The following is a 115,343-nucleotide window of genomic DNA, read 5'->3' on the forward strand; positions in this document are numbered from 1 at the left end:
ATTACCTTGGCGTCACCAACAGCCAGATTCTTTACGTCCGGGTTAACCGTACTTGGTGCTTTGCCGTATTGACCTAGTAAGTAATTTTTAACTTCATTGGTCACGGATTTGTAACGCGCACCTGTCATCACATTTAGGACTGCCTGTGTACCAACGATCTGTGAAGTAGGGGTGACAAGTGGAGGGTAGCCCAAGTCTTCACGCACGCGCGGAATCTCAGCTAATACCTCATCCATGCGGTTTAGTGCACCTTGCTCTTTAAGCTGGTTGGATAAGTTGGATATCATGCCACCTGGTACTTGGTTAACCAGTACGCGTGTATCAACGCCAGTAAACTCGCTTTCAAACTGCCAGTACTTCTTACGTACTTCGCGGAAGTAGGCAGCAATCTCTTGTAGCTTGCCTAGATCCAAGCCAGTATCAAACTCAGTTCCTTTCAATGCAGCAACTAAGCTTTCAGTAGTTGGCAAGCTTGCACCTTCCGCAAATGATGAGGTACAGCCGTCAATAATCGCCACGCCATTATCAACAGCACGCATCACTGACATGCTAGCCAGGCCGGAAGTGGCGTGCGCATGCAAATGAATAGGCAGCTTAACCTCTGCACGCAAGGCTTTTACAAGATTACCAGCGATCTCAGGAGTGAGTAAGCTGGCCATATCTTTAATGGCAATGGTGTCACAGCCAAAAGATTCTAATTCTTTGGCCAATGCTACAAAGTAAGGAATGCCATGCACGGGGCTAGTCGTGTAACTGATGGTACCTTCTGCATGCTTGCCGATTTTTTTAACGGCTTCGATAGATGTCTTAAGGTTGCGCAGATCATTCATCGCATCAAAAATGCGGAATACGTCAACACCATTGTCAGCAGATTTCTTTACAAATGCACGTACGACATCATCTGAGTAATGACGATAACCAAGCAAATTCTGCCCACGCAACAGCATTTGAATCGGTGTATTAGGCAGGGCTTTGCGTAGTTTCTTTAGGCGCTCCCAAGGGTCCTCTTTCAGGTAGCGCACGCAAGCATCAAAAGTCGCGCCGCCCCAAGTCTCTAATGACCAATATCCGATGTCATCTAACTTTGAGCAGATCGGCAACATATCATCTGTACGCATGCGTGTCGCAATTAACGATTGGTGACCATCGCGTAAAACTAGTTCAGAAACATATACTTTAGCCATATTTTTAACTTATCACTTTAAGATTTTGTTAAGGGTTAATTCAAAAATCAAATGCCTTCGTGCGCGGCAATCGCTGCAGATATTGCCGCAGCGATCAATTCGCGGGGGAAGTCTGTTTCATAGTTGATCAGCTCGGGGTGTGCCTCTACAAAGCTGGTATCGAACTTCGCGCCCCTGAAATCAGGATGTTTCAAGATTTCCTGATAGTAAGGGATGGTGGTTTTTACACCATAGACGACCATGTCGTTCAATGCGCGGCGACCTCGTTCAATCACGCCATCCCAATTCAATGCCCATACTGTAAGTTTCGCGCACATCGAGTCATAGTAAGGGGGGATGATATAGCCACTATACATCGCCGCATCCATACGCACACCAGGGCCACCTGGCGCGTAATAGCGTGTGATCTTGCCGAAGCTTGGCAGAAAATCATTTTTGGGGTCTTCAGCGTTGATGCGGAACTCCATGGCAAAGCCACGGAAATGCACATCTTTTTGCTTGTACTGAAGTTCAAGATTATCCGCTACGCGAATCTGCTCCTGAACGATATCAATACCCGTAATCGTTTCTGTGACGGTGTGTTCTACCTGAAGACGCGTATTCATCTCCATAAAGTAGAAGCTGTTGTCAGAATCTAAAAGGAATTCAACCGTGCCCGCATTCTCATAACCGACGGCTTTTGCCGCTTTAACTGCCAAGCTGCCAATATAGTCACGCTGGGCATTGCTTAATTGTGGTGAAGGCGCTATTTCAATCAATTTTTGATTACGGCGCTGGATCGAACAGTCGCGCTCAAATAAATGAATGACGTTGCCATGGCTATCGCCGAGGATCTGCACTTCTATATGGCGAGGGTTAACCACGCATTTTTCAAGGAATACTTCGGGTTTTCCGAATGCTTTGCTGGCCTCTGAAATTACACGGTCATAATTTCCAAGAAGCTCTTTTTCATCATTGCAGCGACGAATGCCACGTCCGCCACCACCATTGGTGGCCTTCAACATGACGGGGTAGCCAATTTTCTTGGCAAGCGCCTGCGCCTCGGCTAAATCTTTGAGATTGCCCTCACTGCCAGGCACACAGGGAATGCCAGCGCCAATCATGGCATTGCGTGCTTGAATCTTATCGCCCATTTGGCGAATGACTTTTGCTGAAGGGCCGATGAACTTGATGCCGCGCCGGGCGCAGATTTCAGCAAGCTCAGGATTTTCAGAAAGGAATCCATATCCCGGGTGAAGTGCATCACAGCCTGAAGCCACAGCCAGATTGACGATGTTATGGGCATTCAAATAGCCAACCACAGGATCAGAGCCTATGTTATAAGCTTCGTCTGCTTTCTTAACATGCAGCGCATGGCGGTCGGCATCTGAGTATATGGCAACAGACTTAATGCCCATCTCGGAACAAGCGCGAACTATACGCACGGCGATCTCGCCGCGATTTGCAACTAGAATTTTCTTGATCACGCTATAGACCTGATTTTGACACGGGAACGATGTGATTATATCATGCGCGCCTTGTAGCTGCACTATCTAATAACCTTGCTTAAGTGACTTTGCGGCTTGCTTGTAAGCAATACTGGCTCTGGTTAAGCCGTTAACTTGATAGGTATAGGTAGCATGATTATCAATAACATTGAATTTGCGCGAAAAGCGCTTGAATTCCATGATACAATCGCGGTTTCGCAATTTTTGCGCCTACATGATGCGATAGCGTCGGATAAAGGTGCATTGAATTGGCACTTGCTAGGTAGTGTTGACTCTGGCGGCAAGATGACTCTGCAATTGCAGGTTCAAGGTAGCCTAGAGTTGATATGTCAGCGCTGTTTAGAGCCTTTTGAATTTAACTTGGATATTTACTCCAAGTTTATTTTGGTGATGAATGAAAGCGACATCCCATCAGAAGATGATGATTCTGGTGATGAAGATTACCTGCTTGCGGATACGCAAATGCAAGTGAATGAATTAATTGAAGACGAGATTTTATTGGCGTTACCACTGGCTCCCAAGCACGATGATGAAGATTGTAGTGCAAGCGATAAGGTGAATGCGTTAAAGAAACCAAGTCCATTTGCGGTGCTGCAGGGTCTTAAGACTGGCAAGAACCAAAATTAACAGATATTTAAGGAGTAATCATGGCCGTTCAACAAAACAAGAAGTCGCCATCTAAGCGTGGTATGCATCGTTCACACGATTTTTTAACAAACCCACCATTGGCCATTGAGCCAACAACTGGTGAGACACATTTGCGTCACCACGTTAGCCCAAGCGGTTTTTATCGTGGTCGTAAGGTATTGCCTTCAAAAGGCGAGTAAATCAGATTGTTTTGCATATTGCGCCGAATCATTTCATTTGATTCGGCGCTTTGTTTATCTAGTACCGGAATATTGAGCAAACCTTGAGCGTAGATATAACCGTTGCAATTGATGCCATGGGCGGTGACCATGGCCCTCATGTTACTGTGCCCGCTGCATTGCAGGCGTTAAAGCAGGATGAGGATATCAATATTATCCTAGTCGGTCTTTCCGAAGTTATCCAAGCAGAGCTTGCTGCACATAAGGCTAGCGTGGGGCCGCGTTTGCGTATCCATCACGCGACCGAAGTCGTCACCATGGACGAGTCTCCACAGAGCGCCTTAAAGAATAAAAAAGATTCTTCTATGCGCGTCGCGATCAATCTGGTTAAAAGTGGTGAGGCCAATGCCTGTGTTAGCGCTGGCAATACTGGCGCATTAATGGCTACTGCACGTTATGTGCTGAAGACGCTTCCAGGAATTGATCGGCCTGCCATCGCCGGTATGCTGCCTAACAAAAAAGGCATGACGTATATGCTGGATTTAGGAGCAAATGCCGACTGTACCGCAGAGCACTTGCTTCAGTTTGCCATCATGGGTGCCATGTTGGTGTCATGTGTTGAGCATAAGGAGCGCCCAAGTGTGGGTTTGCTGAATATTGGCTCTGAAGACATAAAAGGCAACGAAGTGGTGAAGCAGGCCGGAGAGTTGTTGCGTGCGAGCCATCTTAACTTCTACGGTAACGTTGAAGGCAATGACATCTATAAAGGCACAACAGATCTTGTGGTCTGTGATGGTTTCGTTGGCAATGTCACACTAAAGGCATCTGAGGGACTTGCGCAGATGATGGGTGGCTTTATCAGTCAAGAGTTCAAACGTAATATATTCACAAAACTCATGGCGCTTGCCGCTATGCCAGTGCTCAAGGCGTTTAAGAAGCGTCTTGATCCACGTCGTTACAATGGCGCAAGCTTTTTAGGATTGCGCGGCATCGTGGTGAAAAGCCATGGTGGTGCTGATAGCTTTTCGTTTCTGCATGCCATACATACTGCGGTTGAAGAGTCGCGTAGTGGCGTTTTACGCCGTATCACAGAGCAGCTTGAGATAGAGCACATCAATACAAAGGCAGCAGCCATTCAAGAGCCTGATGCTGCCGCAAAGGTTTTAGCATGACATATTCACGTATTGCAGGCACAGGCAGCTATTTGCCAGAGCGCATTCTGACTAACGCCGAACTCGAGTCTATGGTCGATACCACGGATGAGTGGATTGTCACGCGCACAGGTATCCGCGAACGTCATATCGCAGCTGATGGTGAATTTACGAGCGATTTGGCTTTGCAAGCATCATTGAAGGCAATTGAGGCTGCGGGTATTGACGCGCAAGAGATCGATCTGATTATTGTGGCGACGACAACACCTGATCGTGTTTTCCCAAGCACGGCTTGTTTGCTGCAAGAAAAACTGGGCATTGCAAAATTTCCTGCATTTGATATTCAGGCTGTGTGTAGCGGTTTTGTCTACGCTTTGGCTACAGCCGATAAATTCATTAAGACTGGTGCAGCCAATTGTGCGCTGGTCGTAGGTGCAGAAACCATGTCTCGCATTACTGACTGGACAGACCGCAGTAATTGTATTCTTTGGGGCGATGGTGCTGGTGCCGTGATCCTCAAGCGCGATGAAACTGCTGGCATTCTTTCTACCCATTTACATGCAGATGGTAGCTATAGCAAGCTATTAGAAGTGCCTTCAGGCGTATCAAAACGTGAGGGCAGCAAGACTATTCATATGGAAGGCAATCCGGTCTTTAAGGTGGCAGTCAACACGCTTGATGCAATCGTGGATGAGACCTTGGAAGCTAATAATCTTGAGAAATCAGATATAGATTGGCTCGTTCCACATCAAGCTAATATTCGTATTTTGCAGTCAACTGCCAAAAAATTGGGAATGACGATGGATAAGGTTGTCGTGACAGTGGACCGTCATGGCAATACTTCTGCAGCATCTATCCCATTGGCTTTAGATGTCGCAGTTAGAGATGGTCGTATCAAGCGTGACGAGATGATATTGATGGAAGCTTTCGGTGGTGGTTTCACCTGGGGCTCCGTGCTCATGAAATATTAAGTCAACTTAAGCTAATAAAGAGATATTAATGAAATTTGCTTTTTTCTTTCCCGGTCAAGGTTCGCAATCAGTCGGTATGATGCAAGGTTTTGGTGATCTTGCCGTCATTCGCGATACATTTGTTGAGGCTTCTGATGTATTAGGTGCAGATTTTTGGCACATGGCGACAGAACCTAACGAAGCACTTAATCAGACAACCAATACGCAGCCTTTGATGTTAACGGCTGGCATTGCTACTTGGCGCGCATGGCAAGCGCAGGGCGGTGCTATGCCAAACATCCTAGCTGGCCATAGCCTAGGCGAGTACACAGCGCTTGTAGCAGCTGGCATCGTCGAATTTAAAGATGCATTGCCTTTGGTTAAATATAGAGCCGAAGTCATGCAAAATGCCGTGGCTGAAGGTGTTGGTGCAATGGCTGCGATACTAGGTTTGGATGATGATGTCGTGCGTGCCGTATGCGCGGAAGCCGCACAAGGTGAAGTACTTGAGGCTGTCAATCTTAACTCGCCAGGTCAAGTGGTGATTGCTGGGCATAAGGCCGCTGTAGAGCGCGGCATGGAGCTAGCCAAGGCTAAGGGTGCTAAGCGTGCATTGCCGCTTCCTGTCAGTGTGCCATCTCATTGTGCATTGATGAAGCCCGCTGCAGATGCATTAAGTCTTTACCTTAAGGATGTTGCTTTTAGCGCAGGCAAAATACCTGTGCTGCATAATGCAGACGTTGCATCCTACAGTGAGCCTGAAAAAATAAAAGATGCCTTAGTGCGTCAGCTATATAACCCTGTGCGCTGGGTAGAGACAGTGCAGGCTGTCTATGCGCAAGGAATAACCGCAAGTGCTGAATGCGGACCCGGCAAAGTCTTGGCCGGACTCACTAAGCGCACGGTCGCAGAATTATCGTGTATCGCTTTGATTAACCAAGAAGCTTTGGTTGAAGCCAAAACACAGTTCAATTAAAAGAGGATCAAATGCTACAGGGACAAATCGCATTAGTAACTGGCGCGAGTCGTGGGATAGGCGCTTCAATCGCATTAGAGCTTGCAAAACAAGGCGCTAAGGTGATCGGCACCGCTACAACAGATGCAGGCGCTGCAAAGATTTCAGAGGCATTAGCCGGTGTGAATGGAATTGGCATGATGCTCGATGTCAATGATGCTGCTCAGGTCGAAGCTACGCTTAAGTCGATTGCTGAGCAGTTCGGCGATGTGAGTATTTTAGTCAATAATGCTGGCATCACACGTGATGGCTTGTTGATGCGCATGAAGGATGATGATTGGGATGCTGTGATCTCGACCAACCTGACATCTGTTTACCGTATGTCGCAAGCTGTGATACGCCCAATGATGAAAGCAAAGGCTGGACGTATTATCAATATTTCTTCCGTAGTCGGGCATATGGGCAATGCCGGACAGACTAACTATGCGGCTACAAAAGCAGGCATGACAGGCTTCACCAAATCATTAGCGGCAGAGTTGGGTAGCCGTGGCATTACTGTAAACTGTGTGGCGCCTGGTTTTATTGATACGGATATGACACGTGAATTGCCAGAAGCGCACCGTGAAGAACTATTAAAACGTATACCGCTTGGTCGTTTAGGTCAGGTTGAAGATATTGCTGCTGCTGTAGTGTTTTTGGCTTCTCCATCAGCGGGTTACATCAGCGGCGAGACTATCCATGTTAACGGTGCTATGTACATGGCCTAATGCCATTTACATAAAAACGTTAATCAGTTTTTTGAAATCCTCAGGACTTTTGTTAGAATAGCCTGAGCTTTTGTAAGCTACATAACTTGAAAGGGAATTTAGATGTCTGACATCGAACAACGCGTTAAAAAGATCGTAACCGAACAGCTGGGTGCAAATGAAGCTGATGTAAAGAATGAATCTTCATTTGTTGATGACTTGGGTGCCGATTCGCTCGATACCGTAGAGTTAGTGATGGCCCTTGAAGAAGAGTTTGACTGTGAGATTCCAGACGACGAAGCTGAAAAAATCACCACAGTTCAACAAGCGATTGACTACGTCACCGCAAACCTCAAGTAATACTCCTTTTTACTTATCAGATTTAAATGCTTGGTACTGATTGCCTTACTATGGGCGATCAGGTCAGGCATTTAACTAAAAAGCATGCAAAAACGCAGAGTCGTAGTGACAGGCCTAGGCGTTGTGTCACCAGTTGGTATTGGTGTTCAAGCGTCTTGGTCTGATCTGATCGCCGGAAAATCCGGCATCACCAGAATCACCAAATTCGATCCTACTAATTTCGCCTCGCAAATCGCGGGAGAAGTTAAAGGTTTCGACGTATCTCAATTCCTGCCAGCAAAAGAAGCCCGCCGTATGGATACATTCATACAGTACGGTATGGCTGCCGGGATTGAGGCCGTCAGAGATTCCGGCATCGAAGTGACAGAAGAAAACGCCGAGCGTATCGGGGTTTCTATTGGCTCAGGTATCGGTGGGCTACAACTCATCGAAGAAACTGATGCCGTTTATCAAGAATCTGGCCCACGTAAAATAGGTCCGTTCTTTATTCCCGGCACGATCATTAACATGATCTCAGGCAATCTCTCGATCATGTATGGATTTAAAGGTCCCAATATCGCAATTGTGACTGCTTGTACTACCGGCACGCACTCTATTGGGGATGCTGCCCGGATGATCGAGTATGGCGATGCTGATGTGATGGTCGCCGGTGGTGCTGAAGCTGCTATTACCCAGTTGGGTGTAGGTGGTTTTGCTGCTGCTCGTGCATTATCGACACGCAATGATGATCCTGCAACCGCCAGTCGACCTTGGGATAAAGACCGTGATGGCTTTGTCATCGGTGAGGGCGCTGGCGTCATGGTGCTTGAAGAGTATGAGTCAGCTAAAAAGCGTGGTGCCAAGATATATGCTGAATTGATCGGTTATGGTATGAGTGCTGATGCCTACCACATGACTGCGCCTAATATGGATGGTCCACGCCGTTCAATGCGTAATGCACTGAATAATGCAGGCGTTACTCCTGATCAGGTGCAGTTCGTGAATGCGCATGGTACATCTACGCCGCTTGGCGATGCGAATGAGACTGGTGCAATTAAGGCAGCATTTGGGGATCACGCAAAGAAATTGGTAGTGAACTCGACCAAGTCGATGACAGGACATTTATTAGGTGGGGCAGGTGGTTTAGAGTCTGTATTTACAGTGCTTTCAATCTACAATCAGATTTCTCCACCAACGATTAATATCTTTAATCAAGATCCTGAATGTGATCTTGATTACTGCGCGAATGTAGCGCGTGATATGAAGATAGATATCGCACTTAAAAATAATTTTGGATTCGGCGGAACTAACGGAAGCTTGGTATTTAAAAAAATATAAGCCCAGTCATACAGTTAGTTGCTCTTTTGAATTCTTTAAATTAAAGCCCTGAAATAAATAATCAGGGCTTTTTTATGCACAGTTATGTTGCATGTTACGAAATTGTGAGCAATTAGAGAGCATTGCATTTAAGAAATTATCTAACTTATTGAATATTAAAGATTTTTAAATTTGCTCAATTTGTAACCATTAATCAAAAAAGCTAATCAGAATCGAGGGTTAGCCTCTCTATTCGATGCTTTTCCACAAAACTATCCACAGCTTCTGTGGAGTGGAAAAATGTGTATTTTTGCATGCTGACAAAATACTTAAGGATCGTTGGTAGAATATATCCATGGCTACTTCAAGTGCACAAGATGTATTGATAAATGGCAAGCGTGATGCTGCCTTATCTCCTTTGGATCGCGGCTTAGCGTACGGGGATGGCGTATTTCGGACGATGTTGGTCAGAAAAGGTATTCCTTGTGTTTGGGATCTGCACTATAAAAAACTTGTAGATGATTGCAATGCATTGGGTATTGTCTGTCCAAGTGGTGATCAATTAATGGGCGATATTGATAAACTCTTTAGCAAAAAAGAGGATGCCGTTGTAAAAATCATCATTACCCGCGGTGAGAGTATTCGTGGGTATGCCTTGCCCCCATTAGCTCAACCCAGTCGCATTGTCATGCGTTCAACTATGCCTGCGTATCCTGCAAGCTACATAAGTGAGGGCGTTAAACTACATTTATGCGATTTGAAGTTATCGCACCAGCCATTGCTTGCTGGAATCAAGCATCTGAATAGGCTTGAGAACGTATTGGCGCGTACGGAGTGGCAGGATGCAACCATCGCTGATGGGCTGATGCTCGATATAAAAGGGTTAGTCATCGAAACCACCGCCAGTAATCTATTTGCCCGTTATGATCAGCTGTTAGTGACGCCTGATTTGAGCCAGTGCGGTGTAGCTGGCGTGACCAGACAGCGTATCATCGACCAAGCATCTAGCTTGGGATTTGAAGTTAAGATTGCAGATATAGCACTCTCAGAACTGATGCAGGCGGACGAAATCATCACATGTAACAGTCTTTATGGTACATGGCAAGTAAGGGAGTTAAATCATCATATTTGGCCCAAGCAATACTTAGCTAACCAATTACGTCAATTTTTACAGGTAACAGATGCGCTTAATTAATCGACTACTTTTTCTTGCAGTATTTTCATCGATATTGCTTGTTGTTTGGATGATCTACTTTGCAACCACGCCCATTAGTTTGCAAACAGATGCTGAAGAGTTTGATTTAAAGGCTGGCAGCAGCCTTAGAAGCGTAGGCCAGCAGTTAGCTGACCAAAATGTGTTGAAAGAGCCATGGAGTTTTGTGCTGCTGGTGCGGGCATTTGGCCGGGCTGGAGACGTAAAGGCGGGCAATTACCTGATTGAGACTGGTATTACACCTTATGATCTTTTCGTTATCTTAACCAATGGCAATACGTCCCAATCCAGTATCACTTTTATCGAGGGCTGGACATTTGCCCAGATGCGTACTGCACTGAACAACAATAATGATGTGAAGCATATGTCGATGGCATATACGGATCAGCAGATTCTAGAAGAGCTTGGGGCAGATGAAGCCTATGCGGAAGGTCTGTTCTTTCCAGATACTTATTACTTTAGCCGTAACTCTAGTGATAAGGATATCCTGAAGCGTGCATATCAAGCTATGCAAACCAAACTCCTGACGGCTTGGGAAGGGCGCGATAAGAGCTTGCCGTATACATCACCTTACCAAGCCCTTATCATGGCTTCTATCGTTGAGAAAGAAACAGGCAAAGCAAGCGAAAGGCCGCTGATTGCCGGGGTATTCTTGCACAGATTAAAATTAGGTATGCGTTTGCAAACAGATCCATCCGTCATTTATGGCATGGGGGATAGTTTCGACGGCAATATACGTAAAAAAGACCTGCTTGCTGACACGCCTTATAATACCTATACACGTACCGGTTTGCCGCCTACACCTATCGCAATGCCAGGGCATGGTGCGATAGAGGCAGCATTGCATCCTGCGAATACGAATGCATTATATTTTGTCGGGCGAGGGGATGGCAGCCATGTATTCTCAGCCACCTTGGCTGAACACAATCGTGCAGTGGTGCAGTACCAGATCAGACCTAATGCGAAGGCTAGATGATGTGTGGTAAATTCATCAGTTTAGAGGGGATGGATGGTGCGGGTAAAAGCACCCATATCCCTACAATATTGAATGCGCTTAAACTACGTGGTGCCGAAGTCGTGTCCACCCGCGAACCAGGTGGCACATTGCTGGGGGAGCAACTGCGTGAATTACTGCTACAGCAAGATATGCATCCAGAAACAGAGGCATTGCTGATGTTTGCCGCAAGGCGTGAGCATATTGCCCAAGTCATCGAGCCGGCATTGGTACGTGGGGCTTATGTGGTCACAGACCGCTTTGCGGATGCAAGCTTTGCCTACCAATGTGGTGGACGAGGCATCTCTTTTGAAAAAATGCTGGATTTGGAATCATGGGTGCAAGGCGGCTTACAGCCTGATGTCACTTTGCTTTTTGATGTGCCAGTCGAAGTTAGTATTCAGCGTTTAGCCAGCGCTAGGGCGCCAGATAAGTTTGAAAGGGAAACTGCAGATTTCTTCAATAGAATCCGCAATGCTTATTTGCGCCGTGCCGCTGATTGCCCTGAAAGATTCCGTGTGATTGATGCAAACCGTGATATTGATGCTGTCAGGCAATCAGTAGAAGAAATTGTTGCCTCCATATGAGTGAAGAAATCTATCCATGGCAGGCTGATATATGGAAGCGCTTGTATACTGCCCGCGATCGCCTACCTCATGCATTGCTGCTCCGGGGTAAGCCGGGCATAGGAAAGCTGGATTTCGCAATCGCTTTAACGCGAGCACTGCTTTGTGAGACCCCCAAAGACTCTGGTCATGCCTGCAACCAATGTGCGAGCTGCAACTGGTTCAGCCAGAACAATCACCCTGATTATCGATTGCTAAGCCCCGAGCAAGATGCTACATCGGGGGAAGATGATGCGCCAGTGCCAGCAAAAACTAGCAAGAAGACACAAATCTCGATTGCCCAAGTGCGTGAGCTGGGCACTTTTCTTGAGTTATCCAGCCATCGCAATAGTGGGCGCCGCATTATCCTCGTCAACCCTGCTGAAGGGTTGAATCAGGCTTCAGCTAATGCATTGCTCAAAGTGCTTGAAGAACCGCCGCAAGGCGTGATATTCATTCTTGTGACGCATCAGCCGCAAAGACTTTTGCCTACTATTATGAGTCGTTGCCAGAAGATCGATATGCCTGTGCCTGATGAGCAGGCTGCATTAGACTGGCTAGCCGAGAAAGGTATTAAAGAGGCTAAAAAGCGACTGGACTATGCGGGCGGCTCTCCATTGCTGGTTTTGGGTGATGGGGAGAGCAGTAATAAATTAACGGATATCTGGCAGATGCTTGCCCGTGGTGCGAAGCTTGATCCGTTTGCTTTAGCACCTTTGTGTGTATCGCTCGGTATGGATGTCGCCGTAAACACGATGCAAAAGTGGATATATGATTTGGTGGCATGCAGGCTGGCTGAAAAAATCCGTTATCACAGCCATTTAGCTACTTCTTTGCAAGCGTTGGCTAAAAGCGTAGACTTAGCCATGTTGTTGGATTTTCAGAGAAAGCTGGATGAAGCCAGAAAATCAGCTAATCATCCGCTTAATAATGAGTTGCAGCTAGAAAGCCTCTTGCTTCAATATATACAATTATTTTCAAGGAATGTTCGAGCTTGAGCACACCAGCACCTTCTCCTGAACAAATTGCCGCTGCAGGAAATAGCGCACCAAAGCCCGGCGTATTATCTCTCGCTATTAAAGAAAAAGCCGCGTTATATGCAGCTTATATGCCTTTTGTCAAAGGCGGTGGCTTGTTTATTCCAACGAATCGAGTCTATAAGATCGGTGATGAGGTCTTTATGCTTCTCACACTGGTTGATGATCCATTGAAGCTTAAAGTGGTGGGGCATGTGATTTGGGTAACCCCGATTGCGCAAGGTGGCCGCCCACAAGGTATCGGTGTGCAATTCAGCGACAAGGATGGTGGTGTCGAAGCGCGCAATAAGATAGAGGCATTACTTGGCAGCGCCCTTAAGTCCACCCGCCCAACCCATACGATGTAGTTGTAAAAGTATTATCTCTTTTTCCAAATTCTAGAGTAGCTAAATGCTGGTCGATTCACACTGTCATCTTAATTTTCCTGAGTTAGCCAATAATATGGACGCAGTGCGCCAATCCATGTTGGATAATGGCGTGGGGCATGCATTGTGTGTGTCTGTGACATTAAAGGATTTTCCGCAAGTGCTGGCCGTTGCTGAGGCCAATGAGAATATGTATGCGTCAGTTGGCGTGCACCCAGACTATGAGGGTGAAGGCGTCACCACAGTCGAGCAGTTGGTATCGCTGGCGAATCATCCAAAAGTCGTGGCCATTGGCGAGACAGGGCTTGATTATTTTAGACTGACAGGGGATCTAGAGTGGCAGCGAGAGCGTTTTCGCACACATATCCGCGCTGCGATCCAGACACAAAAACCATTGATTATCCATACGCGTGCTTCGGCCGATGACACGATCCGTATCATGCGTGAAGAGAATGCACAGCTTATCGGCGGCGTGATGCATTGTTTTACAGAAAGTCTGGATATCGCACTACAGGCGATCGAGCTAGGATTTTATATCTCCTTTTCGGGTATTGTGACGTTCAAGAATGCTACTTCGTTAAAAGAAGTAGCACAGCATGTGCCATTAGATCGTATGCTGGTCGAAACAGATTCACCATACCTTGCCCCCATGCCTTTTCGCGGAAAAACCAACCAGCCAGCCTATGTGAAATACGTGGCAGAAGAAATAGCAAGGTTACGTAACATCCCTGTGGAAGAGGTTGCCAAAGCAACCACCGAGAATTTCTTCCGGCTTTTTAAACAGGCCAAACCGGCATTATGCAACTGACCGTATTGGGGGTCGGCTCCAGCGCTGGTACTCCAGTCATCGGATGCCAGTGTGCTACATGCACTTCTAATCATCCAAAGAATAAAAGAACACGTTGCTCTAGCGCTATTACCTTGGCGTCTGGTGAGGTCATTCTCATCGATACGGGACCTGATCTGCGTAGCCAGGCATTGCGTGAGGGGATGAAGCGTGTAGATGCCATTCTATATACGCATACCCATGCGGATCACCTGCATGGCATTGATGATCTGCGTGCTTTCTGCCAACTGCAAAAACACCAGATTCCCCTATACGGTAAACAGGATGCGATGGATCATATCGCAGCAAAATTCGGCTATACCTTACGTGAGCCGAGTGATTACTGGGATCTGCCTGTTTTAAGTGTGAATGCGATAGAGCAATCATTCGAGCTATTTGGCATGACTGTGACACCTATTCCAGTGAAGCACGGTCGCCTCGATATATTTGGCTACCGTATTGGCAATATGGCTTATCTCACCGATGTCTCCGAGATACCTGAAAGCTCATTTGAGCTATTGCAAGGGCTTGATATCCTGCTGTTGGATTGTTTACGCTATACACCGCACTATACGCATATCAATCTGGAACAAAGTCTTGCCTATGCGAGTCTTATCAATGCCCAAAATACATATCTCATTCATATGACGCATGAAATGGAATATGATGCGCTCACTGAAAAATTACCCCAGCATGTGCATGTAGGGTTTGACGGAATGAAACTGGATTTTTAAATTGGCTTATTAGCCTCTCAGCAGGCATAAGCTAAAAATGCGATAATCGCGCCACTTAACCTGAATTAGGAAATAAAGATGCTTTTGACTAAAAGAATATCGATCGTTGTCATGCTTGCTACGCTGGTCACGTCATTCTCTGTTTTTGCTGCCGAGCCGATAAAAAAATCATTCACTGAGACTGAATTCTTATCTGCATTTAGTGGAAAATCCCGCAAGGTAGTGATGGAAAAGCTAGGCGCTCCAGCGAAGAAAGAGCAATCAGTTCGCCCTTCGAATGCCGAAGGTGTGATTGGCCGTCCTGTAGACAGCTCTAAGCCTGTGAATGTTGAGATGTGGTACTACAGCAATAAAGTGGAATACGCGCCTAAGAAGTTATACAAAATGACAGAGCTCACTTTTGTGAATGACCGTTGCATGAATATCGCATTTTTTAACAAAAAGTAATTGCTGGACAGGTGGCGTAGTTCTGCGCCATCCCTGTTTTATGTTGGCGCTGGGAATATCTCCTGGTTTGAGAAGGCATCAACCAAATGATCGAATACCAGCCTGATGCGGGCAGCCACTGGCCCGCGTTGTGGCCTATACACATATAAATACCATGGGTCAGGTTGGTACTCTACTAACACCGAGGTCAAGCGACCTGAGCGAATGAAAGGTAATGCGGAACAGCTAGGCAGTTGTGCATACCCAATACCCGCCAGCGCGGCCTCTATCTCGGTCTCTGAATCGTTGGTCATAAATACCGGAGAACGCGGTATGAATTGCTGGCCTTGAGAGAAATGCCAGGACCAAGGCCTACCTGAGCTTGCATCCAATAGCGCGATGGTTGGCATTTCTGCAAGCTCATGGATATTTTTTGGCGTACCATTCTTTTTGATAAACTCAGGCGTGGCTACGACATTTAAAAGCACTTTTGCTGTGGATTTTGCTACAAAACTACTATCTCGCAATACTCCAACACGAACACCGATGTCGATTTTTTCATCGACAACATCGGTGATCGTATCTGCTAAACGGAAATCAAGTTTGATCTGTGGGTATTTTTCTATTACAGGCTTGAGCGCAGGCAGCATAAAGCGCCGTCCGATATTAATTGGGGCGGTAATGCGCACTGTGCCGCTAATATCCTCATTAACCTGCTGGTCAAGACGCTGGAATATATCTTCAACGCTATTAATCGCGTATTTGGCTTGCTCTACAAGCTTTTCACCAAACTCTGTAATGCGTATTTGCCTTGTATTTCGGTGAAACAACAGCTCGCCTAGCGCTAGCTCCAAGTCTTGTATCGCGCGAGTGACAGCTTGAGGAGAAACGCCAATGCGAATCGCTGCCTCCTTAAAGCTGGAGGCCTCGGCAGCTACGCAGAAGATTTTGATCATTTCGAGTTTATTGAGCATATGCGCCTACAAGTTTACGAATGTTTAATAGTTCCATATTTTGGAATTCTAAAATCATAACATTTCTATTTATGGATTAATGTAAATTATCCATACTAGGGAAAATTCATAAAAACGCTTTCTCAAAAGGAAACTGCATGATTAAGACCAGAGGCTACGCAGCACTTACCCCTAAAACTCCGTTAGCACCTTTCGATTTTGAACGTCGCGAACCAGGTGCTACCGATGTGCAAATCGAAATATTGTATTGCGGCATTTGTCACACTGACTTGCATCAAGCCAGAGATGAATGGGCAGCGACTACATATCCTGTTGTGCCAGGGCATGAGATTGTGGGTAAGGTGATAAAGGTTGGCAGTGAGGTTAAAGATTTTAAAGTAGGTGATCTTGCCGGTGTTGGCTGTATGGTCGATTCATGCGGCGTTTGCCCTGACTGCCAAGATCATCAGGAGCAGTTCTGTAACAGCATGGTATTCACCTACAACAGCCCGGATAAACATACAGGTAAAATGACTTATGGCGGTTACGCCAACAACGTTGTGGTTGATCAACGTTTTGTTCTGCATATCTCAGATAAGCTTGATCTTGCGGCAACAGCTCCGTTACTTTGCGCGGGGATTACCACTTACGGGCCATTGCGTCATTGGAATGTTAAAAAAGGCGATAAGGTGGGTGTAGTAGGGCTGGGTGGCTTGGGTCACATGGGCGTTAAGTTTGCCCATGCATTTGGCGCACATGTCGTATTGTTTACGACCTCTGCCGGCAAAGCGGAGGATGCCAAACGCCTAGGTGCTGATGAGGTTGTTATCTCAAAGAATCCAGATGAAATGGCCCAGCATACATTGAGTTTTGATTTCATCTTGAATACTGTTGCAGCTCCGCATGACCTTGATCAATATATGACATTGCTAAAACGTGATGGCACCATGTGTCTTGTTGGCGTGCCAGATAGCCCGCATCCATCGCCCAATATTGCTAACCTGATCTTCAAGCGCCGTTCGCTTGCTGGATCTTTGATTGGCGGCGTGAAAGAGACGCAAGAGATGCTGGATTTCTGCGCCGAGCATAATATCACCTCCGAAATCGAGACCATAGCGATGAAAGATGTGAACGAGGCTTTTGATCGTATGTTGAAGAGCGATGTGCGTTATCGTTTTGTGATTGATATGGCAACTCTCTGATAAATCGTAGCGTGTAGGTCACTCTCAAAGGATAAACTTTGGATAGCGTAGACTTTTCGGTACTAAAAGCAGCCAAAGAATGGGCAAATGGTGATTTTCCCACTTGGCTGATTACAGTGGTTGAGACATTCGGCTCTAGCCCCCGGCCAGTAGGTGCTATGTTGGTATTGCGTAGTGACGGGCTATCGGTAGGGTCGGTATCTGGTGGTTGTATCGAAGACGACCTCATTGATAAGGCACGCACTCAGCAACTTTCAATACACCATGCGACTCAACTTACCTATGGCGTCACGCGTGAAGAGGCGCTTGCTTTCGGTTTGCCTTGTGGCGGAACGCTAAGTGTCGTGATTGAGCCGATTAAAGATGCCACTTGGCTCGATGAGATTTTAAAACTGATCGGTGAGCATCGTTTAGTCTCACGCTCCCTGAGATTATCAGACCTCAACATTCAATTATCGCAAGCATTGCCAGATGAGGTGTTGTCGTTCGATGGCGAGACCCTCGTCACCGTACACGGCCCGCGCTGGCGACTTTTAATCATAGGGGCAGGGCAAACCTCTACCTATCTGGCACAAATGGCTCAGGCGCTCGATTATGAGATATTCATATGTGACCCGCGTGAAGAATTTAGGACTGTGTGGGATGTGTCTGGCACAACCGTACTGAGTGGTATGCCAGACGATGTCGTGCTGGAGATGGATGTGGATAGTCGTACGGCGATTATTGCGCTTACGCATGATCCCAAGCTTGATGACATGGCGCTACTTGAAGCCCTTAAATCGCCAGCCTTTTATGTCGGCGCACTGGGATCCAAATTAAATAATGAAAAGAGGCGCGATAGGCTTGCTCTATTCGATCTGGCGCCAGATGAGATAGCGCGACTGCATGGCCCCGTCGGGCTTAATATACATAGCCGTACACCGCCTGAAATAGCCGTAGCGATCTTGGCACATATCATTTCTGTTAAGAATCAAATGATCTCTGCAAACACAAAGCCTAGCAAAGAAAGTCACGTACTTGCTTGATCGGTTTTTGACTAAAAGCAGGGCTATATGACGCAGATTGCTGCAGTCATCCTTGCAGCGGGCAGTGGGCGTCGTTTTGGTTCAAATAAAATGCTGGCAACTTTAAAGCAAGGGGATCGTGAGCTTCCTTTGCTCGCTTTTAGCCTACAACCGTGGCTTGAAGTCTTTGAGCGGCTTACTGTCGTTACTCAAGCAGGTGATGATGCAATAAAGCGCAGCATGAAATATGTGCTGGATCGATATGCCGATATTCAATGGGTAGAGTGCCCTGACGCAGACAAAGGGATGGGCTTAAGTCTTGCTTGTGGAATACAACATACTGTGAATGCCGAAGGATGGGTGATTGGGTTGGGTGATATGCCTCAAATACCATCAAGCGTCATATCCAAAGTGAGGGATGGCTTGATAGAAGGCAATGCCATTGTCGTGCCATTTTGCGAAGGTAGACGAGGCCACCCGATAGGGCTTAGCAGCCTATATAAGCCTCAGCTTCTTATGTTGGACCAAGATACAGGGGCAAAACATTTGCTTGAACAAAATGCATCATTTATTAAAAGAATTGACGTTACTGATACCGGCATATGTGCCGACATTGATACACCCTCGGATTTAGATTACTTACAATCAACCTTGAATAAATAAAGGATCAAAATGGTTACCTTAAACGTAAATGGTAAAGATCACGCTCTGGATGTGACTGATGATACGCCGATCTTATGGGCGATTCGCGACATTATCGGTATGACTGGTACCAAATTTGGTTGCGGTATGTCGCTTTGCGGCGCATGTACAGTGCACCTTGAAGGAAAGCCGATACGCTCATGCGTCACGCCAGTATCTGTTGCGGCAGACAAAGCAATCACGACCATAGAGGCCATTGGCGATACTGAGATTGGCAAGCGTGTGCAGGATGCATGGATAGCATCTGAAGTCGTGCAATGTGGTTATTGCCAGTCAGGGCAGATCATGTCCGCTGTTGCACTGCTTAAAGAAAATCCTAAGCCATCAGATCAGGATATTGATGCAGCGATGTCTGGCAATATCTGCCGTTGTGGAACCTATGTGCGTATACGTTCAGCGATCAAGCAGGCTGCGGGTATGGGTGAGCATGTGAGCGAAGGAGTTTAAATATGAAATTCATGGATAAAGTTATCGAAAGCCATTCAGGCGTTACCTCAACACCACCAGAACGTGTTCAAGGCAATGTGAATCGTCGAGATTTCCTCAAGTTGTCATCGCTCCTTGGCGCGGGATTAATGCTGGAATTCAGCTTTCTCGGCGCTGGCTGCTCAAAATTTGGAGAAAAATCCAGTTTTACCCCTAATGCTTTTATTCATATCGATGAAGATGGCTTGGTAACCTTGGTTGCTCACAAAGTGGAGATGGGGCAGGGTACATACACCTCAATGCCCATGCTGATTGCCGAAGAACTCGAAATTGATGTATCCAAGGTACGCTTAGAGCACGCAGAGCCGAATGAAAAAGCCTACGCCGACCCATTGCTCGGGGGGCAACTTACTGGCGGCTCTACTTCTGTGAGAGGCGCATGGAAACCGCTCCGTGAGGCAGGTGCCACAGCACGCATCATGCTGATATCTGCCGCTGCACTTGAGTGGAAGGTAGACCCTAAAACATGCCGTGCTGAAAATGGCGAGGTGATCCATATACCGACAGATCGGCGCTTAAGTTATGGTGATTTGGTCAACGAAGCAGCCCGTTTGCCAGTGCCAGAAGTAGTGGTGCTGAAAGACCCTAAAGATTTTAAAGTGATAGGCAAACCTATTCATCGGCTTGATTCACCTAGCAAGGTAAATGGTACAGCGCAATTTGGTATTGATGTTCAAGTGCCTGATATGAAGATCGCAACCGTCAGCGCCAGCCCCGTATTTGGCGGCAAGATCGTTAAAGTGTCTGATGAAAAGGCTAAAGAAGTCAAAGGTGTGCGCCAGATCGTGCTGATCGATAATGCGGTGGCTGTTATTGCTGACCATATGTGGGCTGCAAAACAAGGGCTTGCTGCACTCGATATTCAATGGGATGACGGTGAGAATGCGTCATTCACTAGTGAGTCTCTCGCAAAAGATATTGCTGAGGCATCAAAAGGCAAAGCTGCTGTTGCAAAGAAAGTAGGTGAACCTGGTGAGGTGATGGCTGGATCAGGTAGAAAGATCGAAGCGATCTACGAGCAGCCTTTTCTTGCCCATGCCACCATGGAGCCAATGAATTGTACCGTGCATCTGCAAGCTGATAGTTGCGATATCTGGGTAGGTACACAAGTGCCGACGATCGCCCAAGGAGCAGTTGCAAAGCTTACTGGACTGCCACCTGAGAAAGTGAAAATCCACAACCATTTGTTAGGGGGCGGATTTGGGCGCAGGTTAGAGGTGGATTTCATTGCGCAAGCAGTTGAGATCGCAAAACAGGTGGATAGTCCAATCAAGGTAGTGTGGAGCCGTGAGGAAGACATTCAACATGATATGTACCGGCCTTATTACTATGATCGTATCTCTGCATCGCTTGATGAGCATGGCAAGCCTATCGCTTGGAGCCACCGAATCACTGGTTCTTCTATCATGGCGCGGTTCTTCCCCGCATATTTCAAGGATGGCATCGATCCTGATGCGATCGAAGGTGCGGTAAACCTGCCTTATTCAACGCCTAATGTTCTAGTTGAGTACATTCGCCATGAGCCGCCTTTTGTAACGGCTTTCTGGCGTGGTGTAGGCCCAACCAGAAATTGCTTTGTCACCGAAAGTTTTATGGATGAACTTTCTGTTGCAGCAAAAAAAGACCCCGTTGAATACAGGCGCGCATTGCTTAACGAATCACCACGTGCCAAGGCTGTACTTGAGCTTGCTGCAGAAAAAGCCGGTTGGGGCACTCCTTTACCTGCTGTAAAGGGCGCTAAGGTTGGGCGCGGCGTCTCGGTATTATTCGCTTTTGGTAGCTATATCGCACAGGTGGCTGAGGTCACGGTATCGGCAGATAACGAAGTCACCATCAATCGCGTTGTCTGTGCCGTTGATTGCGGCATTGTCGTCAACCCTGATACGGTACAGGCGCAGATGGAAGGCGGTATTATCTTTGGTGCAAGTGCAGCTTTATGGGGTGAAATCACGTTCAATAATGGCCGAGCCAATCAAAGTAACTTCCATAACTATCGTGTCGTGCGGATGAATGAAGCGCCCAAGGTGGAGGTGTATGTTGTGCCAAGTACTGAAAGCCCGGGCGGTTTGGGTGAGCCAGGAACATCAGCTTTAATGCCTGCTGTAGCCAATGCGGTATATGCAGCGACAGGAAAACGTATTCGTAAACTACCAATCGTAAGCACGTTGAAAACGATGATTTGATAGATAACTAGTTTGTCCTACAAGGAAATGTGTAAATATCCTACAACAAAATGTAAAAAAGAGTAATAATATGGTTACCAAGGTAATCTATTTATATTGGTTGTTTATATTTTTTAGGAGAATCACCATGAACTTTCCAAAGACAGACTATGTAAATGCTAAAAGATTATTAACTGGTGCACCAAACGGTTTTTCTACTTCTACTTATGCAAATGACAAAAGGCTACTGAAAGCTTCATTTGAAGGTTTAGAGAAATCCAGTATCAGTTATGAAAAAGCGGAGTCAATCCACTCATTTGATACCCAAAAAGCTAGCTAACAAAGCTGCTTAAATCTTTAAAGCGAAAAAGCCGAAACTCACCATGTTTCGGCTTTTTTCATTTGTAAACAAACAAATAATGCACAATATTAATCTTATATCGTAGGTATTTTAGGCAGCGACAGGATGGTAACCCGCATCACTAATCGCTTTCTTGATAACTTCCTGATTTTGACTGCTTGTTACCTTCACCAGCTTGCTCTGGGTATCTATATCTAGCGTAGCCGTTGGGTCTACCGCCTGAACGGACTGGGTAATGGCTTTTGCGCAATGCCCACATGTCATGTCATTCACTATAAAACTTAGCATCTTTAATCTCCTTTAGTTGTCTTAGTATAGTCTCAAGCTTCCCATGGTGGTAAGGTCAACATCTCGCTTTGCCTGAACTTGTAATGCTTAATATTGAAATACTGGATCTTGCTTAAGGGTGAATGGGCTATGGGAGTTGGTAAAAAGGATGATATGAATTCCGCTGTACTTAAAAACGCAACCGAGTTTGACTTTGCTATCGTTGGTATGACTTGCGCCTCGTGTGTGATGCGAGTTGAAAAAGCACTCTCAAAAGTACCAAATGTGAGTTCGGCAAGTGTCAATCTTGCTACTGAGCGAGCGCATGTTGTGCTATCAACCCCAACATCCAGTGAGTTACTACAAAAAGCAGTTGCCGATGCAGGGTATGAAGCAAGCTTAATCGAACCTGAGATGAGACAAGCTACGGTCGTTGCGGATACCCAAGGATGGAAGGTCATCGTAGCCGCAGCTTTAACTGCGCCGCTATTTTTGCCCATGCTGTTTGGTATGGTATTCAATTCACATTGGGCTTTATCCGGCGAATGGCAACTGTTATTGGCCACGCCCGTACAATTTTGGCTTGGCGCACGCTTCTACAAGGCGGGGTGGAAAGCCGCGATCAACCTTTCAGGCAATATGGATCTGCTTGTATCGATCGGCACCTCAGCGGCCTTTGGTCTCTCGGTATATTTGTTGACGCAACATAGCCATCACCTCTACTTTGAAGCATCGGCCGCAGTTATTACCTTGGTGTTGCTGGGTAAGTGGCTTGAGCGTCGTGCTAAAACTCAAACCACAGAGGCTATTCGTGCGCTGCAATCTTTAAGGCCAGAGACTGCAATTATTCGTAAAAATGGTGTGGACAACGAAGTGCAGATCGCTAACGTAAATATGGGGGATATTGTCGTTATTCGGCCCGGCGAGCGCATACCCGTAGATGGCATCATCAAAGAAGGGCAAAGCTATATTGATGAATCGCTACTCACTGGTGAGAGTGATCCTGTAAAAAAAACCGTAGGCGGCAAGGTGATCGGTGGCGCCATCAATCAAGATGGCTTGCTGCTGGTTGAAACAACCGCCATCGGTGTTGAAACAACCCTATCACGCATCGTTAGGCTCGTAGAGCAGGCACAGATCAGCAAGCCTGAGATACAACGCCTAGTAGACAAGATAAGTGCGGTATTTGTGCCGGTTGTGCTTGCGATAGCATTGATTACATTCATTACGTGGGTCGTTATCAATGGTGATTGGGGGCAAGCCATTATTAACGCAGTCTCCGTATTAGTAATCGCTTGCCCATGTGCATTAGGCTTGGCAACGCCTACCGCAATCATGGCAGGCACTGGCGTTGCTGCAAGGCACGGCATATTGATCAAGAATGCCGATGTGCTTGAGCTGGCGCACCGCATTCATTATGTTGCTTTTGATAAGACAGGCACACTTACAGAGGGCAAGCCGCTGGTGACTGATATCAAAACGAATGGCATGTCAGATGCGGAGCTAGTTAGCCTAGTGGCATCTGTTGAGCAGGGGAGTGCACATCCTCTGGCTGCAGCTGTTATGCAGTATATAAAAACACATGAAATCACTTATACAACGGCTAGCGATGTAAGCGCTGTAGCAGGAAATGGGGTGCGTGCCATGCTTGATGACCGCATCCTGTATTTTGGCAATGGTCGCTGGATGCAAACACTGGGATTATCGCTTGATAGCCTAGAACACAATGCCAAAACGCTTCAGCAGGCAGGGAGAACAGTTTCCTGGCTTGCAGAAGAGGTGGGGGGTTCCAAAAAGCTATTAGGCCTACTTGCATTTGGGGATGCACTAAAACCTAGTGCAATAACGGCGGTTAGTCGCTTGCATGCGCTCGGCATTAAAGTGGTATTGATTACAGGTGATAATCCAAATAGTGCGGAGCGCGTAAAGACCAGTTTGGGAATTGATCAGGTATTCGCTGAGCAAACGCCTGAGAATAAAGCCCAGACTATTGCCACCCTGAAAAGTGGTGGCCAGTTGGTCGCCATGGTAGGTGATGGCATCAATGATGCACCAGCCTTAGCCTCTGCCGATGTTAGTTTCGCTATGTCATCTGGTACTGATGTCGCCATGCATACGGCTGCTGCGACACTTATGCGCTCAGATCCATCTCTTGTTGCTGACGCAATCGATATTTCACGCAGAACCTACAACAAGATTCAGCAGAATCTATTTTGGGCATTTCTTTATAATCTAATTGGCATTCCCTTAGCAGCAATGGGTTTGTTAAGCCCAGTGATTGCGGGCGCTGCTATGGCATTAAGCTCTGTCAGTGTCGTGACTAATGCACTGATGCTACGGCGTTGGAAGCCTTATCAATCCGTAGCATCAAAACCTACGGAAAAAGCATGATGGCAAGTTTACCAAATCTCATGATCGAGATAGTTAGCCAATACGGCTCAAAGTGAGATGCGTTTAGCTCCACGGCGTTTTTCTGGGGCGTAGATTCCATCATCTGCCGTATTGATTTTTATGCGCTGAACCCCTTGTTGATCAGCGAGTGGGGAATTCAGTTCCTGCAGAATTTTCAACGCTGTGGGGTTAATCTCAGTGGCTGGAGGTTCTGGATGTGCAGGTTCTTTATTGCATCCACCAAGAAATATACTCAATAGAACGATCACCATCACTAGTTTTATCATTTTTAGCCACCGTATCCCTTATGCCAATAAATATTAATCGGCTTGTTTTAAATGAACCGCTTGATAGGCATCATATAAAAACCATGGCTATATACAGAGAGATAGAGGGCTGATTATCGTGTAAGAATTATCTGGCATTTCACATACAAACCCAGTGCCAATAAGGCTTTCTATTTTTTTGATAACACTTGGCTAAATCAGGATATGAACTTTACTGACTAATTGCTAATCGTAAAGTTAAAGCAATCAATAGGAGAGGGTAATGAGATTTTTATTAGCTATATTAGTGCCATGGTTCGCGTTCTACACAATGGGGAAAACAATCCCGTCAGTCATTACTTTGATACTTCAGCTCACATTAATAGGCTGGATTCCCGCAGCGATCTGGGCTCTGTATGCAGTAAGTAACAAAAGTGATGAAAGAATACACAAGAAAATATCCAAGCAAAACAATGAACCTGCTTGAATAGCCTAAATTGAAGAGGCTTTATGCCGCCTCTTGATACTATTTGTGCTTCAGGAAGCATTGCGGGCTGCCAGTCAGTGGTGCTTTATGCCAGCTCAAGAAAATGGTCATGCTGTGCGAAAACTCATGAAAATCCCCTTGTCATTTACGCTTGAGGATTCGCCGCCATCAAATAAGTTTTCTTATAACGAAGCCGAGACTACTAGGGTGTTGAAAGATGTCAAGGAAGCTCAAGCTAAGCTATATTCAAAAAATGTAGCTATTGAGAAACAGATTGTAGATTTGGACGTGCCTCAGATATATGCTGCTTCAAGTCTTGCGACAAAAATGGGACGTAACGCATCCAAGAAAAAATTAGAGTCCTTACGTGCCTTGTCAAAGCAGGCAAACGATGCCACAAACGACTACCTCAATGAGCTTATTCTTAAGAGTAAATCGTCCTCTGACATTTCTATTGAAGAAAAAGAAAGATTTGAAGCAGCTCTCAAAGAGCTCAGCAAACCATTGTTTAAGTTATTGTTCGACTCCTATGTTAATCAGGTCAATATAATTAACTCATCCATTTCATTGATTTCATTTTGCGAAAAGAACTCTAGCAAAATGAAGGTAGTTGATTTGGAGTTAGCAATTCTGGATGAAGATGTCCAAGAAGGTTTCGAAGAGATATTCCAACAAATTGTAGATCTCACTGATAAACAAGAGGAACTTGAAAAAGCTATTACAGAGTTTTCTACAAATTTCCAAAATATAGGCAATGCAGAATTTGATACAGACTCATCTCCTGCTGATCTAAGGCAGGCTTGGAATGAGATTAAGGAAATGAGCAAACAAGCGGATGAGCAATCCAAGTTAATTAATGAAGCCTCTCATTAAGATTGCCGAGTGAGTAAGTTTAATAATCCCATGAGAATAGACCCAGCCGTGTGACGCATCCCGTGCGCAGGTGCAGCAATATATTGGTTAATTTATACTTCAGAGTCAGTATCCCTGAAGTCTGATCCTATTTGCAGTTTCCCTAAATATATCTTTCAGTATGAGATGAACGGCTGCCCTAGTTAAAGGGCGATGTGCTTTTCCAATAGGTAACCACGTCTTGAATACATGACAATCCCTAATGGTGCACTATTGCCCCAAACATGTGCCCATTCTAATAAAAAAACATTCAATTGTTTTTCTTTAAGTATATTAATTCATTTAATATCAATCCGTTAATTCACGATTATATTATTTGGCATATTCGTTGCTTTATTGAACTTAGAATCGTTGTAACTTCATAAAGTCTAACCTCTGATGAAGTGTTAGCAGAAATTAAAAGGGTAATCACTTAAGACAGCAAAGTGGCTGCATTGAGTGAGTCTTACATCAGTCCAAAGGCGGATTTAGATGTAAGAAAATAAATATTGGGTAATTAAGACCCAGCGGACAAAGGCGTCCTTGCACATGGAATCAAATCCATGCGCAGGACGCCTTTTTTATTTATTTTTTTCATATGTAGTTAACGTTAGTCAGGAGCTATAAATGAGTATTGATGACAAGAAACCAAACGAAAATGTCGATAGTGGTCGCCGTAACTTTTTCCGGTTTAGTGCTGGAGTAGCAAGTGCAGTAGGTGCTGCGACTTTGTTAGGCATCATGCCGGATAAACTGAATCCTCATGCATGGGCGGCAGGCACCGATACTCCCGAGATCACCGAAGTGAAGGTCGGTTTTATACCACTGACTGACTGTGCTCCCATCGTTGTAGCGGCTGAGATGGGTTTTGATAAGAAGTATGGGATCAAGATCATTCCTTCTAAAGAAGCTTCTTGGGCAGGTGTTCGGGATAAAGTAGTCAATGGTGAGCTTCATGCGGCCCATATCCTTTATGGTTTAGTGTATGGCGTGCAGTTGGGCATTGGCGGTCAACAAAAAGACATGGCTGTCTTGATGGGGCTTAATAACAATGGCCAAGGTATCACGCTTGCAAATCAATTGAAGGATAAAGGTGTTACAGGTGGCGCCACACTCAAGCGCCTTTTAGATAACGAGAATCGAGATTACACCTTTGCGCAGACGTTCCCGACAGGAACGCATGCAATGTGGCTTTATTACTGGCTTGCCAGTTACGGTATCAATCCGCTTAAAGATGTAAAAACGATCGTTGTTCCACCACCGCAAATGGTTGCCAATATGCGTATCGGCAACATGGATGGATACTGTGTAGGTGAGCCTTGGAATGCTCGCGCTATCTACGATAAGGTGGGTTTTACTGCAGCTACTACACAAGATATCTGGGTAGATCATCCTGAAAAAGTCTTAGGCACGACGGCTGACTTTATTGCTAAAAACCCTAATACAGCATTAGCTCTAACAAAGGCAATCCTTGAGGCATGTCGATACATCGATGCGGCAGCTAATCGCCCCGTAGTCGCAAAACTAATTGCCGGAAAAGCGTACGTCAATGCTCCTGAAGAAGTTATCGAAGGTCGTTTCTTAGGCCATTACGACAATGGTCTCGGTAAAAAATGGGAAGATCCTAACTACATGAAGTTCTTCAATGATGGGAAAGTCAATTTCCCATATCTGTCGGATGGTATGTGGTTCCTTACACAGCATAAACGCTGGGGACTGCTTAAGTCTGACCCTGATTACCTTGCTGTTGCGAAGAAGGTCAATCGTATCGATATCTATACGGAGGCCGCCAAGTCTCTAGGTATTAGTGTGCCTACCGATCCTATGAGATCTAGCAAACTGATCGACGGCACAGTATGGGATGGAAAAGACCCTAAGGCTTATGCCGCTGCATTCAAGATCAAGGCTTGATCAGAGTCCTAGACCTTTACTAAGGAAACGAGAATGAGCGCTACAACGGCAATCAATGAAAGTATCAACGCGATGACAAAACAAACCAGCAAAGCAGGCGGTATCGGCGCGAAAGCCACGCAGATATCACGAGATTTCTTTCAATGGCTCTTACCACCCTTGTTTGGGATGATGATGCTGATCTCGGTTTGGATCGTTATCTCATATCAGTCACCAAATCTTCCAGGGCCTTTACCCACTTGGCACTCTGCGGTTGAGCTCTTCAGTGATCCTTTTTACAGAAATAGCCTGAACGACCAAGGGATAGGTTGGAACATATTGGCTTCACTTGAGCGAGTGGGCTTGGGTTTCAGTTTGGCTGCATTAGTAGGTATTCCCCTAGGATTTATCATCGGACGATTCCAATTCATGTCTCGCATGGCCGCTCCAATCATTGGCATTCTTCGTCCAGTCTCTCCTTTAGCTTGGCTGCCTATCGGATTGCTTGTATTCAAGGCGGCTAATCCAGCTGCGATATGGGTGATCTTCATATCGGCTATCTGGCCAATGATCATCAATACAGCAGTCGGCGTGAGCAAGGTTCCACAGGACTACATGAATGTCGCACGTGTGTTGAATCTATCCGAATGGAAGATCGTTACCAAGATCCTATTTCCTTTCGTTCTCCCTTACATGATGACAGGCGTCAGGCTCTCTATCGGTGTGGCTTGGTTAGTTATCGTTGCCGCAGAAATGTTAACAGGCGGGGTAGGTATCGGTTTCTGGGTCTGGGATGAATGGAACAATCTGAATGTTGAGCACATCATCATCGCAATCTTTGTCGTGGGTATCGTAGGCCTAGCGCTTGAACTGGTACTGACATCGATTGCTAAAAAATTCAGCTACGAATAAGGAAATCTAATCATGACAAAGATAGCACAAGAAAAGTATGTCCAGCTTGAGAACGTGAATATGTCATTCACGACTAAGAAGGGTACATTTGACGCTCTGAAGGATATCAATCTAAATATTCGAGAAGGTGAGTTCATCTCCATCATCGGGCACTCAGGTTGCGGCAAATCTACAGTGCTTAACCTGATTGCCGGACTGCTTAATCCTACTCAAGGCAATCTATTCTGCGCCGGTCGTGAAATAGGTGGGCCAGGGCCTGAGCGTGCGGTCGTCTTTCAGAACCATTCACTTTTACCGTGGCTGACATGTTTTGAGAATGTGTACTTGGCTGTGGAACGCGTTTTTGGGGCAACGGAGCAAAAAGATGTGTTGCGTGAAAAAACAAAAGCCGTCATTGATCTTGTTGGGTTATCTCACGCATCGGATAAACGTCCAAATGAGATATCAGGTGGGATGAAACAACGTGTGGGTATTGCTAGAGCTCTTGCCATGGAGCCGAAGGTATTACTACTTGATGAGCCATTCGGCGCATTGGATGCACTCACTCGTGCTCACCTACAGGATGAGCTAATGAGCATTATGGATAAGTCTGGGTGTACTGCGGTGATGGTCACACACGACGTGGACGAGGCGGTACTACTCTCCGATCGTATCGTGATGATGACGAATGGTCCCTCAGCGACCATCGGCGAGATATTAGAGGTTGAACTTGATCGACCACGTAAGAGGCTAGCCTTAGCTGAGGACGGTCATTATAACCACTTAAGAAGTAAAGTCTTGAAATTCCTGTATGAAAGACACGCTAAGAAAGCCGCGTGATAAGGATGGCCCGTCGGTCAGGACGGGCCGGTATTGCAGTGCTACCCCAATCTATAAAAAAGGAGCAACAAATGAAAGTTAAATCTAGTTCCAGCTTGCGTCAAGTCTATTTAGGTTTACTCCTCTGTGCTGTCATGACATCCAACATTGCCAATGCAGAAGAAGTATTACCTGAATATACATTTATTGATGCTATCAAGACTGGAAAGAATCTAACGAGCTTCCGCTTACGTTATGAGAACGTAGATCAGGATAACCGGGCAGAAACGGGGGAGGCAATGACACTTAGAAGCTTGGTAGGTTGGCAGACCGCTCCTTACAAGAATCTGAGTATTGGCATCCAACTGATCAATGTCGCGAAACTGGTCGATGATTACGATGACCGTGCGATGAATAATCCTCAGCCTGGCATGGGTAACTATCCAGCAATCGTTGATCCTGACAATACTGATATTAATCAGCTCTATGTTGATTGGACGGGTATCAAGAACACCAAGTTCAGGGTTGGCCGCCAATCAGTAAAGCTTGATAACGTGCGCTTTATTGGAAACGTGGAGTTCCGTCAGGTGATGCAGGTTTTTGATGGCATCGCTATTGAGAATAAGACGATCAAGGATACAGAAGTTTATCTTGCTCACTTTGAGCGAGTAAAACAGATCACCGAAACTATGCGCAATGGCAATCTTGACATAGCAAACATCAAGTATCGAATATCGCCAAGTGAATCAATCATTGGTTATGGGTATTTCGATAACTTTAATGACTTAGGCTTCAATGCAAATAACGCCCTTGGCCTTGGCGCTGATTCATCAAATAAGACCCTAGGGTTAAGGCTGGATGGAACGCACAAAGTTAACGACGATTGGAAAGTCCTTTATACCGCTGAATATGCGAAACAAACGGATTATTCAGGCGGTGATAGCCGTATAGATGCCCATTATGCCCGACTTGGTGGCGGTGCTATGTATGGCACGTGGTATGTGCGTTTCGATCATGAGTTGTTATCTAGTAACGACGGCCAGTATGCCTTCCAGACGCCATTTGGAACGAATCATCTCTTTCAGGGGTGGGCTGATTTATTTCTTGTTACCCCACGCTTTGGTATCAAAGACGACTATGTCAGTTTTGGAGGCAAGCCAATCGATCCGATTCTTCTACAGGCTGAATATCATGTCTTCACGGCACAGGAGGATTTCGGCAAGTTTGGTGGTGGGTTTGGCGATAAATACGGCAAAGAACTTGATCTCGGTGTGAGCTATATCTTCAGCAACAAATTGCTGTTCAAAGCTGAATACGCCAATTTCAAGGAAGACGAACGCATTGGGCTAGCTACAGCACGTAAACCAGACACTGAAAAAGTTTGGTTAACCGCAATGTATACATTCTAAACATTCTCAGCCTGCGGAATCGTAGGCATGAATCCATGTGGCCCTGGTGATTGGGACTGCATGGATATCAGATGGGATATCAAAGTTACAACGAGATGGTGGTGAAAATGGTTGGCAAAGTCTATTTGATCGGTGCAGGTCCAGGTGATCCGGAATTATTGACGCTTAAAGCATTAAGAATTCTTCAATCAGCGGATGTCGTGTTGCTGGACGAGCTTGTCAATCGTGACATATTGCAACATGCCCAGCAAGCCCGTGTCGTTGATGTTGGTAAACGCGGTGGTTGCAAATCTACGCCGCAACGCTTTATCAATCGCATGATGATAGCCTTGGCTGAGCAAGGCCTGACGATAGCCCGGCTGAAAGGTGGTGATCCGTTTTTATTCGGGCGAGGAGGAGAGGAAATGGTTTCACTCCGGTCCGCAGGTATCGAAGTAGAGGTGATTCCAGGCATCACGAGTGGCATATCGGTGCCCGCATGTATTGGTATCCCAGTTACACATAGAGAATTCACGCATGGTGTTAGTTTTGTCACCGGCCACATGCAAGAGGGCGTGCCTACAACCGATGGCCAGAACTGGAAGGCTCTTGTGGAAAGCGGAACGACACTGGTGATCTATATGGGGGTTAGAAACCTACCCACCATCACTAGGGAGTTACTAAAGGCCGGAATGTCTCCTGATATGCCTGCCGCGGCTATTCAGAATGGCAGCCTGCCTGAGCAACAGCATGTGACAACCACGCTCTCCATGCTGCCTATGGCCGTTCGCCAAGCCAAGTTGGGTAGTCCGGCAATTATTGTTGTTGGGGATGTAGTTCGGTTGGCGACGAGTCTTGAGCTTTCGAAATCCATCTCGATCGCAGCATAAGAAGAGCATAGAAATTGGAGAACATGATGGAAAAAATGAAGCTAGTAGTGGTGGGAAACGGAATGGCAGGCATGCGTACTGTTGAGGAGTTATTAAAAATCTCACCTGACCTTTATGACATCACAGTATTTGGCGACGAGCCGCATCCCAATTACAACCGCATCATGTTATCGCCGGTACTGGCTGGCGAACAAACGATAGATGACATCATCTTGAATAGTAGGGAATGGTATGCAGAGAATAATATCACGCTGCATACAGGCAAGAAGATCCACAAGATTGATCGAAGGTTAAGGATGGCTTTTGCAGAGGACGGGACATTTGCATTATATGACCGGATGTTGATAGCAACTGGATCCACCCCCTTCATGCTGCCTATCCCTGGAAAAGATTTGAAAGGTGTGATTGGTTTCCGAGATATCAAAGATGTCGATGCAATGATTGCTACTGCAGGAACGCATAAACATGCTGTGGTTATCGGAGGAGGGCTCTTAGGGCTGGAAGCTGCAAATGGCTTAAAGATTCAAGGTATGGATGTCACAGTGATCCACAAGAATGAGTGGCTACTTGAACGTCAGCTAGACAAGACTGCCGGCCTCATGTTGCAAAGGTCACTGGAGGCTAAGGGACTATCTTTCAAATTGAATATGGATACCAAGCAGCTGATTGGTGAGAATGGGCATGTTAAGGCCATTCAGTTCGAGGATGGCAGTGAGTTGGCTGCTGACCTGGTCGTTATGGCAGTCGGTATCCGTCCTAACTATGCTCTGGCGGAATCAGCGGGTATCCATTGCGATCGAGGGATCGTAGTGAATGACACCATGCAAACGTTTGATCCAAGAGTCTATTCTGTCGGAGAGTGTGTGGCACATCGAGGTATATCGTATGGGTTAGTCGCACCCTTGTTCGAAATGGCGAAGGTCTGCGCGAATCATTTGGCAAATTTTGGTATCGGACAATACAAGGGATCCGTCACATCAACCAAACTAAAAGTGACAGGTATAGATTTATTCTCAGCAGGCGATTTCACTGGCAACGAAGATACTGAAGAGATTGTTTTACACGATGCGGTTGGCGGTATTTACAAAAAGATCGTCATCAAAGATGACAAAATCATCGGCAGCGTGCTCTATGGTGATACTACAGATGGTAGTTGGTACTTCCAGTTATTACGTGACGGAAAGCCCATCCACGAGATACGTGACAACCTGATGTTCGGGCAAGATAGTCTTGGAAATACTGGTCATGAAGGGCAGGACAAAGTATCGGCGATGACTGACGAGATGGAAGTCTGTGGTTGTAATGGTGTGTGCAAGGGAACCATCGTCAAGGCCATTCAAGAAAAAGGCTTATTCTCAATAGATGATGTCAAAAAGCAAACCAAAGCTGGGTCAAGTTGTGGGTCATGTGTAGGCTTAGTTGAACAGATATTGGTTTCTACACTAGGCGGAGGCTATGCACCACCTTCCTCGGCAAAAACCATCTGTGGTTGCTCCGATAAAGGTCATGAAGAAATTAGACAGCAGATACGTGATAACAAGTATCTGAATATCCCTGATGCTATCAAAGGCATGGCGTGGCGTACTCCAAATGGCTGTGCAACATGTCGTCCTGCTCTTAATTATTACTTGATATCAACTTGGCCACATGAAGCCGTTGATGATCCTCAATCACGCTTCATCAACGAGCGTGTTCACGCCAACATACAAAAGGACGGTACATATTCAGTCATACCTCGGATGTATGGCGGTGTAACCACGCCAAGTCAACTTCGTAAAATCGCCGATGTCGCGGATAAATATGCGGTACCTATGGTGAAAGTGACTGGCGGGCAACGTATCGATCTGCTTGGAGTAAAGAAAGAGGATCTTGTCGACATGTGGGCCGATCTGGATATGCCTTCCGGGTACGCGTATTCGAAAGGCATACGTACGGTAAAGACTTGTGTTGGATCCGAGTTTTGTCGATTTGGTACCCAGAACTCAACGCAAATGGGGATAGATATCGAAAAAGCTTTCGACCATATGTGGGCACCTCACAAGGTCAAGTTCGCTGTCTCTGGTTGTCCACGCAACTGTGCCGAATCAGGCATCAAGGATGTTGGAATCATTGGTGTTGATTCAGGCTGGGAAATGTATGTTGGCGGTAATGGAGGGATAAAAACAGAAGTTGCTCAGTTCCTTTGCAAGGTGAAGACCAGTGATGAAGTATTGGAATATTCCGGTGCATTCATCCAGATATACCGTGAAGAAGCCAGATACCTAGATCGAACAGTCCATTGGATCGAGAGAGTCGGGTTGGAGTATGTAAAGAGAAGGGTAATAGAGGATGCAGAAGGCAGAAAAGCCGCTTATGAGAGACTTCTTTATGCGCTACAAGGTGCTGTTGAACCATGGTCTGAAAGAGTGAAGAAGCGCAATGAACATAAAGAGTTTGAAGACATTACTATTTAAATCAGAGATAGATTCTGGAGCGACTATGAGTCAATGGACAAAAATAACCACCCTGAGCGAAATACCAAAATTAGGCTCACGTGTTGTACGGAGCGCCAAAGGCGATATAGCCGTATTCCGTACCGATGATGATCGTGTATTCGCGCTGCATGATAGTTGCCCACACAAAAAAGGGCCATTGTCACAAGGTATCGTCTATGGCGATAAAGTCGCTTGTCCATTGCACTCATGGCAGATCAGCTTAGTTGACGGCCATGCGCAGGATCCAGATGAGGGGCAGACCGCCTGCTTCTCCGTCAAGGTTGAAGATGGCATGGTGTATCTGGAACTATAGTGAGACCTAATGTCATTCCGATAAAACCAGTCGAGTTTCTTATGAATGAGACAAAGTCCACCTGCTGTTATTGTGGTGTGGGATGTGGCGTCATCATACAGACTGCAAACAACAAGATCGTAGGTGTCCGAGGGGACCCTGACCATCCAGCTAATTTTGGGCGGCTTTGTACAAAAGGTTCGACCTTACATCAGACGACGAATCCGGAAGTGCGTGTCTTGGTTCCTGAACTACGATTGAATCGTGATGAGCCAAGGCAGCCTGCAAGTTGGGATGAGTCACTTGATCATGTGGCAGAGCGATTCGCCGCTATTATCAATGAGCATGGACCAGATTCGGTTGCTTTCTATATTTCAGGTCAATTGTTAACCGAGGACTACTACGTATTTAATAAGCTGGCAAAAGGACTCATTGGTACCAACAATGTCGATACAAACTCTCGTTTATGTATGTCATCGGCGGTTTTAGGATACAAAACGACATTGGGTATGGATGCACCACCTGCATGTTATGAGGATATCGATCATACGAATTGCCTATTCATTGCAGGTTCGAATACAGCATTTGCCCACCCCATCATATTTAGACGTATTGAGGATGCTAAGGGAAAAAATCCTGACCTTAAGATCATTGTGGTAGATCCAAGGAGAACAGATACCGCTAAGACAGCAGATCTTCACCTAGCGATACTTCCAGGTACCGATGTGGCTTTATTTAATGGAATGCTGCATATCATGCTATGGGAGGGGCTGCTTGATATGCAATTTATCCAAGAGCACACAGAAGGATTTGAAGCGCTAAAAGATACCGTTCGTGAATACACGCCTAAAATGGTCGCAGATATCTGTGGAGTAAAAGAGTCCGATATCATTACTGCGGCTAAATGGTTTGGTGCGGGCCCTTCGTTATCGATGTATTGCATGGGTTTGAATCAATCCATACATGGCACAGATAAGAATGCGGCTTTGATCAATATGCATCTGGCAACAGGGCAGATAGGCAAGCCCGGTGCCGGACCATTCTCATTGACCGGTCAACCTAACGCGATGGGTGGCCGAGAGGTTGGGGGAATGGCCACTTTGCTTTCTGCACATAGAGAACTATCTAATGAAGAGGATAGGGCAGAAGTAGCAAGGTTATGGAATGTAGATAGCGTTCCAGAAAAACCAGGTAAGACTGCGATTGAGATGTTCGATGGATTAAATGACGGCAGCATAAAAGCCATCTGGATCGCCTGTACAAACCCAGCCCATTCGATGCCAGACTTGAATAAAGTAATCGAATCATTATCTAAAGCAGAGCTTGTTGTGCTGCAAGATGCTTTCAACAATACAGATACCAATAAATTTGCTGATGTTCTTCTACCTGCCACGACATGGGGGGAAAAGGAGGGCACCGTGACTAATTCGGAAAGACGAATCACCCATATTCGTCCCGCAGTCAAAAGCCCTGGTGAAGCAAGGTCAGATTGGCAGATCATGGTAGATTTTGCTCAACGACTTGAGAGTAGATTAAATGGTGGTTCAAAAGCTGATCTCTTCCCATATTTGAATGCTGAAGATGTTTTCAACGAGCATAAGCTATCAACAAAAGGGCGTGATCTTGATATCACTGGGCTCAGTTACGAATTGCTCGATACTAAAGGCCCGCAACAATGGCCATTCAGATTGGGCACTACAACAGAAACACCAAGGCTTTATACAGATGGTATTTTTCCTACAGAGAATGGAAAAGCCAGATTCTCTAATACGATATACAAAGGCACCTCCGACAAAACAGATGCAAGACATCCTTTGCACCTGATTACCGGTAGATTGAGAGATCAATGGCATGGTATGAGCCGTACAGGAACCAGTGCTCAGCTCTTCAATCATGTCGAGGAACCTGTGATCTCGATGAATCCTGATGACATGCATCGCCGATCTATAAAGCAAGGTGATCTGGTAAAAGTCGCTAATAAAAGAGGAAGCATGATCTTGAGAGTTCAGGCCTCCGATGAAGTTATGCCTGCTCAAACATTCATCCCGATGCATTGGGGAAGTCAATTTATGAGCGGCCTAGGATGCAACGCATTGATGCCTTCTGCCTTTGATAAGAATTCCAAACAACCAGAGTTAAAACACACGGCAGTGAAAGTCGAAAAAGTAGATCTGCCATGGCAAATGACAGTCATGAGACGTTGCCATGACCTTTCATTGATTGCCTCTATCCGAACAGTGTTAAAGAGTTTCGATTTTGCCAGCTGTGGATTATTCGGCAGAGATGCGGGAATGTTGATGTTTAGAGCAGCCCATAAGGAAAGTCCATCGGCAGAGCTGATTTCAAAATTGGATGAAATAATTGGTATGACAGAAGATATTCCAATGCTGAATTATCAGGATAGGAAGCGCGGAATCAGTAAACGGATATTGTTGGAGGGGCAGGATGTTATTGGCGTTAGGTTGATAGGGGAGACATTGGCAGCGGACTGGCTCAAGGATGTCATGACCAATGGGCAACTAACTAATGAATTACGCAGGTGGGCCTTGGCACCATTAAGCTCTCCGCCCATGGGCCAAAATAGTCGAGGGAAAGTGATCTGTAACTGCCTTGATGTTGCCGAGAATGAGATCATCGATACGATAAGGCTAGGCGCCGATTTTCAAACTCTCCAGAGCAAGCTGAAATGTGGAACGCAATGTGGCTCATGCGTTCCAGAGCTCAAACAGTTGGTAAAGAGGCATCAGAGATTTGAAGCCATAGATGCATAATTTTGCACCAAACCTGAGCTTTACTCCTTAAAGAAAGCTCGATGAACCTTGTTATTTGAAATAATTGATGGGGCGCCATCCCATTGATAGCGAGGTAAGTAATATATAAAACAAGAGGCTCATACTTGGCTCGATATTTGCGTTTTTCATTCTATTGCAATAAACAAAGCCCTTATGAATCCATCTGCTGAAAATATTGTTCTTCTTGCTAAGCAGCATCAGATCGAAGAGCTGGAACGTTTGGTGTCCACTGGGGATTTTGTGGAAGTCGTAGGCAATCTTATCCATAGTCTTCAAGCAGAACGAGGCGCAAGTAGCTTATACATTGCTTCCTCTGGTAAGCGTTTTAGTAATGCACGAAAAGACATAATCCAAGAATCGACTTTGCTTGAAGAGAGATTGCGTGAGTTATTCGCTGTACTGCTTAAGAATGCCACTTATGCTAATGCGAAAATGCTTTCACTTATGGCTTGGGTTCTACTTGGACTAGATGATATTGGCCTCTTACGCCAAAAAATCAATGGACTTAAGCTCGCTGCCACAGAAGCAATCACAGCATACAGTCGTTTAATAGCGGGCTTGATCTCTTTGATCTTCGAAGTCGCTGATACCGCGATAGATCCTCGAATCTCAGTTCAATTGGTTGCGTTATTCAATCTAGTTCAAGGAAAGGAATTAGCGGGCCAAGAGCGTGCTCTAGGCTCGTATTCATTTGGATCTGGCGTGATCGGGAAAGAGCATCAACAAAGAGTTATTCATCTGATAGATTCGCAAGATAGACATTTTGATATTTTCTGCGAGCTTGCTGATAAGCGCTTGTTAACCAAATGGCGTCCAATTCAAGACTCGCCAGCAGTAGCTCAACTAGAGCGCTTACGTCGTTTGTTAACAAGCAAAAATGCATTACAAAGCCTAGACAGTAACTTGAGCGAGGGTTGGTTCGAAAGCAGTAGTACTCGTTTAACTGATATCTGGGAATTGCAGTGCGCCCTAGTTGATCTCATTCAGGAGACTTCAGCTCATCTTATATCTGAAGCAAAAGCTGATTTGCAGGATGTAGAGGGTCTGCTTAAACATCTGCGCGAGAACCCTCCAGCAAGAGCTGACATGAGTGATAGATTCTTTGATCCCTCCATCCCGGTTGAACTTGCCTTAGGATTTGTGGCACCAGTAGGCAATGAACATAACTCAGGAAAGACAATTATTGATCTCTTGCAGACTCAGTCTCGAAAGCTAGTCGATATGGAAATGGAGCTAGTTGCAGCCAAGAAATCTCTCGCTGAAAGAAAAACTATAGAACGGGCAAAAGGACTCTTAATGACTCGGTTCAACATTTCTGAAGATGATGCCTATAAAAAAATGCGCTCTACAGCAATGGAAAAAAAACTCAGGTTAGCAGATGTTGCAGGGACAATAATCGCTTTAGCTGATTAGAGTGCTGTCATTAGACTGTTCAGATTATATTTAACATAATATACATTATGCGAAATTAAAGAGTGAGCAACGCCACTGAACACTGCAGCTATATTGGAGCTTATGGTTATTGTTGATCTACTTAAAAAAAAATAGACCAGACGTAAATAAATATGAGCGATTATTTCAGTGCTGCCTATACCTCAGCATCAACTAGTCTAAAATTTTCAGCCCATAAAATAGATTGAACCTGCATTTCGTTTTAATTGTCATTTATAAGGTGGCGATAATTCAGCTATGACTCGAGAAAGGAATTACTTTATGAAAGTCGATATTTACAAAAGTGCATCAAGTAATCACAAGTTTATTTCTGTAGTGGCTGGGTCGGATATTTCACATGTTGAAGTACAAGACCCCGATTTCGCGAAATTGATTCGTAAAAGCTCTGGTGTAGAGTTGGATGAGAGCCCAGCATCGCTGATAACATCAGATATTAAGAAGCAAGGTTATCATTTACATCTAGCTCGATACCCTATTTGTTAATTTTGATTGTTAGCGTTCACCATGAAAAAGCCCCATATTCGGGGCTTTTTATTTGCTGTTTTTAAAAGTGATTACTGGCGCTTCTTTATCTTTAGCTTGGCATCTATGTCACTGATGACTTGCGATGCCCATTCTTTGCCGCCTAAGCCAAATGCAAGTGCTAGGGCTAAGAATATTGCGCCAAATACAATCACAAATAATGCTGTAAGTAGCTGGGTGCCGATATCTAGCTGTTCAAGTGCTACGAATAAGGTGAATATTTGAATGCCGTATTCAACCGATGTGCTGATAGAGAGCGCGCCATCAAACTTGATGCTGTGGAGCCAAGCAAATACTAAGCGGTTGATAAAACGTGCCAGCAATGTACCGAATATCAGTACCAAAATAGCTACAATAATCTTTGGTAGATAATTCGCTAGGTGATTGAGCATCTCAGCGACTTCTGTCAGGCCAAGCATATTGGCGCCTGTCGTTACGAATAATAATATCACTAGCCAGTAGATGACTTGGCCGATCACACCGCTTAGGGTGAGGTCTAACTCACTGTGCTGCAAAAATTCTTCAAGACCGGATCTTGCAGCAAACTTATCAAAGTGCGTTAGCTCAAGCACCCTTTTAACCCCTAGGCAGGCGATTTTGGCGCATATCCAGCCAAAGAAAAGAATGACAATTACAGCGAGTAATTTGGGGAAAAAAGTGGCGACTTGTGTCCAGAATTGATTGAGCGATGAAAGAAAGATGTCTATTTGGTACTGCATTTTGCACTCCTCTTTGATTTTGCGAGATCAGGCTCGATCTTCGGCTAGTTTTGCCACAGCGCGAAGGGATTAACGAGACGCTGTATGATTATTGGCATTTATTCTCTACCAAATGAGCCTGTCTCGCAATAAAGTTGAGGCAATAATTTAATAAATAACATTAATTTAATTAAATAATTAATTGTTTAATAACTATTTATTTATATTTTTCTTAATTAAATAATCCAGACTTATTTTGCCTGCGCCGCTAAAAATTAGCGGCAAAAACATGACAATAAAGATCACGGGTAATTTGTAGTTGCCAAACCCATCCCCATCAATATCTTCAATGCGGTAGCCTTGCAATAGCTGGCCCAAGGTATTCCAATGTTCCGGCCAATGCACTGCGGATATCGCAACGATAGTCAGAATGATTAATGATATGGAGAAAAATCTGGTAGCTAAACCAAGAATAAGCGCCGCTGCGCCTACAAGTTCAAAGATAGTTGCGATATGCCAGCTGATATCGGGCGGTAACAGATTAAATGGGAAAGGAAAGCTGACATCAGCGAACCAATTGGCACCTGTGAGCTTCTCATAGCCTGATTCGCCAAATTCCCATGCTAATAACAGGCGTAAGAACAAAGGTGGAATATAGCGTGAGACCGCATCTAGCGTATCTGCGAGTTTAAAGTAATGACGGATAATAAATGACATGACAACCCCTTTTAATGTGTGATGTATGCCTTAGTCGTGTCTACCGCCCTCTCCTTACGCTTTCTTTAATATTTTCTTATAGTTGAAATAGATGCGTATGCCTAAAAGCATTGCCAGTACAGTCGCGTAGATGAATGGTTCGGTGATATCTTTTTTTACTAGCCACCAGAAATGCATAATCACAAGAATCGCGATTATATAGACAAGGCGATGCAGGGTTTTCCAACGCCCTTTCAAGCGCCGCATCATAAAGTTATTGGAAGTGAATGCCAATGGGATGGTCAGTACAAATGCGCTAAAGCCAACCAACACAAACGGGTGCTTGCCGATATCGTAAGCAATGTCCTCCCAAACGAACCAGAAATCTAGCCAGATATACGCCAGAAAGTGCAGGCAGACGTAGAAAAACATTAGCAGGCCAAACATGCCTCTCAGTTGAATTTGCCAAGTTAGGCCGGTGAGAAGACGTATAGGTGTCATAGATAAGGTGATCAGCAGCATGACCAATGCCCACGTGCCGGTTGAATGCTCGACGAACTGGATGGGATTTGCGCCTAGGCTATCTTGCCAGCCCAATATGAATAACCTGATTAAGGGAATCATTGCGATAGCAATAATGACACCCTTTAACCAGAATATCTGTTTCTTGCTTGGTGCTGGCAGCATCAATAGTTTTTTCGTAAGTCCATCCCTGTATATAGCTGCGCGACCTGCTCTGCATAGCCATTGAACATCTTGGTCTTGATCCTAGGTGAGAACAATCCCCCGCCTATCCTACGCTCAGATGATTGTGTCCAGCGCGGGTGATCTACTTCAGGATTCACATTCGCATAGAAGCCGTACTCGTTGGGTCCGGCTTTCATCCAGGTTGTCTGCGGCATCTTATCGGTGAACCTGATCTTGACGATAGCTTTGGCACCTTTGAAACCATATTTCCATGGTACGACAAGTCGCATCGGTGCGCCGTTCTGGTTGGGCAGCATTTCACCATATAGGCCGACGGCCATGATAGTGAGCGGATTCATCGCTTCATCCATACGCAGGCCTTCTGTATATGGCCAATCCAATATAGGTACGCGTACTCTAGGCATGCTTCTTTCATCAGCAAGCGAGATGAACTCGACATATTTTGCATTACCCGTTGGCTCGGCACATTTAATTAGGTCTGCCAAAGGAAACCCCACCCACGGAATGACCATAGACCAGCCCTCTACACAGCGCATACGGTAGATGCGCTCTTGCAGTGGTGCGATTTTGAAAATGTCTTCTATGGATATCTGCTTGGCTTTTTTAACCGCGCCCTCTATGGATACCGTCCACGGTGTCGGCTTGAATAACAGGGCTTCATGGGCAGGGTCGTTCTTGCCTGTGCCAAATTCATAATAATTATTGTAGGTAGTGACGTCTTCATAGGGTGTAAGTTTTTCATCAGCGCCATAAGATGATTTGCTGAAGCCCGCTATCTTTTGCCGTTGAACAGCGGCTTCTGCATTGATGCTGAATAAGCCACTTGCTGTTGCAGCCCCTGCAAGAAGACTCAGCCCTGCGGTTTTAATGAAGTCTCTACGGTTATGGAAAACATGAGGTGGTGTAATTTCTGAAGAGAGGGAATCAGATGCTCTGCGTGTAACGATGAGTGCCATGGTGTTCTACTCCGCTTATCAACTAAATAGTGAGGGTAACTAATCGTTAGTCGCTGCATTACGCTTTACCTTACATGGAACACAAGGCTTTGTTGTCTTTTTTATTGCAACCTCAGTCTACTGCTAGTTGGTCGATGACTTTACTGACCTGATCATTCAGCTCTTTCGCACCAATCTGATCACATATCTTTTGCGCATCGGCGAGTAGTGGTTGAACATCCGCTGTTTGCTTATTGGCTATTTTTGCTAAAGCTAGATAGTAATATGATCTTGCTTCCCAGTATGCACCGCCCTGCTCTTTGCTAAGCTTGATGACTTTCTGGATATATTTTTCAGCATTAGGATAATCATTTGCAGCGGTATAAATGCGGCCAAGCTCCAGCATGGCATTAGCATAATCACTGGTATCACCCGCATGCGCTTGCATCAGCATGGCTTTCACCTGAAACTCGATAGCCAGCTCATGCTTACCTAGCCTGCTATAGGTATCGGCGATGCGGGCATAATTATCACCGCGCTCATTATCGTTTGCCGCTAGCTTGGATCCAGCAAGATAGCTTTCAAGACCTGAAGTTAGTTGACCGGAATCCACCAGCGTTTCACCGATCAGATTCAGGTTGATGCGTTCAAATCGTTTGTTATTTTCTGCGCGTGCAAGCGTTAGCCCTTGTTCGTAGCTTTCGATAGCTTCGACATATTGCTGAGCATTTTTCTTTACATTACCGATAAGAACCAAGGCCACCATTTGGTCTATAGGTGTTTGCGAGACTTCCTTGGCTTTTTCCAGCGAGGCTAAAGACTCCGGCACCTGGTTCATTAGGCTATAAGCTCGCCCTTTGCAGATAAGTCCATCACGATTGCTCTTGTTCTGCTTAAGGATTTTCTCTGACAAAGACATTGCTTTATCCGCATCACCTTGATTAATAGCTTGGTTACAGGCAGCTATATCGCCAGCCAAGTCGGCATGTGCGTAAGTTGATACTGTAAAAAGGGTAGCTAAAGCGATGTAACGTAGGGACATGATTATTCCAAATATTGATTCCACTGATGTGGAGTAGCACTGTGGGCAAAAAATTCCGCATTTAGCAGGGAGTCTTTATGATTGTAAGTAAATGGCACGCCATTTTTGTTGGTTAAGTGGCCTCCGGCCTGCTCCAATACACATTGCGCGGCGGCTGTATCCCACTCCGAGGTTGGCCCTAGCCGAGGATAAATATCGGCAGCACCTTCTGCAACCATGCATATCTTTAAAGAGCTCCCCATTGGGATGACGGTGGGCTCGGCATATTTCTTTGCAATATTGCTCACGAATCGCTGCAATTTTATATCGGAATGTGAGCGACTGCCGGCAATGACCAGATTGTTCAAGTCTAATGAACGGACATGAATTGCTTGAATACTTCCCTGCCCTACCTGCTTAAAGGCGCCGCTGCCAGCAGATGCGTAATAAAGCACGTCGATCGCTGGCGCATAAACCACCCCCAGAATAGGTATTCCTTGATCTATCAACGCGATATTCACTGTGAACTCACCGTTGCGTTTAATGAACTCCCTTGTGCCATCCAGTGGGTCAACCAGCCAGTAGCGCTGCCATGTTGACCTCTCACTAAACGGAATGCTTGCCGACTCTTCAGAAAGCAATGGGATATCAGGTGATAATTCTTTCAGCCCGGCCTCAATCAGTTTGTGGGCGGATAAATCAGCTTGTGTCAGTGGCGAGTTATCATTTTTTCGCTCCACCGTTATTTCACCGCGATAAACCTCCATGATCGCATGGCCAGCTTCTCGCGATATCTTGATGATCTCTTGCAACCAAATCGAATAGTCTTCACGCATTTTGATCATTAGCAGCCATCATCTCGAGCAGTGTCGGTTCGTCCAGTAGGGGTATGCCAAGCTCTTGGGCTTTTGTCAGCTTGCTACCTGCATCTTCGCCAGCAACGACGTAATCCGTTTTTTTTGAAACACTGCCGCTCACTTTACCGCCTTGTGCTTCAATCATTTCTTTGGCATCTTCGCGTGATAGATTAGGTAGACTGCCTGTTAGCACGAAAGTTTTGCCTGATAATGTGCCAGCGGTGGTAGCGCGCCCTGCGCTTTCTTCCCAAGTAATGCCGGATTTGATCAATGCGTCAATCACTTCGCGGTTATGGCTTTCTGCAAAAAACTCACTAATCGACTCCGCAACGATCGGGCCAACATCGGGCACTAATTGCAGTGATGTGATATCGGCTGCCTGTAAGGCTGGCAGGTTGCCAAAGTGGCGGGCTAGGTCTTTTGCTGTTGCCTCACCTACATTACGTATGCCAAGTGCATATATAAAGCGTGCCAGTGTGGTCTCTTTACTGTTCTGTAGCGCATCGATGATGTTTTGGGCAGACTTGTCGGCCATGCGGTCAAGATCAGCTAAAATCTCAGTATTCAGCGTATAGATATCAGCGAGCGTCTTAACCAGATTCGCATCGACCAGTTGCTCAACTAATTTATCGCCTAAGCCTTCAATATCTATCGCCCGTCGGGAAGCAAAATGCAAGATGGCCTGTTTGCGTTGTGCCGAGCAAAATAAACCACCACTGCATCTCGCCACAGCCTCATCTACCTGCTTGATGATATGGGATCCACATACCGGGCAAACTGTTGGCATCACGAACGCCCGTGCATCTTGCGGGCGTCTTTCGAGGATGACACTGACGACTTCAGGAATCACATCCCCTGCCCTGCGTACCGTTACTGTATCGCCAACATGCACATCCTTGCGCCTGACCTCGTCTTCATTATGCAGCGTCGCATTCGTCACCGTGACCCCACCAACGAAGACAGGGCTCAAACGCGCTACCGGCGTGATAGCGCCAGTACGCCCCACCTGAACGGTGATATCCAGTACTTCTGTCAATGCTTCCTGAGCGGGGAATTTATGAGCAATTGCCCAACGTGGTGCGCGCGAGACGAAGCCGAGTTCATTTTGCATACTTAATGCGTTGACCTTGTACACGACACCATCTATGTCAAACGGCAATGCGTTACGGCGGTTACCGATATCTGCGTAATAAGCTAGTAAGCCTTGCAACCCGTTGACTGTTGAACGCTCCGCACACACGGGCAAATGCAGGCTTGATAGATAGTCCATGCTTGCACTATGCGTAGCAAGCTCTGGGATACCATCATTGGCACCTATACCATACGCGAAAAATGTCAGGGGTCTTTTTGCTGTGATGCTGGAATCTAATTGACGCAAGCTGCCAGCTGCAGCATTACGCGGATTAGCAAACAGCTTTTCTCCACGCGCCTCCTGATCTTGATTTAACTTTTCAAAGTCGCGCTTCAAGATAAATACCTCCCCCCTCACCTCTAATAGCTTGGGTGGGTTGGGCGTATGTAGCACCGCAGGAATAGCACGAATGGTGCGAAGGTTATTGGTGACGTTCTCGCCTGTATAACCGTCACCACGCGTAGCGCCTTGTACAAAAATGCCGTTTTCATAGGTCAATGTCAGCGCAAGGCCATCAAACTTTGGCTCGACGGCATATTCGACCTCCAATACACCGAGCGCATCGCGTATGCGCTTATCGAAAGCATTCAACTCGCTATCTTCAAACGCATTGCTGAGCGATAACATCGGCACTCTATGTGTCACCGAGCCAAATGCTTTTAAAGGTGCACCACCGACTCGTTGCGTTGGTGAATCAGGGGTGATTAGCTCAGGATTTTGCTGTTCAAGCGCGTGAAGCTCGCGAAATACACGGTCATATTCGCTATCCGGCACACTGGGGTCATCAAGTACGTAATATTGATAATCATATTGGCGAATAGTCTTGCGTAGCGTGGCAACGCTTTGAACAGCGTCTGAAGACTGTGATTGGGGAGTAGTGCTTGGGTTGTTCTCTGTAAATAACCCAATCTGGGTGGTCTCAGGACCATGATTCGATGCCATCAGGAAAATCTACGAAAATAATCTCAATGCACATGCGCTGCCAGGCACTACGCCACGAGTCACCATGTGCGCATGAATGATCTTAAGTTGCTGGCGAATCTTATCGATCTGTAGTTCACCTAATGGCCGCTGGTTGTCATCTACAAGGCTGGCATTCAGGCTATGAGCCATCTGCTTGGCAACGAGCACCATTTGATTGAAAACTTCAGCCGAGTTTTTCACACGTGGAATATCAAGCTGAATGCTGACACCACGCAGTACAACCGTGCGCAGCATCTCAAGAGTGAAGGGGTTATTGTCTTGATTGACCAGCGAAAATAGTTGGATACCATCAGCTTCATAATGAAAAGCACCATCATCACCGAGTATCAATCCCCCTGCTTCTGCCAGCCCCCTGAACTTGGTACCTGTGAATGGGCCGCTACTTCCTTGAATCACGTGCAGACTGACGAGCTTATCAACATCAATGCAGAATTGATCTAATTCATTGGCATAACTTAATGGGTCCGGATTGCCGTGCCATTCTACTTGCGCGCCCAATTGCAGGCCAATTTCATCGATCCCATTCTGGAAGCGGAATAAGGTCTCTTTGCTCACTGCACCTGATCTGTCTGCCAACTGCAAACTACAAGCGACTTTTTTGAATTCAGCCTGTTCATGGTCACGGGTCAATAAGTACCAGTGATTGTCGGCACCCAAGCCATAGGCATAGATCGCTTTATCAACATCGGCAAATGAAAGAAAAAAATCACGTAGCTTCAGGCCAGTCAAAGGATGCGGGAGATATAGAAGTGCTGCCAGATCAATCTGATGGTAGATGGTTTCAGGTAGAGAAACTGATTCTTCAATTTCTTTTTGTATCGGTATTTCATCATGTATTGCATTGGCAAACCCCACTTCATCCACCAGTGCGCGGACGTCCTCTAATAATGGCTCTATTGGCTCATAAGCAGGTTGTGGTGGAGCGATTGGCTGTTCCAAAACGATTTCATCTGCATCACTGATCATATTTTCACTGATGGCTGGCTCAGCATGAATGTCTTCTTTTGGCGTATGCGCTAACTGTGGCATGCGCGTGGCAATATCACGCTCGAACTCCTCTAATTCAGCAGCTGTCTCTGTGAGCGGCAGCTCATCCTCCAAGGCATAGTGAGCCATGGCCTCGTCTATATCTTCTTGCAAGATCGCGGTGTCTGTATCGATCTTGAAATCCTGATCCATCAGTACATCACGCTCAGGTGCTACGAAGCGCTCGGCGGCTTCATTGCGTAGCTTGCGCTCTTGCCACCAGTTGAACAGCACAACCGAGGCGATGATCACTAAGCCCAGCATCAATAAAATTAATTGCAAATCAGTCATTTATCTTAACTCTGTTATGGTTTCAGGTTCGGTCTTTCAGACCAAAACCTCTTGGTGCATTTGCATGGCAGCCTCAATATCGACTTCCACAATGCGCGAAACTCCTGATTCTTGCATGGTAACGCCTATCAGCTGCTGTGCCATCTCCATGGTTATTTTATTATGGCTGACGAATAAAAATTGTGTTCGTTCAGACATTTTTTTCACCATATTGCAAAAACGTTCAGTATTGCTGTCATCCAAGGGGGCGTCTACTTCATCCATCAAGCAGAATGGCGCTGGGTTTAACCTGAATAAGGCAAATACCAATGCCAATGCGGTCAATGCTTTCTCGCCGCCTGACAGTAGATGAATTGTACTGTTCTTTTTACCCGGTGGTTGGGCAAAAACTTGCATGCCAGTGTCCAGTATCTCATCACCCAATAGTTCTAGTCTGGCCTGTCCACCGCCAAATAGTGCTGTAAATAGCTCGCCAAAATGCTTATTCGCCTCATCAAATGTATGCTGCAAGCGGCTGCGCGTCTCACGATCTATACGTTTTATCGCATCTTCAAGCGTCATCATGGCTTGTTCAAGATCTGCCGCCTGACTATCAAGGTAAACCTTGCGCTCCCGTTCGCTGGAAAGCTCCTGTATAGCTGCGAGGTTAACGGGGCCAAGTTCTTCTATCTGCATTGCTAAGGCGGCAGACGTGCGCTCGATGTCCGATACTTTTGCATTTGCTGAAAGCTTTTGTGATAAAACGCTTTCAGCAAGCCCTGTTTCTATCAATGCAGCTTGGCATTGCTCAAAATGCAGGCGCGTTTGTTGTTCTGTTAAGCGTGCCTGCTCAAGCTTGTCACGCAAGGGATGCAATATCTGCTCATTTTGCATGCGGTTGCGCTCTTGATTTTGCAGCTCAAGCTCGATACCTGCCATTGCATCACGTGCTGCTGCCAGCTCAGCCTCTCTTTGCTGTTTAGTCGTTAATGCAGTCTCGAGGTTAGCCTTGAGGCTTTCCATTTTTGCAGCCTCAAGCAAATTATCCGTTTCATTTTTACGGATGATTAACGAGGATTTTTCCTCATCTAAAAAATTAATTTTATTAATTATCTCATTGATATTATTTAATATTAATTTCTTATTAAAGACTTGCTCTTGTACTAGGCGCTCCGCCTTTTGTAATTCATTACGCGCATCATTTAGCGCTAGCTCTGCCGTTTGTCGTGCTGCTTGCATTGCTTCACGTGAGGCTTGCAGGGGTTGTAAAGAGGCCCGCACATCGTGAATGTTGGTTTGCTTTTGTTGCTGCTCAGCTTGCTGGGTAGCAAGCCGTTGCTGCAGGTTTACCTGCTCAGACTGCATCACCTTTTGACGGTCACGTGCATGTTGCTGCTGTTGCGTTAAACGCTGTATCTCAAGGTGCAACTGGTGCTGTGCTTGCGTACCGACTTTAAGTACTTGCTGCTGCTCTTGGTAAATAGTACGCAATTTCTGCAGTGCCTGCTCAGCGACACCCAGTGCTTCTACTCTATGGCTCAGGTTCTGTTCTAATGCAGGCATCTCGGCCTGAAGCGCCTCAAGCTCCCGTTGCCGCTCCAGTACACCATGTAGCGCGGATTGCGCAGCATAAAAAGATATGCTGTTTTTGGTGTAAACATCACCTAGCGTATTAACCAGCATCTCCCCATCAGCCAACGATTGGCTGATGGCGTGAATGTCGGCATCATTTTCCACAACATAAACGCCTGCCAACCAATCATTCAACAGAGATGCAATGCCTGAGTCGGAGGCTTTAACAATCTCGTTGATCGGGGTTAGATGCGGATGTGCTTTTATATTTACGGCAGATCGATTGGGTATCGCGATCACCAAACCCGCTGGCGGCCGCTCTTTAAAAGAAAAGTCGCCAGAATCCTGTGGTTTCAATAGCGCATTCAGTCGTGCGCCAAGTACAGACTCAAGCGCGGTTTCCCAGCCGGCAGAAATATTAATCTTCTGCCAAAGGCGCTCTGCATTTTTAAGCCCTGCCTCTTGCAGCCATGTATCCAGCTTTGATTCATGCCCTAAGGATTGCTGTATTTTTTGCAGTGAGGTGATTTGTGCATCTGTTTGCGCCAAACTACGTTCTGCTGCATGCTGTGCCTCGCGAAACTCCCTGATCTCTTCAATCAATTTTTGCTCATGATTGCGCAACTCGATAAGATTTTGCTCGAATTTAACAATCTCAGCGTACGTAGTGTCATGTAGCGCCTGCTTATCCAGAAGCACTTGTTCATCTGGTATTTGCAGGCTCGCCTGCTCAGATTCCAGTCGTTGCAACCTTTGCTTGATATCAGTGATGGCGCGCGTCAAATGTTCCAGATTAGTCGACTCAAGGCGAATGCCCTGCTCGGCATCGGTTAACGCTTTTTGCGCATTTGCAAAGTTTTCCTGAGCTGCCTTAAATGCGCTTTCCGCGCCTGGTAGCGCCTGCCTTGCCGTTGATAGTTGATCGTCGGCAGTTAATTCGTGCTTGATGACATCTTGTTCTTGCTGCCTGAGTTGTTGCAGGTTTTCCTGAAGCAAGGCGCTTTGTGCTTCTGACTTTTGGGATTGTGCGGCGATCTGCTGTAACTGTGCCATGAGTCTTTCGCGCGCCTCTTGCGTATGCTTAACCTGCTGCTCAAGGTTGGAGACTTCCGCATTGGTCTCGTAATACCTTGCTTGTGCAGATTGTACGCTTTCACTAGAGGCATAATGCTGCTGCCGCAATGTCTCAACAGTGCTTTCCGCTTTGCGCAATGAAGCCATTTGTGATTCAAGCTCGTTGACCAGCTTATCTACATGCCGCTGAGACTTCTCCCAAGCGCCCGCAGCGTCTTGTTTCTTCAACAGCCACAACATGCCTTGCGTTAATTTTAATTCGTCTTGTAGGCGATGGTATTGCTCTGTAATGAGTGCCTGCGATTCTAGCCGCGTAATCTGTTTGGCAATCTCATTGCGTACATCTTCTATGCGCGTTAGGTTCTCTCGGGTATCTCGCAGGCGCAGCTCGGTCTCGCGGCGACGTTCTTTGTATTTGGAGATGCCTGCAGCCTCTTCAAGAAAGATACGCATCTCCTCAGGCCTAGCCTCCACAATACGCGAGATGGTATTCTGCCCGATGATGGCATAGGCTCTGCCACCAAGCCCTGTTCCAAGGAACAAATCAGCAACGTCACGGCGGCGAACAGCCGTATTGTTGATGTAGTAGCTGGAGCCCTTGTCGCGCTCAATCACACGTTTGACAGATATCTCAGCATATTGTGACCATTCTCCTACTGCGCCACCTAAGCTGTTATCGAAGATCAACTCGACACTCGCACGCGATATCGGTTTGCGATTTGCTGCCCCATTGAATATCACGGCATCCATCGAGTCGCCACGCATCTCTTTCGCGCTTGATTCACCAAGCACCCACCGTATGGATTCCATGACATTGGACTTGCCACAGCCATTGGGGCCGACAACGCCTACGCGCTGCCCATGGATATGAAGGGTCGTGGGATCAACGAATGATTTGAAACCAGCAAGCTTAAGATGAGTTAAACGCAATTTTTGATTTTATCTAGTAAGTGGCAAGCTAGTATAATGGCAACACATTGGATGTATGGATTCCATACATCGCCCATATACGATTTATACGGTAGCCATTATGTCTAGTCAACCCAGTAAAGCACTTGAAACCTTCGATAACCCAAAACCCGAGCGTGATTTTCATATTCATATGGAGATTCCAGAGTTTACTTGCCTCTGCCCAAAGACTGGTCAGCCTGACTTTGCCGTGCTTTATCTGGACTACATTCCAGACCAAAAGTGTGTGGAGCTAAAGAGCCTTAAGATGTATATATGGGCATTTCGTGATCAAGGCTGCTTCCATGAGGCCGTCACCAACGAGATACTGGATGACTTGGTTCAGGCGACGGCTCCCAAATTTATGCGTTTAACAGCAAAATTCTATGTTCGCGGCGGCATATTCACCAATGTAGTCGCTGAATATAGAAAAGAAGGCTGGCTACCCGCACCACGTGTAGATTTAACTCAATTTGAACAACAGTTTAATACACGCGGCTAGTTTTTAACGTAAGCATCATTGGCTGTAGCGGTGCGGGTGCGCACAAGAAAGTCGTTGACAGGCGCGGGCTTCGTCATTAATATGGCGCAACTTTTTCGGGGGTATAGCTCAGCTGGGAGAGCGCTTGCATGGCATGCAAGAGGTCAGCGGTTCGATCCCGCTTACCTCCACCACTAAGACTGGTACCCGAAATAATAGATTTTAGCTAATTTAGCCTTTAAATTAGCGGTAGTTTTGATGTATAATTACACCTCTATGTCCCCATCGTCTAGAGGCCTAGGACACCTCCCTTTCACGGAGGCGACCGGGGTTCGAATCCCCGTGGGGACGCCAATAAGCGTCAACTGATTGATGTAAAAATTGATCAGTAGATTCAAAGAAAAAGCCTCAAGTTTTTAAGCTTGAGGCTTTTTCTTTTCCACTGCCACACTCATTGATATCTCTAAATTAATGTCGTTAAAAGCTAATGCTATTGAGCAGTTTAGACATCCTTTATTTTTCTGAAACTTGATAGATACTTATCCAAACCATATCCAAATATCCCACCTATTAAAATCGGTATGCATGCATATATCGGGATGAAAATAAATGCCAAGGCTGATTGAGCATCTGCCGCAAGGTCAAGTGTATAGTGCACCCATGCAAGAAAACCAAAACCTAATATTGTTGGAATTGCCAATGAGATGGAATGCCGATAGAAAAAACTAACCCCGAGAAGTATGCCCCATGCGATAGCATTAAATGCCTCGATAAATAGAAATGAATCTAATCCGCCATCTGTATATTGCGCTAGCCAAACCATACCTTTTGGTAAGCGAGCAATATAAGGCAAAGAGATGCCTAGTAGTACTATAAAAATGCGTGCTTTTTGCATGTTAAAGCGCTCCTTCGGATAGCCTCATCTATCATCAATTAAAAAGGCCGCACAATGTGCAGCCTTTATTTTTTAGATAACCGGAAATTATCGACCTACTAAACCTAATATGCCGATGATAATCAGATAAAGCGCTACGATATAGTTAAGTAACTTTGGCATTACCAAAATAAGAACACCCGCTATCAGCGAGATTAATGGGGTCAGGCTCAAATGCAGATCCATAAATTACTCCTTGTTTTCTAAGTTATAAAAATCCAGATTATAAAAACTACCTTGCTACTGACAATCCGATACGCAATTGCGTATCGCGATCTTGGTTGTAATCCAGTAACGTTTCACCGTAACCAGAAAATAATTGTAAGTGTACAAAAGTACCAGTACGTCCGAACAGCCTATCACTTATCGGGTAAGACATATCCACCTGCCCTGTACTATAGCCCCGAGTACCTTGACGATAAAGGCCACTTACGATCAGACCATCCTCGCGACCATAACGCAACTGCCAATCAGCGTAACCGCGATATTTTTGGATATCCGAATTGTCATCTTTTTCAATATATTGGTATATCTTGGGTAGGAATGAAAGCCTTTTACCGTTTTCAAAGTCTATATTCCATGTTGGACGAACGAAAGCGATATTGAGTGAGCGGGAATCTAGCCCAGCTTGTCCATTAGACTCATGTTCTACCCCTGCGCGCCATTCGGCTGGCCAGATGTTTTGACCACTGCCATCCCATTTGTAAAATAGGCTGGGGCGATAAGTTGTGTCTTCAAATGGGCTTGAATCACCGCCGATATCCCAGATCGTAGTTTGAGTATAGGCAAAGTAAACATTGCTCAGGAATGGCGCATAACCAGCCATCGAGCCTTTAGGGTCAAATGGGCGGTATTTAAAGCTGATCTGAAAACGGGCATCTGTGCCTCGTTCAGAGTTGGAGCCCATCAAAAAATAAATCGGCTCATTGGATGATAGCGGCGGCTCTTCGCCGGGCTTGGCAAGCACGATTGTAGGTGAATCTCCATTAGCTTCAGGTGCGTCTGCTGCTACAGGTGACGCATGAAGTGCAGAGGCTGCGGCCTGGGGTGGCACACCGCCAGCCTCTGCTAGCATAATAAGCGGGTTGGATGTCTCACCCACAAGCTCTGCTTTTACCACGCCTGCAAAGCTCTCTTTCGAATTGCCTTCATATATACGGCGCACATCATTCGCTTGGGTGGGTGCAGCTAATGTAAGCTCGATTTCTTCAGATAAGCCATTGGCAGATAGCTTGAGTTTGAGTTTTTCAGGCCATGTTGCGAGGCTTGAAGGTTTTACGGTTTCCAGTGATATTTTCTTACCAGCACCCACTAATTCATTATTGCTTGCAATGATCCATCTATCCGCTGAATAGCTTGCGTGTGTGATGCTCATCATGAGCAATCCATAGATACTGCCAAGAGTTCTATTCTTCATTCATTCGCTTTCATGAGTGTTTTTGTTGATTTATATTACTTATACAACAAATTCCTCAAAAAATTGCATAGAGATGTAATGAAGTGCAGATTAGCGCCAAAAATTCACTGAAGATCAATGCAAACGGAACCTAAAACATTAATCAACCGCGATCTCGACCCGATTCCTGCCATTGGTTTTGGCACTCAATAAAGCATTATCCGCAGCAATGAGCCTCTGGTTGATATTAATAATCCCCTTAGAAAAATCAGTGTTAGCCATACCGATACTGACCGTACAGTTGATGACCGTATCGCCAAGTTTTATAGTATTTTTTGCTACGGTCTCACGTAAACGGTCTGCAAGACGATAAGCATCGTTTTGGGAAGTGTTTGGCAAAATCACAAGAAACTCTTCTCCACCATAACGCCCAAGGGAGTCATAAGACCTTAATTGCTGGCGCAACACTTTTACAACACTGAGTAATGCAGCATCACCGACTGGATGGCCATGTTCATCATTGATTTTCTTAAATAAATCGATATCCACCATCAAAATGGAAAGCATACTTTTTTGGCGCTGGGCCAAATCTGCTTCTCGTTTGAGGATATCTTCAATCGCGCCCCGATTCCATATTCTCAGCAGTGAGTCGAGCATACTGTTGCGGCGAACATCATCCAGTTCAACCAACAAGTTACCCATCGACTTACTCAGGCCACGCGCTTCAAAGACTGATTCAACCCAATGTCCTAGTGCATTCAGGGTATCGATATCATCATCTGAGAATGTTCTGGGCTGATGATCAACGATACAGAGCGTACCCACGATAAAGCCTTCAGTATTGCGTAGTGGTCGACCCGCATAAAACCGGATATTCATCTGGTTGCATACAAGATCATTATCGAAGAAACGCTCATCTTTGCTGGCATCTTCTACGACGATGATCTCCCCATCAAATACGATATGGCTGCATATGGAGACATCGCGTGGGCCATTCGTTTCATCGATGCCGACCTTGGATTTTATCCAGTTAAAGTCTTCGCCTACGATAGATATAAATACCACGGGTACATTAAATATCTTTTGCGTGAGTCGTGCGATCCTGTCAAAAGCCTCTTCCTCTGGCGTATGCAGTATCTGCATCTTCTTGATAGAAGCTAGGCGTTCGGCTTCATTATCCGGGATGGGTGCTGTTATCATATATTTATAAAAACCTTAAAAATTAATTAGTTATATAATAAATAAGCAGTATTACATTCGAATCGCACATAGCCGTTGAAGCATTGCAGGTGGAGATTTCTCCAATTCGCCCTGCTCAAATGCTAGTACATTTAAATCTTTGCCAAATGCCTCAACAAGCTCATCAGGTTGTAATAGGAAATCCGGATTATTAGGCTTTCCATACGACTCTTGCCCCTGCATGAAAGTTTCGTAAATCAATAGGCCTTGCGGTGCCAAACTTGAGATGAGATATTGAAATAAAGGTCGATGTAGATATCGGCATACGATAACGGCATCAAATTGCTGGGATACGTAAGGCCAGTCGGCATTTTCCAGATCGGCGATTCGAGTATGGATGCCTGATATTCCATTCAAGCTTTTAAGCGCATCCGCATTACGGTCTACGGCCTCCACCCTATAGCCATGCTCGGCCAGCCAGCGTGCATTTCTACCATAGCCTGCCGCCACATCAAGGACAGTGCCACCCTGCTTGATACGGTCGGCATGCTGACATAGCCATCTGGATGGAGCAATTCCATGTTGGTGTATGTCAGCTTGCGGTATATGTTCAGACAGCATGTTAAAACGGTATGACCTTCTTATTAATATGGTGATTCTACACTTCGAATACGGATAAAATACCAGTAATGCCAAGTAAAAATGCAAAATTAGATTGGATCGATGGTCAGCCATTCTCAACCCAATATGGAGATATCTATTTTTCCCGTGAAAGTGGTCTGGATGAGACGCGCTATGTCTTTCTTGAGAAGAATCGATTGCGTGAGCGGTGGCAATCCCTCACCACAGATCATTTTACGATTGCTGAGACAGGTTTTGGCACTGGTCTTAACTTCCTTTGTACATGGCAATTATGGAATGAGTGCGCACCTGCAAATGCGCGCTTGCATTTCATTAGCACGGAAAAATACCCGCTATCCCTAGCCGATATGCGAAAAGCATTAAGCCTATGGCACGAGCTGTCAGCTCAAACAGCTGAGTTATTAATGCAATACCAATGGATCACCGAAGGTTGGCATCGAGTGGTATTCGAGCATGGGCGTATCACGTTAACGCTAATCATTGGCGATGTGGCAGAAACACTGCCGCAGCTACGCGCAAGTGTTGATGCATGGTTTCTTGATGGCTTTGCCCCTGCAAAAAACAGCGATATGTGGCAGCAGCGCTTATTTGATGAGATGGCGCGGCTTTCTCATAAGGGAACCACCTTTGCCACTTTTACAAGTGCGGGCATCGTCAAACGTGGATTACAGGCTGCCGGATTCTCCGTGAAAAAATCAGTTGGATTTGGCAAGAAGCGAGAGATGCTGATTGGCGAGTACGGCACTACTCCAAATATCGTAGTAACTCAGACGAATAAACGGGCGATTGTGATTGGCGGCGGCATTGCAGGCGCTAGCAGCAGCTATGCCTTAGCTAAAAGAGGCTGGCAAGTCACATTGATAGAGCGTCACGCTGATATCGCACAAGAGGCATCGGGCAACCCGGTTGGTATTATCTACCCTCGCCTTGCGGCTAAGGATTGTGCATTGAATCGGCTAGCACTGTTTGGATACCTGCATACATTAAGGCTACTTAAGCAGATTGATCTCGATGTCACTGATTACTCGAACTGCGGGGTATTGCAACTCGGGTTTAATGCAAAAGAACTCACTCGCTGTAAGGCGATTGCTGAAAATGAATTACCGTCTGATTTGCTGCGATACGTAAGCAAAGAAGAGGCTGGCGATTTGGCTGGCATTCCAGTGGCGCATGAAGGCTTATTCTTTCCATCGGCGGGCTGGGTAAAGCCTAGCGCTTTATGCAATAGGCTACTCGACCATCGCAATATCACCATAGCTACCGAGCGCAATGCAATACAGTTAAAAAAGGTCGGCGAGCATTGGCAGGTTTGGGGGGGACAACATCTTTTAGCTGAAGCGCCAGTGCTTATTATTGCCAGCGCTAACGACACAATGCATTTTAGCCAAGCTAATCACATACCGCTTGAACCTGTACGCGGGCAGATCAGCCTTGTAGCACAAACAGCGCGCACCGAAAATCTCAAAACCGTAGTTTGCACTGATGGCTACATCAACCCTGCTATTGATCATACTCACTGCATAGGCGCTACATTCTCGCCTGCGGATGCTTCTATTGATATTAGAGATGAAGACCATCAGGCCAATCTCTCACTATTAACAACGACATTCTCCAGCCTTACCGATACTAAGCAACTCTACGAGATCGTGGGTGGACGCGCAGCCTTGCGTGCAGTGACCCCAGACTATATGCCAGCGGCTGGCCCTTTGCTGAATGCCGGTGATTTACAGGCACATATTCCACGCCACAATGCAGATCCGCTTGATTTACCATGGCTACAAGGTTTGTATGTGAACACTGGACATGGCGCGAAAGGCTTGGTAAATGCGCCACTGTGTGCTGAAATACTTGCAAGTGCGATATGTGGCGAACCCTCCCCTGTCGATGCCTCGTTGATGGCAGCATTAGATCCTAATCGATTCCTTTTAAGGAAAATGGGCTTAAAGCGGCTGGCGCTCGGATTATCAGCCTATCCATCGCTTAAACCTAATAACTAAATAAATTGTTTTAAATGAATACACAGCAGCTATATCAAACAGCACTTAATCACCATCGTGAGGGTCAGCTTGTACATGCAGAAACCTGCTACAGGCAATTGCTAGCGCTTCAACCAGGTAACGCTGGTGCACTCCATCTTTTAGGGGTGCTTTGTCACCAGACTAATCGTGCCAATGATGCTATTGCGCTGATTACCTCAGCCATTAAGATCGAGCCTCGTAACACTGATTACATGAACAATTACGGCTTGGCCTTAAAAGCAATCGGTCAGCATGAGCAAGCCATTGATCTCTACAAAAAAGCTTTACAGATAGCGCCTAAAGATCTCGACTTACAAACTAATCTGGCGAATACATATCAGTCACTTGAGCGCTATGAAGAGGCCGCAAGCCGCTATCGCCGCGTACTTAATGCTAATCCGCACGATGTAGATGTGAGGCAAGCTTTGTGTTATGCATTGCAAAAACTAGGCAACCAAGGTCAAAAATCAGGGAATTACCTGCAAGCTGAAGCTTGCTACGAAGAGGCCATCAAGCTGAACTTTAAAGATGCCGCGCTTTATTACAACCTTGGCAATGCCCAGCGCGAGCTTGGAAAATCGGCTGAAGCAGCCAATAACTACAGTAAATCATTGGTATTGAACCCGAATGATGCTGATACGCACAATAATCTTGGTAATGTATTACGTGAGCTGGGGCGTATTGAAGACGCGATAAAGAGTTATCGCGCTGCCCTATCCATTAACCCCAAACTCTTTCATGCAAAAGTCCATTTAGTACACCAAAAACAGCATATTTGCGATTGGCGTGACTTGGAAAAAGATGTGCTAGAGATTCAGGCTTGGGTCAAAAGTGAGCCGCAAGCACAAATATCCCCTTTTGCCTTTCTTGCCATGCCGGGCACCAACGCGCAAGAGCAGTTGCAATGCGCGAACAATTGGCTACAAAACCGCTATAAAGATGCAATTCAATATGGCAAGTCACTCGCCTTTGCGCATACGAAAGAAAGTCACCAAAAACTACGCATCGGCTATCTATCTGGAGATTTTCGCCTGCATCCCTTAGTCTCACTTATCACGGAGATGATTGAGTTGCATGATCGCGACTTTTTCGAGGTATATGCTTATTCCTATGCGCGCGATGATAAAAGCGCTGAAAGAAAGCGTTTAGAGCAGGCGTTCGATCACTTCACTGATATCAGCCCGCTCACCCAATATGATGCTGCAAAACGTATCCATGAAGACCAGATCGATATTCTGGTTGATCTAACTGGCTTCACACAAAACAGCCGTACCGGCATCGTTGCGTTAAAACCAGCAGCGATTCATGTAAGTTGGCTAGGTTTTCCAGGCTCCATGGGGGCGATAGAAGGCAGCCCCCTATTCGATTATCTACTGACTGATGCATTCATCACGCCCAAAACGCAAGAGGGTGATTACGCAGAACGTCTTGCCTACCTGCCGGATAGCTATCAGCCGAATGACCGCAAACGCCCCATAGGAAAAACGCCGTCACGCACTGATTATGATTTGCCTGAGGATGCCTTTGTTTTCTGCTGTTTTAATCAGTCATTCAAGATACTGCCGGATGTGTTTGATGTTTGGATGCGCATACTACAAGCCGTGCCGGATAGTGTGCTATGGCTTTTGGAATGCAACGCGACCGCAAAAGCCAACTTACAAGCTGAAGCTGTAAATCGTGGCATTGAGGCTAACCGTTTAGTGTTTGCACCACGTGTGCCGATGGCGGACCATCTGGCTCGCCATGCATTAGCTGACTTGTTCCTTGATACACTGCCCTACAATGCGCATACCACAACAAGTGATGCATTGTGGATGTGCCTGCCGGTGCTCACTTGCTCGGGGGAGACATTTCCATCCCGCGTTGCAGCTAGCCTTCTCTATGCAGCGGGTTTACCAGAGCTAGTGACCCAGTCATTAGATGACTATGAGTCGTTAGCCATTCGTCTCGCTCAAGATGCATCCCTGCTGGAAAGTATCAGGGGAAAATTGCAGCAACCTTCCGAAAGCCTACCGCTTTTTAATACCCCTGTATTTACCCGCAACTTGGAGCAAAACTATCAGCAGATGTGGCAGGCCTATATCAGTGAGTAGCTTTCTCTGCCCCGGGAATACTGCTTAACATCGCCATCGCTGCGATGCTTATGTCAGCCACCAGAATCGCCTCCAAACCGCCAATCTGGTTCAAAATAGGCATGGAAACCGTTAAGCAGAAGTCTTCTGTTGCTGTCGATAGATAAATACTGGAGACATAAGGTTGTAATGTTTCTTGCACCACTTTGCAGTAGGCTTGCGCACTACGATCAACGCCCGCCCCGCCTGCTTTGATCTTGCCGTACATATTCGGGTTGATCCAATTGGCATAACGCTGGGCACCGCTAGGGTGAAGCTCAAAAACCACTTCAAAGAATGGATAATCGGCAAAACAGCTATCGAGGCAATGTGAATCCTCAGAACGGCGATATTTCATGAGTGATTGCAAGGCCAGCAGTGCCAGATCTTGCCAATCAGAGTAGATCGCTTGTTTTGGTAACACCAGCTCAGGTTCTTCAGCTTCTACCACTATGATGCTACCAATAGTTGATTTGCCGATCTTCTTCAGAAATGCAGCGCGCTCTGCGGCCGCAACGCTATTTGATAGTGTACCTTGGCTACCATTCACGACAGCGATAGAAACGCTGGCTACGGGATGCTCTTTACCATCTTCTGTTGTAAAGAACCCGCGCTCAAGGTCAGAGCCATCATATAAATGTTCAGCCAGCACCTGGAAATGGCCGATCACATTGAGCAGTGTCGGCACCAATTCAGGATCACTATGATCGAGAATTAAAACGAAGTCATCCCCGCCGATATGCCCGACCAATGTACCCGCTTGGCCTTGAAACTCCTGTCTGACGATCTCGGATAACAGTCGAATCATGGCATCACCACGAATGAAGCCATAGCGGTCGTTATAGGCCTTGAAATGATCCAGATCGATATAAACCAGTTGTGTCGATGGATTGTTGCGCAAGCTAATATCCAGCGACTGCCTGAGCGTTGGTCCTGTAGTCAATTGGCTAAGCGGGTGTAAGCTGCCCGAGCTGGTTTTCCTGCTCAGCAACTGCGCCATTATTTCAAAGGGTTGTAGCACCCCGATATACACGCCCTCTTCACTTACCATGATCCATGGTTCATATTCCCCGCGCTCCAGATACAATCCCCGCGCAAGTGCTGTGGATGGCATACGATTAGTCACCATTTTAGGCAGCGGATCGCAATACGCACCCAATGCACTAAAGCGTTGAGAGAAAATCTTTCCGCGCTTCAACATCCCGATCGGGCGCTGGTGATCTAATACAATCGCTAAAGCAACATCAGGATTCTGCTGAAATACTTTTTTAGCCTCACTGACAGGCATGTTTACATCCAGTGTCAAGCCACGGTTAACGAACTCATTCACTCTGAACTCATCTGGTATGTGGGAGCGATGCGATTCATCCCGCTTAGGTAATGCTTTTACTGTTCTGGATGGCGTGATTTCAGGTTTGGCAAAGTAATAGCCTTGTGCGTAGACTAGGCCCAGATCCTGACAATAGGTAATATCCTCAACGCGCTCCAAGCCTTCTGCGACAACCGTACAGCCTAATCGCTGCGCCATGGAGATAATGGCTTCAAGCAACACAGTGCGAACGCGGCTACCCTGTGCTTCATGGACGATAGCGCGATCTATCTTAATAAAGTCGGCTCGCACTGTAGCCAGCGTGCGCAGACCATTAAAGCCTGACCCCATATCATCCAGCGCAATCCGAAGACCCTGCATGCGAATGGCATCACAATGGCGCGCTAATAACTCGGGGGAGACATCCTCACACTCAACGATCTCAATCACTACATCGCGTTGCTCAATGCCGTACTCTTCAAGCAGCTTGAGTATCGGCGGAAGCCAATCATTGCGCATGATCGTTTGCGGTAACACATTGATAAAAACGGGGGTGCCCGCCGGAATAGACTGCGCTTTGCCTGCCAGGGCCAGTTTTTGGCAAATCACATCCAATTCGCTTGCACGTTTAAGCTGGCGCGCAAGTTTGAAGGCTTCTTCTCCATTCAGCAGATTGCCTGCCGGGTCTTTCATGCGGCAAAGTGCTTCAAATCCGAAAATCTTGCCATTCTGTGTAAAGTCCACGATAGGCTGAAAATGCATCTGTACGTGCGACGCCATATCATCGAGCAACCACGCATGACGACGGCGGGCATAAAAAGTATTAAAAGGCATGATGCCTGCCATCGTGGCGGTGGGCTCCAATACCTCATGATCTGTTGCCAGAAAGACAAAAGACTCTTCAAGTAGTTGTGGACTGAGCTGTGTGGCAAGCTTGTCTAGGGTCTCAAGCAATGCTTTTTCTGTAGGGCAATCAAATGTAAAAACCGATTGGCCTTCATTTTTGATCGACTTTAGATCGAGGTCGTCAAGTTGCAATGTTTCATTGATCGTGTGCAGATATAGCTTCATAAACTCGTCACAATGGTTAGATGATGGAGGGTAACGCAAACCTTATGCCACTTTAAAAATATCATTAAAAGCCCTACTGGAAATGGACTTTGCCATATTTCAGTGCTTCAAGGATTATTCCTAACAACGCCTGCACTATTTCGATGCGCCAAACATTATCGTGACCATGCAAGATTGCCAGATACGGGCATTGTGGTAAAGTTGAATTAATAATAATCAGGGATAAAATAATGGCAGCTCTTGATATCACTCCAGTGCTTAAATTTATGGTGGAAAAAAACGGTACGGACCTGTTTTTTAGTACCGGAGCAGCGATTCATATCGATATTGAAGGCAAAACCATTCCAGTCAATGCTCAGGCCATGAACCCTGGCATGGTAAAAGAAATCGCCTATGCATTGATGACTGCCGAGCAGATCAAAGAATTTGAAAGTACGCTGGAAATGAATTTTGCCTACAGCGTGCCTGATATCGAAGATGCACGCTTTCGTATCAATATATTCCGGCAGCGCGGTGATGTTGCGATGGTGATTCGATGTATCAAGGCGATCATCCCCTCATTTGAAGCCCTTGGGCTGCCATCTATACTAAAAGACCTCATCATGCGCCAACGTGGGCTGGTGCTAGTCGTAGGCTCTACCGGATCAGGCAAATCGACCACGCTGGCTTCGATGATAGATCACCGCAATGAGAGCAGTACAGGCCACATTCTCACCCTTGAAGACCCTATCGAGTTCATTCATAAACATAAAAAATCGATTGTTGATCAGCGTGAGATCGGTATTGATACTCTCACTTTTGATACAGGTCTGAAAAATGCAATGCGGCAGGCACCCGATGTGATTCTGATTGGTGAGATTCGCGATATGGAAGGTATGAAGCATGCGATGGCTTATTCAGAAACTGGCCATTTATGCTTGGCTACATTGCATGCCAACAATGCTAATCAGGCGCTTGAGCGTATAGTTTCTTTCTTCCCGCCAGAAGGCAAAGCAGGCCTATTGCTCGGCCTATCCATGAATCTGGTCGCAATCGTCTCCCAACGGCTGGTTCCTGGCACGCAGTCAAAACGGGCTGCAGCAGTTGAAGTGCTGATCAATAATCCATATATCTCAGAGTTGATTCAAAAAGGTAAACCCGAAGAAATCAAGGATGTGATGGCAAACAACAACGATATCGGCATGACGACTTTTGACCAATCATTATTCACTTTATTTACTGAAGGTAAAATCAACGAAGAAAATGCACTGGCCAGTGCCGACTCCCGTAACGATTTATCACTAAAAATTCGCTTTGCCGCAGAAGGGGAAAAAGGCGGTGGTTTTGGTAGTTGATGTGCAAAAGTGTAGCAAGAAAGACCGTATCTAAAAGTAGTAAAACTATAATTATAGGGAGTAATAAATGACTTTTTCAGATTCAATCAAAGTATGTTTTTCAAAATACATTGACATTACAGGCCGTGCAAAACGGCCTGAATACTGGTGGTTCGTTCTATTACTATTTCTTGGTAGCTTAGTCCTTGGCTTTATCAGCGATATTGCCAGCATGGTCTTTTCATTAGCCACATTGCTTCCATCAATAGCCGTTGGTGTAAGGCGTTTGCACGATACAAATCGTAGCGGCTGGTGGCTATTGCTCGGGTTAATTCCTATCATCGGCTGGATAATCCTGATTGTATTCATGGCAACAGAAGGTGAATCAACAGATAACGAATATGGTTCAGTGCCTACTGAATAATCAACTATTCGCCGAGCACCCAAGAGCTGCCAAATGGCAGCTCTCTTATTTTTCAGGTTTCCGTATTGGCTGCAAAAACAGCAGCAATCACAATCAATCCTCCACCTATCCACTCATGTAATTGCATGGTTTCATTGGCTAAAAAGTAAGATGCCACTGCCGCAACGACCAACTCAAACATAAACAATACAGAAGCACGCGTCACTGCTATTTGCGTGATGCCATATTGCACAAATAGCGTAGCCGCTAACAATAATATTGCGATCAATATCATTACTGCCCAATTAACAGTAGTGAATACATCGGGTGACGTGAATGGTAATGCCTGAAACGGCATGAATATCAAAGACATCACTACGACCCCCAGCCATACGGCCATCGACTTTGCGGGCAAGCTTAAATGTATAGACTTTCTGGTAATGACATTGGTCAGGGCAAAGCCTACTCCAGATGAGAGTGCTAGCCACTCGGCATGGTTTCTGGGGATTGGCCATTGCCCCGGTTGCCAAAGCATCACAAATGCACCAATAAGCGATAACCCAATCGCTACTATTCCTTTTGTGTTTGCAGGTTCCTTGAGCCAGAAATGCGCCAGAATAAGGGTCCATAAAGGGGAAAGATAAAATAACAGCATGACCCGCATGACTTCGCCATCAATCACCGCCAAGACATAACTTAGATTTGTCCACCCTGCCACTAGACTAAGCCATAGCACGCTTTTAGGCATACTGAACAAGCCTTTCCAGTAACGTGCAAATATCATAGCACCGAGGACGCTAGCGATTGTGTAGGTATAAAAGCTTGATGCCACACCGGAAACCCCTGCTTCTTGCATCAGGCGATATGGATACCAGATCACGCCCCAGCAAACTGCTCCGAAAAGTAGTCCAAACGTGGCGATATGGCTTTTGTGATTATTCAACAGTCAGCTTTCAGTTCAATGTAGTTGGCGCTAAAGAACAGCGTTTAAATATTGGCAAGTCAAATGACGAGCCTAATGACGAACATAACAAGATTATAAAGGCTTCATTTATAATAACGGCATGAATCCTAACCTTAGCAAGCTCCAGCCCTACCCGTTTCAACGTTTACGTGATCTGTTCACTGGCATTACAGCAAACCAGCAACTGAAGAACATCAACTTATCAATTGGTGAGCCTAAACATGCGACACCGCAGTTGATCACCGATGCTTTTATTCACAACTTATCAGGTATGGCGAGTTATCCGACCACAGCAGGCATAACGGAATTGCGCCAAGCAATCTCTGCGTGGGCTAGCCGCCGTTATGGCATCCCAGCCCTTAACCCTGAAAAAGAGATCATCCCGGTGAATGGCAGTCGAGAGGCGCTGTTTGCATTTGCACAGGCGATTATTGATACCAGTAAGCCTAACCCAGTCGTCATCAGCCCTAACCCGTTCTATCAGATATATGAGGGCGCAGCATTTCTGGCGGGCGCGGAGCCATTTTTTCTGAACAATCTGCCAGAAAATGCTTATGCGATGGATTTTTCAAGCGTGCCAGAAAGCGTTTGGCTAAGAACCCAATTGCTTTATCTATGCTCTCCCGGCAATCCAACAGGTAAAGTGATGAGTCTAACGCAGTGGGAAGAAGTCTTTGAGTTATCCGATCGCTATGGTTTTGTGATTGCGGCCGATGAGTGCTACTCAGAAATATATTTTGACGAGGAAGCACCACCGATAGGTGCCCTGGAAGCTGCGTTTAAATTAGGTCGGGATTACACACGGCTGATGATCTTCAGTTCGCTATCAAAACGCTCGAATGTACCCGGCATGCGTTCGGGATTTGTCGCTGGTGATGCGCAACTGATTGAGAAATTCCTGCTCTACCGTACATACCATGGTTGCGCAATGAGCCCAGCAGTACAGGCTGCCAGTATCGCAGCATGGAATGATGAAGTCCACGTGATTGAAAACCGGAGGCAATATGCTGAGAAATTCAATGCAGTCACCCCTATCTTGCAATCGGTATTGGCCGTAGAGAAACCAGATGCCGCATTTTATCTATGGGCCAAAAGCAAGACATCCGATACGGAATTAGCCCTTAAGTTATACCATGAAGCAAATGTAACAGTATTGCCTGGAAGCTTTCTGGCAAGGGATGCGCATGGCATTAACCCGGGTGAAAACTTCATTCGTATTGCACTGGTAGCATCTCTAAATGAGTGCGTTGAAGCCGCAAAAAGAATACAGAATATCCTGCAATAAAGTTAATCTAAATTATTAAAATTAATGGTTAATAAATTGATTTATAATAATTAATGCTTCTTTATTAAGGTCATTCTTCAAGCAATCAATTTCTGTTGTATCGTCCATCCCGCGCAGCCATGTCAATTGTCGTTTAGCCAGTTGTCGGGTTGCTGCAATCGCTTTCTCGCGGAATTCAGTCGCTGTATCTTCACCAGACAAATATTGCAAAGCTTGCCGATATCCTACGCATCGCATAGAGGGTGTTTCTGCATGCAAGGTCGGGTATCTCAACTTCAAACCCTTCACCTCATCTAAAACCCCATCTGCCAACATCAAATCAAATCGTTGCGCGATGCGCTGATGCAATACAGATCGATCTGACGGCACTAGGGAGATTTTTAAAAGTTCATAAGGAAATTCGCCACTGGATTGCGCATCAAACAACTCAGACATCGTTTTTCCACTTAATACATGTACTTCAAGTGCGCGCTGGATGCGCTGCGCATCTGTGGGTTGAAGTCTAGCAGCTGTTTTAGGGTCAATGTTTGTGAGTCTCTGATGCATTGCTGGCCAACCCATTGTTGCAGCATCAGCATCGAGCGTTGCTCTTACCTCTTGATCAGCTTCCGGCAGACCAGCCAACCCGCCTTGGAGGGCTTTGAAATACAGCATGGTGCCACCAACCAAGACCGGGATTTTACCTTTGCTGGTGATCTCAGCCATTAGCCCGAGGGCGTCTTTTCTGAATTGTGCTGCGGAGTATGACTCCGTGGGTGGAATGAGATTAATCAGGTGATGCGGCGCACGGCGTAAAGTCTCCGCATCTGGCTTGGCAGTTCCAATATCCATGCCTTGGTACACCAATGCGGAATCAACGCTAATTAACTCAATAGGCAACTGATTGAACAGCTCGACGACTAGACCTGTCTTGCCACTTGCAGTTGGCCCCATTAAGAATATTGCAGGAGGTAGTTTATTGAGCAAAATAGTAAATAACGATGACAGGGATAAAAACAACAAAGCCAGACATATAGCCTGGCTTTGTGTACTTTAATTTACTAATTAGGCTGAAAGTTGTTTTTTCTTGCGACTACCAACAAACCCAATAACACCTAAGCCTAGTGCCAACATACCGTATGTACTTGGCTCTGGAACAGCGGCTACTACGCTAACTGCATCCAGATATGATCCATAGCTAGGAGCAGCAACAGGGCCTAATGACTTGAAGCTAAGCAAGGTTGATGTGCTTGTAGCGACGATATCTTCAAAGGTGATTTCGATCCAGCCGCTGGTTGGGTTTGCAGTTACTTTGCCTAGCTTTGCGCCATCCCAGTAAACTTCAATCACGCTCTTAAGAGCAGATGGCGTATCTGGACGACCAGAGAATGCAAATGACAATGTATATGTCTCACCGATTGTCGTATTCAAAAGCTGAGAAACTGTAGTCAACCCAGTTGAATTCAACTCAAGATATTGAGTGCCCTCATAAGCGCTATTAAAACCGCTTAATCCACCTGCATCCACACCTTTTTGAATTTCAAAAGTACCAGAGGATGTCCAGCCAGTGACTGAGCTCAAATATGTCCACGGTGAACTGCCAATGCTATCTGCCTCAAAGCCGCCATTCACAATCAATTCCGCTTTTGAAACACCGCTAGCCAACAACAATGCTGTTGCTACAATTGCCGTATTCAGTTTTTTCATTCGTTTTAGAACCTTTAGCTTGAATGTATGTGGGCGCTTTAACTTATGCATGAACCTTAAAACCTACAGCTCACTTAATCACGCACCTAATTGATAACCGTTCTCATGATTCTAATATGTGAACACTTAACTTGCAAGACTTTAATTTTAAATAAGAAAAATGACACCTGAATGACAATTAATTTACTTATTTACCACGCATAAACATTTTATCCAGCTCAGCCATCGTGACCTGAAACCAGGTTGGGCGGCCATGATTGCATTGCCCGGAGCGTTCGGTAGATTCCATATCACGCAATAAAGCGTTCATTTCAGGGATCGTCAACATGCGGTTCGCCCTGACTGCGGCATGGCATGCCATCGTACCTAATAATTCGTTGCGTCGTTCAGCAAGTGCACGCGTAGCGCCATACGCTTGCAAATCATGTAAGACATCTCTGGCTAACTTGACCGCGTCTGCGTCTTGCAACATCGCGGGTACAGCCCTTACCGCCAATGTTGTCGGCGATAAGATCGCAATATCAAACCCCAACTGGTGTAAGGCATTTTGGCCTTCTTGCGTAGATAACTGTGCTTGTACTGCGGCTACTTCAAGCCTATCTGCATTAAAACTGACAGGAATAAGCAGTGGCTGGGTTGGAACGCTCGATGCATCCAGCGCATTCTTTAGCCTTTCATACATAATGCGCTCGTGCGCTGCATGCATATCAACGACGACCAAGCCTGATTGGTTTTGCGCCAGCACATACACGCCATGTATCTGAGCCACGGCAAATCCCAAAGGAAAATCTTGCGCCGCGCTATGATGCGCGAACTGATTAGGTGGGGTACCAAAAGCCACCGAGTCAACCCCTGCATGTGGTTCAGCTTGATTATTACCAAACATCGTCTGATAAAAACCTGAGGATTCGTTCGCACGCAGATCCATATTGGACTGAAAAGTTGGATACGATGAAACCGGATATCCAGCAGATGGCGATAATTCACTGAATCCACCATTTTGCGATTGCGCTGATTGCGGCACCAACGAGCCTGGCAAACCTACAGGCGTTGCCAGTGATTTATGTAGCGCATGGAATATGAATCGATGGATGGATTGCCCATCCCTGAAACGCACTTCAGTCTTGCTCGGGTGCACATTTACATCCACTAGTGCAGGATCTAACTCTAGAAATAACGCAAATGCGGGATGCCGGTCATGGTGCAATACATCTTGGTAAGCTTGACGTATGGCATGGCTAATCAGCTTATCACGGACGAAACGCCCGTTCACATACACATACTGAGTATCACGCGAATTACGTGAAAATGTCGGTTTGGCCGCCATTCCCCAAAGCCTGATACCCGCGGCAGATTCATCCACCGTAAAGGCTTCTGATGCAAAATCAGTACCTAATACCTCACTGAAGCGGCGCGCAGGCGCGGCTACACTTAACCGCATCAGCGCACGCCCATTATGCTGCAGCATGAATGTGACATCCGGACGTGAAAGTGCTACGCGACGAAAAGCCTCTTCACAATGCCCGAACTCAGTTGCTTCGGTCTTCAGAAATTTACGGCGCGCAGGGGTATTAAAGTAGATGTCCTGCACTTCTATGATGGTTCCGGCATCCAGCGCCGCTGGTTCCAGCGGTGAGATTGAGGCACCTTCGGATGAAACACGCCATGCATGGTAACTATCACTTGCTCGACTGGTTAATTGCGTACGCGATATGGATGCGATGCTGGCTAATGCTTCACCACGGAAACCTAGGCTTGCTACACGCTCAAGGTCTTCAAGGCTTGCGATTTTGCTCGTGGCGTGCCGTGTGAGCGCCAATACCAGATCATCCTTGATGATGCCCTGACCGTTATCAGCCACACGCAATTGCTTAACGCCACCATTCATCAAGAAAACGTTGATTTCAGTGCTGCCTGCATCCAAGCTATTTTCTAATAGCTCCTTTAATGCAGAAGCTGGTCGCTCAACCACTTCACCAGCCGCAATCTGGCTAATCAGCTGATCAGGTAATAATTTAATTGAAGCCATGCGGAATATTTTTATAGGGGCAAACCAAATTGAAGAACGAGTTAACTCTAAGTCACTTTAAAACTATAAGCCTAAACTACAAGCCATCTACAAACCGTAGATTATATTTTTTGGGATGAGCTGCCCCTGTAATATCTATATCATCGACGATTTTAGAAGCTAATAAATCAACTGCTATCACAATTGGCTTCTCATCGAGCAATTCATCGGATATCGCAAATAACGCTTGGAGCACTTTTCCTTCCAGATGCGACTTACGTCCATCTTCGTTGACAAAACTCTCAAAGATGCCAAAAGCAGTGTCGGTAAACTTTAACGCATACCAGGTAATGCTTTCGCCCTCTTCTACTACGGATGGCAGGCTGTTCTTCAAGAACTCTTCAACTTGCTTTGCTTTATCAGGTTTGGCTTCCAGCCTTATATACAGCGCGGTTTTATTCATTTTTGGCTCCTTATACAGATAACTCGAAATTCTTTAATTAGATACCATCTTTGGCTTGGCAAGTGCCGGATTAGTTGCAAAGTATTTTTTAATCCCTGACAAAATCGATCCCACCAGTTTATGCTGATAAGCCTCGTCATTTAATTTGCGCTCTTCTTCCGGGTTGCTGATAAATGCTGTCTCTACCAAAATAGATGGAATATCAGGTGACTTTAATACAGCAAACCCCGCCTGTTCTACGCTGCCTTTATGTAGGGTGTTGATCTCACTAATATTCCCGAGCACAGCCTTACCAAGTTTCAAGCTGTCATTAATGGTGGCTGTCTGCGATAAATCTAGCAAGGTACGCGCCAGATAGGGGTCTTTATTATCCAAGCTTACACCCCCTATCAAGTCAGATTCATTTTCCTTCTTAGCTAAATAACGAGCTGATGCGCTGGTCGCACCGCTTTCAGATAGCGCAAAAACAGATGACCCCCTTGCGTCAGGCCTTGTAAAGGCATCGGCATGAATCGAGACAAAAAGGTCTGATTGCAATTTACGTGCTTTTACTACCCGTCCATGTAGCGGAATAAAATAATCGCCATCTCGCGTTAAAACACCACGCATATTAGGTTCTGCATCGATCGCCGCTTTTAGTTTCTTTGCGATGGCTAGCGTAATATTTTTTTCATGCGAGCCATTTGCGCCTCGCGCGCCGGGATCTTCCCCTCCGTGACCAGCATCAATAGCGATTGTCAGCAGGCGCATGTTGTTTTTATTTTTTACAGGCTTATCAATAGACTTTTCTTGCGACTGGTCTGGCAGAGTTGTTATGTTAGGTAATACCACGACGGGCTTTTGCGCACTCGGCGTTGTAGGCTCAGGCAAAAGGACGACCTCAGGTAAAGGCGGTACCTTCGGCTCAGATACATTGGCTGTTGGGGTTTGCACTTCAGGTAGGTTCACTGCGGGCGCAGCATCGGGCTTTTCATGTTGCTCAAGCATTGCCATTAAGGGGTCTAATGCAGGGTAGATATCGATCACCAATCGATTTTTGTACTCGCCCGCTGGCGGTAATGAGAATATCTGCGGCTTGATGTCAGATTTAAGGTCAATGACCAGACGAACGACACCCGGTTTAAAGTTCGCGACACGCACTTGGCGAATATAAGGGTCAGAAGTCAGGATTTTTTCAGATAAGCTTTTCAGGGTCGGGCCAAGATCGACATCATTTAAATCCAATACAAGGCGCTCAGGATCTTTAAGCATGGTCATCTTGTAGTCGATAGATGATGATGCCTCTATCGTAATACGTGTGTAGTCGGCTGCAGGCCAAACGCGCGCGGCGGCGATAGTAATAGCAGCTTCAGCCAAATGGCTAAATACTGAAAATGCGAAAAAGACACTGGCAATAAAAACTCTAGTCATTCAAAAAAACGCTTCACAAAACTTTCCCCGTTAGTCGTGTTCGATGTAATAGTGAGCCTTCTACCCGAAGCCTCTGGCTCCAGTCGCAAATCAATATCGGCCTCTGGTAATAAATCGCCTGCTTTTTCAGGCCACTCAACAAGGCACACCGATGTGGCGCCAAAGTAATCCCTAAAACCAGCGGCATCCCACTCTTCTGGGTCGATGAATCGATATAAATCAAAGTGGTTGATATTAAATATCGAGTTTAATGCAGAAGCACTATATGGCTCAACCAATGTATATGTCGGGCTTTTAACTCGCCCCTGATAGCCAAGCCGATTTAATAATCCACGCACCAATGTTGTTTTACCTGCGCCTAAGTCACCATGTAAATAGATAGTTAATCCGGGGGCTAGCGCAATTGCGAAGCGCCCACCTATATTTAGCGTTGCCGCTTCATCCGCTAAATCGATTGTAATATCATGCTGCATATGCAAAACACTTTCAGCGATCTATCCAAGTTGGCGGCTGACATCAAACAATGGGGATTGGAATTGGGCTTTAGCCAGCTTGGCATTACCGATACGAATCTCTCGGCTGCTGAACCTGAGTATAAAGAATGGCTGGTCAAAGGATTCCATGGCGCTATGGATTATATGGCAAAACATGGTGACAAGCGCACGCGACCAGCAGAATTAGTTCCCGGAACTGTGCGTGTAATCTCCGTGCGTATGGATTATCGCCCACCCAATGCGCGTAATAGCGATGAAGTGATGCTGAATGGCACTCAGGCATTTATTTCTCGCTATGCATTAGGCCGTGATTATCATAAGGTGATGCGCAATCGCTTGCAGAAACTATGCGAAAGAATTTCCCAAGAGATAGGTCCTTTCGGTTTTCGCGTATTTACAGATAGCGCGCCTGTGATGGAGGTCGCACTTGCGGAAAGATCAGGCCTAGGTTGGCGCGGCAAACATACGCTGCTACTTTCACGTGATGCGGGTTCATGGTTCTTTTTGGGTGAGGTGTATATTGATATCCCCTTGCCTATCGATGCACCGACATCGAAGCACTGTGGTACATGTACAGCATGTATCGATGTGTGCCCAACACAGGCTATCGTCGCCCCTTATGAGGTAGATGCACGCCGTTGTATATCCTATTTAACGATTGAGCTTAAAGAAAGCATCCCTGAGCCATTAAGGCCTTTAATCGGCAATCGTGTCTATGGCTGTGATGATTGCCAGCTTACCTGCCCCTGGAATAAATTTGCCCAAATCACCAAAGAAGAAGACTTTCATGTCCGTCATGGGCTGGATGATGTCACGCTAGTTGAGTTATTTGCTTGGGATGAGTCGACGTTTAAACAAAAAATGACCGGCAGTGCTATTTACAGGATCGGTTACTCCCAATGGTTAAGAAATATCGCGGTCGGCTTGGGGAATGCACCCTCATCCCCTGAAATTATCAGTGCGCTTGAAAGTCGTCAGAATGACGAATCAGCGCTGGTAAAAGAACATGTTGAATGGGCACTTAATCGACATAAATCAGCAATTCCATCAGCCCCATATACAGCGCAGTAGTAAACTGTATAATCCGAAAACTTTCAGTTTAATAAAGCAGTTACAATTGTTCTCATCACTGGCATTTCGTCATATCACCCTGCGCTACATTAGCCTTGTGCTATTTGCCGCCCTCGGTATTTTTATACTGGTTACGTTCAGGCAATACGGCATCAGCAATGATGAAGAAGTGCAGCATATCTATGGGCGTTTATTGCTGGATTTCTATAGCTCGGGATTCACTGATCAGGATGCATTCCATTATAGAAACCTATATCTATATGGCGGATTCTTTGACCTGATTGCAGCACTCCTTGAGCATGCCACCCCCATCTGGGTTTGGGATTTACGTCACCTAATATCCGCGCTATTCGGCCTGGCAGGCATTGTTGCTTCTTACAAAGTAGCCAAAGTACTAGGCGGTGAGCGCGCTGGCTTGATTGTTGTCGTGCTGCTAGCAATCACTGGTGCATGGTCCGGCGCGATGTTTACCCATACCAAGGATGTCCCATTCGGCACCTGTATGGTGTGGGCGCTGTATTACACGATATTGATCTCGAAAGAGTTACCTAAGCCAAGTTTAAGCCTTAGCATTAAACTTGGCATTGCCATTGGCTGTGCGCTTGGCTTAAGAATCGGCGGTGTATTCTCGATATTTTACTTGCTGCTCGCCATCTGTTCCGCTGGCTGGTTGGCAAAAGACACATTAAGGCAACGTTTCGGTTTCTGGTGGCAAAGCGCAATCGCTTTGGTTCCTGCTGCGGGGGTGGCATTTGCCTTGATGGCACTATTCTGGCCTTGGGGGGTCATGTCGCCAGATCACCCTCTAGAGGCTGCAAAAGCATTTTCTCACTTCGCCTTTAATATGCTCACGGTGATGGATGGCGAAGTCATGAACATCGGCAAAGTGCCGCGTGATTACCTGCTGAGTTACTTGCTGGTTCGCCTCCCAGAAGCTTTTCTATTAGGGTTGGCGAGTATTTTAGCTTTATCAGCTATTCGCTTCCGCAAATTGAATGATCACCAGCATCCATTATTTCTAGCTTGGTCATGCGTGATTCTTGCTGCAGCCTTCCCGCTTGCCTTTATTCTGCTGGATAAACCAGCACTCTATAACGGCATAAGGCATTTCACCTTCTTAATACCACCCCTTGCCATATTGGCAGCACTCGGTCTTCATTACACTTTGGATGCACTAAAGAATCACCCTAAATGGCGCTTGGGTTTTATTATTATCAGTAGCATACTTGTGCTGAATACCAGTGTGACACTGGCACGGTTGCATCCTTATGAGTACGTGTATTACAACGAATTTGCCGGTGATGATGTCTATGCCGATAATGATTGGGAAGGCGATTATTGGTCAAGCAGCTTGCGCGAAGCTTCTGAGATGCTGGAGTCTAGCGTATCAGAACAAATGCCATCAAAACCATTCAAGGTAGCAGTATGTGCTGAATCGATTCAGGGGCGTGCCTATCTTGACCACCGCTTCGAAGTAACGACTGATTGGAAAAGTGCAGATTTTTTCATCTCAAGTACCAATATGAATTGCGATAAAGTACTTCAAGGTAAGATCATCGGTACCGTAGAGCGGATGGGAGAAACCCTAGCCGTCATTAAAGATAGAAGAGCGCTGCCACCGCATCTCCGTATGCCAAGGCGTGCACCTAAATAACGATCCATTATGTCCAATATCGAAAATAGCCAATTACAAAGCCGTCAGAACTTATCACCACATACTAGCGTGATCGTACCCGCTTTTAATGAAGAAGCCGCGATTACGGCAACGCTTGAGAATATAGCGCAGCGCTTAGGGAACCTCAGTAACGATTGGGATATCGTTGTCATTGACGATGGTAGCCGCGACAACACGGCGTTGGTTGTCAGCCAACTCCCTGCAAACCTGAATACCACACTGGTAAGGTTCTCGCGTAACTTCGGTAAGGAGTATGCGATTACAGCAGGTTTGGAATATGCAATGGGCGATGTAGTCATTTGCATGGATGCTGATGGCCAGCACTCATCTGACTTGCTAGATACGATGCTGCAAAAGTGGCGTGAAGGCTACGACATGGTCTATGCAGTACGTAAAGACCGAGGAGTTGAGTCGAACTTTAAACGTTGGGGTTCGCGCCTATTTTATCGGGCGATCAGTCTTGGCGGGCAGATCAACATCCCACGGGATGCGGGTGATTTCAGGCTGATGGATCGTAAAGTCGTCGATGCGCTACGCTCACTGCCTGAAAGAAACCGTTTCATGAAAGGTATCTATGCCTGGGTGGGTTATAAGTCCATCGGCATTCCTTTTATGCCACTCCCGCGCTCACATGGTGAAAGCACATTCTCCCGTTTACGTTTGATCGGCCTAGCTTGGACAGGCATTACCAGCTTCTCTGTGATGCCACTGCGCCTAGCAAGTGCTGTAGGTGGTGGCTTGGCGCTATTCGCCTTTATATATGGTCTGTCGGTTGTGATTGATAAGTTGTTCTTCCATGAATCCGTACCGGGCTGGCCAAGCGTGATTGCCAGCATCATGTTCTTTTCAGGTGTTCAGCTTTTATTCATCGGCATTTTGGGCGAATATCTCGCACGCATCTACGATGAGGTAAAAGGTCGCCCTCCTTACATTGTGTCTGAAGTTATCAAACCCCAAGTCGCATCCAAAATTAAGCCTATGATTAAGCCCAAGTCCAAACCGCAAATTAAACCCAAGAAAACCGAACCAACATAAAGGTAATGAAAAACACTGTCCAAGCACACTCACGCGCAATGTCATGGTTTGGCTTGATAGGCGCTGCTGCTGCCGCAGTTCATTACATCGTCGCGATATCACTTGAAGCTTTATCTACAATCCCTATTGCATGGATCAATGTGATTGGCTTCTTGTGTGCTTTCCCCGTCAGCTATTTGGGGCATAGCAAACTCTCATTTTCTTCTCATGCGCACTCCGTAAAACAATCCCTGCCGCGGTTTTTCTCCGTTGCAATATTGGGCTTTATCGGCAATCAGATATTAGTCCTTAGCGCGTTACATTTCCTGCAGATACCGTTCTGGATCGTTTTGGCAATCGTGATGGTCATTGTGGCTGCGTTCACTTACCTCTTGAGCCATTATTGGGCATTCCGCTCCAAATGAAACCCATCATCATAAGTGCAGACGATTACGCACAAAGCAGTGCAATCGACGATGCGATCATCAGATTGATTCAAAAACAGCGACTATCCGCGACATCTTGCCTGACACTGAGCCCACACTGGCCTCAAGCGGCTAAACTCTTAACTGGGGATGTCCGGGCAAAAGCAGATATCGGCTTACATCTCGATTTCACGCAATATGGTCAATCAATCAAACTGCCTTTGCCTACGCTCATTCTTCGTACTTTTATTCGTAGCCTATCCAAGAAAAAAATCGAAGCCTCCATCAATCAACAGTTGGATAAATTTGAAGAAGCCTTGGGCTCGCAGCCGGATTATGTAGACGGGCATCAACATGTGCACCAGCTTCCGCAGATACGAGATGCATTGATTGATATCCTGAAAAAACGCTATCCCAATCGACTACCTTGGATCCGGATAGCCAAACCGCCTATACAGGATGGTATCAAGGGCATGATCATTTCAATGTTGGGGGCCAATACCCTTGCTAATAAAGCGCGCAGAGCTGGCTTTAGATGCTCATCCCAGTTATTGGGTGTATATGAGTTCAATGGATCAACGGCAGATTACTTAAGAAAACTGACAGACTGGTTTCATTACGCGCAGTGCTCACGTCACCATCAAGTACATGCCTTTATGTGCCACCCTGCCATTGAAGAGCATAGTAGCGACCATATAGAGACTGACGATATGATCTACCCCGCCCGCCTACGTGAATACGAAGTATTTTCTAGCGATCAATTCGCCAGACTGTTAACCCAACATCAACTGTATATCGCAAGAGGCAACGCCCTTTAAAAAAGCAGAAAGCCCGTATCTAAGCTTTTAACTGGCTTGTATAGCGGGCTTTCTGCTTTGCTTCGGTCTTTGCCTGACTTGAAGTCTCGGGCTAGCTAATTTTTCTTTGTAGATCCAGTCTTGGACGCAGGAATGGCCGCTTTCAGCACACAGGTTTCTTTGCCATAGATACCGCCACTGTCATCTGACTCATAATAGAGCTTCTGGAATGACCAGCGACCTTGCGGGTTCTTTTTCATCGTTGCAATACCAGTACTATGTTCTGCGCTACGTTTCTCAGACAAATTAAAGCTGATCGCCATACGATTACCATCAACCGCAGCTTGCCCGGCATACAACACTGAATTCTCAGTCTCTACTTCGTAATAGTAGGCACCAAATTTTCCGTAGCTACTAATTCTATTCAGGCGCAGTTTAACAACGACCGAGTAATCGCCGACTTGCTCATTATTGCCTTTGCAGTCATATAAACCGCTATAGTTGACCCCGGTAAATGCGGGCTGTGCGTAAGTGATATTTGTGATTAATAATGCTACTAGCGCCAACACAAGTCTTTGCATACAAACTTCTCTACCAATTTATTCATAATATATTTGTTATTGTAACGCGAAGGCGCGCTAATTTACGCAATCATTTTTGTCTTTGTTTCAAGGCTAGATTATTATTAGTGAATTGATTGCCCCAAGCGCCTCTCATCATCGTTTTTACAACCCAATAGCATTATTAAAAATCTCAGGAATTTATGCCCAATACCACCCCAAGTACATTATGGCGTTACGGCTTATTCAATCTAGTTCTACTGATCTCAATTGCGGCATGGCTATGGCTCCAGAATGAGCCGGTTAGCGTAGTGAAGCCCACTCTGCCTGCCAATGGCAAGCTCTCCTGTGTTTCATATGCACCTTATTACGGCAAGGGTCAATCTCCCTTTATCGCCAATACCGTCATCAGCAAATCACAAATAGATAGTGATTTGGCAATGCTGGCACAGCGCTTTGACTGTGTACGCACCTATTCTGTCAGCCAAGGGCTGGATTATGTCCCCGCCGCTGCCGCCAAACTCGGGTTGAAAGTCTATGTCGGCGCATGGATAGGTTGGACAGCAAAAGATAATGACCTTGAGGTTAATACGGCAATCAAGCTCGCTAATCAATACCCTGATACAGTTAAAGCCTTGATCATTGGCAATGAGGTTTTATTAAGGCGTGAGCAAAGCGAAGCAACGCTTAAGGTATATATAGATCGCGCCAAGGCTTCGACCAAAGTGCCAGTGACTTATGCCGACGTATGGGAGTTCTGGCTGAATCATAAGAATCTCGAAAAGTCTGTCGACTTTGTGACTGTGCATGTCTTGCCGTATTGGGAAAACCACCCGCAATCGATTGATAACGCTATACCTCACGCCAAAATCGTCATGGCAAAACTATCTTCGACCTTCACAAAACCTATACTGATCGGTGAAACCGGCTGGCCATCGATTGGGCGTCAGCGTGGTGAATCCGTGCCGAGCCAAGTCAATCAGGCACGATACTTCCGAGAGTTTCTCGCTATTGCACATGAAAAGCACTGGCAGTACAACCTGATCGAGGCAGTCGACCAGCCATGGAAGCGGCAATTAGAAGGTACGGTCGGTGGATATTGGGGCTTATATAATACCGATATGCAGCCTAAATTCGACTTTCAGGCAGATGTCAGCGAACGCCAAGATGGCATCACGCCTATGTATGCAGCGGCGGTAGGGTTTATCGCATTCCTGCTGATGTCGCTTGTTGCAGGAGAAAGACGTATAAGCGGATTGTTGGCATATGCTTTACTTGGTAGCTCAGTGGGCATCTTAGGCATACTGCAATTGGACTATCTATCATCTGCTAGTAGAGATGCAATCGAATGGATTGCCCTTTCAAGCGTGACGATAGTTGGTTTACTAACCTTATGCTGCCTGCCTTGGGTACTGAAGTTGCAAGCAAGTGAATCAGCCAGACAGCTTGTATATGCAGGGCTATTTTTAATCAGTGCGTGCGCCACCATTGCCGGGCTGCTCATGTTATTGGATGGTCGATACCGAGATTTTTCCCTCAATCTTTATATGTTACCTATATTGCAGCTTTCCCTTGGCTTGTACTTTGCTGGCATTCGCCTAGAAACAAAATCCCGTTTTTATTACTGGTCGAGTATCCTTAGCGGCATTGCTGCGATTATCTTTGTAGCTGTAGAACCTAAGAACTTACATGCTTGGTCGTGGGTCATTTTGATTAGCTTGATGATATTTGCAAGCTGGCCAAAACAAAGAGCTGCATCACTCACCTGAATATACATTTGTAAAATATGACTAAATTTATCAAAGATTACTCCACCCCGTTGCTGTTTGCGCTGGCTATTGCTTTAACGCATTTTGGCGTATGGGCTTTAGCTAACAGAGCCTTACCATTGATCGATGCGCCACCGCTTATCAATGGATTTGCTTATAGTGGATTTCAAGTCAATCAAAGTCCTTTTGACAAACAATTCCCCAGCACAGCGGAGTTGGCGAAAGATCTCAAGCTACTCTACCCCCTTTCGCACCGGGTACGTACCTATAGCTCTTTAGAGAACTCTGAGGTCGTTGCGTTGGCATCAAATCTAGGCTTCCACGTTATGGCGGGCGCATGGTTAGGTGGCGATGATGCAACCAACCAGCGCGAGATCGAAGCATTACAAGCCAAAATCAAGAACTATCCACGGATTGAGCGCGCTATCGTCGGCAATGAGGTATTGCTACGAAACGATATGCCACTTGAGCAACTGACCAAATATCTTGACGAAGTGAGAGCAGATAAGACCGTGCCGGTATCCACTGCGGAACCCTGGCATGTATGGTTAAAGAATCCTGAGTTAGTCAAGCATGTGGATTTCATCGCGGTACATCTACTGCCTTACCATGAGGGTGTTCCTGTTGATCAAGCCGTAGATTACTCGCTTGATCGTTACAGGGAACTGATGGATGCGTTCCCACGCAAGAAGATCGTCATTACCGAAGTGGGCTGGCCTAGCCGTGGCCCAGCGATTGGCGGATCGGTTGCATCAAAAGTGAATCAGGCGCAATTCGTTCGCGAGTTTCTGGCAAAGACCGCCTACAAGAATTATGACTATTACCTCATGGAAGCATTCGACCAACCATGGAAAGTAAAGCTTGAAGGCTGGGCGGGTCCTTACTGGGGCATGTTCGATGGGGATCGCAAGCTTAAATATTCCCTGCATGGTGCTGTACCAAAAGATATTCGCTGGATAGCGAAAGTTTCATGGTCAACGGCGCTGGCCTTTCTCCCTATACTGTTTATCGCAATTCGCTTTAGGCACTGGGGGCTTGGCGGCCGTATCTCGCTTGCTGTTTTACTGCAAGCTTGTATCACGACACTGGTTGTCGCATGGAATCTGCCGGGTGACTATTACTACACACTGCGTGATTTTATCGTCCTGATCGGATTGATTATCGGCATGCTGATGACATCGGCAGTATTAATGATTTACGGCGTGGAGTTCAGTGAGGTGATGTTTAAAGGCGGCTGGCGCCGCGTATATAAACGCGCTGAGCCATTGCCAAAAGATCAGGAGCTATTCGTCTCGGTCCATCTTGCCTGCTATAACGAGCCTCCTGCGATGGTGATCGCGACGATAGAAAGTCTGGCAAAACTCAATTATTCAAACTATGAAGTATTAGTCATCGACAACAATACAAAAGATGAGGCTTTATGGAAACCTATCGAAGCTTATATCGCTACCCTGCCTGATAATTTTCGCTTCTTCCATTTACCGAAATGGCCTGGATTCAAAGCAGGCGCATTGAATTTTGCCTTGAAAGAAACAAATCCCAAGGCAGAAGTGATTGGCGTTGTGGATGCTGATTATGTCGTCACTGAGGACTGGCTGGGGTCTCTTGTTCCCCATTTTAGTCATACCAACGTTGCGGTAGTGCAAGCGCCTCAGGCGCACCGTGAATGGGAAAACAATTTCTTCCGTCGCATGAGTAATTGGGAATTTGAAGGTTTCTTCCGCATAGGCATGCATCACAGGCATGAGCGCAATGCGCTGATCCAGCACGGCACGATGACGCTCGTTCGCCATCAAGCCCTTAAAGATGTCGGCGGATGGTCTGAATGGTGCATCTGTGAAGATACTGAGCTAGGTTTACGCTTACTGGAAGATCAGTATGAGCTGCGTTATGTCGACGAGATGTTTGGGCGCGGATTAACCCCTAGCGACTTCAATGCCCTTAAATCTCAACGCTTCCGCTGGGCATTCGGCGCAATGCAGATTCTTAAGCATCATATGCCCAAGCTATTAGGCAAATCTACCCTGACTTTTGGGCAACGTTATCACTTCATTACGGGTTGGTTTGGCTGGCTTGGCGATGCCTTGCAACTGTTCTTCACGCTAAGCTCCATCGGCTGGACGCTGGCGATGCTGGCTTTCCCGAAATCATTCAGTCTGCCTGTTGCCATCATGCTCACGCCCGTACTATGCTTCTTGGCAGTAAAAGGCGCGCTCGGCCCTGTACTTTATCGCAAAACGATGAATTGCAGCTGGAAAGATATTTTTGGTGCATCGCTTGCCAGCTTGGGGCTATCACACGCGATTGCGCGCGGTATCCTCATGGGATTAGTGCAAAAACAAGGCGTATTCAAACCTACTGCTAAAGGCAAAAGTGCCAATAGCCGATTGACGTTGATTAATCCTATTAGGGAAGAAATCCTGCTGCTTCTGGCACTTACTGTTGCCGCCACGGCAATGCTGGCTACGCGTGGATTCAACAATATCGATGCACAGCTATGGGTCACTATGCTTGGCCTGCAAGCCCTCCCTTACATCAGTACGGTAGCTTGTCAGATCATCTCGCAATTGCCTGATAGCAAACCAAAGGCTAGCGTAAGCATACAAACGGCTTAATACTTAACATGACAACGCATTAGCAATGACAAGGTCATTAGTCAATAATATTGGCTAATGACCTTCGTTCGATGAAAAGGCTATTGCCGTTGATCTTCTTGGCCTGCTTCTTTGCTGAAGCAATTGCAGAAGAGACTTCATGATGCGAAGTCAATGTTGAACCCTCCACTTTGACTACTCCGATCGACATGCTGACAAAGGGTGAGAATACTTTGTTACCTTGTCGGTCTTCGGCTTCAATCCCTCCTCTTACCCGGTCTTTCTCATCATAAAAATCCGGCATGGCATTTTGCAGAAGCGTCAGTATCTTCTCGCAACGCGCTGTCCAGTCTTCACTCTGAAAGATGAGGATAAAGTCATCACCGCCGATGTGGCCGACAAAATCAAACTCGCTTGCTACTTCATCACTCAATAACTTGCCTGTGAACTGAATGAGCTCGTCACCGCGCCTGAATCCATAGGCATCATTAAACGGCTTGAACGTATCTAGATCGCAATAACATGCATAAAAAGTGACTTTAGACTCGAGCAAGCGATCTATATGTTCACTGATAGGCACATTACCGGGCAACATGGTTAATGGGTTGGCATAACGTGCCGCATTGATCTGCATCTGCGTGATTTCTCGTAACAGATCATGCCCGCTCCCCATGCCAAGATATTGCCCAGCATCCGTGATGATAAATCCATTAGAAAGGTGATGTGGCTCCATATTCGTAATCAAATCGCTTAACGCTTGAAGGCTCATGGTTTTCTCTACCACCAGCGGTTTGTTATCCATAAAGGTAAAACAAGGCCGCTTGCCATACAGTTCCCTCGTGTATGGTCTGGCAAAGTGATCAATAACATCATAACGGCTGATTAGCCCCACTGGTCGACCTTGGTTAACTACCGGCAGCGCATACAGCCCCGGCATCTCTTTGAATCGGGCATAGACATCATCATTGATAGTTTGAGGCGTCAGTGGCTGAACATACTTGATCAAGGTACTGACATTGCCTCTTTTTTGCAGGGATATCGTACGTCCCGAATAAACGCGCACAGTGTTACGGTTAAGCTCCTGACTCAATTCGTGAGAAAGCGCTTGGATGGGTGATGGTAGCGGATAGCCAAGAAAATAGCCCTGCCCATAGCCTATCTTCAGATCTTTAACCACAAGCAGCTCAGCCTGTGTTTCTATTCCTTCCGCAATGACTTTTGTACCAGAGCTTTGGGCGATGTGCTGAATCGAACGCACAAACTCGAATTTAACCTGATCGTTATTGATACCTCGAATGAAATGTTTATCAATCTTGACATAATCAGGCTGCACCTCTGACCAAAGTCTTAAGCTGGAAAAACCTTCACCGAGGTCATCCATTGCGATTTCGAAACCCATATTGCGGTAATGCTCAGTCGCACGCCGCAGCATGTCGTAATCAAATGTCGGCGTATTTTCAGTGAGCTCGATAATCACATTATGAGGGTCAAGGCCAAGTTTATGTATATAGGCTAAGGTGGCCCCCTTAGTAGCATTCAATTGCATTAATGAAGCTGGGCTTATATTCAGGAAAAGCTTGCCTTCATTAGCTGAGCTGGCAAAAGACTCAAGCACAACCTGTCGGCTAAGGTGTTCGATCTCGAATACGAGGTCATTATGCTCGGCCTCCTCAAACAATTTAAGCGGAGAATGCAGTGGCGTATCAACAGGCCCGCGAATGAGGCCTTCATGCCCATGTATTCTAGCTTGATCTAAATCAATAATCGGCTGGAATAATGCCGTCAGATGGCGCGATTTGAGTATGGACTGCAATTGCGCTGAATAAGCATTTTGCTTATCCGCTTGAGCAATATCCAGAGGGAGCTTCATAATGGCTCCCCAATCACCAAGATATTGGTTTGCATGCCTTAGAGTCGTTTCTGGGTAAGCTAGATTCATGGTCGGGTCTCTCCTAAGCTGCAACCCTACGCACGCTTTATGACAGGAGTATTGCAAAACTATTGCTCGAGACGATGGCCCGCTAGCAATGCTGCGCCGATAATACCTGCCTGATCGCCACTACTAGATATCCCGACATTCACGCGCCCACGCAATACAGGAATCAAATCAGCATTTAAACGTTGATAGAATAATTTTTCCATCAGTGACCATGCTAGGCTTAATCCACCACCGATGACGATATCAGTCACATCAACGGTCTTGAGCACATGAGCCAATACCTGTGCCAGATAAACTCCCGCAAGCTCGAAAGCCTCGATTGCTTTACTATCCCCTGCTTGAGCAAGCGATGCCACTTTGTCCGCATCAAGTGATATCCCACTCAATAGATGATAGCTATTGCTAAGACCGGTCGCCGAGGCATATTGCTCTAAGCATCCATGATTGCCGCAACCACATAGCCTGCCATTGGGTTCAACAATGATATGCCCTACTTCCATAGCAAACCCATCCTGCCCTGCAAAAGGCTGGTCCGCATAGATAAGCCCACCACCAACCCCTGTGCCCAAACCAATATATATCAGATTATGTGAAATATTATTGAGCTTATATTCCCCAAATGCAGCGGCCAGCGCATCATTTTCGACCAAAACAGGCATTTGAATAAGTTTAGACAGGTCTCCCGCTAGGTCTACATTTAACAGCCCCGGTAAGTTGGGCGATTGCATTACGCAGCCTGTTTGTGGATCGATAAAACCGGGAAAACCAATGCCCACTGCTTGAATATTGGGATAAATAGTTAAGACGCTATCAATCGCATCACTGGTGATGTTGAGAATATGCTGCCATGCGATATCGGCAGGATTATTTTTGCATAGCGTCGAAAAATCCGCAGCGATGCGTTTTTCATGAATCAGTTTTACGCCATCAATCACGCCGATGCGCAGATTCGTGCCACCAATATCTATACCGATTAGCATGGTTAATTTATTAATGTTTTAAATGAATTAAGTGATATAAATAATTGATTTATATAACTTCAAATTTAATGATGACATCATTCTTTATCTGTGAAGAATCCCATTCAAGCGTCAATGTCACGGCTTGCATGATTTTTTCAAATCCAGCCTCCGACTGCGAGACACTAAAGTGCGGATAACTATTTAGCACACAAGGTTCACTGACATAAAGATGTGCTGCGCCTCCGAGCACCTCATCTTCGAGCGCAATATGGTCAATGTTTTCAAAATAATATACTTGCCCGAAACCACCGGGGATATAGTCGCCAATACGGAATCGCCCGGCAGGGCCATCACAACTAGGCATGGCGATATTGAGTTCGACTTTGAATTTTCCCTCAGGCGGTTTATTGAAATGATATTTTGCAATGAGCGTATTGCCTTGCAGAGAAAACTTCTTGTGCACATCGCCACCACTCAAGGCAGCGACAAACTCCAAAGCATTCTTGGCGGTAGTGTTCGGGCGACGGTATTTGAGCTTTTTACTCGATCCATCTTCACTTAGCCAAAAATCACAAAACATCGCTTTACGATAAGCATCTACGGCCATATCGGCTTCTGTGATCTCGTGCTTAAAGGTAACGCGCTCATGCGGGTTAGCAATCCCCTCCCCCGAGTGTGTATGATCGGGCTGCGCATGCACCTTACGGTGATAATGCTCAGCTTGACGGGTCAATGTATCGCCAAAATTATGGGCTAGCTTATAAGAATCAAGCTCGCAGATCGCTGCCGAGCCATCCGCTCTGATGACTGCCTGCAACTCACCGTTTTGCAGGAAGGCTTCGTCAAAGCCATCCATATCCACATCAACCAGAAACTTTGCTGGCCTTTCGCTTGATTGATCGATCAACCCTTCCAGCTTGATCATGGCATTATAAATTGCACGCCTAAGATGGGGCAAATAGAGCCCGCCAAACAAGCCATGCCAATACGCATCGTTAGCCTGTGCTTCATAAAGCGCATTTTGCATGTCTGCAGTTTTTTTATTATCAGGCAAGGCATGATAACGACTGGACAGTGCCAACATCCGTTTGTGCATCCAGTTAGATTCTGGGTAACGCATAAAGAAATTACGCCATATGCCACCGCGTATGTAGGGCTTTGTGACTTCATAGCGGTCATTGTATTTTTCCTGCCCAACCAAATCAGCATAGTGGTGCGCTGCGGGTACAGGCAAAGTCCATTCATTCATCTCAATATAAGATGCTGTTGGCAGGTAAACCACGCCACGTGTCTTTGCCATGACGTGGTAATCGCTATAACGCATAGGCTTGATAATGGAGGAGTTAAGCACGCCTTCGATAAAATCTTTAAGCCAGCCGCGCTCATACACCCAGTTATAGGTTTCAGGCCATATGCCAAATTTCTCAATATCATCGAAATAAATAGCGGCAGCCTGCTTGCTGTCATCAGCCAGACTTTCAAGATAGCCTACAACTTCATGCGCGGGCGAGAATGGCAACCTATAGCGCAAAGCCTCGGAGATTGGAAATAGGTCGATCTGACGCCCATCTTCTTCAGTTGAATAATATCCATCAAGCACGCTGCTATCTTTACCTGTGCACATGAAGTGATAGTCATCGACCGTGACATATTGAATGCCGGCATCAGCAAGCGCAGGCACGACAGTAGATTCCCACACACGCTCGGTAAGCCATGCGCCATGAGGTGTTTCGTGCAGGTGTTTTTTTAAATATTGCGATAACTTGGCAATTTGCCCAACCCTGTCACGCGTGGGAATCGATGCAAGAACAGGCTCCGTATAACCTGCCCCAAATAACTCAGCCTGTCCTCTCGCCACCATTTCTTTAAGCAAGGCCATATCCTCTGGATATTTCCGCAACATGTAATCAAGCAACCATCCACTGAGATGAATGGCAAACTTGAAGGCTGGATATTCATACAGCACCCGAAGAAAAGGCCCGTAACATTTTTCATGCGCGTCATCCAGCACGCTTTCAAAGTTACCTACAGGCTGGTGTGCGTGCACGCCAAGCAACAAAGCAACGGTTTTAGCCAATATTCTGCTCCCTGTCATACGATTTGTAAGTCACGATCATGTTTCCTGTCCACGGCGCATGGTGCCGCCAACGGCTGGACTACCTCTGCCAACACTGATAGGCAACGCCAATACGTTGGGTACTGGTTGTTTCAGCAGATGGTATAAATTAGTCAGGTTTCGTCGATAAAGCTGGTCAAAACTCTCCACGCTTTGAGATGAGTTGTAATCACCAAACCACCAGAACCAGTCAGACCCTTCGCAAATCGCCAATTGATGCTCGCATGCGGCAGTTTCTTTAGCGGTTAACATGCCAGATTGCATCACTTGGTCATAGACTTTCTTTACATCGCAGAGCAAGTCCCAGCCTAGGTTCTTTTCACTGGAGCCTATCCACGTACTGAAGCTGCCGTATACCCAACTACCTGTGGCAATAGCTGATAATGTATTCACTGCTATTGGCTCATCCGCATTAGTATGTTTTTCGATAATATCGCTGAACGTGACCATCTCGATATCAGGATGCTCGACTAGCGCGGCATACAGCTCGCTAAGAAAGTAATATCCATTGTATGGGTAATACTCCCATGCATTCTCACCATCGAGAATCACACTGACGACAGGGTGATTCTCGCTTTGATTGCTCTGGTGAATATGCTCAAGAGACTGGATGAAATCGGCTACGGCAGCACTGGCATGGAGCTTTGAATATTCAAAACCGATCTTGTCAGATAGTTGATCATCACGAAAGAAGCAGAATATCTCTTGCCGTCCATTGCTTAACAGGTAAGGCTGGTACAGATACTCATTACGGGCTGGCAACTCAGAGATATCAGAAGACTTATACAAGCTATTTGCCAGCACGCCTTCACCAGTCGCTGCCCATTGCACGCCATGCTCAGCCATCAATAACAGAGCAGATTGTGAAACACCGCCTTCAGCTGGCCACATACCGACAGGCAGTTCGCCGAACCTTTTCTTGTGCGAGGCTTGCGCCTCTTCTATATGTGCTCGCGCTCTTGTCTTGCCGCCAGGGTATTGCGCGCATTTTGGCAAAGGCGCATAAGGCATGGCATCACGCGTGGATTTAAAATCTAACAGCAAAGGCAATATGGGATGGTAATGCGGGGTGGTCGATAACTCGATTTGGCCATCCTGCATCATTTTTTTATAGCGGGGAATCAAGTCTTTGATGAGGTCGCCGATCAAACTGAATAGCGCTACTCTATCCTCGACATTGAACTGATGCCCTTTCTCCATTAACCGCTGTATTAATGGATTGCTACGTCGGATGCTTTCTCCGGTCCATGCCAAGTGGTACCAGACCAAAAGATCTGCCATATACTGCCCGGAGAGATAACTAAACAGCGCTTCACCTTTGACTTCCAGCGCTTGGAATATACTAAATAGGCATTGATAATGGGCGAATGGTGCCAGCATCTTTTCATGATGATTCTTGAAACAACTTTCCAGAATCAGTTTGCGATGCTCAAGTGATACGTGGTCGAGGTCGGGTTCTGCCAATAGCGCAAGTAATGGATCACGGATATTTTGACTGGCAAACTGCTCACAATAATCTTCTAGCTGGTCAAGCAGCACCGGCACAAAATTGAAAGTAACGTGCGCATCTGGGTTGGATTCCAGATGATAAGCCATGTCTGTGTAGTCTTTGATGGCGTGCAGATACGTCCAAGGCAAGACATATTCGCTCGTGAGGGTGTCACGGTAATCTGGCTGATGCATATGCCAGTAAAGATTGAAGTAAAGCGTTGGGCGTACCGATGTCATGTATCAACCTCTAAAAAACCAATCCAGCCAATTAGCCAGAGTCGATGTATGAATGACCTACGTATCAGCCAATTAATTCAATTAACGTGCCTGATGTAAAGATTGCCCCAACATATCGGGTGTTACCAGCGTAATGCCTGTATCAGTCACATAAAACCGTTTCTTATCCTGCTCAATATCCACGCCGATTTCCATGCCATCAGGGATTCGCGTGCCTTTATCTATGACAACCCTGTTCAATGTCACATAACGACCGATATCGACCTTAGGCAAAAGTACAGCGCCTTCAATCGTGCTATAACTATTGATTCGCACATCTGAAAAAAGCACTGAATTACTTATTTTTGCACCACTTATGATGCATCCGCCCGATACTAAAGAATCTGTCGCCCTGCCGCATCGCTCTTCATTATCAAAAACAAACTTCGCTGGAGGAAGCTGCTCTTGGTATGTCCAGATCGGCCACTGACTATCATAGAGATTCAGCTCGGGAACCACTTTTGTAAGCTCCATGTTCGCTTCCCAATAAGCATCAACCGTACCAACATCCCGCCAATAGTAATTGCCATTCGACGCCCCGACGCAACTCTCGGTAAAGCGATGGGCATAGACCCTATATTTTTTGATCATGTAAGGGATGATGTCACGACCAAAATCATGGGCCGAGCGTGGTGCATCGGCATCACGTATTAACTGCTCGTACAGAAAAGATGCATTGAATACATAGATGCCCATGCTTGCAAATGCCTGATCAGGATTACCCGGGATAGGATCAGGGCTCTCAGGCTTTTCCTTAAAATCAACGATTCTGTCCTGCTCATCCACACGGACCACACCAAATTCTTTGGCTTCATTGAGAGGCACATTGACGCAGGCAATCGTCATATCCGCGTTGTTACGCACATGTGCTGCCAGCATCTGGCCATAATCCATCTTGTAGATATGATCACCCGCTAATACCAATACGAATGCCGCATTGGTCTGGCGCAAGATATCCAGATTCTGAAAGACAGCATCAGCAGTACCTTTGTACCACTCTTCTTGAAGGCGCTGTTGCGCAGGTAATATTTCAACGAACTCATTGAATTCGCCGCGCAGAAATCCCCATCCACGATGGATGTGCTGCATCAGGCTATGAGATTTATACTGTGTAATTACGCCAATACGACGAACACCGGAATTCATACAATTGGACAGCGGGAAATCGATGATTCTGAATTTTCCACCAAAAGGAACAGCAGGTTTCGCACGCCAATTGGTGAGGTCTTTTAGGCGGCTGCCCTTGCCTCCTGCAAGAATCAGGGCTACTGTGTTTTTAGTGAGCGTGCTGATAAAACGAGATGAAGATAAATCCTGCTGCATTTTTTCCGCTCCTCTGTTGTCCAACCTAGCTTCTAGGAGCTATTTGGCAATGCGATATCACGCTTGAAATCATTATAGACACGATACTTCTAGCTAATCTAGTAGAATCACCCTTAATTGTAAAAAAATATTACAGAAACGGCCATATTGACAAACCTTCAACAAAACTTGGATATGATTAAAATTCTTGGTGCAAAACATCATGACCCATTTTCATATCTGGGCTTGCATCAGAAGGCTGATGGCCACATATTCCGAGCTTTTTTACCCCATGCATCCCGTATATGGCTCAAAACATCGCAAGCGTGGGAACTGCTTCATCAAACACATGAACAAGGCCTGTATGAATGGGAAGGCCTTAATGCGCCAGAAACACCATGCCGATTAAAAATCGAGCAAGACACTTACATCTATGAGCAATACGATGCTTATTCGTTTCCTTCCATGCTGTTTGTTGATGACTTATATCTATTCTCCGGCGGAAACCTTAAGCAAGCCCACAAGACCTTTGGCGCACACATGCTCAATTACAATGGCATTACTGGTGTCCGCTTCAGTGTATGGGCACCTAATGCAGAGCGAGTCAGTGTCGTTGGCAACTTCAATCAGTGGGATGGGCGTCTACATGTGATGCGCGCACATGGTTCAAGTGGCGTATGGGAGATATTCATCCCGGAATTAAATGCAGGCGAACTCTATAAATTTGAGATTCGTAATCGCCATACAGGTCAGGTATTCATCAAAACCGACCCTTATGCTTTCAGTTACGAACACTTGCCTGGCACTGCAGCCAAAATTACGCCACCCAACCAATATGATTGGCAAGATGCCGCATGGTTCAAAAAGCGTGAACATGCTGATTGGCTGCATACACCATTCAACTGTTATGAAGTGCATCTGGGCTCATGGCGTCGCAATGCAGATAACGGATTTCTTACTTATCGCGAGCTAGCCGATCAGTTGGTTAAGTATGTAAAAGAGATGGGCTACACCCATATTGAGCTATTGCCTGTTTCGGAGCACCCGCTAAATGAATCTTGGGGATACCAGACAACAGGCTATTTTGCAGCGACCCATCGCTTCGGCACACCAGACGACCTACGCTACTTTGTAGACACATGTCACCAAGCTGATATTGGTGTCATCCTTGATTGGGTACCAGGCCATTTTCCCAAAGATGACTGGGCACTGGCAAGGTTTGATGGAACGCCTTTATACGAGCATGCAGATCCCCGCCGTGGTGAACATCAAGAATGGGGAACTTATATCTTCAATTACGGGCGCAATGAAGTCCGCAATTTTCTCGTAGCGAACGCCTATTTCTGGCTCTCAGAATTTCACATAGATGGACTGCGCGTAGATGCTGTTGCCTCCATGCTTTATCTTGATTACTCCCGCAAAGCCGGTGAGTGGCTGCCTAATCAATTCGGTGGCCGTGAAAATATAGAAGCTATCGAGTTTCTAAAGCAGCTCAACATCATGGTGCATCAGGATTTCCCCGGCGCACTGACTATTGCAGAAGAATCCACCGCATGGCCAATGGTATCAAGACCAGTAGATGCAGGCGGACTAGGGTTCTCCATGAAATGGAATATGGGATGGATGAACGATACACTCTCGTACATAGCGCAAGACCCTATCCATCGACGTTACCAGCATGACAAACTCACTTTCGGCCAGATCTATGCCTATTCCGAGAACTTTGTGCTGCCTTTCTCACATGATGAAGTCGTGCATGGCAAGTTTTCTTTACTAGGCAAAATGCCAGGTGATGCTTGGCAAAAGTTTGCCAATATCCGCCTATTGCTCACTTACCAAATGACAACGCCCGGCAAAAAACTTAATTTTATGGGTAACGAGTTTGCGCAAGGTAGAGAGTGGAATGAAGGCGCATCCCTAGATTGGCACCTGCTGGATATCCCATGGCACAGCGGTGTACAAAATATGATGCGCGATTTAAACCATTTGTATCAGCGTGTGTCTGCATTACATGATCTCGATTTTGAGCAACAAGGCTTTGACTGGATAGATTGCCAGGATGCTGAACAGTCAATCATCAGTTATATTCGCCGCGCGCGCGATGGTCGCTTTATAATAGTGATTCTGAATTTTACGCCAGTCCCTAGACACCATTATCGCCTCGGGGTACCGACATCCGGCGACTATAAAGAGCTATTTAATAGCGATGCAGAATATTATGGCGGCAGCAATCAAGGAAACGGGGCCGGACTAAATAGCGAACCTACCCCTTGGATGGGCTATAATCAGTCAATCGCATTAAACGTACCACCATTAAGTGGTCTAATATTACAGCTTAAATAAATAATAATTTTTCAAAATAATCAACCTACTACACACTAAAAAAGCATGACGACCCCTACAACGCTGCCTACATGGCAAAAACTCGACGCGCATTATCAAGAAGTGTTCCCATTGCATATGCGGGATTTATTCGCAAAAGATAAAAGCCGCTTCGAGAAGTTCTCACTAGAATCAAACGGATTATTGCTGGATTATTCCAAGCACCGCGTCACCGAGCAAACGCTGTCGTTGCTATTTAAACTAGCACGCGAAGTAAACATCGAAAGCTGGCGAGACCGCATGTTCTCGGCGGAAAAGATCAACTTCACTGAAAATCGCGCTGTACTTCACTCTGCTTTACGTAATCGCAGCAATACACCCATCATGCTGGATGGTAAAGATGTCATGCCCGATGTGAATCGCGTATTGGCTCAGATGCGCGACTTTAGCGAGCGCGTACGTAATGGCACATGGCGCGGTTACACAGGCAAAAAGATCACGGATATCGTCAATATCGGTATTGGCGGTTCTGACCTTGGCCCTGTCATGGTCTGCGATGCACTGAAGCCTTATGCAAGCAAAGACCTAAGTGTGCACTTTGTTTCAAACATCGATGGCGCCCACCTGATCCGTGCGCTGGAACAATGTAATCCTGAAACAACACTATTCATTGTTGCATCAAAGACATTCACCACTCAAGAAACTATGACTAACGCGCAATCTGCACGTACATGGTTCTTGCAATCAGCAGTTGATCAGGCACATGTGGCAAAGCATTTCGTTGCTTTATCTACCAATGCAAAAGCTGTCAGTGATTTCGGTATCGATACAGCCAATATGTTCGAATTCTGGGATTGGGTTGGTGGTCGTTATTCACTGTGGTCAGCGATCGGCCTTTCAATCGCGCTGTATGTTGGCATGGATAATTTTGAAGACCTGCTAGCTGGCGGGCACGAGATGGATAACCATTTCAAGACCGCACCATTAGAGAAAAATATGCCTGTGATCATGGCGCTTATCGGTATCTGGTATAACAATTTCTTCCATGTGGATACCAAAGCCATTCTGCCTTACGATCAAGGCATGGCGCGCTTCCCTGCATACCTGCAACAAGCGGACATGGAAAGCAACGGCAAATTCATCAGTCGTGATGGCGACCGCGTACACCACAAAACTGGCGCTGTGGTTTGGGGTGAAGCTGGCACCAATGGGCAGCATGCGTTCTATCAACTGATACATCAAGGCACACAGATCGTCCCTTGCGATTTCTTGATGCCGATGCAAAGTCACTACCAAGTCGGCAAGAACGGCAATAGTCACCACAAGATATTGCTGGCTAATTTCCTCGCGCAAACGCAATCACTAATGCTTGGTAAAACAAGTGAGCAAGCACATGCTGAATTAGAAGCACAAGGTTTCTCAGGTGAGGCATTGCAAAAGATATTGCCGCACAAGACATTTGAAGGTAACCGCCCTACCACCTCCATATTGTTCGATAAGCTGACCCCTAACACCTTAGGTAAACTGATCGCACTCTACGAACACAAAATATTCGTGCAAGGCATGATCTGGAACATCAACTCCTTTGATCAATGGGGTGTCGAGTATGGCAAGCAGATCGCTCAGCAGATATTGCCGCAGCTAACATCTACTGGCGATGTCACAGGTTTCGATAGCTCAACCAATGGCCTGATCAACTACAGCAAACTACATTCATAATCTGCGTAGCAACAAAACAAAACGCCCTTAGACTTAAAATCTAAGGGCGTTTTTCATTGCGGGGGAAATCTTATCGAATATTGATATTGCTACCCAGCAAGGTATTGGTCATGGAGACACCTAAACGCTTGGCAAACTTATCAGCAAAACCTTCACGCGTAGTGAAATCAACGATATTGTCTTGCTTGATCACTTCGCGTGCGACATAAGCAGAGCTACCTAGGCCATCAGCCAAGCCCATTTGCACGCTGGTCTCACCTGTCCAGAAAAGACCACTGAACATCTCTGGTGTTTCTTTTAGGCGATTACCACGGCCCTCACGCACCACAGCAATAAATTGTTGGTGAATCTGGTCAAGCATCTGCTGAGCGAATTCCTGGTGCTTAGGATTTACTGGTGAGAAAGGATCAAGAATCGCCTTATTCTCACCGGCTGTGAGCAAGCGACGCTCGACACCAAACTTATCCATTGCTTTAGTAAATCCAAAACCATCCATCAGTACGCCGATAGAACCGACGATACTGGCTTTATCCACGTAGATCTTATCTGCAGCAACTGCAATGTAATATCCACCTGAAGCACAAATATCTTCCACCACCGCATAAACCGGGATATCCGGATGAAGCTTGCGCTGACGTTTGATCTCATCATTGATCAAGCCCGCCTGAACAGGGCTACCACCCGGGCTGTTGATACGCAGGATAATACCTTTCGTACCTTTGCTATCGTAGGCTGACTGCAAGCTATCGATAATACTCTCGGCATTCACTTCATCATTCGCGCCAATTACGCCTTCGATATCAATCATCGCGGTATGTTCAAGCTTAGTGCTTGTTTCGTTACTGACCCAGCCCAAAGCATAAAACAATATTAAGAATAGATAGATAAACCCTAGTGATTTAAAAAATATCCCCCAACGCCTGCGGCGCTTTTGTTCAGCCAGTGAGGCGAAAGCCAACTTTTCAATGGTTGTACGTTGCCATTCTGATTCTCTTGGGTTTGGCTCGGTGTGATTGTTTTCAGACATGCTTTTAACTTTCTAATTAAGTTTTCTATAAATCATCAAGACTGATCAAAATCTCATTGTTTCGTTCAACTACTTTGATCGACTTCAGTCGCTTGCCTTTACATGGCCCCATGACACAATAGCCGTCTGTTGGATTGTAATGCGCGCCATGGGTTGCACAAAGCAGATAGTTTTTTGATAAATCAAAAAAATCCCCTTCATTCCAATCAAGCTCAATCGGCACATGCGCACACTGGTTAATATAGGCATAGACCACCGAGTTATAGCGTACAGCAAAACCGGTGACGAACTCACCTAATTCAGGTAATTCAAATCGCAAACCATGCGATTTCTCAACCAGCGCATCACTCTGGCAAATCAAGCGTTCATTACTAGCCATTGGTTCAGCTTAGAAAACGCATCAAAATGTGCCAAAGGCTTGTGTGGTAATAGATTACTTAGCGGATGCGCGCCGTAGCTCACCCCAAGGCTCGCCACATTGGCATTACTTGCCATTTGCAGGTCAAAACTGGTGTCACCTACCATTAAGGTACGTTCTGGCTTGGCATCAAGCTCATCCATCAACTCAAGAATCATTTGCGGATGAGGTTTGGAATAGCATTCATCGACACATCGTGTTGCACCAAAATGTTTGCCTAAACCACTATTTTGCAATGCACGATTTAACCCGTTACGCCCTTTGCCTGTGGCAACCGCGAGCTTGAAGCCATTAGCATCTAAAGTTTGTATAGATTCCAATACGCCATCAAATAAAGGGATGTTGTTCTCACCGATGTTGTAGTGAAAATTATAGCGAGCCGCCATCTGCTGAATCTGCTCGTATGGTATATCTTGGCCAAACAAACTAACCAGCGCTTCACGCAAGCCCAAGCCAATAATGCTGCTAGCAGCTTCTTGCCCTGGATCAGGTAGCCCGACCTCTAAACTTGCAGCACGTATCGCGTTTACAATAAGTTGGGTTGAATTAGCAAGGGTGCCATCCCAATCGAAGATAATTAGATCAAACTGCTTAGACTTCATTTTTGAATCATTTCTTTCTCTAAAATCTTTAAGAACTTCTCTAACTCGGCCGGCAATGGCGCAACCAATTTAAGTTTGTCACCTGATAGAGGATGTCGAATACCCGTAGTCTCAGAATGCAGAAACATGCGTTTAAGGCCACGTTTCTGCAAAGACTTATTAAACGCAAAGTCGCCATACTTATCATCACCCGCGATAGGAAAACCCAAATGCGCTAGCTGCACACGTAACTGGTGAGTACGCCCGGTAATCAATTGCGCCTCTAAAAGAGTGAATTCTCCATAACGTTTGCGTAGATGGAATATGGTTTCAGACTCCTGTCCATCTTCTTGAACTGAAACGCGGCGTTCACCACTAGGTAAAACATACTTATGTAGTGGCAAGACCACCTTTTTCTTTTTTTCCGTCCAATCACCGCTCACAAGCATCAAGTAACGTTTATCCATATAATTACTGCGCATCGCTTCATGCAGCGCAACTAATGCGCTACGTTTTTTGGCCAGCATCAATACACCAGAGGTTTCCCTATCCAGCCTATGCACTAACTCAAGGAATTTAGCTTGCGGGCGTTCAAGGCGAAGTTGCTCGATCACACCAAGACTGATGCCACTACCCCCGTGTACTGCAAAACCCGCAGGTTTATCGATCACCAACATAGCATCATCTTCAAAGACGATCGATTGTTCGAACTTTGCCGTGACTGGTTTTTTGTGAGGTGATACTTCTTGTTGCTGGCTTGTTCTAATCGGTGGCACACGGACGACATCATCCATCAAAAGTCGGTAAGTTGCATCGATACGCTTCTTATTAACCCTAACTTCGCCACTACGCAATATTCGATAGATATGGCTTTTAGGCACGCCTTTCAAGGTTTTGCTTAAAAAGTTGTCGATCCGCTGTCCCGCACTGCCTTCATCTACCGTTAAAAGGGCTGAGCTAGACTCACTAATTACATCACTTGTTTTGCTTAAATTTTCCATCTCGCCTATACTACGTAAACCTTGAAGTAAATGCGCTAAGCGCTTCTTCAAGATGAATTAATCTTTAATTAACAAATACCTTGGTTAACTCGCTCGCCAAATAAAATTAAGTAGCGATTTTGCAACAAATTAATTGCGCTCAAGCCGCTGCACACCAGAATTACTAATGTAAAGCGCGGCCCGGATTTGCTGGAACTAATGAATTTTAGCCGATAATGACGGCTAACCCGAGATAGAATTAACATACAGAAGCTAAACCAGACAGTTACCGAAAGAATTCGCTAACAAATTCAATCTGATACAGATAACTTAGGTATCTGAAATCTTTTTCTACGACGCATCTAAATTGATAGCCTCGTCACTAAATGAATAAAGATGAGAACGGCTGAATAGCCTGCGTTTACTAAATCTTCTCCACGTTCGTTCTGCTCAGCAGTGAAATGAACCTTAGTATTACCTCGTTGATATTAAGGCATCAGCCTGCACCATGACACCAGCCATTCTCTGCCTGTCGCCTAGACCACAAGGCTCGGTCTGCAAGCCCGCTATGAGCGCGGGAGTTATAAATGAAACGCATGCTATTTAATGCGACGCAGTCTGAAGAATTACGCGTCGCAATCGTTGATGGACAAAAACTGATCGACCTCGATATTGAGTCTGCTGGTAAAGAGCAGCGCAAAAGCAATATCTATAAAGGCATCATCACTCGCATCGAACCTTCCCTAGAAGCCGCTTTTGTAAACTACGGCACAGACAGACACGGTTTCCTACCTTTTAAAGAAGTCGCCCGCAGTTACTTTCAAGGCGATGTAGATGCAGGCCGTGCTCGCATTCAAGACGTGCTTAAAGAAGGTCAAGAGCTCATCGTTCAGGTGGATAAAGATGAGCGTGGCAACAAAGGTGCTGCACTCACTACATTTATCTCACTTGCTGGCCGCTATCTCGTATTGATGCCGAATAACCCACGTGGTGGCGGTGTATCACGCCGCATTGAGGGTGAAGACCGTAACGAGTTGCGCGACATCATGGCTCAGCTTGAAGTCCCGAACGGTATGAGCATCATTGCCCGTACCGCAGGTATTGGCCGTACGCTTGAAGAGCTACTATGGGACATGAACTACCTGCTGCAATTGTGGACAGCCATTGAAGGCGCATCCACCATGCAAAGTGGCCCTTTCCTGATCTATCAGGAAGGCAGCTTGGTTATCCGCGCTATTCGCGACTATTTCCAACCAGATATCGGCGAGATTCTGATCGATACACCTGACATCTATGAACAGGCAGTACAGTTCATGAATCACGTGATGCCAGGCAATGTATCTCGCGTGAAACTTTACCATGACGAGATTCCATTATTCTCACGCTTCCAGATCGAACATCAGATCGAGACAGCATTCTCACGTGAAGTACGCTTGCCATCTGGCGGCGCGATCGTGATCGACCACACCGAAGCCTTGGTTTCAGTGGACGTTAACTCAGGCCGCTCCACCAAGGGCAGCGATATCGAACATACCGCTTTCAACACCAACCTTGAAGCAGCAGAGGAAGTTGCACGTCAACTACGCTTGCGTGACTTGGGTGGCTTGGTTGTTATCGACTTTATTGATATGGAAAACCAGCGTAATCAGCGTGAAGTTGAGAACCGTTTACGTGATGCCTTGCATTATGATCGTGCGCGCGTACAAACAGGCAAGATTTCACGTTTTGGCCTATTAGAGCTTTCACGCCAACGTTTACGCCCTAGCCTTGGTGAGTCGAACCACATTCCATGTCCTCGTTGCCACGGCACAGGCCATATTCGTGGTATTGAATCTACCGCCCTCCATATCTTGCGTATTACACAAGAAGAGGCGATGAAAGAGAACAGCGCGATCATTCAGGTACAACTACCTGTTGAGGCTGCCACATTCCTCTTGAATGAAAAACGTGCTGAGATCCATAAGATCGAGCAACGCATGGGTGTACAAGTTGTATTGATCCCAAACATTCATCTTGAAACACCGAACTACAATATTGCGCGTATTCGCAGCGACGATGTGTCTGAAGATACAACCCGTGCAAGCTACGAAATGGTTGAACTTCCAAGTGAGAGTGAAGATGCAGCTGGCACCAAGCAAGAAGTAAAAGCTGTACGTGTAGAGGCTGCTGTTAAAGGTATTACGCCTGCATCCCCTGCCCCGATCTCTGTTGTTACGCCTGAGAAGAAAGCATCGCTATTTAACCGTATTAAGACTTGGTTCGGTAGCATCAATCCTGAAAAAGAAGAAGCCGCGCCTGAAAGCAATAGACCGCGTGAAGGTAACCGCAATAATAATCGCAACCGCAATCGCAATCGTAATGGGCGTGATCGCAACGAGCGTAGCGGCAATAATGAGCGCAATGTGAATGCAGCTGAGCGTAATGATGGTGAGCGTAATACTAACCAGAATCGCAATAACAATGAGCAACGCAACAACCGCCCTCAAGAGCCTCGTGCACAGCAAAATACTCAGCCGCGCCAAGAAAGAGCTCCTGATCGCGAAAAACCTCAGCAGAACCCTAATCAACAAAATGCAAACAATGTTGAAGCAACTGGTGAGCAACCTCAACGTAGTGGTCGCCGTGGTCGCAATGGTCGTCGAGATCGTAATCGCAGCAACGAGCCGCGTGAAGGACAAGCAGTTGCTGGTGAGAATAATCTGCAACAGGCTCAGCCATTTGTAGAAAATAGCATCGAGGCCCCTAAAGCTGAGATAGTGAAATCTGTTGCTGCAGATGTAGTCATCGAGCATGCACAAACAGCATCTGAAAAGCCAAATGCCGTTGAACCACAGAAAAAGCCAAGGCACACTGAGCCAAAGGCAGAGAAAGCGGAAATAGCCAAACCAGCAGTTGCGAAATCTGAGCTGGTACAAGTTGAAACTGCTGCGCAACCTGCTGTAGCAAATGAAACAGCGACTGCCACTGCAGAAAAATCTGAGAAGAAGCCTCGTGCACCGCGTCGCCGTAAACCAGAGGCACAGGCAAAACCTGTTGATTTGGCAGCGAGTGGTTTGCAATTGGTAGAAACCAAGGCTGAATCTGCAAAATCGACTGGCGCACCTGAACCTGTAGCACCAAAGGCGCAAAATAAACCAGCTGCATGGCAGCAGAAGAAATCTGCTGAAAATACAAAGGCTGAGCCTTTAGTGATGGTTGAAACGCAGAAGTAGTTTTAAAAGTATCACTTAGCTAGAGTAAAAAAAGCCCCGTCATCGGGGCTTTTTTTATTGGGACATATAGACCTAATTAGGATTACCCGGCATCTCATCCGGAATAGCTGCCCCATAGAATTTAGCTTTGAGTTTTTTAAGCTGATCACGAAAATCAGCAGCTTTTTCAAATTCCAGATTCTGCGCGGCGTCATGCATGGATTTATCAAGACGCTTGATCTCTTTAAGTATCTGCTTCTCGCTAAGCGCTTCGTAGCTGGCTTGATCTTGCGCCGCTTGCCGCTCACGCTTGGCGTCGTCTTTATCATAAACACCATCGATGATATCTTTAATACGTTTGGTAACACCTCTAGGAACGATGCCATTTGCTTCATTGAATGCCATTTGCTTGATACGTCGCCGCGTTGTCTCATCCATCGCGGCTTTCATTGATCGGGTAATTCTATTTGCATAGAAAATCACCTTACCATTTAAGTTACGAGCAGCTCGACCAGAGGTTTGGATCAATGAGCGCTCTGAACGCAAGAAACCTTCCTTATCCGCATCCAGCACTGCCACTAAAGAAACCTCTGGGATATCCAACCCTTCACGTAGCAGGTTGATACCGACTAATACGTCGAACTCGCCCAATCGTAGATCGCGAATAATCTCAACCCGCTCTACTGTGTCGATATCAGAATGCAAATAGCGCACTTTAACGCCATGCTCTGATAGGTAATCGGTCAAATCTTCTGCCATACGTTTCGTTAACGTGGTAGCTAGAACACGCTCACCAACCTCTACTCGCAATTTGATTTCTGAAAGCAAATCATCGACCTGCGTATCAGCAGGCTTCACGGTGATCTCAGGGTCAATCAACCCAGTTGGCCTTGCGACCTGCTCAACAATCTGCTGAGTGTGGGTAGCTTCGTAATCTGCAGGTGTAGCAGAGACGAATACGCATTGCCTCATCACCTTCTCAAACTCTTCAAATTTGAGCGGGCGGTTATCTAATGCGGATGGTAAACGGAAACCGTAATCTACAAGGTTTTCCTTACGCGCCCTATCCCCTTTATACATCCCGCCCACTTGAGGGACAGTGACATGACTTTCATCAATGATCATCAATGCGTTTTTGGGTAAGTAATCTATCAATGTCGGTGGCGGATCACCAGGGTTACGCCCAGACAGATGGCGCGAGTAATTCTCGATGCCTTTGCAAAAGCCGATCTCATTGAGCATTTCCAGATCAAAACGCGTCCGTTGCTCAATGCGTTGTGCTTCCACCAATTTTTGGTCTTTAATAAAGAAATCTACGCGGTCACGCAACTCAGCCTTAATCTTCTCCATCGCCCGTATCGTAGTTTCACGCGGGGTAACATAATGGCTAGAAGGATAAACGGTATAGCGTGGAATCTTCTGGAATATCTGCCCGGTCAAGGGGTCAAACATGGTCAATGACTCGACTTCATCGTCAAACATCGAGATGCGGATAGCAGTCTCTGAGTTTTCCGCTGGAAACACATCAATCACATCGCCGCGAACCCTGAATGTCCCCCGGCTAAAATCAAAATCGTTCCGGTCATACTGCATGCCGACAAGGCGCTGAATAATGTCTCGCTGCTCTGCTTTTTCACCTTGGGTCAGGTGCAATACCATGCCATGATAGTCTACGGGGTCGCCAATACCGTAAATCGCAGATACGGTCGCTACAATGATGCTGTCTTCACGCTCTAATAGTGCTTTGGTCGCAGAAAGACGCATCTGCTCGATATGCTCATTGATGCTCGAATCTTTTTCGATAAAAAGATCGCGCGATGGCACATAAGCCTCAGGCTGATAGTAATCATAATAAGAAACGAAATATTCAACCGAGTTATGCGGGAAAAACTCTCGAAATTCCGAATACAACTGAGCAGCCAAGGTCTTGTTCGGCGCCATGACAATTGCCGGTCTGCCGATACGGGCAATCACATTGGCCATGGTAAAGGTCTTACCTGAGCCAGTCACACCAAGCAGGGTTTGATATTTCATCCCCTCTTCAATGCCTTGCGTTAATTTATCAATGGCTTGTGGCTGGTCGCCTGCTGGAGGAAATGGCTGGTAAAGCTTATAAAGACTACCGGGGAAAGTAACAATCACTATTTCATATACCTTTGCTGAATCAGTTTATTCTAACAGGGTAAAGCCAGAACTTTATGCACTATTTCAAGTCTTTATCTATACGATATAAGCAGCACACGGGATCATCATTCATAGACAGCAGGGAGCGTTAAAAGATGCGCAAGCTTATATTGTTGTTAGCCATGCTCACCTACATCCCAGCCTCTTATGCGTTTGACCGAGCAAAGCTGTTTGATTCCTTTTTCTCTATCGTCTTAGTACGTGGCTATAACCACGATGGCAGTTTGGCCTATGGTTCTGGCGTCATCATCGCGCCCAACAAAGTACTAACCAACTGCCATGTGCTTCGCCAAACCAAAGAGCCTTGGGTCTCACGTGGTGAAGATAGCTATACCATCACCGCCATTCAAGCCGATAGCTGGCACGACATCTGTCTGCTGACGATGGAAAATCTACCATTCAAGGCGGTCACGTTAGGCAACAGCAATACGCTTAAAAAAGGCCAAGAAACGATCTCTGTCGGCCACTCCAGTGGCAACCCATCACCTGTGACCTCTGTCGGCATCATCAAATCGATTTACCCGCTTGATCACGGCAGCGTCATCCGCAGCACGGCCCGTTTTGCGCTTGGCGCGAGCGGTAGCGGACTGTTTGATGGTGAAGGGCGACTCATCGGCATCAATACATTCAAAACCATAGGCCGCAATGCATACTTCTACGCAGTCCCCGTTGAGTGGATATCCTATATTGAGAAACTGCCCGCTGAGCCACCGCATTCGCTAGAAGGCCCAGCATTTTGGGAAGCCAATGATGCTGATAAACCATTTTTTCTACAAGTAGCAGCTCCAGAGTTGCAAGAAGACTGGATCAAGCTCCAAGAAGTAGCTAATAACTGGGTGAAGGCCGAGCCTGACAACTCAGAGGCTTGGTATGAGCTAGGGCTTGCCAATGAAAAGCTGGATAAATTAGTAGAGGCAGAAACCGCTTATCGAAAATCAGTGGCTGTGAATGCCCTGAACACGGATTCACTATTCAGATTAGGGATGCTAGCAGCCAAAAAAGGTGATACAAAAGAAATGCATACCATTCAATTAGCGCTCTTAGAGATAGATCAAGATATCGCCGCTGAATTCAGCCATGAGGCTGGGTGCGCTGAACAATGTTAGAAATGTTAAAGTTTAAAATAGCATGCAGCTTTAAAAGAATTCGCCATTAAGCCTATTAAAAAGCTAGCTTTTGGTTTCGGTGATTGGATTTTATGAGTAAAATTAGGGTTTTATCTTTACCCTCACAACTCAAGGATTTTCGATCTTGGAATCATCAGCTACACAGCTATCACAGCGCGTTCAATCAATAAAAGAATCACCTACTTTGGCAGTGACCGCACGTGCGGCAAAGCTAAAATCAGAAGGTCGGGACATTATCGGCCTTGGCGCTGGTGAACCAGATTTTGATACTCCCCAACATATTAAAGACGCCGCAAAGAAAGCCATTGATAGCGGCTTTACTAAATACACGCCTGTAGGCGGTATTCCCGGCCTTAAAAAAGCCATTGTCGCCAAGTTCAAAAATGAAAACGGCTTTGACTATACTGAAAAAGAAGTCATCGTCGGTGTCGGCGGCAAGCAATGTATATTCAATCTGGCATTGGCGGTGTTAAACCCGGGCGATGAAGTCATCATCCCTGCCCCTTACTGGGTGTCTTATGCGGATATCGCATTAGTGGCAGGTGCTAAGCCCATCATCATTCAATGTGGTATCGAGCAGGATTTCAAGCTAACCCCTGCTCAGCTTGAAGCAGCTATCACCCCAAAAACCAAGATCTTTATGATCAACTCGCCATCCAACCCAACAGGTTCGGTTTATTCGTTGGACGAGCTAAAAGCATTGGGTGAGGTTCTTAAGCGCCATGCATATGTGTTGGTTGCCACGGATGATATGTATGAGCACGTGAACCTCACAGGTGACAAGTTCTACAATATCCTCAATGCTGCTCCAGAATTAAAAGAGCGATGCATCGTACTCAATGGCGTATCTAAAGCCTACTCAATGACAGGCTGGCGTATCGGCTATGCTGCCGGCCCTGCCAAGATCATCAAAGCAATGGAGATCCTTCAATCGCAATCTACATCCAACCCTACGTCTATCTCTCAAGTTGCAGCACAAGCAGCACTTGAAGGGCCTCAGGAGTGCATTACGCCCATGGTCGAGGCTTTTATTGAACGTCATGAATATGTAGTAAATCGCTTTAATGCTATGCCGGGCGTGAAGTGCATCAAGGCAGGCGGCGCGTTCTACGCATTCCCCGATGCCCGCATTGCTATCAGCAACCTGCATAAAGCAGGCAAGATCAATGAGCCAACAGATATGGCGCTTTCTGAATACCTGCTTGAAAAAGTCGGCGTTGCGGTTGTGCCCGGTTCCGCTTTTGGCGCCGAAGGTTATTTCCGCATCTCATTTGCAACATCGATGGAAAATCTAGTCAATGCGTTAGATAGAATTAATAGTGCGCTGAGCGTTTGATATAGAGGTTTTGTTGAAAAGTAAAAAAGGCCTGCATTGCTGCAGGCCTTCTTGTATCTGGCTCCTCGACCTGGGCTCGAACCAGGGACACACGGATTAACAGTCTCAATCCATAGCTTTCTTTAGATTTCATTTATATATAAGTTTTATATAAATCATATGGTTATAGTTTTTATTATTTCATTAAGTCACTATAAGTAACTTTAGCGTTGACACTTGGTTGACACTTTTCTCATCGACTGAAAAGTTACAAAGAATCGTCTTCAATTTCGTGCAAATACCAACAGTGTTTTTTCATTAAAAAACGATACATCACAGACCAGTCGGTATCAGGCTTAAAGACATGGACTTCAGTCGTGCGGGTTTTGATATTTGTTTCTGCTACCAGTCCATTATCATTCATATAGTTCCCAAGAGATGGGTATTTGCTATCTTCAGCTTTGGAAGTTAATTTAAGTTTGAAAGAAGAAGAATAGTCATCTTCAAGCTTATCGTTTAAACCAAACTCCAATAGAAGCACTCTCAAAGGATAAATCGTTCGACTAACAGCAAATTTCTTTTCGCTTGAAAAACGATTAAAGAAGTCTGCAAATACTTCTTGATGACTAGCGGAGCACTCGGCCGCATAGATCAAGGGGGATTGAGTGAACAGCCCAATAGTGAATAATGCTGTCGTTGTTAATCTAAGAAAGTCACCAATCATAACTATCGATTCGGACATTGTTCTCTAATTTACGGACGACTCGAATCTTTGAGTTCTTAACATCAATATGCCAGTCAGTATTAGGTGGAACGATGGTTAATTGTTTTAGATTAGATCCATTTTTGTCTGCTATAAATAATGTGGTGGTTTTTGTCTCTTGGTTACGAACACCTACTAGTAATTTATTCTTAAGCTCTGTTCTTTTGATATCAGAGTTATTAAATGCTAAGAATGTAGCAGTGCCATCAAAGGTAACTTGCTTATCTTTAATCTCTGACTCGAAAAGTAATGGGGATATACCTCCTTTTTGAGGATTCTTGAACAAAAGCCTAGAAGTGGAAGTCACAGGGTCAAATATGTTTATATTAGTGACCACATTGCTTGATGAGCTTAAAAAGCCACCACCTTCAGATAAGTCCTGGACTGCTCTGTAATATAGGCCGGATGCTTTGTCATAAACATTGATAGATACATATGAGTTGTCATACTCACCAGCAGATACCGAAGAACTAATTACTACAAGCAACAGTAATAGATATTTCATGCAAAGCTCCCCTTGTAATGCAGATTAATTAATTAGCAAATATAAATCTTATTAATCGGATACTATCACTCCAGCTCTTAAAAGTGCTTGCTTCTGATCACGTTCTTTTTTAGTCAGAAATCCTTTCTTTTCTTTATCGATAAGCATCTTTAGAACATCGGAAGTCTCATGTTTAGCGAATAGTATCGATTGTTCTATCTTTCCGGCCAACGTTCCTTTCTTCTTTTGCCTTTCGTATTCACGCCTCTCTTTACGAGTCATCAGGTTGGTATGTAGCTCTTCATCGTCTGAATGTGTAACCAATGATGGTGGTCTATTTCTAATCAGGTCCTTTAGCATTGGCGAAGCTAGAGGACCGTTACTTTTTACCATCTCAGCCTGATCTACCAATCCATGTTCTTTTAACAATGCCTGTTGAGCCTCTTGAGCTAAATCACCTTCCATGAACATCCGTTCATAGTATGTATCCTGAGCTCTGGTCTTGTGATGATGACGAACGATATCATTTAGAGTCTTACGAATAGTAGATGACAAAGTACTGTCCAGATACGCACAAGCCTCCTCTGCTTCCCTTTTCAATTTTGGTGAGATACGGATGGTTAAATTGACTGTCTTTTCCATGATTTTTCCCAAATGTGCAATGCACATACACTGACACTGGCAGTGCACATACATGAATTACGCTTGAACCCGCATGGCTACTGGTTTTCCCCGTTCCATACGTCCTATTTATCTTTCCCCCCGTATTACTAGTGGGGGAGATGACTGTTTTTGCATAGTGCCGCGCACATACAATGAGTTCAATAGGGTAAAAACCAATGACGTCTAATGGGATGCAAAGGGGGATTTGTTTTTCTTATGGATGGGTATTTATTGATTTAGGCGCAAAGCGGCGGTGCGTCCTCGGACCCTGCGGGCGCTCCGGCGCTTCGCGCCCTCTGGTTATATTTCGCCCGCTGATCTATTCTTCCGTCACCTGTTTCCAGTTACCCACAGTATTTGCCTTAGAGGGGCAATACTATGGATAACTGGGGTGACTTTGTATCTGTTAGTATCCATAAAGCTCTGAATAAAAAATAAAAAAGGGGAATGAGATGAATTTGATTATTAAAAACTGCAACAGTATTGATGAAGCAAATATTCAAATAGAGCCAGAAAGGCTCAACATAAAATATGGGATAAATGGGACTGGTAAAAGCACTATAGCTAAAGCTATAGATCTGAACACTCAAGGAAAAGAAAAGCTAATAAGCCTGACACCATTTAAGCATTCAGGAAAACAAGATACAAATCTTTTGCCTTCCATAGAAGGTGCAGATTCGATAACAAAAGTTTCGATATTTAATGAAGACTATATTAATCAAATAGTTTTCAGGCCAGATGAAGTGATAACAAATAGTTTCGATATATTTATCAAAAATGAGACTTATAAACAAAAAACAGAAGAGATTGAAAAGCTAATTTCCAGCATCAAAGATACATTTAAAGGAAATACTGAACTAGAGCAAGTGATCAAAGATTTAAATGACATGAGTGACAGTTTCGGGGCTTCAAAAACTGGGTATTCGGCTGCTGGAAGTATAGCTAAAGGTTTTGGTAAACAGGGCAACAAGATTGAGAATATTCCTGCAGGACTCCAAGGGTACTCAGAATTTCTTAAAAGCCCGCAGAATGTTAAATGGATAAAGTGGCAGATAGACGGGAATGAATTTATAGAGATTTCAGAAAATTGCCCATATTGCACTACAACCACTGAAGGTAAAAAAGATAATATTAAGCTAGTTGCAAAAGAGTACGACCATAAGTCAATTGAACATTTAAATAAAGTCTTATCAATTGTTGAAAGATTAAGTAAGTACTTTAGTGAAAATACATATCATCGTTTGCAAGAAATAACAAAAAATAAAACAGAACTCGCAGAAGAAGAAAAAAATTACCTAATAGAGATTAAGAATCAGATTGATGTATTAAGAGGCAAGCTCAACGAATTAAGAGGTATAACTTTTTTTACCTTTAGAGAGGATGAGAAGGTAATAGACAAGGTTAATTTTCTTAAGATAAATATTGGGCTTTTATCTCATCTTGAATCTGAGGAAACGAAGAAAATTGTCGATTCTATTAACGATTCTTTAGAAACTGTTTCAAAATTGGCCGGAGAATTACAAGGTCAAGTTAACCAGCAAAAAATTGGTATTCAGAAAACTATTCTTGAATATAAGACTGAAATAAACAATTTTTTGAGGTTTGCCGGTTATAAATACAACGTTGACATCGAAAATGATTCCAACGAATACAAAATGAAATTAAAACATGAAGATTTCAATGAAAACGTAACCAGCGGTACACAACACCTAAGTTTTGGAGAGAAAAATGCTTTTGCACTCGTCTTATTCATGTATCAGAGCCTCTCAGCTAACCCTGACCTAATTATTCTTGATGATCCAATCTCCTCATTCGACCGAAATAAGAAGTTTGCGATTATTGAAAAGCTTTTTAGAGGTAAGAAAAGTTTTAGAGGTAAAACCGTATTAATGATGACTCATGATTTAGAGCCAATTATTGATTTAGTTAAAAATCTGCCTCATGAATTTCAACCAGTCCCAGTCGCTAGTTTTCTAGAGGCTAAAAAAGGAATCGTGAAAGAAATTAAAGTAACAAAGGATGATGTGATTACTTTTGGACAGGTTTGTCATGAAAATATTGGTTCTGAATGTGACGACGTCATCAAACTTATATATTTAAGAAGATTTCATGAAATAGTAAACGACAAAGGCAATATCTATCAATTAATTGCAAACCTTCTACATAAACGCGAGAAACCATTTAAAAGAGTAGATTTAATTGAAGTAGAAATGACCTCTGCTGAAATAGATGAGGTTGCCTCTCGCATTAAAATAAAGATTCCAACTTTTGATTATCAAGTAATTCTTAACAAGCTTAATGATGCAGCACAAATGCGCACACTATATGACAGCGCGCCTAATAATTACGAAAAATTACAGTTATTTAGAATAATAAATGGGCAGCATGAAAATGATGTAATTGCCAAGTACATTAATGAAACATTTCATATCGAGAATGAATACGTTATGCAACTTAACCCCAATAAATATGAAGGCGTCCCAGAATTTATTATTGATGAGTGTAGCAAGTCGTTACAGGCCATTGAGGCTTAACTCATAAACTACGCTTCCAGCCAAGGTAACTCTTCACCTAAGGGACCATAAATATAATCTCTATGTATATAGAATTGTCCGCTTTTTTTCGGACCATAAATATAATCTTTATGGATGTAATAAAGGCCACTATTTTGGGGGCCGTAAATATAATCCTTATGGATGTAAAATTGGCCCGACATTTTAGGTCCATATATGTATCTATTACTAATATAGTATTGCCCTGAGCTCATACTTCTCTCCAAATCCACCCGACTATCAATAGCCTAAGCTAATAACATAGAAATGGATAGTGGCTATCTTTCTTGACATCAAGCATCAGACAGGAATATTCTGAAGGCCTCTCGAAGTACAAAGCGGTCTGTCGCCCCGTCAGCTCGCGGCATTTTTTACGTCCATTGATTTTATGGCGGGGTTGAGACTGGGTATAAAACACCGAAAGGAAAGCCCAGACGCGGTTTCTTTGTAACCCGAGAGTGCGCCCGCCACCCCGTATTGTTTTTCGGGTGGTCTCTCTCAAATGCAAAGGAGGCCATCATGGCTAGTCATAAATCAAACAATCCTCTTAATGAGGACTTCTGGGTGGATGCTGAATATAGTGGAAGCCAACCACATCAATTTCGCGCCGCAGATGCTTTAACAGCCGCTTATGGGGCTAATGGCGTGTGTCATCTCATCGAACGAAGTCTGAGCGAGAGGAATCTCTCTGAGTACACTGATCATGAGTATGCAGGATTAAAGAACACGCTCCTGGAGGATATGCTTTGTGCGCAGAGGATATTGCTGAAAGTCATCAGTAATAATCTGGAGATAGTCTGCGAGCATAGTAAGCCGAAGACCGAGTAATCCTCATTTCTGAAACAAAAAGGGCTAGATTCTTATCTGGCCCTTTTTATTTAGATATCACCGGTATTCAGCGGTGGTTTAACGGACTTCAAGCAAGTGGCTGTAGTCTCTGATATCTCCATCGGGCCATACCAATCGACATCGCCTTTCAGCCCTCCCCTTTTTTGTAGATACCATTTCGATGCTTGCAGGTCAAAGAAGTACGCTATCTGATAATTGGCGTAATTCGTGGAATAGCGAATGTCGGATTTCGGTAGATCTAGAACAGAACCATCTGGCCTGAACCAGTATGTGCCGGAAGAATATTTTATCTTTGGAAGTGAATCGGGTTGATAGGCTTGCTGTTGTATCGGTTGAACACAGTTAGATAATTGCTCTTCTGCTTGTCCAGCAGTCGAATAAAGGAATAATAGAGATGCTAGGCATCCAATCCATCTACGTTGCATCACCCGTGATTCCCCTTCATGCGTTCCAGAATATCTTTCAAGTACTTTGACAGTCTTCGGCATGTTTGGCAATAATCCGCTTTATGGCTATCACTAAAACAGATAAAGGCTGGCATGTAGACGAGCAACCTGCGGGCCGAGGTGGGAAGCGTTATCGAAAGACGTTTTCGACCAAGGCTGAGGCGTTAGCTTTTCAGGCTTGGTTGAAGACGAAGGTGAACCAGTCCCCTGAATGGGCACCTGCGAAGCGTGATATGCGCAGGCTGATAGATCTAATCGAGATATGGCATCAGCATCATGGGGCGACTTTAAGAGCCGGCAAGGATACATACAGTCGTCTTAAGACGTTGTGTGAGGTGCTTGGAAACCCTTTTCTTGACCATTTCAAGGCCAGTACCTTTGCGGAGTACAGAAAATCACGTATAGAGGCGGGAATCGCGCCTAATACGCTAAATCGTGAGCATGCTTATCTGCGTAGTGTGTTCAATGAGGCCAAGCGTCTTGGTTATTGGACTTTGGAGAATCCATTATCGAATGTTAGGCAAATAAAGGTAGCGGAGCGTGAGCTTTCCTATCTGTCGAAAGAAGAGATAAGGGAGATTCTCCATAGTCTGGAGATATCCAAGAGTGATGATGCTCTGCTGGTGGCCAAGATTTGCCTTTCAACCGGTTCAAGATGGAGTGAGGCTCAAGGTCTTAGATGCAGTCAGGTAAGAGACGGTCAGATTCATTTCAGTAATACCAAATCCGGTAAGAATCGTTCGGTGCCGATATCAGATGATCTGAGTGAAGAGTTGCAGGCCCAGTCATTGCGTAAGGGTGGTTCAGGCCAATTGTTCAACTATTGCTATGGTGCATTCAGGAAGGCGATAAATAGAACTGATATCTCACTTCCTGCGGGACAGATGACGCATGTATTGAGGCATACATTCGCGAGTCATTTCATGATGAATAACGGGAATATCTTGGTGTTGCAGAGATTGCTTGGACATAGTTCTTTGACGATGACGATGCGTTATGCGCATTTGTCTCCTGATCATTTGCAGGAGGCAAAAACGAAGAATCCATTGGCTACACTTTGATGGATGCCAATAGATATCTATACGTTGCTTTAGTGGGGATTTGTTCGGTTGACACTTGGTCGACAATGTCGACTAAATGAAAAAGGCCCACATCGCTGTAGGCCTTATTGTATCTGGCTCCTCGACCTGGGCTCGAACCAGGGACACACGGATTAACAGTCCGTTGCTCTACCGACTGAGCTATCGAGGAATCGGTGAAGGCGTGATAATAAAGGCTTAGGGCTGTTTGGTCAATTGAAAAATGACTTCAGGCAATAGAAATGCATCACTTTTTAAGTGGAATGATTAGCCAACATTTTTCTTGCCAACGAGCCGACAGTTCTCACAGCTTGCTCAATGGAGGGCGTCCATTGATGGCTGAAATTAAGGCGAATATAGTTGGTTAACTCTTTTTTGCGGGTGAACAATGGGCCGGGGGCGATGGATATGCCTTTTTCGAGACATTGTTGATATAGATTCAGCGAATCGATCTCTTCAGGTAATTCCAACCAGACGACATAGCCACCTGTTGGAATGGATATCTTCGTGCCTTTAGGAAAGCTATCTTCTATAGCTGTGCGCATCAATACGCAGTTTGATTTAAGCGTATGCCGCAGACTTTTTAAATGCTGCTCGAAACTATCCCGCTTCATAAATTTTGCGATCGCGATCTGCGGTGCAGATGGAATTGAAAGGCTATTTAAAAACATCAGCCGTTCAACATCCTTGCCGTATCGACCTGCTGTAGTCCAACCGACACGATAGCCCGGCGCGAGCGATTTGGAGAATGATGAGCAATGCAGTACCAAGCCTTGCTCATCATAAGCTTTGAGCGGCTTGGGTGTAACATCACCAAAGCAAAGCTCCTGATACACATCGTCTTCAATCAATGGGATTTGATGTTGGGCCAACAATGCAACAAGCGCCTTCTTTTTATCATCCGGCATCAACGCGCTGGTAGGATTCTGAAAATTGGCTGTTAGCAACACTGCCGCGACTTTCACGTTCTGAATCAAAGCAGAAAGTGCATCCAATTCGATACCTTCAGTGGGATGCGTACGCACTTCTGCTACACGCATGCCCATGCGCTCAACCGCTTGGGCTAACGCGTAGTATCCGGGTGCTTCAAGTGCGATGGTATCGCCCGGTTTTGCAACAGCCTGTAGGCAAAGATTGATGGCTTCGGTTGCGCCGTGTGTGATCACGATATCGTTAGGCGAGATATCCAGACCATTTTCAAGATAGCGCTTTGCGATCTGTTGACGCAGACTCTCATTGCCCGGGGGCAAATCATTTAATACGCCCCACCCCGCCTCATCTGCATTGAGCGCCTTTTCATAGTTATGTATCTTTTTGATTGGGAAAAGATGCGCATCAGGAAAAGGCGAGCCTAGCGGCACTGTGCCAAACTCGCGAATCGAACGTAAAGTTGAGAGCACAAGCTCTGCTTGGGTTAATTCCGCCTCAGGTTTTGGCTGGATATCTTTGCGCTTGCTATGCGTGGGTTTGGGTGCGGAGACGTAATAGCCAGATTGTGGATGGCTATTGATGATGCCATCACTCTCAAGCATCTCATAGGCTTTGATGATGGTACTGATACTGACAGCGTATTTTTGGCTGGCCTGTCGCAGAGAGAATATCTTCTCGCCTGGTCGCAACACGCCTTCATCAATCATTGCGCGTATGCGCGTTGCTACATTGACATAAAGCTTCATGGATTATTCAAATAGATTAGTAACGACTATTGCTACTTAATATACCCGATTGGCTTTAATGCATGGGATTTTTTACCCATAACATCGCAAGCGCTCTACAGGCGATGCGACTTTTTGCGAAAAATCTAAGCGGCTAAAGAGTCGTAGAGCGCAACACCCTGTGAAGTTAATTGCGTAGTCCAGCGCCCGTTATCATCACAATGCACTGTCACTAGCTCATGGCTTTCAAGCCCTGTGAGATAGCGCTGTAATGTACTCATGCGCAGATTCAGGCGTTTGCAAAGCGCTGCCATAGGAATGATATACCGACCATTGGCATGCTCGATATACATCTCCTGCAACAGCAAAGCGATGACCTCCTCTGCTGATGTGGCGTTGCTTTGCTGAGCGTTAGGCAGCTGCTGCATAGTGCTTTTCAATCAAGACAGGTACCGATTTTGAGGTGGGCGTATGCGATATATCAGCAACGCTATCCAGTGGGACAAGATTATTGGTTTCTGGGTAATACCCGCCCAAGCAGCCACGAGGGATATCGTACTCAACCAACATGAACCGTTCGGCGCGTCGAGTGATACCATCATTCCAGATACTTACAAGGTCGACTAGATCGCCAGCCTTAAGGTTCTTTTGGGCAAGATCTTCTTTATTGATAAACACGACACGACGCTCACCGAATACGCCACGATAGCGATCGTCCATCCCATAGATGGTCGTATTGTATTGGTCATGGGTACGCGTGGTCATCAACAGGAATGCATCATCACCATACTTTTGACGCGCGCGGTGGATCGGTAGATCCTGCGGGATGGCATGTACTTTGAATTCTGCCTTTCCACTTTCAGTGCGCCAGATACGTTCGCCAGATGGCACTGGTAAGCGGAACCCACCAGGATGCTTGATACGTTCGTTGTAATCATAGAAATCAGGCATCACACGTGCCATATCGTCACGAATGCGACTGTAGTCTTCCGCATACCAAAGCCAAGGTGTGATCGTGTTCTTAAGCGAGGCAGCAGCGATGCCACAAACAATCGCAGGCTCTGACATGATCGTAGGTGCAGCAGGTTTATTCATGCCGTAAGAGACATGTACCATGCTCATGGAGTCTTCAACGGTGACACCTTGCGGGCCGGACAACTGCATATCAACTTCGGTTCTGCCCAAGCAAGGG

The 115,343-nt window shown here is 45.8% G+C and carries 100 protein-coding genes and 3 tRNA genes (2 of these 103 running past the window's edge); 57 read left to right on the forward strand and 46 right to left on the reverse strand.

All coding sequences use genetic code 11. The features are described 5' to 3' along the window. Positions 1-1,184: the 5' portion of a sodium-extruding oxaloacetate decarboxylase subunit alpha gene (gene oadA, locus A7981_RS06070; protein WP_067265428.1), read on the reverse strand. The gene continues 655 nt to the left of window position 1, outside the view; 1,184 of the gene's 1,839 nt are visible here — the first part of the coding sequence; it begins with the start codon at positions 1,182-1,184; its stop codon lies beyond the left edge, outside the window. A gap of 47 nt (positions 1,185-1,231) precedes the next feature. Then, positions 1,232-2,650 carry an acetyl-CoA carboxylase biotin carboxylase subunit gene (locus tag A7981_RS06075; protein WP_067266624.1) on the reverse strand — a complete coding sequence of 473 codons (1,419 nt, stop codon included), beginning with the start codon at positions 2,648-2,650 and terminating at the stop codon, positions 1,232-1,234. A 153-nt stretch (positions 2,651-2,803) separates the two neighbouring features. On the opposite strand from A7981_RS06075, the gene A7981_RS06080 reads away from it, so the two are divergent. From A7981_RS06080 to A7981_RS06155, 16 genes are all read left to right on the forward strand, one after another. After that, on the forward strand, positions 2,804-3,298 hold the full coding sequence (locus tag A7981_RS06080; protein ID WP_067265430.1) for a DUF177 domain-containing protein: 495 nt from the start codon (positions 2,804-2,806) through the stop codon (positions 3,296-3,298). A 20-nt stretch (positions 3,299-3,318) separates the two neighbouring features. Continuing rightward, positions 3,319-3,498, forward strand: a complete 180-nt coding sequence (rpmF, locus tag A7981_RS06085; RefSeq protein WP_067265432.1) for a 50S ribosomal protein L32 — start codon at positions 3,319-3,321, stop codon at positions 3,496-3,498. Between the two features lie 83 nt (positions 3,499-3,581). Beyond that, positions 3,582-4,649 carry a phosphate acyltransferase PlsX gene (gene plsX / locus A7981_RS06090; RefSeq protein ID WP_256365546.1) on the forward strand — a complete coding sequence of 356 codons (1,068 nt, stop codon included), beginning with the start codon at positions 3,582-3,584 and terminating at the stop codon, positions 4,647-4,649. Then, complete coding sequence (locus tag A7981_RS06095; RefSeq protein WP_067265437.1) at positions 4,646-5,599, forward strand: beta-ketoacyl-ACP synthase III; 954 nt, start codon at positions 4,646-4,648, stop codon at positions 5,597-5,599. The genes plsX and A7981_RS06095 overlap by 4 nt, the downstream gene beginning before the upstream one ends. A gap of 28 nt (positions 5,600-5,627) precedes the next feature. Further along, positions 5,628-6,554: an ACP S-malonyltransferase gene (fabD, locus tag A7981_RS06100; protein WP_067265440.1), complete on the forward strand. Its 927-nt coding sequence runs from the start codon at positions 5,628-5,630 to the stop codon at positions 6,552-6,554. 11 nt (positions 6,555-6,565) lie between these two features. Further along, positions 6,566-7,300, forward strand: a complete 735-nt coding sequence (fabG, locus tag A7981_RS06105; RefSeq protein ID WP_067265443.1) for a 3-oxoacyl-ACP reductase FabG — start codon at positions 6,566-6,568, stop codon at positions 7,298-7,300. A 102-nt stretch (positions 7,301-7,402) separates the two neighbouring features. Further along, positions 7,403-7,639, forward strand: a complete 237-nt coding sequence (gene acpP, locus A7981_RS06110; protein ID WP_067265446.1) for an acyl carrier protein — start codon at positions 7,403-7,405, stop codon at positions 7,637-7,639. 84 nt (positions 7,640-7,723) lie between these two features. Further along, positions 7,724-8,956, forward strand: coding sequence for a beta-ketoacyl-ACP synthase II (gene fabF, locus A7981_RS06115; protein WP_067265449.1), 1,233 nt, complete (start codon positions 7,724-7,726; stop codon positions 8,954-8,956). Positions 8,957-9,290: 334 nt separating this feature from the next. Continuing rightward, positions 9,291-10,130, forward strand: coding sequence for an aminodeoxychorismate lyase (pabC, locus tag A7981_RS06120; protein WP_067265453.1), 840 nt, complete (start codon positions 9,291-9,293; stop codon positions 10,128-10,130). Further along, a complete protein-coding gene (mltG, locus tag A7981_RS06125; protein WP_067265457.1) occupies positions 10,117-11,124 on the forward strand; it encodes an endolytic transglycosylase MltG in 1,008 nt (335 codons plus the stop codon). The genes pabC and mltG overlap by 14 nt, the downstream gene beginning before the upstream one ends. Continuing rightward, the gene (gene tmk / locus A7981_RS06130; RefSeq protein ID WP_082889220.1) at positions 11,124-11,729 is read left to right on the forward strand and encodes a dTMP kinase; all 606 of its coding nucleotides are present in this window, start codon (positions 11,124-11,126) and stop codon (positions 11,727-11,729) included. Before mltG ends, tmk begins: the two co-directional genes overlap by 1 nt. Next, positions 11,726-12,745 (forward strand): DNA polymerase III subunit delta', encoded by a 1,020-nt coding sequence (gene holB / locus A7981_RS06135; protein ID WP_067265463.1) that lies wholly within the window; start codon positions 11,726-11,728, stop codon positions 12,743-12,745. Before tmk ends, holB begins: the two co-directional genes overlap by 4 nt. Next, complete coding sequence (locus tag A7981_RS06140) at positions 12,742-13,131, forward strand: PilZ domain-containing protein (RefSeq protein WP_067265466.1); 390 nt, start codon at positions 12,742-12,744, stop codon at positions 13,129-13,131. The genes holB and A7981_RS06140 overlap by 4 nt, the downstream gene beginning before the upstream one ends. 43 nt (positions 13,132-13,174) lie before the next feature. Continuing rightward, the gene (locus A7981_RS06145) at positions 13,175-13,957 is read left to right on the forward strand and encodes a TatD family hydrolase (RefSeq protein ID WP_067265470.1); all 783 of its coding nucleotides are present in this window, start codon (positions 13,175-13,177) and stop codon (positions 13,955-13,957) included. Then, the gene (locus tag A7981_RS06150; protein ID WP_067265473.1) at positions 13,948-14,709 is read left to right on the forward strand and encodes an MBL fold metallo-hydrolase; all 762 of its coding nucleotides are present in this window, start codon (positions 13,948-13,950) and stop codon (positions 14,707-14,709) included. Before A7981_RS06145 ends, A7981_RS06150 begins: the two co-directional genes overlap by 10 nt. Positions 14,710-14,787: 78 nt before the next feature. Next, a complete protein-coding gene (locus A7981_RS06155) occupies positions 14,788-15,156 on the forward strand; it encodes a hypothetical protein (protein ID WP_067265476.1) in 369 nt (122 codons plus the stop codon). Between the two features lie 38 nt (positions 15,157-15,194). Here A7981_RS06155 and A7981_RS06160 read toward each other — a convergent pair whose 3' ends face one another. Next, positions 15,195-16,109, reverse strand: a complete 915-nt coding sequence (locus A7981_RS06160; protein ID WP_067265478.1) for a LysR family transcriptional regulator — start codon at positions 16,107-16,109, stop codon at positions 15,195-15,197. Between the two features lie 137 nt (positions 16,110-16,246). Between A7981_RS06160 and A7981_RS06165 the strand changes: the two genes are divergently transcribed. The 6 genes from A7981_RS06165 (at position 16,247) to A7981_RS06190 (ending at position 21,984) form a co-directional block, all read left to right on the forward strand. Beyond that, positions 16,247-17,290, forward strand: a complete 1,044-nt coding sequence (locus A7981_RS06165) for an NAD(P)-dependent alcohol dehydrogenase (RefSeq protein ID WP_067265483.1) — start codon at positions 16,247-16,249, stop codon at positions 17,288-17,290. A 38-nt stretch (positions 17,291-17,328) separates the two neighbouring features. Further along, positions 17,329-18,315 carry an XdhC family protein gene (locus A7981_RS06170; RefSeq protein ID WP_067265486.1) on the forward strand — a complete coding sequence of 329 codons (987 nt, stop codon included), beginning with the start codon at positions 17,329-17,331 and terminating at the stop codon, positions 18,313-18,315. Between the two features lie 27 nt (positions 18,316-18,342). Continuing rightward, entirely contained in the window at positions 18,343-18,957 is a 615-nt protein-coding gene (locus A7981_RS06175) for an NTP transferase domain-containing protein (protein WP_067265490.1), read from the forward strand. 9 nt (positions 18,958-18,966) lie between these two features. Continuing rightward, positions 18,967-19,443 (forward strand): (2Fe-2S)-binding protein, encoded by a 477-nt coding sequence (locus A7981_RS06180; RefSeq protein WP_067265493.1) that lies wholly within the window; start codon positions 18,967-18,969, stop codon positions 19,441-19,443. Between the two features lie 11 nt (positions 19,444-19,454). Beyond that, positions 19,455-21,665 (forward strand): xanthine dehydrogenase family protein molybdopterin-binding subunit, encoded by a 2,211-nt coding sequence (locus tag A7981_RS06185; protein WP_067266626.1) that lies wholly within the window; start codon positions 19,455-19,457, stop codon positions 21,663-21,665. Between the two features lie 127 nt (positions 21,666-21,792). Continuing rightward, positions 21,793-21,984 (forward strand): hypothetical protein, encoded by a 192-nt coding sequence (locus A7981_RS06190; RefSeq protein ID WP_067265498.1) that lies wholly within the window; start codon positions 21,793-21,795, stop codon positions 21,982-21,984. A 111-nt stretch (positions 21,985-22,095) separates the two neighbouring features. On the opposite strand, the gene A7981_RS06195 is transcribed toward A7981_RS06190, so the two are convergent. Continuing rightward, positions 22,096-22,293, reverse strand: coding sequence for a heavy-metal-associated domain-containing protein (locus A7981_RS06195; RefSeq protein ID WP_067265502.1), 198 nt, complete (start codon positions 22,291-22,293; stop codon positions 22,096-22,098). 129 nt (positions 22,294-22,422) lie between these two features. On the opposite strand from A7981_RS06195, the gene A7981_RS06200 reads away from it, so the two are divergent. Beyond that, the gene (locus A7981_RS06200; protein ID WP_254258509.1) at positions 22,423-24,663 is read left to right on the forward strand and encodes a cation-translocating P-type ATPase; all 2,241 of its coding nucleotides are present in this window, start codon (positions 22,423-22,425) and stop codon (positions 24,661-24,663) included. A gap of 47 nt (positions 24,664-24,710) precedes the next feature. Here A7981_RS06200 and A7981_RS06205 read toward each other — a convergent pair whose 3' ends face one another. After that, positions 24,711-24,950 (reverse strand): hypothetical protein, encoded by a 240-nt coding sequence (locus A7981_RS06205; RefSeq protein WP_067265507.1) that lies wholly within the window; start codon positions 24,948-24,950, stop codon positions 24,711-24,713. A 262-nt stretch (positions 24,951-25,212) separates the two neighbouring features. On the opposite strand from A7981_RS06205, the gene A7981_RS06210 reads away from it, so the two are divergent. The 11 genes from A7981_RS06210 to A7981_RS06260 all read left to right on the forward strand — a co-directional run bounded on the left by A7981_RS06210 (position 25,213) and on the right by A7981_RS06260 (position 39,156). After that, positions 25,213-25,416, forward strand: coding sequence for a YqaE/Pmp3 family membrane protein (locus A7981_RS06210; RefSeq protein WP_067265511.1), 204 nt, complete (start codon positions 25,213-25,215; stop codon positions 25,414-25,416). Between the two features lie 87 nt (positions 25,417-25,503). Further along, positions 25,504-26,289: a hypothetical protein gene (locus A7981_RS06215; RefSeq protein WP_067265518.1), complete on the forward strand. Its 786-nt coding sequence runs from the start codon at positions 25,504-25,506 to the stop codon at positions 26,287-26,289. A gap of 645 nt (positions 26,290-26,934) precedes the next feature. Then, positions 26,935-28,218, forward strand: coding sequence for a CmpA/NrtA family ABC transporter substrate-binding protein (locus A7981_RS06220; protein ID WP_067265522.1), 1,284 nt, complete (start codon positions 26,935-26,937; stop codon positions 28,216-28,218). A gap of 72 nt (positions 28,219-28,290) precedes the next feature. Beyond that, positions 28,291-29,109, forward strand: coding sequence for a nitrate ABC transporter permease (ntrB, locus tag A7981_RS06225; protein ID WP_067266629.1), 819 nt, complete (start codon positions 28,291-28,293; stop codon positions 29,107-29,109). A 12-nt stretch (positions 29,110-29,121) separates the two neighbouring features. Continuing rightward, on the forward strand, positions 29,122-29,928 hold the full coding sequence (locus tag A7981_RS06230; protein WP_067265525.1) for an ABC transporter ATP-binding protein: 807 nt from the start codon (positions 29,122-29,124) through the stop codon (positions 29,926-29,928). 71 nt (positions 29,929-29,999) lie between these two features. Beyond that, positions 30,000-31,316 (forward strand): alginate export family protein, encoded by a 1,317-nt coding sequence (locus tag A7981_RS06235; protein ID WP_067265528.1) that lies wholly within the window; start codon positions 30,000-30,002, stop codon positions 31,314-31,316. Between the two features lie 107 nt (positions 31,317-31,423). Continuing rightward, entirely contained in the window at positions 31,424-32,185 is a 762-nt protein-coding gene (gene cobA / locus A7981_RS06240; RefSeq protein ID WP_067266631.1) for a uroporphyrinogen-III C-methyltransferase, read from the forward strand. A gap of 26 nt (positions 32,186-32,211) precedes the next feature. Continuing rightward, positions 32,212-34,638, forward strand: coding sequence for a nitrite reductase large subunit NirB (gene nirB, locus A7981_RS06245; RefSeq protein ID WP_067265531.1), 2,427 nt, complete (start codon positions 32,212-32,214; stop codon positions 34,636-34,638). 25 nt (positions 34,639-34,663) lie between these two features. Beyond that, complete coding sequence (nirD, locus tag A7981_RS06250) at positions 34,664-34,972, forward strand: nitrite reductase small subunit NirD (protein ID WP_067265535.1); 309 nt, start codon at positions 34,664-34,666, stop codon at positions 34,970-34,972. Between the two features lie 41 nt (positions 34,973-35,013). Further along, positions 35,014-37,722 carry a nitrate reductase gene (locus A7981_RS06255; protein WP_067265538.1) on the forward strand — a complete coding sequence of 903 codons (2,709 nt, stop codon included), beginning with the start codon at positions 35,014-35,016 and terminating at the stop codon, positions 37,720-37,722. Between the two features lie 174 nt (positions 37,723-37,896). Beyond that, the gene (locus A7981_RS06260; RefSeq protein ID WP_067265542.1) at positions 37,897-39,156 is read left to right on the forward strand and encodes a nitrate regulatory protein; all 1,260 of its coding nucleotides are present in this window, start codon (positions 37,897-37,899) and stop codon (positions 39,154-39,156) included. Positions 39,157-39,749: 593 nt separating this feature from the next. Here the strand turns inward: A7981_RS06260 and A7981_RS06270 are convergent. The 9 genes from A7981_RS06270 to smc all read right to left on the reverse strand — a co-directional run bounded on the left by A7981_RS06270 (position 39,750) and on the right by smc (position 51,620). Continuing rightward, a complete protein-coding gene (locus tag A7981_RS06270; protein WP_067265549.1) occupies positions 39,750-40,436 on the reverse strand; it encodes a hypothetical protein in 687 nt (228 codons plus the stop codon). Positions 40,437-40,628: 192 nt separating this feature from the next. Next, a complete protein-coding gene (locus A7981_RS06275; RefSeq protein WP_067265552.1) occupies positions 40,629-41,132 on the reverse strand; it encodes a DoxX family protein in 504 nt (167 codons plus the stop codon). Between the two features lie 54 nt (positions 41,133-41,186). Then, complete coding sequence (locus A7981_RS06280; RefSeq protein WP_067265556.1) at positions 41,187-41,798, reverse strand: sulfite oxidase heme-binding subunit YedZ; 612 nt, start codon at positions 41,796-41,798, stop codon at positions 41,187-41,189. Next, positions 41,798-42,775: a protein-methionine-sulfoxide reductase catalytic subunit MsrP gene (msrP, locus tag A7981_RS06285; protein ID WP_067265560.1), complete on the reverse strand. Its 978-nt coding sequence runs from the start codon at positions 42,773-42,775 to the stop codon at positions 41,798-41,800. Before msrP ends, A7981_RS06280 begins: the two co-directional genes overlap by 1 nt. A 112-nt stretch (positions 42,776-42,887) precedes the next feature. Next, positions 42,888-43,796 carry a lipopolysaccharide assembly protein LapB gene (locus tag A7981_RS06290; RefSeq protein WP_067265565.1) on the reverse strand — a complete coding sequence of 303 codons (909 nt, stop codon included), beginning with the start codon at positions 43,794-43,796 and terminating at the stop codon, positions 42,888-42,890. Positions 43,797-43,798: 2 nt separating this feature from the next. Beyond that, complete coding sequence (gene cysQ, locus A7981_RS06295) at positions 43,799-44,620, reverse strand: 3'(2'),5'-bisphosphate nucleotidase CysQ (protein ID WP_254258510.1); 822 nt, start codon at positions 44,618-44,620, stop codon at positions 43,799-43,801. Further along, complete coding sequence (gene ligA, locus A7981_RS06300; protein WP_082889221.1) at positions 44,604-46,706, reverse strand: NAD-dependent DNA ligase LigA; 2,103 nt, start codon at positions 46,704-46,706, stop codon at positions 44,604-44,606. Before ligA ends, cysQ begins: the two co-directional genes overlap by 17 nt. Positions 46,707-46,715: 9 nt before the next feature. Next, positions 46,716-48,065, reverse strand: coding sequence for a cell division protein ZipA C-terminal FtsZ-binding domain-containing protein (locus A7981_RS06305; protein WP_067265569.1), 1,350 nt, complete (start codon positions 48,063-48,065; stop codon positions 46,716-46,718). Between the two features lie 36 nt (positions 48,066-48,101). Then, entirely contained in the window at positions 48,102-51,620 is a 3,519-nt protein-coding gene (smc, locus tag A7981_RS06310; RefSeq protein ID WP_067265572.1) for a chromosome segregation protein SMC, read from the reverse strand. 100 nt (positions 51,621-51,720) lie between these two features. Here smc and queF point away from each other — a divergent pair, with 100 nt between their 5' ends. The 3 genes from queF (at position 51,721) to A7981_RS06325 (ending at position 52,473) form a co-directional block, all read left to right on the forward strand. Then, complete coding sequence (queF, locus tag A7981_RS06315) at positions 51,721-52,140, forward strand: preQ(1) synthase (protein ID WP_067266635.1); 420 nt, start codon at positions 51,721-51,723, stop codon at positions 52,138-52,140. Positions 52,141-52,237: 97 nt separating this feature from the next. Continuing rightward, positions 52,238-52,313: transfer RNA gene (locus A7981_RS06320), tRNA-Ala, on the forward strand. 84 nt (positions 52,314-52,397) lie between these two features. Further along, positions 52,398-52,473, forward strand: a tRNA-Glu gene (locus A7981_RS06325). Between the two features lie 148 nt (positions 52,474-52,621). Here A7981_RS06325 and A7981_RS06330 read toward each other — a convergent pair. The 5 genes from A7981_RS06330 to A7981_RS06345 all read right to left on the reverse strand — a co-directional run bounded on the left by A7981_RS06330 (position 52,622) and on the right by A7981_RS06345 (position 56,249). After that, entirely contained in the window at positions 52,622-53,014 is a 393-nt protein-coding gene (locus tag A7981_RS06330) for a hypothetical protein (RefSeq protein WP_067265574.1), read from the reverse strand. An 87-nt stretch (positions 53,015-53,101) separates the two neighbouring features. Further along, entirely contained in the window at positions 53,102-53,239 is a 138-nt protein-coding gene (locus A7981_RS11730; protein ID WP_082889222.1) for a DUF3096 domain-containing protein, read from the reverse strand. Positions 53,240-53,285: 46 nt separating this feature from the next. Then, positions 53,286-54,470 (reverse strand): phospholipase A, encoded by a 1,185-nt coding sequence (locus A7981_RS06335; protein WP_067265577.1) that lies wholly within the window; start codon positions 54,468-54,470, stop codon positions 53,286-53,288. 138 nt (positions 54,471-54,608) lie between these two features. Further along, positions 54,609-55,649 (reverse strand): sensor domain-containing diguanylate cyclase, encoded by a 1,041-nt coding sequence (locus A7981_RS06340; RefSeq protein WP_067265580.1) that lies wholly within the window; start codon positions 55,647-55,649, stop codon positions 54,609-54,611. 51 nt (positions 55,650-55,700) lie between these two features. After that, positions 55,701-56,249, reverse strand: coding sequence for a bifunctional 2-polyprenyl-6-hydroxyphenol methylase/3-demethylubiquinol 3-O-methyltransferase UbiG (locus A7981_RS06345; RefSeq protein WP_067265583.1), 549 nt, complete (start codon positions 56,247-56,249; stop codon positions 55,701-55,703). 68 nt (positions 56,250-56,317) lie between these two features. Here A7981_RS06345 and mnmC point away from each other — a divergent pair, with 68 nt between their 5' ends. Next, positions 56,318-58,267: a bifunctional tRNA (5-methylaminomethyl-2-thiouridine)(34)-methyltransferase MnmD/FAD-dependent 5-carboxymethylaminomethyl-2-thiouridine(34) oxidoreductase MnmC gene (mnmC, locus tag A7981_RS06350; RefSeq protein WP_067265586.1), complete on the forward strand. Its 1,950-nt coding sequence runs from the start codon at positions 56,318-56,320 to the stop codon at positions 58,265-58,267. 14 nt (positions 58,268-58,281) lie between these two features. After that, on the forward strand, positions 58,282-60,381 hold the full coding sequence (locus A7981_RS06355) for a glycosyltransferase family 41 protein (RefSeq protein WP_067265588.1): 2,100 nt from the start codon (positions 58,282-58,284) through the stop codon (positions 60,379-60,381). Here A7981_RS06355 and A7981_RS06360 read toward each other — a convergent pair. Next, positions 60,371-62,779, reverse strand: coding sequence for an EAL domain-containing protein (locus A7981_RS06360; protein ID WP_067265590.1), 2,409 nt, complete (start codon positions 62,777-62,779; stop codon positions 60,371-60,373). The genes A7981_RS06355 and A7981_RS06360 overlap by 11 nt on opposite strands. A 230-nt stretch (positions 62,780-63,009) precedes the next feature. On the opposite strand from A7981_RS06360, the gene A7981_RS06365 reads away from it, so the two are divergent. Then, the gene (locus A7981_RS06365) at positions 63,010-64,113 is read left to right on the forward strand and encodes a PilT/PilU family type 4a pilus ATPase (RefSeq protein WP_067265594.1); all 1,104 of its coding nucleotides are present in this window, start codon (positions 63,010-63,012) and stop codon (positions 64,111-64,113) included. A 67-nt stretch (positions 64,114-64,180) separates the two neighbouring features. Next, positions 64,181-64,516, forward strand: a complete 336-nt coding sequence (locus tag A7981_RS06370; protein WP_067265598.1) for a DUF805 domain-containing protein — start codon at positions 64,181-64,183, stop codon at positions 64,514-64,516. A gap of 52 nt (positions 64,517-64,568) precedes the next feature. Here A7981_RS06370 and A7981_RS06375 read toward each other — a convergent pair whose 3' ends face one another. Next, complete coding sequence (locus A7981_RS06375) at positions 64,569-65,441, reverse strand: DMT family transporter (protein ID WP_067265602.1); 873 nt, start codon at positions 65,439-65,441, stop codon at positions 64,569-64,571. Between the two features lie 118 nt (positions 65,442-65,559). On the opposite strand from A7981_RS06375, the gene dapC reads away from it, so the two are divergent. Beyond that, complete coding sequence (gene dapC / locus A7981_RS06380; protein WP_067265617.1) at positions 65,560-66,744, forward strand: succinyldiaminopimelate transaminase; 1,185 nt, start codon at positions 65,560-65,562, stop codon at positions 66,742-66,744. Between the two features lie 21 nt (positions 66,745-66,765). Here dapC and miaA read toward each other — a convergent pair whose 3' ends face one another. From miaA to tsaE, 6 genes are all read right to left on the reverse strand, one after another. Then, entirely contained in the window at positions 66,766-67,677 is a 912-nt protein-coding gene (gene miaA / locus A7981_RS06385; RefSeq protein WP_067265621.1) for a tRNA (adenosine(37)-N6)-dimethylallyltransferase MiaA, read from the reverse strand. Between the two features lie 111 nt (positions 67,678-67,788). Then, on the reverse strand, positions 67,789-68,481 hold the full coding sequence (locus A7981_RS06390) for a PEP-CTERM sorting domain-containing protein (RefSeq protein WP_082889262.1): 693 nt from the start codon (positions 68,479-68,481) through the stop codon (positions 67,789-67,791). Positions 68,482-68,617: 136 nt separating this feature from the next. Further along, complete coding sequence (gene mutL, locus A7981_RS06395) at positions 68,618-70,459, reverse strand: DNA mismatch repair endonuclease MutL (protein WP_067265626.1); 1,842 nt, start codon at positions 70,457-70,459, stop codon at positions 68,618-68,620. A 76-nt stretch (positions 70,460-70,535) separates the two neighbouring features. After that, entirely contained in the window at positions 70,536-70,901 is a 366-nt protein-coding gene (locus A7981_RS06400; protein WP_067265630.1) for a putative quinol monooxygenase, read from the reverse strand. A gap of 33 nt (positions 70,902-70,934) precedes the next feature. Beyond that, the gene (locus A7981_RS06405; RefSeq protein WP_067265633.1) at positions 70,935-72,311 is read right to left on the reverse strand and encodes an N-acetylmuramoyl-L-alanine amidase; all 1,377 of its coding nucleotides are present in this window, start codon (positions 72,309-72,311) and stop codon (positions 70,935-70,937) included. Continuing rightward, positions 72,308-72,784 (reverse strand): tRNA (adenosine(37)-N6)-threonylcarbamoyltransferase complex ATPase subunit type 1 TsaE, encoded by a 477-nt coding sequence (gene tsaE, locus A7981_RS06410; protein WP_067265636.1) that lies wholly within the window; start codon positions 72,782-72,784, stop codon positions 72,308-72,310. Before tsaE ends, A7981_RS06405 begins: the two co-directional genes overlap by 4 nt. Between tsaE and queG the strand changes: the two genes are divergently transcribed. From queG to A7981_RS06435, 5 genes are read left to right on the forward strand one after another with little or no spacing between them, the layout of a single operon-like run. Next, positions 72,785-73,876, forward strand: a complete 1,092-nt coding sequence (queG, locus tag A7981_RS06415) for a tRNA epoxyqueuosine(34) reductase QueG (protein WP_067266636.1) — start codon at positions 72,785-72,787, stop codon at positions 73,874-73,876. It begins immediately after the preceding gene. A gap of 46 nt (positions 73,877-73,922) precedes the next feature. Beyond that, entirely contained in the window at positions 73,923-75,530 is a 1,608-nt protein-coding gene (locus A7981_RS06420) for a glycosyltransferase family 39 protein (protein WP_067265640.1), read from the forward strand. A 9-nt stretch (positions 75,531-75,539) separates the two neighbouring features. After that, complete coding sequence (locus tag A7981_RS06425) at positions 75,540-76,586, forward strand: glycosyltransferase family 2 protein (protein WP_067265642.1); 1,047 nt, start codon at positions 75,540-75,542, stop codon at positions 76,584-76,586. Between the two features lie 5 nt (positions 76,587-76,591). Continuing rightward, on the forward strand, positions 76,592-76,990 hold the full coding sequence (locus A7981_RS06430; protein WP_067265645.1) for a GtrA family protein: 399 nt from the start codon (positions 76,592-76,594) through the stop codon (positions 76,988-76,990). Next, positions 76,987-77,808 (forward strand): ChbG/HpnK family deacetylase, encoded by an 822-nt coding sequence (locus tag A7981_RS06435; protein ID WP_067265649.1) that lies wholly within the window; start codon positions 76,987-76,989, stop codon positions 77,806-77,808. Before A7981_RS06430 ends, A7981_RS06435 begins: the two co-directional genes overlap by 4 nt. 95 nt (positions 77,809-77,903) lie before the next feature. On the opposite strand, the gene A7981_RS06440 is transcribed toward A7981_RS06435, so the two are convergent. After that, complete coding sequence (locus tag A7981_RS06440; RefSeq protein ID WP_067265652.1) at positions 77,904-78,368, reverse strand: hypothetical protein; 465 nt, start codon at positions 78,366-78,368, stop codon at positions 77,904-77,906. 182 nt (positions 78,369-78,550) lie between these two features. Here A7981_RS06440 and A7981_RS06445 point away from each other — a divergent pair, with 182 nt between their 5' ends. Both A7981_RS06445 and A7981_RS06450 read left to right on the forward strand, forming a co-directional pair. Further along, positions 78,551-80,116 carry a beta-1,6-glucan synthase gene (locus A7981_RS06445; RefSeq protein ID WP_067265655.1) on the forward strand — a complete coding sequence of 522 codons (1,566 nt, stop codon included), beginning with the start codon at positions 78,551-78,553 and terminating at the stop codon, positions 80,114-80,116. Positions 80,117-80,133: 17 nt separating this feature from the next. Next, positions 80,134-82,731: a glycosyltransferase gene (locus A7981_RS06450; RefSeq protein WP_067265658.1), complete on the forward strand. Its 2,598-nt coding sequence runs from the start codon at positions 80,134-80,136 to the stop codon at positions 82,729-82,731. A 37-nt stretch (positions 82,732-82,768) separates the two neighbouring features. On the opposite strand, the gene A7981_RS06455 is transcribed toward A7981_RS06450, so the two are convergent. From A7981_RS06455 to glgC, 5 genes are all read right to left on the reverse strand, one after another. Continuing rightward, positions 82,769-84,649, reverse strand: a complete 1,881-nt coding sequence (locus A7981_RS06455) for a GGDEF domain-containing protein (RefSeq protein WP_067265661.1) — start codon at positions 84,647-84,649, stop codon at positions 82,769-82,771. 59 nt (positions 84,650-84,708) lie between these two features. Continuing rightward, a complete protein-coding gene (locus tag A7981_RS06460) occupies positions 84,709-85,629 on the reverse strand; it encodes an ROK family protein (protein ID WP_067265664.1) in 921 nt (306 codons plus the stop codon). Between the two features lie 49 nt (positions 85,630-85,678). Then, positions 85,679-87,688: an alpha-amylase/4-alpha-glucanotransferase domain-containing protein gene (locus A7981_RS06465; RefSeq protein ID WP_067266637.1), complete on the reverse strand. Its 2,010-nt coding sequence runs from the start codon at positions 87,686-87,688 to the stop codon at positions 85,679-85,681. 36 nt (positions 87,689-87,724) lie between these two features. After that, complete coding sequence (locus tag A7981_RS06470) at positions 87,725-89,455, reverse strand: glycoside hydrolase family 57 protein (RefSeq protein WP_067265667.1); 1,731 nt, start codon at positions 89,453-89,455, stop codon at positions 87,725-87,727. Between the two features lie 81 nt (positions 89,456-89,536). Continuing rightward, positions 89,537-90,817, reverse strand: coding sequence for a glucose-1-phosphate adenylyltransferase (glgC, locus tag A7981_RS06475; RefSeq protein ID WP_067265675.1), 1,281 nt, complete (start codon positions 90,815-90,817; stop codon positions 89,537-89,539). A gap of 174 nt (positions 90,818-90,991) precedes the next feature. Between glgC and glgB the strand changes: the two genes are divergently transcribed. Continuing rightward, on the forward strand, positions 90,992-93,139 hold the full coding sequence (gene glgB, locus A7981_RS06480; RefSeq protein ID WP_067265678.1) for a 1,4-alpha-glucan branching protein GlgB: 2,148 nt from the start codon (positions 90,992-90,994) through the stop codon (positions 93,137-93,139). 45 nt (positions 93,140-93,184) lie between these two features. Then, entirely contained in the window at positions 93,185-94,837 is a 1,653-nt protein-coding gene (gene pgi, locus A7981_RS06485) for a glucose-6-phosphate isomerase (protein ID WP_067265680.1), read from the forward strand. 70 nt (positions 94,838-94,907) lie between these two features. Here pgi and A7981_RS06490 read toward each other — a convergent pair whose 3' ends face one another. Genes A7981_RS06490 through rluC form a run of 4 tightly spaced genes read right to left on the reverse strand, consistent with a single transcriptional unit; the run spans position 94,908 to position 97,864 of the window. Next, a complete protein-coding gene (locus A7981_RS06490; protein WP_067265683.1) occupies positions 94,908-95,864 on the reverse strand; it encodes a S49 family peptidase in 957 nt (318 codons plus the stop codon). Positions 95,865-95,889: 25 nt separating this feature from the next. Continuing rightward, entirely contained in the window at positions 95,890-96,243 is a 354-nt protein-coding gene (locus A7981_RS06495; RefSeq protein ID WP_067265687.1) for a Rieske 2Fe-2S domain-containing protein, read from the reverse strand. After that, entirely contained in the window at positions 96,222-96,884 is a 663-nt protein-coding gene (locus tag A7981_RS06500) for an HAD-IA family hydrolase (RefSeq protein WP_067265690.1), read from the reverse strand. Before A7981_RS06500 ends, A7981_RS06495 begins: the two co-directional genes overlap by 22 nt. Further along, positions 96,881-97,864, reverse strand: coding sequence for a 23S rRNA pseudouridine(955/2504/2580) synthase RluC (gene rluC / locus A7981_RS06505; protein ID WP_067265694.1), 984 nt, complete (start codon positions 97,862-97,864; stop codon positions 96,881-96,883). Before rluC ends, A7981_RS06500 begins: the two co-directional genes overlap by 4 nt. A 566-nt stretch (positions 97,865-98,430) precedes the next feature. Between rluC and A7981_RS06510 the strand changes: the two genes are divergently transcribed. Then, on the forward strand, positions 98,431-101,055 hold the full coding sequence (locus A7981_RS06510) for an Rne/Rng family ribonuclease (RefSeq protein WP_067265696.1): 2,625 nt from the start codon (positions 98,431-98,433) through the stop codon (positions 101,053-101,055). Positions 101,056-101,127: 72 nt separating this feature from the next. Here the strand turns inward: A7981_RS06510 and uvrB are convergent, their stop codons facing one another. Continuing rightward, positions 101,128-103,176, reverse strand: coding sequence for an excinuclease ABC subunit UvrB (gene uvrB / locus A7981_RS06515; protein WP_067265699.1), 2,049 nt, complete (start codon positions 103,174-103,176; stop codon positions 101,128-101,130). Positions 103,177-103,313: 137 nt separating this feature from the next. Between uvrB and A7981_RS06520 the strand changes: the two genes are divergently transcribed. Continuing rightward, a complete protein-coding gene (locus tag A7981_RS06520) occupies positions 103,314-104,324 on the forward strand; it encodes a trypsin-like peptidase domain-containing protein (RefSeq protein ID WP_067265702.1) in 1,011 nt (336 codons plus the stop codon). A 145-nt stretch (positions 104,325-104,469) separates the two neighbouring features. After that, positions 104,470-105,681, forward strand: a complete 1,212-nt coding sequence (locus A7981_RS06525) for a pyridoxal phosphate-dependent aminotransferase (protein ID WP_067265704.1) — start codon at positions 104,470-104,472, stop codon at positions 105,679-105,681. A gap of 247 nt (positions 105,682-105,928) precedes the next feature. Here the strand turns inward: A7981_RS06525 and A7981_RS06530 are convergent, their stop codons facing one another. The 3 genes from A7981_RS06530 to A7981_RS06540 are packed head-to-tail and all read right to left on the reverse strand — an operon-like array spanning position 105,929 to position 107,549. Further along, positions 105,929-106,402, reverse strand: a complete 474-nt coding sequence (locus A7981_RS06530) for a DUF4348 domain-containing protein (RefSeq protein WP_131800943.1) — start codon at positions 106,400-106,402, stop codon at positions 105,929-105,931. Next, on the reverse strand, positions 106,374-106,928 hold the full coding sequence (locus A7981_RS06535; RefSeq protein WP_067265717.1) for a hypothetical protein: 555 nt from the start codon (positions 106,926-106,928) through the stop codon (positions 106,374-106,376). The genes A7981_RS06530 and A7981_RS06535 overlap by 29 nt, the downstream gene beginning before the upstream one ends. A gap of 51 nt (positions 106,929-106,979) precedes the next feature. After that, positions 106,980-107,549: a hypothetical protein gene (locus A7981_RS06540; RefSeq protein WP_067265720.1), complete on the reverse strand. Its 570-nt coding sequence runs from the start codon at positions 107,547-107,549 to the stop codon at positions 106,980-106,982. Between the two features lie 473 nt (positions 107,550-108,022). Here A7981_RS06540 and A7981_RS06545 point away from each other — a divergent pair, with 473 nt between their 5' ends. Further along, on the forward strand, positions 108,023-110,104 hold the full coding sequence (locus A7981_RS06545) for an AAA family ATPase (protein ID WP_067265729.1): 2,082 nt from the start codon (positions 108,023-108,025) through the stop codon (positions 110,102-110,104). A gap of 537 nt (positions 110,105-110,641) precedes the next feature. Continuing rightward, positions 110,642-110,950 (forward strand): hypothetical protein, encoded by a 309-nt coding sequence (locus tag A7981_RS06555; protein ID WP_067265736.1) that lies wholly within the window; start codon positions 110,642-110,644, stop codon positions 110,948-110,950. Positions 110,951-111,000: 50 nt separating this feature from the next. On the opposite strand, the gene A7981_RS06560 is transcribed toward A7981_RS06555, so the two are convergent. Next, complete coding sequence (locus A7981_RS06560; RefSeq protein WP_067265739.1) at positions 111,001-111,459, reverse strand: hypothetical protein; 459 nt, start codon at positions 111,457-111,459, stop codon at positions 111,001-111,003. A 20-nt stretch (positions 111,460-111,479) separates the two neighbouring features. Between A7981_RS06560 and A7981_RS06565 the strand changes: the two genes are divergently transcribed. After that, positions 111,480-112,478 (forward strand): tyrosine-type recombinase/integrase, encoded by a 999-nt coding sequence (locus A7981_RS06565; protein WP_067265743.1) that lies wholly within the window; start codon positions 111,480-111,482, stop codon positions 112,476-112,478. 114 nt (positions 112,479-112,592) lie between these two features. Here A7981_RS06565 and A7981_RS06570 read toward each other — a convergent pair. From A7981_RS06570 to A7981_RS06585, 4 genes are all read right to left on the reverse strand, one after another. Beyond that, positions 112,593-112,668 (reverse strand) — tRNA-Asn (locus A7981_RS06570). 82 nt (positions 112,669-112,750) lie between these two features. Continuing rightward, positions 112,751-114,172 (reverse strand): PLP-dependent aminotransferase family protein, encoded by a 1,422-nt coding sequence (locus A7981_RS06575; protein WP_067265762.1) that lies wholly within the window; start codon positions 114,170-114,172, stop codon positions 112,751-112,753. 125 nt (positions 114,173-114,297) lie between these two features. Next, complete coding sequence (locus A7981_RS06580) at positions 114,298-114,579, reverse strand: hypothetical protein (RefSeq protein WP_067265765.1); 282 nt, start codon at positions 114,577-114,579, stop codon at positions 114,298-114,300. Further along, positions 114,563-115,343: the end of an FdhF/YdeP family oxidoreductase gene (locus tag A7981_RS06585; RefSeq protein WP_067265768.1), read on the reverse strand. Its footprint extends 1,559 nt past the window's final position; the window shows 781 of its 2,340 coding nt (coding positions 1,560-2,340); the start codon falls outside the window, past its right edge — the gene reads right to left on this strand; the stop codon is at positions 114,563-114,565. The genes A7981_RS06580 and A7981_RS06585 overlap by 17 nt, the downstream gene beginning before the upstream one ends.

Origin of the sequence: Methylovorus sp. MM2, assembly GCF_001648895.1 — a bacterium.
Taxonomy (GTDB): domain Bacteria; phylum Pseudomonadota; class Gammaproteobacteria; order Burkholderiales; family Methylophilaceae; genus MM1.

Bases quoted from the DNA above. Each gene is read 5' to 3' on its own strand.
- A7981_RS06275 (WP_067265552.1), bottom strand. From the start codon at position 41,132: ATGTCATTTATTATCCGTCATTACTTTAAACTCGCAGATACGCTAGAT.
- A7981_RS06200 (WP_254258509.1), top strand. From the start codon at position 22,423: ATGGGAGTTGGTAAAAAGGATGATATGAATTCCGCTGTACTTAAAAAC.
- A7981_RS06270 (WP_067265549.1), bottom strand. From the start codon at position 40,436: ATGCAGTACCAAATAGACATCTTTCTTTCATCGCTCAATCAATTCTGG.
- holB (WP_067265463.1), top strand. From the start codon at position 11,726: ATGAGTGAAGAAATCTATCCATGGCAGGCTGATATATGGAAGCGCTTG.
- A7981_RS06495 (WP_067265687.1), bottom strand. From the start codon at position 96,243: ATGGCTAGTAATGAACGCTTGATTTGCCAGAGTGATGCGCTGGTTGAG.
- A7981_RS06145 (WP_067265470.1), top strand. From the start codon at position 13,175: ATGCTGGTCGATTCACACTGTCATCTTAATTTTCCTGAGTTAGCCAAT.
- A7981_RS06195 (WP_067265502.1), bottom strand. From the start codon at position 22,293: ATGCTAAGTTTTATAGTGAATGACATGACATGTGGGCATTGCGCAAAA.
- A7981_RS06500 (WP_067265690.1), bottom strand. From the start codon at position 96,884: ATGAAGTCTAAGCAGTTTGATCTAATTATCTTCGATTGGGATGGCACC.
- A7981_RS06165 (WP_067265483.1), top strand. From the start codon at position 16,247: ATGATTAAGACCAGAGGCTACGCAGCACTTACCCCTAAAACTCCGTTA.
- A7981_RS06205 (WP_067265507.1), bottom strand. From the start codon at position 24,950: ATGATAAAACTAGTGATGGTGATCGTTCTATTGAGTATATTTCTTGGT.
- A7981_RS06355 (WP_067265588.1), top strand. From the start codon at position 58,282: ATGAATACACAGCAGCTATATCAAACAGCACTTAATCACCATCGTGAG.
- acpP (WP_067265446.1), top strand. From the start codon at position 7,403: ATGTCTGACATCGAACAACGCGTTAAAAAGATCGTAACCGAACAGCTG.
- A7981_RS06560 (WP_067265739.1), bottom strand. From the start codon at position 111,459: ATGCCGAAGACTGTCAAAGTACTTGAAAGATATTCTGGAACGCATGAA.
- A7981_RS06260 (WP_067265542.1), top strand. From the start codon at position 37,897: ATGAATCCATCTGCTGAAAATATTGTTCTTCTTGCTAAGCAGCATCAG.
- A7981_RS06535 (WP_067265717.1), bottom strand. From the start codon at position 106,928: ATGAAATATCTATTACTGTTGCTTGTAGTAATTAGTTCTTCGGTATCT.
- mutL (WP_067265626.1), bottom strand. From the start codon at position 70,459: ATGGCTTCAATTAAATTATTACCTGATCAGCTGATTAGCCAGATTGCG.
- A7981_RS06190 (WP_067265498.1), top strand. From the start codon at position 21,793: ATGAACTTTCCAAAGACAGACTATGTAAATGCTAAAAGATTATTAACT.
- A7981_RS06555 (WP_067265736.1), top strand. From the start codon at position 110,642: ATGGCTAGTCATAAATCAAACAATCCTCTTAATGAGGACTTCTGGGTG.
- A7981_RS06520 (WP_067265702.1), top strand. From the start codon at position 103,314: ATGCGCAAGCTTATATTGTTGTTAGCCATGCTCACCTACATCCCAGCC.
- A7981_RS06175 (WP_067265490.1), top strand. From the start codon at position 18,343: ATGACGCAGATTGCTGCAGTCATCCTTGCAGCGGGCAGTGGGCGTCGT.
- A7981_RS11730 (WP_082889222.1), bottom strand. From the start codon at position 53,239: ATGGATCTGCATTTGAGCCTGACCCCATTAATCTCGCTGATAGCGGGT.
- A7981_RS06370 (WP_067265598.1), top strand. From the start codon at position 64,181: ATGACTTTTTCAGATTCAATCAAAGTATGTTTTTCAAAATACATTGAC.
- A7981_RS06185 (WP_067266626.1), top strand. From the start codon at position 19,455: ATGGATAAAGTTATCGAAAGCCATTCAGGCGTTACCTCAACACCACCA.
- A7981_RS06150 (WP_067265473.1), top strand. From the start codon at position 13,948: ATGCAACTGACCGTATTGGGGGTCGGCTCCAGCGCTGGTACTCCAGTC.
- miaA (WP_067265621.1), bottom strand. From the start codon at position 67,677: ATGGGGCCAACTGCAAGTGGCAAGACAGGTCTAGTCGTCGAGCTGTTC.
- A7981_RS06490 (WP_067265683.1), bottom strand. From the start codon at position 95,864: ATGTCTGAAAACAATCACACCGAGCCAAACCCAAGAGAATCAGAATGG.
- glgB (WP_067265678.1), top strand. From the start codon at position 90,992: ATGATTAAAATTCTTGGTGCAAAACATCATGACCCATTTTCATATCTG.
- cysQ (WP_254258510.1), bottom strand. From the start codon at position 44,620: ATGATCAAAATGCGTGAAGACTATTCGATTTGGTTGCAAGAGATCATC.
- fabF (WP_067265449.1), top strand. From the start codon at position 7,724: ATGCAAAAACGCAGAGTCGTAGTGACAGGCCTAGGCGTTGTGTCACCA.
- fabD (WP_067265440.1), top strand. From the start codon at position 5,628: ATGAAATTTGCTTTTTTCTTTCCCGGTCAAGGTTCGCAATCAGTCGGT.
- A7981_RS06080 (WP_067265430.1), top strand. From the start codon at position 2,804: ATGATTATCAATAACATTGAATTTGCGCGAAAAGCGCTTGAATTCCAT.
- A7981_RS06330 (WP_067265574.1), bottom strand. From the start codon at position 53,014: ATGCAAAAAGCACGCATTTTTATAGTACTACTAGGCATCTCTTTGCCT.
- A7981_RS06450 (WP_067265658.1), top strand. From the start codon at position 80,134: ATGACTAAATTTATCAAAGATTACTCCACCCCGTTGCTGTTTGCGCTG.
- dapC (WP_067265617.1), top strand. From the start codon at position 65,560: ATGAATCCTAACCTTAGCAAGCTCCAGCCCTACCCGTTTCAACGTTTA.
- A7981_RS06540 (WP_067265720.1), bottom strand. From the start codon at position 107,549: ATGGAAAAGACAGTCAATTTAACCATCCGTATCTCACCAAAATTGAAA.
- A7981_RS06425 (WP_067265642.1), top strand. From the start codon at position 75,540: ATGTCCAATATCGAAAATAGCCAATTACAAAGCCGTCAGAACTTATCA.
- A7981_RS06280 (WP_067265556.1), bottom strand. From the start codon at position 41,798: ATGCTGCCAGCACCAAGCAAGAAACAGATATTCTGGTTAAAGGGTGTC.
- A7981_RS06160 (WP_067265478.1), bottom strand. From the start codon at position 16,109: ATGCTCAATAAACTCGAAATGATCAAAATCTTCTGCGTAGCTGCCGAG.
- A7981_RS06255 (WP_067265538.1), top strand. From the start codon at position 35,014: ATGAATGAGACAAAGTCCACCTGCTGTTATTGTGGTGTGGGATGTGGC.
- tmk (WP_082889220.1), top strand. From the start codon at position 11,124: ATGTGTGGTAAATTCATCAGTTTAGAGGGGATGGATGGTGCGGGTAAA.
- A7981_RS06530 (WP_131800943.1), bottom strand. From the start codon at position 106,402: ATGTCCGAATCGATAGTTATGATTGGTGACTTTCTTAGATTAACAACG.
- A7981_RS06390 (WP_082889262.1), bottom strand. From the start codon at position 68,481: ATGCATAAGTTAAAGCGCCCACATACATTCAAGCTAAAGGTTCTAAAA.
- A7981_RS06440 (WP_067265652.1), bottom strand. From the start codon at position 78,368: ATGCAAAGACTTGTGTTGGCGCTAGTAGCATTATTAATCACAAATATC.
- tsaE (WP_067265636.1), bottom strand. From the start codon at position 72,784: ATGCAGCATGATATTACAATCGATTTAGCGGATGAAGCGGCAACGCTA.
- A7981_RS06220 (WP_067265522.1), top strand. From the start codon at position 26,935: ATGAGTATTGATGACAAGAAACCAAACGAAAATGTCGATAGTGGTCGC.
- A7981_RS06180 (WP_067265493.1), top strand. From the start codon at position 18,967: ATGGTTACCTTAAACGTAAATGGTAAAGATCACGCTCTGGATGTGACT.
- A7981_RS06455 (WP_067265661.1), bottom strand. From the start codon at position 84,649: ATGAATCTAGCTTACCCAGAAACGACTCTAAGGCATGCAAACCAATAT.
- A7981_RS06580 (WP_067265765.1), bottom strand. From the start codon at position 114,579: ATGCAGCAGCTGCCTAACGCTCAGCAAAGCAACGCCACATCAGCAGAG.
- queG (WP_067266636.1), top strand. From the start codon at position 72,785: ATGCAAAACACTTTCAGCGATCTATCCAAGTTGGCGGCTGACATCAAA.
- A7981_RS06365 (WP_067265594.1), top strand. From the start codon at position 63,010: ATGGCAGCTCTTGATATCACTCCAGTGCTTAAATTTATGGTGGAAAAA.
- ligA (WP_082889221.1), bottom strand. From the start codon at position 46,706: ATGGCATCGAATCATGGTCCTGAGACCACCCAGATTGGGTTATTTACA.
- pgi (WP_067265680.1), top strand. From the start codon at position 93,185: ATGACGACCCCTACAACGCTGCCTACATGGCAAAAACTCGACGCGCAT.
- A7981_RS06305 (WP_067265569.1), bottom strand. From the start codon at position 48,065: ATGACTGATTTGCAATTAATTTTATTGATGCTGGGCTTAGTGATCATC.
- rluC (WP_067265694.1), bottom strand. From the start codon at position 97,864: ATGGAAAATTTAAGCAAAACAAGTGATGTAATTAGTGAGTCTAGCTCA.
- A7981_RS06335 (WP_067265577.1), bottom strand. From the start codon at position 54,470: ATGAAGAATAGAACTCTTGGCAGTATCTATGGATTGCTCATGATGAGC.
- glgC (WP_067265675.1), bottom strand. From the start codon at position 90,817: ATGCAGCAGGATTTATCTTCATCTCGTTTTATCAGCACGCTCACTAAA.
- pabC (WP_067265453.1), top strand. From the start codon at position 9,291: ATGGCTACTTCAAGTGCACAAGATGTATTGATAAATGGCAAGCGTGAT.
- nirB (WP_067265531.1), top strand. From the start codon at position 32,212: ATGGAAAAAATGAAGCTAGTAGTGGTGGGAAACGGAATGGCAGGCATG.
- A7981_RS06095 (WP_067265437.1), top strand. From the start codon at position 4,646: ATGACATATTCACGTATTGCAGGCACAGGCAGCTATTTGCCAGAGCGC.
- A7981_RS06575 (WP_067265762.1), bottom strand. From the start codon at position 114,172: ATGAAGCTTTATGTCAATGTAGCAACGCGCATACGCGCAATGATTGAT.
- queF (WP_067266635.1), top strand. From the start codon at position 51,721: ATGTCTAGTCAACCCAGTAAAGCACTTGAAACCTTCGATAACCCAAAA.
- ntrB (WP_067266629.1), top strand. From the start codon at position 28,291: ATGACAAAACAAACCAGCAAAGCAGGCGGTATCGGCGCGAAAGCCACG.
- A7981_RS06405 (WP_067265633.1), bottom strand. From the start codon at position 72,311: ATGACTAGAGTTTTTATTGCCAGTGTCTTTTTCGCATTTTCAGTATTT.
- mltG (WP_067265457.1), top strand. From the start codon at position 10,117: ATGCGCTTAATTAATCGACTACTTTTTCTTGCAGTATTTTCATCGATA.
- mnmC (WP_067265586.1), top strand. From the start codon at position 56,318: ATGCCAAGTAAAAATGCAAAATTAGATTGGATCGATGGTCAGCCATTC.
- A7981_RS06510 (WP_067265696.1), top strand. From the start codon at position 98,431: ATGAAACGCATGCTATTTAATGCGACGCAGTCTGAAGAATTACGCGTC.
- A7981_RS06430 (WP_067265645.1), top strand. From the start codon at position 76,592: ATGAAAAACACTGTCCAAGCACACTCACGCGCAATGTCATGGTTTGGC.
- A7981_RS06460 (WP_067265664.1), bottom strand. From the start codon at position 85,629: ATGCTAATCGGTATAGATATTGGTGGCACGAATCTGCGCATCGGCGTG.
- fabG (WP_067265443.1), top strand. From the start codon at position 6,566: ATGCTACAGGGACAAATCGCATTAGTAACTGGCGCGAGTCGTGGGATA.
- msrP (WP_067265560.1), bottom strand. From the start codon at position 42,775: ATGGCACTCATCGTTACACGCAGAGCATCTGATTCCCTCTCTTCAGAA.
- rpmF (WP_067265432.1), top strand. From the start codon at position 3,319: ATGGCCGTTCAACAAAACAAGAAGTCGCCATCTAAGCGTGGTATGCAT.
- A7981_RS06565 (WP_067265743.1), top strand. From the start codon at position 111,480: ATGGCTATCACTAAAACAGATAAAGGCTGGCATGTAGACGAGCAACCT.
- A7981_RS06340 (WP_067265580.1), bottom strand. From the start codon at position 55,649: ATGATAACAGCACCCATCCCGGATAATGAAGCCGAACGCCTAGCTTCT.
- nirD (WP_067265535.1), top strand. From the start codon at position 34,664: ATGAGTCAATGGACAAAAATAACCACCCTGAGCGAAATACCAAAATTA.
- A7981_RS06545 (WP_067265729.1), top strand. From the start codon at position 108,023: ATGAATTTGATTATTAAAAACTGCAACAGTATTGATGAAGCAAATATT.
- A7981_RS06400 (WP_067265630.1), bottom strand. From the start codon at position 70,901: ATGAATAAAACCGCGCTGTATATAAGGCTGGAAGCCAAACCTGATAAA.
- A7981_RS06290 (WP_067265565.1), bottom strand. From the start codon at position 43,796: ATGTCCCTACGTTACATCGCTTTAGCTACCCTTTTTACAGTATCAACT.
- cobA (WP_067266631.1), top strand. From the start codon at position 31,424: ATGGTTGGCAAAGTCTATTTGATCGGTGCAGGTCCAGGTGATCCGGAA.
- A7981_RS06445 (WP_067265655.1), top strand. From the start codon at position 78,551: ATGCCCAATACCACCCCAAGTACATTATGGCGTTACGGCTTATTCAAT.
- A7981_RS06215 (WP_067265518.1), top strand. From the start codon at position 25,504: ATGCCAGCTCAAGAAAATGGTCATGCTGTGCGAAAACTCATGAAAATC.
- A7981_RS06470 (WP_067265667.1), bottom strand. From the start codon at position 89,455: ATGACATCGGTACGCCCAACGCTTTACTTCAATCTTTACTGGCATATG.
- A7981_RS06435 (WP_067265649.1), top strand. From the start codon at position 76,987: ATGAAACCCATCATCATAAGTGCAGACGATTACGCACAAAGCAGTGCA.
- A7981_RS06210 (WP_067265511.1), top strand. From the start codon at position 25,213: ATGAGATTTTTATTAGCTATATTAGTGCCATGGTTCGCGTTCTACACA.
- A7981_RS06230 (WP_067265525.1), top strand. From the start codon at position 29,122: ATGACAAAGATAGCACAAGAAAAGTATGTCCAGCTTGAGAACGTGAAT.
- A7981_RS06360 (WP_067265590.1), bottom strand. From the start codon at position 62,779: ATGAAGCTATATCTGCACACGATCAATGAAACATTGCAACTTGACGAC.
- A7981_RS06345 (WP_067265583.1), bottom strand. From the start codon at position 56,249: ATGCTGTCTGAACATATACCGCAAGCTGACATACACCAACATGGAATT.
- A7981_RS06155 (WP_067265476.1), top strand. From the start codon at position 14,788: ATGCTTTTGACTAAAAGAATATCGATCGTTGTCATGCTTGCTACGCTG.
- A7981_RS06235 (WP_067265528.1), top strand. From the start codon at position 30,000: ATGAAAGTTAAATCTAGTTCCAGCTTGCGTCAAGTCTATTTAGGTTTA.